The sequence below is a fragment of the Phycisphaerae bacterium genome (assembly GCA_024102815.1).
In the GTDB taxonomy this organism is placed as follows: Bacteria; Planctomycetota; Phycisphaerae; order UBA1845; family UBA1845; genus JAGFJJ01.
The window spans coordinates 57672-173014 of sequence record JAGFJJ010000005.1; the positions used below are offsets into that span (position 1 = coordinate 57672).

At 62.6% G+C, this 115343-nt stretch carries 97 protein-coding genes, 1 tRNA gene and 1 pseudogene (2 of these 99 cut by a window edge); 53 read left to right on the top strand and 46 right to left on the bottom strand.

Annotated elements, in window-relative coordinates; all coding sequences use genetic code 11:
* A protein-coding gene (locus J5J06_00585) for an RNA polymerase sigma factor RpoD/SigA (GenBank protein MCO6435566.1) crosses the window boundary here: on the top strand, positions 1 to 619 show its 3' portion. 266 nt of this gene lie to the left of the window's left edge; the window shows 619 of its 885 coding nt (coding positions 267–885); the start codon falls outside the window, past its left edge; it ends in the stop codon at positions 617 to 619.
* A 246-nt stretch (positions 620 to 865) separates the two neighbouring features.
* On the top strand, positions 866 to 1300 hold the full coding sequence (locus tag J5J06_00590) for a dUTPase (GenBank protein MCO6435567.1): 435 nt from the start codon (positions 866 to 868) through the stop codon (positions 1298 to 1300).
* Positions 1301 to 1320: 20 nt separating this feature from the next.
* On the opposite strand, the gene J5J06_00595 is transcribed toward J5J06_00590, so the two are convergent.
* From J5J06_00595 to J5J06_00620, 6 genes are all read right to left on the bottom strand, one after another.
* Positions 1321 to 3138, bottom strand: coding sequence for a M14 family metallopeptidase (locus J5J06_00595; protein MCO6435568.1), 1818 nt, complete (start codon positions 3136 to 3138; stop codon positions 1321 to 1323).
* Between the two features lie 473 nt (positions 3139 to 3611).
* On the bottom strand, positions 3612 to 5795 hold the full coding sequence (locus J5J06_00600; protein MCO6435569.1) for a cytochrome b/b6 domain-containing protein: 2184 nt from the start codon (positions 5793 to 5795) through the stop codon (positions 3612 to 3614).
* Positions 5796 to 5866: 71 nt separating this feature from the next.
* On the bottom strand, positions 5867 to 7126 hold the full coding sequence (locus J5J06_00605; GenBank protein ID MCO6435570.1) for a cytochrome c3 family protein: 1260 nt from the start codon (positions 7124 to 7126) through the stop codon (positions 5867 to 5869).
* Between the two features lie 5 nt (positions 7127 to 7131).
* Positions 7132 to 8331 (bottom strand): Ni/Fe-hydrogenase cytochrome b subunit, encoded by a 1200-nt coding sequence (gene hybB, locus J5J06_00610; GenBank protein ID MCO6435571.1) that lies wholly within the window; start codon positions 8329 to 8331, stop codon positions 7132 to 7134.
* Positions 8328 to 9329 carry a 4Fe-4S dicluster domain-containing protein gene (locus J5J06_00615; GenBank protein ID MCO6435572.1) on the bottom strand — a complete coding sequence of 334 codons (1002 nt, stop codon included), beginning with the start codon at positions 9327 to 9329 and terminating at the stop codon, positions 8328 to 8330. The genes hybB and J5J06_00615 overlap by 4 nt, the downstream gene beginning before the upstream one ends.
* 254 nt (positions 9330 to 9583) lie before the next feature.
* Positions 9584 to 12442 (bottom strand): cytochrome c3 family protein, encoded by a 2859-nt coding sequence (locus J5J06_00620; GenBank protein MCO6435573.1) that lies wholly within the window; start codon positions 12440 to 12442, stop codon positions 9584 to 9586.
* Between the two features lie 352 nt (positions 12443 to 12794).
* On the opposite strand from J5J06_00620, the gene J5J06_00625 reads away from it, so the two are divergent.
* Together J5J06_00625 and J5J06_00630 are read left to right on the top strand one after the other, a co-directional pair.
* The gene (locus tag J5J06_00625) at positions 12795 to 13409 is read left to right on the top strand and encodes a hypothetical protein (GenBank protein ID MCO6435574.1); all 615 of its coding nucleotides are present in this window, start codon (positions 12795 to 12797) and stop codon (positions 13407 to 13409) included.
* Between the two features lie 27 nt (positions 13410 to 13436).
* Entirely contained in the window at positions 13437 to 13730 is a 294-nt protein-coding gene (locus J5J06_00630) for a redoxin domain-containing protein (GenBank protein MCO6435575.1), read from the top strand.
* A 106-nt stretch (positions 13731 to 13836) separates the two neighbouring features.
* Here the strand turns inward: J5J06_00630 and J5J06_00635 are convergent, their stop codons facing one another.
* Together J5J06_00635 and J5J06_00640 are read right to left on the bottom strand one after the other, a co-directional pair.
* Complete coding sequence (locus tag J5J06_00635) at positions 13837 to 16887, bottom strand: HYR domain-containing protein (protein MCO6435576.1); 3051 nt, start codon at positions 16885 to 16887, stop codon at positions 13837 to 13839.
* A gap of 117 nt (positions 16888 to 17004) precedes the next feature.
* Positions 17005 to 17841, bottom strand: coding sequence for a hypothetical protein (locus tag J5J06_00640; GenBank protein ID MCO6435577.1), 837 nt, complete (start codon positions 17839 to 17841; stop codon positions 17005 to 17007).
* A gap of 301 nt (positions 17842 to 18142) precedes the next feature.
* Here J5J06_00640 and kynU point away from each other — a divergent pair, with 301 nt between their 5' ends.
* Positions 18143 to 19423 carry a kynureninase gene (kynU, locus tag J5J06_00645; protein ID MCO6435578.1) on the top strand — a complete coding sequence of 427 codons (1281 nt, stop codon included), beginning with the start codon at positions 18143 to 18145 and terminating at the stop codon, positions 19421 to 19423.
* A 21-nt stretch (positions 19424 to 19444) separates the two neighbouring features.
* Here kynU and J5J06_00650 read toward each other — a convergent pair whose 3' ends face one another.
* Both J5J06_00650 and J5J06_00655 read right to left on the bottom strand, forming a co-directional pair.
* Positions 19445 to 20530: a PAS domain S-box protein gene (locus J5J06_00650; protein MCO6435579.1), complete on the bottom strand. Its 1086-nt coding sequence runs from the start codon at positions 20528 to 20530 to the stop codon at positions 19445 to 19447.
* The gene (locus tag J5J06_00655; protein ID MCO6435580.1) at positions 20527 to 21420 is read right to left on the bottom strand and encodes a hypothetical protein; all 894 of its coding nucleotides are present in this window, start codon (positions 21418 to 21420) and stop codon (positions 20527 to 20529) included. The genes J5J06_00650 and J5J06_00655 overlap by 4 nt, the downstream gene beginning before the upstream one ends.
* A gap of 127 nt (positions 21421 to 21547) precedes the next feature.
* Here J5J06_00655 and J5J06_00660 point away from each other — a divergent pair, with 127 nt between their 5' ends.
* Positions 21548 to 22039 carry a hypothetical protein gene (locus J5J06_00660; GenBank protein ID MCO6435581.1) on the top strand — a complete coding sequence of 164 codons (492 nt, stop codon included), beginning with the start codon at positions 21548 to 21550 and terminating at the stop codon, positions 22037 to 22039.
* Positions 22040 to 22079: 40 nt separating this feature from the next.
* Here J5J06_00660 and J5J06_00665 read toward each other — a convergent pair whose 3' ends face one another.
* Positions 22080 to 24023: a S8 family serine peptidase gene (locus tag J5J06_00665; GenBank protein MCO6435582.1), complete on the bottom strand. Its 1944-nt coding sequence runs from the start codon at positions 24021 to 24023 to the stop codon at positions 22080 to 22082.
* A gap of 173 nt (positions 24024 to 24196) precedes the next feature.
* On the bottom strand, positions 24197 to 25018 hold the full coding sequence (locus J5J06_00670) for a pyrroline-5-carboxylate reductase (protein ID MCO6435583.1): 822 nt from the start codon (positions 25016 to 25018) through the stop codon (positions 24197 to 24199).
* Between the two features lie 139 nt (positions 25019 to 25157).
* Between J5J06_00670 and J5J06_00675 the strand changes: the two genes are divergently transcribed.
* Entirely contained in the window at positions 25158 to 25433 is a 276-nt protein-coding gene (locus J5J06_00675; GenBank protein MCO6435584.1) for a DUF167 domain-containing protein, read from the top strand.
* A gap of 86 nt (positions 25434 to 25519) precedes the next feature.
* Here J5J06_00675 and J5J06_00680 read toward each other — a convergent pair whose 3' ends face one another.
* The 5 genes from J5J06_00680 to J5J06_00700 all read right to left on the bottom strand — a co-directional run bounded on the left by J5J06_00680 (position 25520) and on the right by J5J06_00700 (position 29881).
* Positions 25520 to 26329, bottom strand: coding sequence for a hypothetical protein (locus tag J5J06_00680; GenBank protein MCO6435585.1), 810 nt, complete (start codon positions 26327 to 26329; stop codon positions 25520 to 25522).
* A gap of 165 nt (positions 26330 to 26494) precedes the next feature.
* On the bottom strand, positions 26495 to 27409 hold the full coding sequence (locus J5J06_00685) for a zf-HC2 domain-containing protein (protein ID MCO6435586.1): 915 nt from the start codon (positions 27407 to 27409) through the stop codon (positions 26495 to 26497).
* A 65-nt stretch (positions 27410 to 27474) separates the two neighbouring features.
* Complete coding sequence (locus J5J06_00690) at positions 27475 to 28074, bottom strand: RNA polymerase sigma factor (GenBank protein MCO6435587.1); 600 nt, start codon at positions 28072 to 28074, stop codon at positions 27475 to 27477.
* 119 nt (positions 28075 to 28193) lie between these two features.
* Entirely contained in the window at positions 28194 to 29465 is a 1272-nt protein-coding gene (locus J5J06_00695) for a glycosyltransferase family 2 protein (GenBank protein ID MCO6435588.1), read from the bottom strand.
* A gap of 86 nt (positions 29466 to 29551) precedes the next feature.
* On the bottom strand, positions 29552 to 29881 hold the full coding sequence (locus tag J5J06_00700) for a hypothetical protein (protein ID MCO6435589.1): 330 nt from the start codon (positions 29879 to 29881) through the stop codon (positions 29552 to 29554).
* Positions 29882 to 30033: 152 nt separating this feature from the next.
* Between J5J06_00700 and J5J06_00705 the strand changes: the two genes are divergently transcribed.
* From J5J06_00705 to J5J06_00720, 4 genes are all read left to right on the top strand, one after another.
* Complete coding sequence (locus J5J06_00705) at positions 30034 to 30765, top strand: YceI family protein (protein MCO6435590.1); 732 nt, start codon at positions 30034 to 30036, stop codon at positions 30763 to 30765.
* Positions 30766 to 30796: 31 nt separating this feature from the next.
* Positions 30797 to 31174: a hypothetical protein gene (locus tag J5J06_00710; GenBank protein MCO6435591.1), complete on the top strand. Its 378-nt coding sequence runs from the start codon at positions 30797 to 30799 to the stop codon at positions 31172 to 31174.
* A gap of 299 nt (positions 31175 to 31473) precedes the next feature.
* Complete coding sequence (gene fbp / locus J5J06_00715; GenBank protein MCO6435592.1) at positions 31474 to 32454, top strand: class 1 fructose-bisphosphatase; 981 nt, start codon at positions 31474 to 31476, stop codon at positions 32452 to 32454.
* A gap of 301 nt (positions 32455 to 32755) precedes the next feature.
* Positions 32756 to 33028 (top strand): hypothetical protein, encoded by a 273-nt coding sequence (locus J5J06_00720; GenBank protein ID MCO6435593.1) that lies wholly within the window; start codon positions 32756 to 32758, stop codon positions 33026 to 33028.
* Between the two features lie 585 nt (positions 33029 to 33613).
* On the opposite strand, the gene J5J06_00725 is transcribed toward J5J06_00720, so the two are convergent.
* The 3 genes from J5J06_00725 to J5J06_00735 form a co-directional block, all read right to left on the bottom strand.
* Positions 33614 to 34582: a Gfo/Idh/MocA family oxidoreductase gene (locus J5J06_00725; protein MCO6435594.1), complete on the bottom strand. Its 969-nt coding sequence runs from the start codon at positions 34580 to 34582 to the stop codon at positions 33614 to 33616.
* Positions 34583 to 34835: 253 nt separating this feature from the next.
* Positions 34836 to 35606, bottom strand: coding sequence for an SGNH/GDSL hydrolase family protein (locus tag J5J06_00730; GenBank protein ID MCO6435595.1), 771 nt, complete (start codon positions 35604 to 35606; stop codon positions 34836 to 34838).
* Positions 35607 to 35687: 81 nt separating this feature from the next.
* Positions 35688 to 36170, bottom strand: coding sequence for a hypothetical protein (locus J5J06_00735; protein ID MCO6435596.1), 483 nt, complete (start codon positions 36168 to 36170; stop codon positions 35688 to 35690).
* Positions 36171 to 36422: 252 nt separating this feature from the next.
* Here J5J06_00735 and J5J06_00740 point away from each other — a divergent pair, with 252 nt between their 5' ends.
* From J5J06_00740 to J5J06_00795, 12 genes are all read left to right on the top strand, one after another.
* Complete coding sequence (locus tag J5J06_00740; protein ID MCO6435597.1) at positions 36423 to 36956, top strand: NADH-quinone oxidoreductase subunit C; 534 nt, start codon at positions 36423 to 36425, stop codon at positions 36954 to 36956.
* Positions 36957 to 37087: 131 nt separating this feature from the next.
* Complete coding sequence (locus tag J5J06_00745; GenBank protein MCO6435598.1) at positions 37088 to 38242, top strand: NADH-quinone oxidoreductase subunit D; 1155 nt, start codon at positions 37088 to 37090, stop codon at positions 38240 to 38242.
* Positions 38243 to 38480: 238 nt separating this feature from the next.
* Positions 38481 to 40157: an NADH-quinone oxidoreductase subunit NuoH gene (gene nuoH, locus J5J06_00750; protein ID MCO6435599.1), complete on the top strand. Its 1677-nt coding sequence runs from the start codon at positions 38481 to 38483 to the stop codon at positions 40155 to 40157.
* Positions 40158 to 40174: 17 nt separating this feature from the next.
* Entirely contained in the window at positions 40175 to 40888 is a 714-nt protein-coding gene (locus J5J06_00755) for an NADH-quinone oxidoreductase subunit J (protein ID MCO6435600.1), read from the top strand.
* A 132-nt stretch (positions 40889 to 41020) separates the two neighbouring features.
* Complete coding sequence (gene nuoK / locus J5J06_00760) at positions 41021 to 41335, top strand: NADH-quinone oxidoreductase subunit NuoK (protein ID MCO6435601.1); 315 nt, start codon at positions 41021 to 41023, stop codon at positions 41333 to 41335.
* Positions 41336 to 41403: 68 nt separating this feature from the next.
* Positions 41404 to 44088, top strand: a complete 2685-nt coding sequence (locus J5J06_00765; GenBank protein MCO6435602.1) for an NADH-quinone oxidoreductase subunit L — start codon at positions 41404 to 41406, stop codon at positions 44086 to 44088.
* A gap of 55 nt (positions 44089 to 44143) precedes the next feature.
* Positions 44144 to 45808: an NADH-quinone oxidoreductase subunit M gene (locus tag J5J06_00770; protein ID MCO6435603.1), complete on the top strand. Its 1665-nt coding sequence runs from the start codon at positions 44144 to 44146 to the stop codon at positions 45806 to 45808.
* A gap of 63 nt (positions 45809 to 45871) precedes the next feature.
* Complete coding sequence (locus J5J06_00775) at positions 45872 to 47494, top strand: NADH-quinone oxidoreductase subunit N (GenBank protein MCO6435604.1); 1623 nt, start codon at positions 45872 to 45874, stop codon at positions 47492 to 47494.
* A gap of 9 nt (positions 47495 to 47503) precedes the next feature.
* Positions 47504 to 47944 carry a ferritin-like domain-containing protein gene (locus J5J06_00780; protein ID MCO6435605.1) on the top strand — a complete coding sequence of 147 codons (441 nt, stop codon included), beginning with the start codon at positions 47504 to 47506 and terminating at the stop codon, positions 47942 to 47944.
* A gap of 164 nt (positions 47945 to 48108) precedes the next feature.
* Positions 48109 to 49053: a malate dehydrogenase gene (gene mdh, locus J5J06_00785; protein MCO6435606.1), complete on the top strand. Its 945-nt coding sequence runs from the start codon at positions 48109 to 48111 to the stop codon at positions 49051 to 49053.
* Between the two features lie 107 nt (positions 49054 to 49160).
* Positions 49161 to 49730: a hypothetical protein gene (locus tag J5J06_00790; GenBank protein ID MCO6435607.1), complete on the top strand. Its 570-nt coding sequence runs from the start codon at positions 49161 to 49163 to the stop codon at positions 49728 to 49730.
* A gap of 30 nt (positions 49731 to 49760) precedes the next feature.
* Positions 49761 to 50216: a hypothetical protein gene (locus J5J06_00795; protein ID MCO6435608.1), complete on the top strand. Its 456-nt coding sequence runs from the start codon at positions 49761 to 49763 to the stop codon at positions 50214 to 50216.
* Between the two features lie 179 nt (positions 50217 to 50395).
* Here the strand turns inward: J5J06_00795 and J5J06_00800 are convergent, their stop codons facing one another.
* Positions 50396 to 51070, bottom strand: coding sequence for a hypothetical protein (locus tag J5J06_00800; GenBank protein ID MCO6435609.1), 675 nt, complete (start codon positions 51068 to 51070; stop codon positions 50396 to 50398).
* Positions 51071 to 51546: 476 nt separating this feature from the next.
* Between J5J06_00800 and J5J06_00805 the strand changes: the two genes are divergently transcribed.
* Positions 51547 to 52350: a GNAT family N-acetyltransferase gene (locus tag J5J06_00805; protein MCO6435610.1), complete on the top strand. Its 804-nt coding sequence runs from the start codon at positions 51547 to 51549 to the stop codon at positions 52348 to 52350.
* 15 nt (positions 52351 to 52365) lie between these two features.
* Here the strand turns inward: J5J06_00805 and J5J06_00810 are convergent, their stop codons facing one another.
* The 7 genes from J5J06_00810 to J5J06_00840 form a co-directional block, all read right to left on the bottom strand.
* Entirely contained in the window at positions 52366 to 53085 is a 720-nt protein-coding gene (locus tag J5J06_00810; GenBank protein ID MCO6435611.1) for a phosphatase PAP2 family protein, read from the bottom strand.
* 43 nt (positions 53086 to 53128) lie between these two features.
* Positions 53129 to 54811 carry a glycosyltransferase family 39 protein gene (locus J5J06_00815; GenBank protein MCO6435612.1) on the bottom strand — a complete coding sequence of 561 codons (1683 nt, stop codon included), beginning with the start codon at positions 54809 to 54811 and terminating at the stop codon, positions 53129 to 53131.
* Positions 54808 to 55221 carry a hypothetical protein gene (locus J5J06_00820; protein MCO6435613.1) on the bottom strand — a complete coding sequence of 138 codons (414 nt, stop codon included), beginning with the start codon at positions 55219 to 55221 and terminating at the stop codon, positions 54808 to 54810. Before J5J06_00820 ends, J5J06_00815 begins: the two co-directional genes overlap by 4 nt.
* Positions 55222 to 55472: 251 nt before the next feature.
* Entirely contained in the window at positions 55473 to 57014 is a 1542-nt protein-coding gene (locus J5J06_00825; GenBank protein ID MCO6435614.1) for a hypothetical protein, read from the bottom strand.
* A gap of 212 nt (positions 57015 to 57226) precedes the next feature.
* Positions 57227 to 57676, bottom strand: coding sequence for a D-tyrosyl-tRNA(Tyr) deacylase (locus J5J06_00830; protein ID MCO6435615.1), 450 nt, complete (start codon positions 57674 to 57676; stop codon positions 57227 to 57229).
* A 47-nt stretch (positions 57677 to 57723) separates the two neighbouring features.
* The gene (locus J5J06_00835; protein ID MCO6435616.1) at positions 57724 to 59223 is read right to left on the bottom strand and encodes a hypothetical protein; all 1500 of its coding nucleotides are present in this window, start codon (positions 59221 to 59223) and stop codon (positions 57724 to 57726) included.
* 90 nt (positions 59224 to 59313) lie between these two features.
* On the bottom strand, positions 59314 to 60216 hold the full coding sequence (locus J5J06_00840) for a sugar phosphate isomerase/epimerase (protein MCO6435617.1): 903 nt from the start codon (positions 60214 to 60216) through the stop codon (positions 59314 to 59316).
* 409 nt (positions 60217 to 60625) lie between these two features.
* On the opposite strand from J5J06_00840, the gene J5J06_00845 reads away from it, so the two are divergent.
* The 4 genes from J5J06_00845 (at position 60626) to J5J06_00860 (ending at position 65691) form a co-directional block, all read left to right on the top strand.
* Positions 60626 to 61033, top strand: a complete 408-nt coding sequence (locus J5J06_00845; protein ID MCO6435618.1) for a hypothetical protein — start codon at positions 60626 to 60628, stop codon at positions 61031 to 61033.
* Positions 61034 to 61185: 152 nt separating this feature from the next.
* Complete coding sequence (locus J5J06_00850; GenBank protein ID MCO6435619.1) at positions 61186 to 61944, top strand: ABC transporter ATP-binding protein; 759 nt, start codon at positions 61186 to 61188, stop codon at positions 61942 to 61944.
* On the top strand, positions 61889 to 64837 hold the full coding sequence (locus tag J5J06_00855) for an ABC transporter permease (protein MCO6435620.1): 2949 nt from the start codon (positions 61889 to 61891) through the stop codon (positions 64835 to 64837). Before J5J06_00850 ends, J5J06_00855 begins: the two co-directional genes overlap by 56 nt.
* 287 nt (positions 64838 to 65124) lie before the next feature.
* Positions 65125 to 65691 carry a hypothetical protein gene (locus J5J06_00860; protein ID MCO6435621.1) on the top strand — a complete coding sequence of 189 codons (567 nt, stop codon included), beginning with the start codon at positions 65125 to 65127 and terminating at the stop codon, positions 65689 to 65691.
* Positions 65692 to 65780: 89 nt separating this feature from the next.
* Here the strand turns inward: J5J06_00860 and J5J06_00865 are convergent, their stop codons facing one another.
* A complete protein-coding gene (locus tag J5J06_00865; protein MCO6435622.1) occupies positions 65781 to 66758 on the bottom strand; it encodes a hypothetical protein in 978 nt (325 codons plus the stop codon).
* 246 nt (positions 66759 to 67004) lie between these two features.
* On the opposite strand from J5J06_00865, the gene J5J06_00870 reads away from it, so the two are divergent.
* From J5J06_00870 to J5J06_00905, 8 genes are all read left to right on the top strand, one after another.
* Positions 67005 to 69113 (top strand): hypothetical protein, encoded by a 2109-nt coding sequence (locus tag J5J06_00870; GenBank protein ID MCO6435623.1) that lies wholly within the window; start codon positions 67005 to 67007, stop codon positions 69111 to 69113.
* A gap of 57 nt (positions 69114 to 69170) precedes the next feature.
* Positions 69171 to 70160, top strand: a complete 990-nt coding sequence (locus J5J06_00875; GenBank protein ID MCO6435624.1) for a hypothetical protein — start codon at positions 69171 to 69173, stop codon at positions 70158 to 70160.
* Positions 70161 to 70166: 6 nt separating this feature from the next.
* The gene (locus tag J5J06_00880) at positions 70167 to 71486 is read left to right on the top strand and encodes a hypothetical protein (GenBank protein MCO6435625.1); all 1320 of its coding nucleotides are present in this window, start codon (positions 70167 to 70169) and stop codon (positions 71484 to 71486) included.
* 64 nt (positions 71487 to 71550) lie between these two features.
* Positions 71551 to 72807: an ABC transporter ATP-binding protein gene (locus J5J06_00885; GenBank protein ID MCO6435626.1), complete on the top strand. Its 1257-nt coding sequence runs from the start codon at positions 71551 to 71553 to the stop codon at positions 72805 to 72807.
* Between the two features lie 2 nt (positions 72808 to 72809).
* Positions 72810 to 74213: a hypothetical protein gene (locus tag J5J06_00890; GenBank protein MCO6435627.1), complete on the top strand. Its 1404-nt coding sequence runs from the start codon at positions 72810 to 72812 to the stop codon at positions 74211 to 74213.
* A gap of 43 nt (positions 74214 to 74256) precedes the next feature.
* Positions 74257 to 76260: a hypothetical protein gene (locus tag J5J06_00895; protein MCO6435628.1), complete on the top strand. Its 2004-nt coding sequence runs from the start codon at positions 74257 to 74259 to the stop codon at positions 76258 to 76260.
* A gap of 54 nt (positions 76261 to 76314) precedes the next feature.
* Positions 76315 to 76812, top strand: coding sequence for a 5-(carboxyamino)imidazole ribonucleotide mutase (gene purE / locus J5J06_00900; protein ID MCO6435629.1), 498 nt, complete (start codon positions 76315 to 76317; stop codon positions 76810 to 76812).
* Complete coding sequence (locus J5J06_00905) at positions 76809 to 77936, top strand: 5-(carboxyamino)imidazole ribonucleotide synthase (protein ID MCO6435630.1); 1128 nt, start codon at positions 76809 to 76811, stop codon at positions 77934 to 77936. Before purE ends, J5J06_00905 begins: the two co-directional genes overlap by 4 nt.
* Positions 77937 to 77993: 57 nt before the next feature.
* Here J5J06_00905 and J5J06_00910 read toward each other — a convergent pair whose 3' ends face one another.
* The 3 genes from J5J06_00910 to J5J06_00920 form a co-directional block, all read right to left on the bottom strand.
* Entirely contained in the window at positions 77994 to 78554 is a 561-nt protein-coding gene (locus tag J5J06_00910; GenBank protein MCO6435631.1) for a hypothetical protein, read from the bottom strand.
* A gap of 201 nt (positions 78555 to 78755) precedes the next feature.
* On the bottom strand, positions 78756 to 79211 hold the full coding sequence (locus tag J5J06_00915; protein MCO6435632.1) for a VOC family protein: 456 nt from the start codon (positions 79209 to 79211) through the stop codon (positions 78756 to 78758).
* Positions 79212 to 79273: 62 nt separating this feature from the next.
* Positions 79274 to 81007 carry a proline--tRNA ligase gene (locus J5J06_00920; GenBank protein ID MCO6435633.1) on the bottom strand — a complete coding sequence of 578 codons (1734 nt, stop codon included), beginning with the start codon at positions 81005 to 81007 and terminating at the stop codon, positions 79274 to 79276.
* A 216-nt stretch (positions 81008 to 81223) separates the two neighbouring features.
* Between J5J06_00920 and J5J06_00925 the strand changes: the two genes are divergently transcribed.
* Positions 81224 to 81493, top strand: coding sequence for a (2Fe-2S)-binding protein (locus tag J5J06_00925; protein MCO6435634.1), 270 nt, complete (start codon positions 81224 to 81226; stop codon positions 81491 to 81493).
* A 98-nt stretch (positions 81494 to 81591) separates the two neighbouring features.
* On the opposite strand, the gene J5J06_00930 is transcribed toward J5J06_00925, so the two are convergent.
* Positions 81592 to 83292 carry a phosphotransferase gene (locus J5J06_00930; GenBank protein ID MCO6435635.1) on the bottom strand — a complete coding sequence of 567 codons (1701 nt, stop codon included), beginning with the start codon at positions 83290 to 83292 and terminating at the stop codon, positions 81592 to 81594.
* A 305-nt stretch (positions 83293 to 83597) separates the two neighbouring features.
* On the opposite strand from J5J06_00930, the gene J5J06_00935 reads away from it, so the two are divergent.
* The 3 genes and pseudogenes from J5J06_00935 to J5J06_00945 all read left to right on the top strand — a co-directional run bounded on the left by J5J06_00935 (position 83598) and on the right by J5J06_00945 (position 86721).
* A complete protein-coding gene (locus J5J06_00935) occupies positions 83598 to 84833 on the top strand; it encodes a hypothetical protein (GenBank protein MCO6435636.1) in 1236 nt (411 codons plus the stop codon).
* A gap of 800 nt (positions 84834 to 85633) precedes the next feature.
* Positions 85634 to 85855 (top strand): annotated as a pseudogene (locus J5J06_00940) (thrombospondin type 3 repeat-containing protein).
* Positions 85856 to 86265: 410 nt separating this feature from the next.
* The gene (locus J5J06_00945; GenBank protein MCO6435637.1) at positions 86266 to 86721 is read left to right on the top strand and encodes an ACT domain-containing protein; all 456 of its coding nucleotides are present in this window, start codon (positions 86266 to 86268) and stop codon (positions 86719 to 86721) included.
* 71 nt (positions 86722 to 86792) lie between these two features.
* Here the strand turns inward: J5J06_00945 and J5J06_00950 are convergent, their stop codons facing one another.
* Positions 86793 to 87176, bottom strand: coding sequence for a hypothetical protein (locus J5J06_00950; GenBank protein MCO6435638.1), 384 nt, complete (start codon positions 87174 to 87176; stop codon positions 86793 to 86795).
* Between the two features lie 168 nt (positions 87177 to 87344).
* Positions 87345 to 87641 (bottom strand): RNA-binding protein, encoded by a 297-nt coding sequence (locus J5J06_00955; GenBank protein ID MCO6435639.1) that lies wholly within the window; start codon positions 87639 to 87641, stop codon positions 87345 to 87347.
* A gap of 620 nt (positions 87642 to 88261) precedes the next feature.
* Here J5J06_00955 and nhaA point away from each other — a divergent pair.
* Positions 88262 to 89644, top strand: coding sequence for a Na+/H+ antiporter NhaA (gene nhaA / locus J5J06_00960; protein MCO6435640.1), 1383 nt, complete (start codon positions 88262 to 88264; stop codon positions 89642 to 89644).
* A gap of 29 nt (positions 89645 to 89673) precedes the next feature.
* Here the strand turns inward: nhaA and J5J06_00965 are convergent, their stop codons facing one another.
* Both J5J06_00965 and J5J06_00970 read right to left on the bottom strand, forming a co-directional pair.
* Positions 89674 to 90939 carry a zf-HC2 domain-containing protein gene (locus J5J06_00965; protein ID MCO6435641.1) on the bottom strand — a complete coding sequence of 422 codons (1266 nt, stop codon included), beginning with the start codon at positions 90937 to 90939 and terminating at the stop codon, positions 89674 to 89676.
* Complete coding sequence (locus J5J06_00970; protein MCO6435642.1) at positions 90936 to 91517, bottom strand: sigma-70 family RNA polymerase sigma factor; 582 nt, start codon at positions 91515 to 91517, stop codon at positions 90936 to 90938. The genes J5J06_00965 and J5J06_00970 overlap by 4 nt, the downstream gene beginning before the upstream one ends.
* 479 nt (positions 91518 to 91996) lie before the next feature.
* Here J5J06_00970 and J5J06_00975 point away from each other — a divergent pair, with 479 nt between their 5' ends.
* From J5J06_00975 to J5J06_00995, 5 genes are all read left to right on the top strand, one after another.
* Complete coding sequence (locus J5J06_00975; GenBank protein ID MCO6435643.1) at positions 91997 to 92599, top strand: hypothetical protein; 603 nt, start codon at positions 91997 to 91999, stop codon at positions 92597 to 92599.
* A gap of 180 nt (positions 92600 to 92779) precedes the next feature.
* Positions 92780 to 95866 carry a DEAD/DEAH box helicase gene (locus tag J5J06_00980; protein MCO6435644.1) on the top strand — a complete coding sequence of 1029 codons (3087 nt, stop codon included), beginning with the start codon at positions 92780 to 92782 and terminating at the stop codon, positions 95864 to 95866.
* Positions 95863 to 96213: a hypothetical protein gene (locus J5J06_00985; GenBank protein ID MCO6435645.1), complete on the top strand. Its 351-nt coding sequence runs from the start codon at positions 95863 to 95865 to the stop codon at positions 96211 to 96213. The genes J5J06_00980 and J5J06_00985 overlap by 4 nt, the downstream gene beginning before the upstream one ends.
* Positions 96214 to 96546: 333 nt before the next feature.
* Positions 96547 to 96618: transfer RNA gene (locus J5J06_00990), tRNA-Thr, on the top strand.
* Between the two features lie 117 nt (positions 96619 to 96735).
* Positions 96736 to 97404: an HAD family hydrolase gene (locus tag J5J06_00995; protein ID MCO6435646.1), complete on the top strand. Its 669-nt coding sequence runs from the start codon at positions 96736 to 96738 to the stop codon at positions 97402 to 97404.
* A 134-nt stretch (positions 97405 to 97538) separates the two neighbouring features.
* Here the strand turns inward: J5J06_00995 and J5J06_01000 are convergent, their stop codons facing one another.
* Entirely contained in the window at positions 97539 to 98504 is a 966-nt protein-coding gene (locus J5J06_01000; GenBank protein MCO6435647.1) for a cation transporter, read from the bottom strand.
* A gap of 71 nt (positions 98505 to 98575) precedes the next feature.
* On the bottom strand, positions 98576 to 100705 hold the full coding sequence (locus J5J06_01005) for a hypothetical protein (GenBank protein ID MCO6435648.1): 2130 nt from the start codon (positions 100703 to 100705) through the stop codon (positions 98576 to 98578).
* A gap of 170 nt (positions 100706 to 100875) precedes the next feature.
* Here J5J06_01005 and scpB point away from each other — a divergent pair, with 170 nt between their 5' ends.
* The gene (gene scpB / locus J5J06_01010) at positions 100876 to 101619 is read left to right on the top strand and encodes an SMC-Scp complex subunit ScpB (protein ID MCO6435649.1); all 744 of its coding nucleotides are present in this window, start codon (positions 100876 to 100878) and stop codon (positions 101617 to 101619) included.
* 478 nt (positions 101620 to 102097) lie between these two features.
* Positions 102098 to 104227, top strand: a complete 2130-nt coding sequence (locus J5J06_01015) for a hypothetical protein (protein MCO6435650.1) — start codon at positions 102098 to 102100, stop codon at positions 104225 to 104227.
* Positions 104228 to 104390: 163 nt separating this feature from the next.
* Here the strand turns inward: J5J06_01015 and J5J06_01020 are convergent, their stop codons facing one another.
* From J5J06_01020 to J5J06_01040, 5 genes are all read right to left on the bottom strand, one after another.
* On the bottom strand, positions 104391 to 104777 hold the full coding sequence (locus tag J5J06_01020; protein ID MCO6435651.1) for a hypothetical protein: 387 nt from the start codon (positions 104775 to 104777) through the stop codon (positions 104391 to 104393).
* A 15-nt stretch (positions 104778 to 104792) separates the two neighbouring features.
* The gene (gene gltA, locus J5J06_01025; GenBank protein MCO6435652.1) at positions 104793 to 106244 is read right to left on the bottom strand and encodes an NADPH-dependent glutamate synthase; all 1452 of its coding nucleotides are present in this window, start codon (positions 106242 to 106244) and stop codon (positions 104793 to 104795) included.
* Positions 106245 to 106289: 45 nt separating this feature from the next.
* Positions 106290 to 107183 carry a sulfide/dihydroorotate dehydrogenase-like FAD/NAD-binding protein gene (locus J5J06_01030; GenBank protein ID MCO6435653.1) on the bottom strand — a complete coding sequence of 298 codons (894 nt, stop codon included), beginning with the start codon at positions 107181 to 107183 and terminating at the stop codon, positions 106290 to 106292.
* A 191-nt stretch (positions 107184 to 107374) separates the two neighbouring features.
* On the bottom strand, positions 107375 to 107839 hold the full coding sequence (locus J5J06_01035) for a hypothetical protein (GenBank protein ID MCO6435654.1): 465 nt from the start codon (positions 107837 to 107839) through the stop codon (positions 107375 to 107377).
* 72 nt (positions 107840 to 107911) lie between these two features.
* Positions 107912 to 108400, bottom strand: a complete 489-nt coding sequence (locus tag J5J06_01040) for a GNAT family N-acetyltransferase (GenBank protein MCO6435655.1) — start codon at positions 108398 to 108400, stop codon at positions 107912 to 107914.
* 203 nt (positions 108401 to 108603) lie between these two features.
* Here J5J06_01040 and J5J06_01045 point away from each other — a divergent pair, with 203 nt between their 5' ends.
* Positions 108604 to 109398 carry a PIG-L family deacetylase gene (locus J5J06_01045; GenBank protein ID MCO6435656.1) on the top strand — a complete coding sequence of 265 codons (795 nt, stop codon included), beginning with the start codon at positions 108604 to 108606 and terminating at the stop codon, positions 109396 to 109398.
* 120 nt (positions 109399 to 109518) lie between these two features.
* Positions 109519 to 110160: a hypothetical protein gene (locus tag J5J06_01050; GenBank protein MCO6435657.1), complete on the top strand. Its 642-nt coding sequence runs from the start codon at positions 109519 to 109521 to the stop codon at positions 110158 to 110160.
* Here J5J06_01050 and J5J06_01055 read toward each other — a convergent pair.
* Positions 110153 to 110491 (bottom strand): nucleotide pyrophosphohydrolase, encoded by a 339-nt coding sequence (locus J5J06_01055; protein ID MCO6435658.1) that lies wholly within the window; start codon positions 110489 to 110491, stop codon positions 110153 to 110155. The two genes, J5J06_01050 and J5J06_01055, sit on opposite strands and share 8 nt — an antisense overlap.
* Before the next feature lie 577 nt (positions 110492 to 111068).
* Between J5J06_01055 and J5J06_01060 the strand changes: the two genes are divergently transcribed.
* From J5J06_01060 to J5J06_01070, 3 genes are all read left to right on the top strand, one after another.
* The gene (locus tag J5J06_01060) at positions 111069 to 112316 is read left to right on the top strand and encodes a GyrI-like domain-containing protein (protein MCO6435659.1); all 1248 of its coding nucleotides are present in this window, start codon (positions 111069 to 111071) and stop codon (positions 112314 to 112316) included.
* A gap of 230 nt (positions 112317 to 112546) precedes the next feature.
* Complete coding sequence (locus tag J5J06_01065) at positions 112547 to 113650, top strand: acetyl-CoA carboxylase carboxyltransferase subunit alpha (GenBank protein MCO6435660.1); 1104 nt, start codon at positions 112547 to 112549, stop codon at positions 113648 to 113650.
* A gap of 100 nt (positions 113651 to 113750) precedes the next feature.
* The gene (locus tag J5J06_01070) at positions 113751 to 114491 is read left to right on the top strand and encodes a murein peptide amidase A (GenBank protein MCO6435661.1); all 741 of its coding nucleotides are present in this window, start codon (positions 113751 to 113753) and stop codon (positions 114489 to 114491) included.
* A 74-nt stretch (positions 114492 to 114565) separates the two neighbouring features.
* Here J5J06_01070 and J5J06_01075 read toward each other — a convergent pair whose 3' ends face one another.
* On the bottom strand, positions 114566 to 115343 hold the 3' portion of the coding sequence (locus J5J06_01075) for a M20/M25/M40 family metallo-hydrolase (GenBank protein MCO6435662.1). The gene runs 353 nt beyond the window's last position; the window shows 778 of its 1131 coding nt (coding positions 354–1131); its start codon lies beyond the right edge, outside the window; the stop codon is at positions 114566 to 114568.

Consider the following 115343-nt stretch of genomic DNA (forward strand, 5'->3'; position numbering starts at 1 on the left):
ACTCAACGATCTGATCAATGAAGGCAACCTCGGGCTGATCCGCGCTGTCGAGGGCTTCGACCCCGACCAGAATACGCGATTCAGCACCTACGCCTCGTGGTGGATCAAGCAGGCCATCAAGCGGAGTCTGATCAACAGCGACAAGCCGGTACACATTCCAGCGTACATGGTGGAAATGATCTCGCGCTTCCGTGAAGCCCGTGACCATTTCATCGAGACGGAGGGCCGGCCGCCGCAGACTGAGGAACTGGCCGAGATTCTCGAGATGAATGTCGCCAAGGTCAAGCACATCCGCAACGCCGTAAAGGCCGTCACGGCGCCCACCCAGGATGTCGACGGGGCCAACGGGCAGGCTCTGACCGAATCGCTTGCGGACGACAAGACGCCGCGTCCCGACGATGTCTTGGTCAGCGAGTCGGAAGTCGCACAGGTCGTGTCGGTCCTCGCCGATCTCGATGACCGCGAATCGAAGATCCTCCGCATGCGCTACGGCTTGGACGGCAGTGAGCCCATGACCCTCAAGGACATCGGCGCAAAGATCAAGCTCACCCGTGAACGCGTCCGCCAGATCGAGAACGAAGCCCTCCGTAAATTGAAGGAGGCGCTGCTGGCGGAGTAGTTCCTTTCGATTCGTGAATGACGGGTGGCAAGAGGCGACCGACCCGTCAGCCGGCAAGGGCCGGAATCCAGAACCTTCGATTTCCCCATGAATTGTGTGCCTACTCCGGTGCTTCGCATCGGTGAGGATGCATCACGCCTTCACTGCCTGGTGCTGTTTGCCCCGGTTGCTCAATCGACTCCATTCCTGCTAAACTGCGTTTCCATTCAAGCGAGCCGACAAGCCCGCTGAGGCCGGAGCCGAGTTATGCCCAAAGACATGCTTGCAGATCTGTTTGAACGACAGGCCGAGCTGAATCGCCGCATCGGCTACGACACCTCCGCGCTGCACGAACGCTTCGACCCCGCACTGGCCGGCAAGTGGTTAAGCGACTACCTCATGGCCGCGTCCAATGAGCTTGAGGAGCTTCGCGACTGCACCTTCTGGAAGCACTGGTGCAGCGAAGCCAAGCAGGGTCAGCGCTTCGCCATTCACGATCTTCAGAACGCCCGCGTGGAAGTCATCGATCTGCTGTTCTTCTGGATCAGCATGGCGCAGTGCGTTGGGCTGAATGCGGAAGACGTGCACGATTTGTACCTGAAGAAACTGAACGTGAATCACAAGCGCCAGGACGACAATTACTCCATGAAGAACAAGACCGAGGACGATAACCGCGATCTGATCGTGGAACGCAACTCCTGAGTCGGCTTGTCGCCCGGCACCTACCGAGATTCTCGCGCCTGTTCCAAGGGCAGTTGGACATCCGTGGCGACCCGTCCGACGGGATACACGTTCATCGCCTCATCCCAATACGGCGAGCGCTCGTAGAACCAGTAGAGGCGCGCGTGTGGATCAGCTGCGAACGCCTTGTCCGAACGGACCTTCTGCTCGAACTCCTGACGTAATCCGTCGCTTTCGGCCATCATCCTCGAGGCGAGCTGCTCCAGGACGTAGCCTTCCGCGTATTCCTTCTGCTCGAAGACCGCGTTGAAGAATCCCCAGGCAACCAGCGAATCCGGTGCGTCCGGTTCGAGCAGGTGCACGGCCACTTTCCAGGTACGCTGATCGAGCGAAACAAAATAGGAACCGGCCGGAAACCAGCGTTCCTCCTGAACTTGCTCCGCCCGATAATTCACCGTGTGTCGGCCTTCGTAGGGTCGCTCGCGAAACCCGACATCATGAAATCGATAGGACTGCACCGGTACCTTCGCGCCTTCATCCAGGCGCGCCACCTTCAGTCCGTGCGCCTCCAGTACATCAATCACTTCCGTCCATTGCGGCGGAATAAGGTACCCGCGCGGCGGATCGACTTGCTTTGCCGGTTCGGTCTTGTTGAACCAGACGGTGTTCAGGTCCACGCGCTGCCGGCCGTCGTAGACGATTCGTACGTCGCCGGAAATCGGACTCAGCTCGCGCCGCCAGGCGACTCCCTTGAAGTCGATCGGCTCCGACGTATCTGTGGACTTCACCGTCAAGGTGAGCTTCGATTCGGCGTTACCGCGCAATGAGCCCGGCTTCGTACTATCGGCCGACTGGATCGCTTCGCGCAGCGTGTCCGGGTGCTCGTTGAGATACTCCAGCGTATGGCGGATGATGTCATATTGGCCGATCACGCGCGTGCGGTAGCGCTTGAGCATATGCGTCTCGACCAGCAGCGATGGCCGGTTGCGCAATGCGACATATCCGTTGGCGAAGCGCGGTCCGAATCCTCCCGAGCGAATTCCCTTGATCGGGTCCTTGCCATCCACAAACCAGAAATAGGGCAGGCAAAGATGTCCGTCGTCTTCCATCTTCGAAAGCACGAACGGCCGATAGGATTCCTCGATCCAGCGCACGATGTGCGGCTCGGCCGCGTCGTGGGTGTCGATGGCATAGAGCACGTCGTACTGCCAGTCGCCCCCGTCCGTCGTGTGCGTGTCGATATGAAAATCCGGCTGCCACTTGTTCCACAGCGCAAGCCACGCTCGCGTCTCGACGGCATCGACCTTCATGAAATCGCGGTTGAGATTGAGGTTGCGCGACGTTGTCCGCCAGCCCATTTGTTCTGGGCCGTTCTGGTTGATGCGCAAGTACGGCCCGAACCGCTCGTGGCCGTCCACGTTGTAGATCGGGATGACCAGCAGAACGACGTGGTTGAGCAGGTGCTCGAACTGCCTGGTGACGGCGATATCCCGCAGGAGCATGAGTGAGGCGTCTTTGCCGGCGCACTCGCCGGCGTGAATGCAGTTCTGGATGAGCACGACGAGCTTGTCGTGGTTTCGTGCGGCATCAGGCGAAAAATCGCCGTCCTTCGCGGCGATGACCAGCGGCAGCTCGCGATCTTCCGGGCTGACGCCGAACGTACCGAAGCGCACCCAGTCGGAGGCGTCCGCCAAGTCGCGGCAATAGCTGATCGTGTGTGCGTAACGCGGCGTCTGCTGGAAGTCGGTCTTCTCCGCCCAGGTCAGCCAGCGCGGTGGAACGTCCTTCGAGGCGAGCTTCAGGTCGCTCTGATCAACGCGCTGGGCAAGCGCCGCCGAAACGCTTATCAGAGCCATCATGAGTCCAACTCGCATGTCCGTAGCGGCCCGCATACAGCACTCCTCGAAGAGATCGGTACAGTTTCCCGTGGCCCCGAACCGGCATCTTGCACGATGGCACCTCGGTCGACAATCACCGGATTATCGATTGAGGCGTAAAACGGCATGGGCGAATCCGGCGGGTGAGCGTGTGCAGGGGTGATCGGACTCGAAACAAGGACTTGCGTGGACGGTGCTGCGGAGTAGATTGACTTGCGGCCAATGGCAATTTCGACAGCAGGCGGGAGTACTTCCGATGAGCGGCTGGCTGACCGTGTTCTATCTGATCGTGGCGGGTTACGTATTCTCTTTGCTCTTCCTGCTGTCCGAAGCCGCGCAGCGATTCTGATGTCGGGCGTGCAGAATCGGCGGGATCGAAATCGTCCGAAATGCGAAGCGAGGCCTTATGCGGTCGCGGCGCGGAAACGCGCAGGGCCGCGAACCCTGCAGTTGTTCTATTCTCTCCCGCCGCTCCCGCCGCCACGACCTGAGTCTCCCTTGGTATTCCCTTCTCCTGTAGAGGCGGAAGCCGTTTCGTCTTCCCCGTCAGGGGCGGTCGCCGTTCCCCGAAGCCGCTCCTCCGCGTCAGGCGCGTGGTAATTACCGCTTCCGGCTTCCTCTTCATCCTCCAGGCGCACGGTGAACAATCGTGCCTTCAGTCGCGGTCCTTCGGGATGCTCGTGGGCGTACATGTCCCGTGGCATCCGCCCGGCAAGCCACGCCGTGTTCATCGGGTAGGCCGCCGGGCTGAACATCGTGCCGTAGATGTGCCACACCAGGATGGCCAAGGTTGCCAGCCAGGCCTCGTAATAGTGAATGACTAGGGCGACGTCGAGCACGCCCTTGGGCAATCCGAGCGACTGGACAAAGAAATTATCAAACCAGAGGAGAAGTCCGGTGACGGTCATGATGATCGTTCCCCAGACCAGCGCCCAATATTCGGCCTTTTCCATGTAGCTGAAACGCTTGAATCCCGGCGGGTGCGATCGCCGTCCCAGGAAGTACTGGATGTTCTCACCCAGGTGGCGAAGGTCGTAGATTCGCATGGAGATGTCCTTGACGCACTGCCAGCCGCGCGGCGTGATCAAGTAAAACAGATGCCAGATCGAGGTCAGGATCAGAATGACCGCGGCCACGCGGTGAACGATGCCGCGGATTTCAAAGCCGCCCGTCCAGCCGAAGAGAAGCTTGACCCAGCCCGCCTCGGAAAAACGCAGGGAGAAGCCCGAAATCACCAGCACGGTAAACGAAATCATCAGCGCCCAGTGCTGCATAACCTCGTTCATGCTGAGCCGTTGCACGAACGGACGTTTCCCCAGGTTGCGCACGAACCGCAGCCAATCCGCTCCATTGTGCAGGAGCATGCCGCCGATCGTGCCCACAATGAGCACGATATACAGATTTCGGAAGAACTCGGGCCAACCCGCATAGAGCCCGGTTGCCGTCGAGTGGATCGGCGTCTTGGCCAGTTCTGCGGAGATGCCCGGATGGCACTCACCGCAGGTGTGCTGAAGATTGGCCGCGTTGATTGATGAATTCGGATTTGAGGACGGCAGGATGCGGTGCGCGCCGTGACAGGACGCGCAGTTGGCCACGTGCACGTCGCCGGCCTTGCTCTTCAGGCCGTGGTAGCTGTCGATGTACGACCGCAATCGACCGCTGGGAATCCCGTATTTCTCGTTGAGCACGACGGATTCGTGGCAGGGCGCGCAAGTGTCCTCGGCCACGCGCGCCGAACTCACCGGCGAACGTGGATCCTTAGGCGAGATGATCCCGTGCTCGCCGTGACACGTCGTACACACCGGAGAATCGACCGAGCCCCGTTCCGTGACGAGAATGCCGTGGATTCCTTCCAGGTAGTCCTTGGTGACGGATTCATGACACTGGCCGCAAGTATTCGGAATATTGAAGTGGTAAATCGTCGATTCCGGGTTGCCTGCGCCGAGAATGCGGTGCGCGGTGCGCTTTCCGTCAGGATCCTTGGCGGAGTGGCAGTCGTTGCAGGTCGCCGATACGTAAAGGCCCTTGCGACTTGCCTGGCCATGAACGCTGCTTTCGTACAGCTTGATGGGCTCCTCGCGAAGGTACTCGTGCCGCTTGACCAGGTTCACATCGGTGTGGCAGGACTCGCACGTCTCCGGCAGATTAATCGGGTGAACATGCGAGCGGCGGTCCGTCGTGGGGAGTACGTCGTGGGCGCCGTGACAGCTCCAGCAGGAAGGCATGTCCGGGTCCGTGTTGACCTTCAGCCGGCCGTGCATCTTGTACACCGACGCCGCTTCATCGTGACATTCACCACAGGTTTCTGTGCCCACTTCCGGTACATCCGGCCCGTGCGGGTTTGCCGAGCTGAAGTCGAGGTCGTCCATCGAAATCGTCATGTGACAGTCAGTGCAATCCAGATCGACGTGCGTCGAGTCCTTGAGCATCTGCGCCGGCGGAAGGGGTTCGTTCAGGGCGATGCGATCGGCATGACAATCGGCGCAGCTCGTTGGGTTTGCGGGGTAGTCGACCGAAACCGGCGCGGCCGTGACTTCCTCACCCGCTGCGGGTACGGGCGCCACCTCCTGGGCGGGGGTCGACTGCGCGATCCAGCCAAGCATCAAACCCAGCATCAGCGTGGACATTCGTGCCGACATATTCACTCTCCCTTGATCCGGCGATGGCCCGATCGTGCTCCTTGCAAAGGCCGGGTTCGGCACCGACGAAACTACTTCGGCGTATTCGGAATCACCGCGACCGGCCCGGGTCGCTTGTCGGGGAACGAAATTCCCTCGTCCTCGTCATGACACGAAGTACATGCCGGAGGCTCGTCAAACTTCCGATCTTCGTGGCAGTCCTCACAGTCGAAGGACCCATGCTCCTCGTTGAGAATCTGTCCCGTCACGGCATGATCAAACGTCTCCGACGACCAGTCCGCATGGCACACGTTGCACTCCCGCGGACGGGACGTAAACGGCGTCGTCTTGTGACACGTCCGGCAGTTGCGACCCGCGTGGAAACGGTTGAGCGGCCAGCCCGTCCGGGCGTGATCGAACGGCGGCGGCATCGGCTCTCCCTCGGCAAAGTGGCAGTGATTGCAGCGTTGCGGCGATTCGACGTCGTGGCACTCCGCACAAGGACGATGATGTTCATCGAGCGTGCGAACCTGCTGAACGTGCTGTTTTCCGTTCTCGTGGCAGCGGTTGCAGTTGTCCTCCTTATGGCACTCCGCGCAGGCAAACCCGTACTGGTGGATGTGCTCGCGGTGCCGGAAAACGACCTTGGTATCGGGGTGTCCCTCGCGTCGGGTCTCGTAGACCTCCATTTCCGGCTCGGGAATCGGCGGATGCATCCGGCCGATGATGTCGCCGGGGCTCGGTATGGCCTCCCCGACCTCAGGGGCCGATGGTCCCGTCTTGGGTTGGTGGCAGGCGCCGCAGGCCGTCTCCCCGCTCCACTCACGGTGACAACTCATGCACTGCCGGTGATAGGCGCCTTTCAGTCCCGGCATGCGGATGTCGCCTGCGCCCGGCTCCGCCGCGTGACAGGTCTTGCAGGCCGGATGCTCGACGCCTTCCGGCGTGTAATGGTGACAGACCTCGCAACCCCGCGTCATCTCCGACATGGCCGCGTGACCGGCGTGGTCGAAGGGAACGGGCAAATAGCGGTTCTCAAGCTCATCGAGAATGACGACGCTGGGGCCTTTTTTCGCTTTCGCCAATTCGACCGCGAATTCCTCCGCGCGGTCTCGCGTGCAGGTCCGCAGGCAGAGACCCTCGGAAGTCGGAGCGGGGCAGGTGTGGCAGGTTCGGCAATCACCGATGCGCACGTCCTCCGCAACCGTGGCCGAAGCGGTTGAACGCGATCGGGACGTCATTTCCGCAGCCGGGCGCTGCACGCGGGGACTCGCCCACAGCAGCGAAGCGCCCGTAAGCCCCAGAGCGACTGGCGTGATGGCAAGAAAATTGGCCCAACGTCGTTTCATCATCTACGTCACACCGCCTTGGCTTTCGCCGGCTGACTGATGACCGGGAAGTAGGTCACAAGTGCGCGATAGCAGAGCATCAGGAGCGAGATCAGACCGACCGTTACCGCAATCTCTCCCACCGACGGGAAGTAGGCCTTCACCGCGTACGGCGGGCTGTACGCCGTCAGGAACACGTTCACTCGATTCATCGCCACGCCCAGTACGACGAGGAGCGCCGCGGTCAGGAGCAGCTTCGGATTCCGCCGCACACGATCCGAAAGGAGCATGACAAAGGGCAGAACCACGCCAAAGAGCATTTCGACGATAAACATCGTGCTCTGCACGGAGCCTTCACCGAGGAATCCGAACGCCTCGCGGATCGCCAGGTCTGACAGCTTGACGGCCAGGTAGATCCCCAGCAGGACGGGGATATACCGTGCCAGCGGCGACAGCACGTTCATTTCCGGTTTGAGCTTCAGCGCCCAGGAAGCGTACATCGACTCGACGATCACCATGGGGAACCCCACCGCAAACGCCGAAAGCAGGAAGAGCAGCGGCAGGAGCGGCGTGTACCACAGCGGGTGCATCTTGTACGGCGCGATGACCATCAGGTTGCCCAGCGACGACTGGTGCAGGCAGGACAGCACCACGCCGGCGATGATGAATACCGCCATCACCTTACCCACGGTGGCGTTGAGTGATCGGCAGATTCGAGCCAGTCGCGGATGCGAACCGTCGTTTTCGAAACGCTCGCAGAAAATGGGCAAAAACTCGATGTACAGAACCGTGAGGTAGCACATGACACATATGCCTACCTCGAACAACACCGAGTTCCCCTGCCACATGGTCGGCCACATCGGGTGCCAGATGTTGTACGGGCGACCCAGATCGACCAGCAGACCGATGGCCACGAAGGTGTATCCGAGCAGCGCCGTCAACAGGGCCGGTCGTGTGATCGCGTGGTAGTGCTCCCGATGAAAAATGTGTGCCAGTGCTGCCGTGGTGAATCCGCCCGCGGCCAACGCAACACCGGTGGCGACGTCGATGGCGATCCAAAGTCCCCAGGGATGCTGCTGATCGAGGTTGGTCACCGCCGAGAGCCCGAAGATAAACCGACCGGCTGCGAAAAATATGCCGATCAGTGTCAGCCCGGCCAGGACCATCACCCCGGGAGTGAGCATCGTTCGATTCACCGGCGCCGGAATCTCGTGTTCGTGCGCGCTCATGATGATGCTCCTGCGCCGACGGACTCGACTTCAAGCCGCGACGATTTGGCGGGACGGTGATCGTTCCCATGCGCCCGGCTGGGGTCGGCCGTCTTGTCTTCTGTTGTGCTGTCTTCGCGTGGCCGGGTCATCCACATGGCCGTGGCCAGAATGCCCGCCCAGACGATCGGCGGGACCCAGTGCTTAAAGATGGCGTGCTGGACGGTCTCGGTCAGGATCGGTGGGGCCCCCGACCCCATGGCGTGGAACTTGATATCCTCAAACGGGACGCTGGACAGGTACATCCACGACGTGCCGCCGACTTCGTGCTCGCCATACACGTGGTCGACGTAGACGTCCGGCGACGCCGCGATCTTTTCGCGGGCCAGGCTCAGCAACTCGCTTCGCCGGCCGTAGGTCATGCAATCCACCGGGCAGATCGCCACACATGCGGGCACTCCGCCCTCCTTGGCAATCCGCGGGGCGCAGAAGTTGCACTTGCGCACCTGCGGCGTGAGTGGCTTCTGATACTCGTAAGTGGGGATCTGGAACGGGCACGCCACCATGCAGTAGCGGCAACCCATGCACTTCCAGGCGTCGTAAACCACCGCCCCGGTAGGCTCCTTGTGGAACGCGCCCACAAGACAAGCCGAGGCGCACGCCGGATCGATGCAGTGCAGGCAATTCACTTTGGAGTGGATCGGACGCTCCTCGGACGCCGGGTTCTCAAACCGGTTGACCACCGTGTAGCTGTCGGGACGAGGGCGGCGATACTGCTCGAAGGGCTTCTTGTCCTCAAACGTCTCGATCGGCGGAGGGGCGAAACCGGCAGCCTCCTGGCACGCGTATTCGCATTTGCGACATCCGATGCACGTCGGAATATCGACAAGCACACCCATCGGATCGGCGTCTGTTTCACCGTGGGCCGCCAGCGCCTTCCCGGCCGGAACGGTCGCAGCAGCCGCGCCCGCCCCCAGAACCCCCAGTCGACCCAGAAACTCTCTGCGATTGATGGACATCTCCAGCCTCTTTTCCGGGCCATTGGTACTCCCCGGTTGCTAGGCGAACGAACTGCAACGCAGGAGACGGCCCGTCCAGGAGATTGGGGCTACAAATCCCATGCCAGACCAGCGGGAAAAAGGGGCTGATTCGGTGGATGTACCGTCAGGCCGCCAAACAAAGTGGATTACCGGCGCCGGCCGAGGTGACTTGGCGGCGGGTGTCCGCACCCGGACGCCGTACCTTGCCGGCGCCCGAGCACGAAACGGCGTTCTTAGCGATAAGCGAAGACCATGGCGTAGATAATCAGGAGGACCAGCGTAAAGCCCACGACCAGCGCCGTGTACCCCAGCACCCGGGCGCCGCGTTCCAGTGTCCGGGGAGCGGGATCGACCAGGCCCTCTTCCAACTCTCCGCTGGCGACCAGCCGCTCATAGTAGCGCGGCTTGTCGTGCTTGAGTTCGTCCACCGACATTCGCCCAGTAAATATCACCGGATCCATGGGGAATTTCTCCGGGCGGAAGTGCGTGTTGAAGAAGTGTATCGTGAAGATGAACCCCGTCGCCAGCAACGCCTCGTCGCTGTGAATGATCGTGGCCACGTTGATGGACCATCCGGGCAGAACCCTGGTGAAGAACTCAGGGAACCACAGGCACAGACCGGTGGTGCCGATCACCGCCACGCCCCAGAATACCGCGAAGTAGTCGAACTTTTCCCAATAGGTCCACTTGCCGTAGCGGGGGCGAGGCCCGTACCCGAGAAACCACTTTACCGTCCCCACCAGTTCCTTGACGTCCGACCATTGCGGCAGAATGGTCTCGGGACCGAAGAAAAACTGCCACGCGCTCTTGTCGCGCCTGCGGAACCGACGCCATACGTCCCAGAGGTGCGTTCCGAAGTAGCCGAACGTCAGAATCGCGCAAATTCGGTGGATCCACCCGGCCGTCTCCGCGCCGCCCAGTAGCCGGGCCAGATACTGAGCCCAGCCGGTGTACGAGAATTTGAGGACCATGCCGGTAATGGCCAGGCCGAAGAAACTGACGATCACCACCAGGTGCATCTTGCGGAGGAACGGCGGGAAGCGCATGAATTGCCGCTGACCGTGCTCTGCGTCGGCATCGACCTCCTTGCGGAATTCTCGCCGCAGCTTGAGGGATCGCGGGAACCACAGCAGGGTGTGCAGCCCGAAGAAGCCGAACGTGCCCACGAGCAGGGAAGTCATGAACCAGAAGACGTAGTACAGCGCCGGGTACTTGTCCGGATCGTGGTGCGTGGCGTGCGTCAGGTAGCCCGCGAACTGCCGGTGTGAGCCGGGATGACATTTGCCGCATGTCTGCACGATGTTATCGTGCGACAAGTGCGACTCCGGATTCTCCGGTGGAAGAATGTCGTGCGCACCGTGACAGTCGTAACACTTGGCCTTCGTCGTGTCGCCAAGGGCCGAAGCCTTGCCGTGGAATGTATCGAAATACGCCTCCGTGACTTCCTCGTGGCATTCCCCGCACTGCTGCATGATGCCCAACTCGAATTCGGGCTGATCCGTGCGTGAAGCAGCATGGGCCGGGTGGCAATTGTTGCAGTGGGGAAGTTCCGGCATCCCCCGCACGCGGCGCTCCTCGTAGTCAGGGTTTCCGATGGCCGAGTGAATGCTCTGCTGGAATTTCTCGTAGATGCCGTCGTGGCACTTGCCGCACGTCTCCGCGATGTGCGTCGGGTGGACCGTGGACTCGGGGTCGCTCAGGGGCAGTTCTTTGTGCGGGGAATGACAATCGGTGCAGGTTGCGGTCACGGTCAGCCCGCTCTCCAGCAGGCCCTTCCCGTGAATGCTCATCGTGTACTTCTCAACGATGTGATCCTCGGGGCCGAAGTTGCGCAGTGCCGCCTGCCCGCCGTCGCGGTGACATCGGGCGCAGAGGTTAGGGACATTTCGGGCGTACGTCGGCGATTGCCGGACGATCTGCTGGAGCGTTAGGGGTTCATTCTCGGAAACCGTGTGCTCGAGGATTCCGTGCGTGCCGTGGCAATCGGTGCAGTAGGGGGCGTTGGCATCCCCGGCGCGATGCAGCAGCCCGTGACGTCCACGGTCGTAGTCGCCCACTTCGGCCTCGTGGCAGATGGAGCAATCGACCCTTGGAGCGACCGTCTTGCATGGGCGCTCCTCGTCAGCCGGGCTACCTCCGGTGTGACATTGTGCGCAAGCCACGTTGTTGCGCCCGTGAACCGAATTGCCGTGCTCGTCAGCATCAACAAAAAGGCTGCGGCGATCAGCCGATGCCCGTAGCTGTGGGTCAGCATGACAACGCAGGCAGTCGGCATTGCTCATGTTCGTGTCGTAGAACACCTTGCGGATTTCGTGCGGTGAGTGACATTCCACGCACAGCGGGACGACACCCTCTTTCTCCCACAGCTCGCCTGCGATCACCTTGCGGTGAACCTGCTCGATGAGCCCGTGGCACTTCATGCACGTGGCTACGACATTGTCCTTGTTGATTGTCGAACGCGGATCGTCGTGCGGCAGAACGTTGTGTCCGGTGTGGCAGCTCGTGCAAACCGCCGTTACCACGAGCCCCTGCTTGAACAACCCCTCGCCGTGGATGCTGTCCTTGTAGCGATCGAACACCTGCTCTTCGGGCAGGTTGTGCGTACGCTCCACGGCCGCGCCTTCCGCGTGGCACTGGGCGCACATTTGTGGAATGTTGAACGGCGATACGGCCGAATTACGGTCATTCAGCGGCAAGATGTAATGGTTGCCGTGGCAATCCTGGCAACGAGGGGCGTCCGGGTCACCGGCCTTGACGTGCTGTCCGTGTGTACTGTTCCAGTAGGTGGCGATGGGACCGTCATCATCGTGGCAATCGCCGCAGTTGACCGGGTCAAGCCCGGTCTCGTGCGGATACTCCTCGGTGCCGGCCAATGCGCTGTGGCAATCCACGCAGTCGAATTCCCCGTGCAGGCTGGCGGCGTAGCGCTCTTCGTCTACGGAAAGGGACACTTCCCGCCCGTTTCGCTCGACCTTGAGCCCGGGGCGCCCGTGGCACTTGAGGCAATCGGAGTTTTCCTGGCCGAGGGTAACGGCGCTCCCCAGAAGTGAGATCACCATCCCCAGGAGCAAGAATCGGGATTGAAGCTGCACTGCCACGATCCTGTCACCGGAGGGCGACGTGCCCACACGGCATCAAGCGTTAATGAAACGAATTCGGTAGCCGCAGCCGATTGATATTCGGCCTGGCACCGGCCCACGCCGCGGTAGCCGATGGAACCGTATGGAGCCCCGCAGCAGGGTACGGCGTAGCATATTCCGTGCCACTGCGAACTTCGGCCCGGTCGGAAACAGATCACACTGATGACCGTCCCGGAATGGGGCAACGCTGGCCTTCCCGGAATGATCCGCTATCTTGTCGCCAGCCGTCTTCGCGGGCCGTTTGCGAATTTGTTACCCTGGGCCGTCCCCCGGCCACCTGTACGCGGGGCCGAAAGGAGCCATCATGCTGGGACTACTCTGCACACTCATGGCACCGCTGGCCGCCATCCCGCCCGATGCCCTTTCCGTTTCCGCCCGGATGGACGCGCCAAGCCTGGAGGTCGGCCAGACCTACACCATTCAGCTCGACGCTGAATTCGCGAAGGGAGTCTCGGCTGCCGACGCTGGCATTCCTGCCCCGATCCTCCAGATCGACGTACCGACTTCGGCCGAGCTGGCGGGAAAGGTGCTTGCGACCCAGGACGAGCTTCGCAAGAATGAGTTTCTCCAGGCGCCCTATGAGCGTCTGCTGAAGGAACTGCCCGCCCGGGTCGAATTCAAGCTGACCAGGGAGCCCGCATCCAACGAGCACTTCGCCCTGAACGTCATCGCCTATCTTGCCGATGACGAAGGAAACTCACGTTTCGTTCGAAAGCGATTGACGCTCCCACTGGCAGGTAGTGGCGAGGCAACGCCCGCCGATCCGACGACTTCGACGTGGGGAAGGGGCGACACGCTCCAGATCGGTGACCGTGTCGAGCCCTTCACCCTTCCCAGGGCCGACGGCTCGAAGCTCTCGCTGGACGGATACCTCGGCAAGAAGAACATCATCGTCACGACATACCGGGCGCACTGGTGACCGTACTGTGCGGCGCAACTGGTCCAGTTGCAGAAGCGCTACGATTCCTTCCGTGATCGTGATATCGCGGTGATTGCCATTGCCCAGGAGGATTCCGACCTCGAATCACATGGGCGATTCCTCAAGCACTTCGATGGCGAGCCGCCGTTCGATATCGTCTGCGACGTAAACGGAGAAAAAACGGGTCGGTACCACCGCACCACGGCCTATCTCATCGACAAGGAGGGTGTCGTCCGGCAGGTGTTCCCCATGCTGGCCCGATCGCGCCCTTCGTGGGATGCGATCCTCAACGAAATCGACAGACTGAACCTCGGCAAGTAGACTTGCGAGCACTTCTCAACGATGGAGATGCAAAACGGGCGAGAGCATCGAAGGACACTCCCGCCCGTTCTTGTTTCGTCGAAATAGACGCCTCGCGCGCCGTGTCTTACGGCTCAATCGGCGGATCGCCGTTGATGAAGTACATTTGCACGTCCACTTCGGCCGGGAAGTCGTTGATCAGGTCCAGGAACGTGTCCTGCACGAGATAGTCACCGTCGGCCGTCCAACGCAGCTCGATCTTGGACAGGATTAACAGGCTGCCCTTCGTGCTGCCCGAGACGCGACCCAGTTCAACCGCGCCCGGTCCTCCCGCGAGCGGCGAACCGTCTGCGTCCACGGTCCTTCCCGTACCCCGGTCGCCCCCAAGGCGATCGAGCCCCAGACCCAGCGCCGGCCGCTCCGGCGGAATGCCGCCGGCCAAGTCAGCCTGAATCAACGCCGTCTCGTTGCCCACGCCCGTGAGCAGACCGGCCGTGTACTTCAGGGCCTTGCCGAACCGCAGTTGCTTGATCGACAAGCCGAGCAGCGAAGCCGCCTGGCTGTCGGAATCCGGCAGGTCGCAGTTCTGGCTGGCCAGACCGTCCACGCGGGCCTTGCCCATGTCCGTCTGCAGGTTCCCACGCAGGAAATGGTTCGGGGCGTCGTAGCCTCGCAGAAGAGCCTGGTCCCAACAGGTAATGCAGCGTTCGGTACCCGAGAACTTGAACTCGTTCATGTTCCAGATGGTGAAGTTCGCCTTCGTGGTCACAGGTCCGTTGTTCTCCTGCCGCAGATCGACACTCACTGGGAACAGCGTCAGGTCCGTGTCGGTGAGAATTGAAAGCGGACCGGCTGAGTTGATCTGGGCCCCCGTGGCGAAGAAGTTGAACAGCAATTCGGCGAAGCCGGTCTGATACTCGACGCCGTCCAGATGGAGTTGACCCGGCGTGCCCGTGGCCACGCCGTTCTCCCCGACCAGCGCCTGGAACGCGTATGCGTCGTACTCCGCGGCCGTCGCCCGGCGGTACTCCAGGATCAGCGCATCACCCGCCAGGTGGTTCCAGCGGATCTCCTCGCCGTTCTGATTTACCGCCCAAGCCAGGACATACCCGCGCATGAGGCGATCGCCGCTGCCTTCGGGGTCCTTGCGACCCGGCAGGCAGCCGGGATCGAGGCTGTCGAAGGGCGGAATGCCCAGCGGATCGCCCGAGGCGGCCGACCAGTACGCCGGCTGGTTACCCGTGAGCGTGATCTTCGCGTCGTAGTTGTTCCAGCCGGGATGATCGGGAATGACGGTGATCTTGGCTTCGCAAGAATTCTGATTGCCGCAGTCGTCCTCGGCCGTGAACGTGACCGTCGTCGTGCCGTCGCACGGGAATCCGCCGCAAGGCGCGCCCTGTTCAACGGAGTTGTTGCTCAGCGTGGGCATGCCGTCGCAGTTGTCCGTGGCTTTGAAACTGGCAAGCCACTCGTTGGGTGTCATCGGACAGATGGCCGTCGTACCCCGGCCAAGGACGAGGTCGTCCGGGCACTCCACCATGGGCGGCGTTGCGTCAACCACATCTGCATCCACGCTGGAAATGTTCGACATGTTATCGCAGCAATCAAGCGTGCTCGCAGAGACCCTCACAGTAGCCGGGCAACTCGTCAGGTCGGACACAACGACCTGGCCGTTGAAGTTTACCCGCGTGGCACCGGCCTGCGACTTGTTCAGCGCGACCATCCCGAGTGTCGCGTTGTTCGTAATCACGTTGACCGCAACGTCCACGTCTTCCGGCCGCACACAGCAGTTGTCTGTCACGGCGCCGCTGAACGGCAAGACATAATCGCAGTTGTCGTCGACTTCGCCGCCGGTGGAATCCAGCGCTACGACCTGCGGTGTAATCCGGTCATGGACATTGGCGCTGGCATCTTCCATGCTCGTATTGCCACAGCCGTCCGTTGCCTCAATCGTGACCAGAATCGTTGCCGGGCAACTGGTCAGGTTGGAGACCGTCGCGCTGCCGCTGATGGTGAAGGCATTGGTCCCGTTGGGCGTAACCGTATACATCACGTTGCTGACCGTGGCATTGTTGGTGGGATTTGAGACGGTGACCTCGATTCCGCTCTCCGGCAGGTAGTTGGTGTCACTCACTCCGGCGAAGAAGGTGATCGATCCGACACAGTTCGCATCGACATCGGTCCCAGACACCGCAAAACTGGTGATACTCGGAGGCGTCGTTGTGTCTTCGGGAGCGTAGGGTGCCAGCGTCTGGTTGATGCGGGCCGTGCACACCGGACAGAACGGCGCGAAGTTGCGCATCATGCAACTGAACACCGGTCGATAGGCGTCGCAATGGTAGTAGTGCGCGCCTTCATAGGCGCCCACGACCTGCATCCCCGGGAAAGGATCGCCTTGTGGATCGCACATCGTGCAGTCCGCGTTTTCCGTTGTCGGCATTGCTGTCGCCGCGTCGATGAACGACGCCCACTTGATCAGGTTTCGGTCCGACTCGATCGTCACGTTCGGTTGCGACGGCTCCGAAGCGGGGTGATTGTCGTGCCCCGCCTCGCCGGAACCGCAACCGGACCAATACTCGTACTCGTCCGCCAATCCGAACGCCGAATGGCCGAACTCGTGAATGGCGATATTCTCCCACGTTCCGCTCACCGACGTGACACCCACGGTACCACCCGATCCGCCGTAGATCGACGTGTTGACGATGACCAGCGCCTGGTTCCACTCGGGAAGCTGGGCGTTGAGCACGTCCGTGGCCGTGCTGTTGTTCGCGCCCAGCAGACGGCGAATCACGCCGTCGGAACAGAACGTCGAATCGAAGTACGTATCGGCCGTGGCCCCGGTGCCATCGTCGCACGTGTCTGGATCGTCGGCACCCGAGTCCGTCGAGGTGACGTCGATCCGATAGACGTTGATCGAGCAGTTCTCGTCGAACGGCGGTGTCTGGAACATGAATTCCACGAAATCCTGGCAGTCTTGGGCGAATTGGGCCAGCTCTCCCTGCTGGTAGCCGTCACCCATCAGGACCAGGTTGAACCGGCTGGACGCTGGTCCGTTGTCCACGATTTTCGTTATTCCCACGACCATGCCGTCCGATGGACCGGCCTGAGCCGGCTCGACGAACAGCAATCCCGAAAGACTCAATCCCGTTATCAGTGTTGTCAGCGTTGTGAGACGCACGGCCTATCTCCCACTTCTTTCCCAAAATCCGCTCAGCGGCGGTTTCTTGATCATTACCCTTAAACGTCGAATGAATGCGTGGCGTCACGTCCGCAATGCGGAGGAACGAGCCCGAAACTACGGAATCGGATCGAACAGCGGAATACGTCCCACTTCCGACGCGGGTTGCGCATGGCTGTCCGGTTCCAATGGGCTGCTGAAGAGAACCACTTCGTCGCCCGAATCCGGCGCTGGAATCAGCAGCGAGAAGACACGCTGCTCCGGAAGACTCTCGACGCGATCGGGCACCATGTCACTCTTGGAGAGATCAGGGCCTTCGAACACGATAAAGACCGGGTTGTGAATGATCCGGCGGTATTTCACGCTGCCATCAGCGGACTGAAGCTCATACCAGAAACCACTGGGAAGGTCGGCGCCTTTCGTTGCCGGAAGCTCGTCAGACGGCGGAAGGACCATCTGCACGTCCATTCGCGAGATCAGGCGGAATTCACCGGCCTTGTCCGGAATGTTGCTCGAAAACTCGATCTTCAGCCGCTCCACGGCCTGCGGACCGCCGATGACGCGATAATCGGTGCTGGCTTCCTCGCCGGAAAGAGATGCACAGAATTCGCCCCCGATGACCAGTCCCTGGGCGACGATCTTGTGCGGGCCACTTGTCGTGTTCTCCGGAATGGTGATTACCGTGGAGAACGCGCCGTTGGTGACGTCAGCAATTCCAAGCGAGGGACCGCCAGCCGAGTCCAAGGCGAGCTGCACCCCGCATGTATTGGCCGCGAACTCCATGCCCTGCACGGTGGTCTGTCCGCCGGCGGGTCCGGCCTGCGGATCAGCCGTGATTGTCGGCCCCACCGGCAGGCCAAGCGCGGCGGCCTCACTCATTTGCCAGACGGCGCAAATCGACGGCACCGCCAGCACCGACAACATTAATCTCGTGAACGACGTTTTCGTGGTCATTGCGCGCAATCCCCTCTGATGACTTCACTTCCCGCAGCTATTTGTAACGTTACCGCAACGGGGCCGAGAAAAAGCGACACCCCGTCCGTCCTCATTCTCCCTTTTCGGACGAACGCGAGTATGTCGACTTGGCTGTACAAAGTCAAGGTCATAAGTTCACCAATACTGAACTAAGCAACGCTTTCCATTGATTCGGAGTAAGAATGGGTAATATGGGATGCGTGGTTGGTCTTCCCGATTCGGACGGAACGGCCAACCCGGCTCTTCCCCTTTACGCCGATCCGGGACATCATGCTTCGCGATGTGCCCTGATGCATTCCCAGTCGAATCCGCCGCTCTTGCCCTGGATGCCGATGACCCATTGGCCGGCTTCCGGGAGCGTTTTCTCCATCCGGTGAACTCGAGCGGATCGCCGACGATCTACTTCGCCGGTAATTCGCTGGGGCTCCAGCCCAGAGCATCGCGGGTGGCTGTTGACGAAGTCTTGGGAAGCTGGGCCGACCGGGCCGTCGAGGGCCACTTTGAGGGCGCCCGACCATGGTACAGCTACCCCGAGTACTTCCATGACAGCTTGGCTCGACTGGTCGGAGCCGGGCCTGATGAAGTCGTCGTGATGAACACGCTGACCGTCAACCTCCATCTGTTGATGGTCAGCTTCTATCGCCCGACGCCTGGGCGGCACGCGATCCTCATGGAGGCGCCGGCGTTTCCGTCCGACACCTACGCCGTCAAGACGCAACTGCATTATCACGGATTCGATCCGCGCGAGGCCTTGCTGCTCGCCGAGCCACGCCCCGGCGAGCACATTCTTCGTACAGAGGACATCGAGCGCCTGTTGGAAAAGAACGGCGACCGGATTGCACTCGTGCTTCTCGGCGGCGTGAATTTCTTCACGGGTCAGGTACTGGACATGGCCCGCATTACCCAGGCCGCCCAAAGGCGGGGCTGCGTTGTCGGGTGGGACCTCGCCCACGCCGTGGGCAATGTGCCATTGGCGCTTCACGATTGGGGCGCCGATTTCGCTGTCTGGTGCAGCTACAAGTATCTCAACGCTGGGCCGGGGGCCGTGGCGGGTTGTTTTGTGCACGGGCAGCACGGCCGCAGTGCTGAACTCCAACGATTCGGCGGATGGTGGGGTAACGATCCCAAGACGCGCTTCCTCATGCATCTTCAGCCCGACTTCATCCCCCGCGAAGGAGCGGGCGGTTGGCAGGTCAGCAATCCGCCCATTCTGTCGCTCGCTCCGCTTCGTGCCTCGCTTGATCTCTTTGATGAAGCGGGAATGAGCGCACTGCGCGCGAAGTCGTTGCGCCTGACGGGCTGCCTGATGGATTGGATTGGGACGCTCTCGCCGCACCGATTCGAGGTCATCACGCCGAGCGACGAAGCGTCGAGAGGGTGCCAGCTATCCATGTTGGTCCACGAACGGCCCAAGGAGCTGTTTCGAGCGCTGATCGACGAAGGCGTTGTCTGCGATTTTCGGGAGCCGAACGTGATCCGTGCCGCCCCCACGCCGCTCTACAATTCCTATCACGACGTGTGGCGCTTCGCCAGGATTCTGGCCCGTCACGACGCCGACTGACGCTTTCGCCGCACCCGGACGTCAACCCTTCGAATCGATCGGAAGGCGGACGGAAAAGCAGGATCCTATGCCCGCGGTCGAAGTGACCCGAATTGTCCCGCCCATCAATCGCACGATGCCGTGGCTCACGGCCAATCCAAGCCCCAGCCCCTTGCCGGGGATCTCCGCGGCGCGATCCTTCGTACTGAAGAAGGGTTCGAATACGCGCAAGCGTGTTTCCTCGTCGATGCCCACGCCCGTATCGCGCACGTCGATGACGATTTCCCGGCCATCCAACCGGGCCGAGAGTGTAACTTCCCCCTCGCCGCGGAGGGCCTCAACGGCGTTCTTGAGCAGGCTCCGCAGTACCGTTGTCAACTGGTTCCGTCCGACGGTATGCGCGGGCAGGGGGGCAAGATCAAGCCGGAAACGCATGTCCGAACCGGCGAGCTCGTTACGCACCTCGTTACTTACGTCGAGGATGATGTTGGTGACTTCCGCCCGATCGCTGACGCGCACGTCACCTTCGGCAAAGGCGAGCAGTTCGTGGACGAGTCCGGTCGCGCGCTGGAGGGCCTCCGCCGTTTGCCGCAGCACGCGCCCCTTCAACACGGGGTCGTTGCTGCTCAGCGCGAAATCGACGCTGGTGATGACGCCTCCGAGGATGTTATTGAAGTGATGGGCAAGGGCTCCGGCCAGTTGTCCCAGCGCCGCCATTTTCCGCTGCTCGGTGAGCTCGGTCTGAAGCGTGATCCGCTGCGTGATGTCCCGCACCCAGACCGACGCGCCACTGCGCAGTCCCTTGTCGCAGACGATCGGGGCGATGTTCCCCACGAGTTCTCGCGGCGAGCCCCCTTCGTCGCGGTGCTGAAACGCCACGCTGGATGCGGTGCCCTCCTCGATGGCCCTGCGCAGCAGACGCACCGCCTCCTCGCGCCACTCCTGCGGAACGACCGACGCAATCGGGGCACCGATCATGCGATCGGCCGCGGCGCCGAACATCCGCGACGCCGCCAAGTTCCATACCGTCACCCGAAGATCCAGGTCGCAGGCAATCAGAGCGATGCCCGCGTGTTCGCACAACTGGCGGAAGAACGCCTCGCCGGTCGCAGGCGATTCGCCGCTCACCGCCGACCCTCGCTCGCCGAGGTAAAGGTCTGCACGGTTTCCTGCACGGCCGGGGCGATGACCACCAGCGTATCGAATCGCCGACCGTCGATCGTCGAGGAGAAAAAGCGATTGCCGACCATGTATTCACTCTCTGATAGAGGGGCCGGTCCGACGACGATGAATCCGCCCGGGCCGACGGGCAACAGCACGTCAAGCTGGTCGTACACGAACTGATCCAACACCGGTACCTGCTGCAACGCTCCGCCGACGCGCTTCCAGGTAACCTCCCCGCGATCATCACGGATTTCGAAGCCGAGCTGGACATTGACCAGACCCGGAAGCGCGCGATCCACCGCGTAGTCGATATGCAGGAGCTTCGATCCGCGGTCGAATGTCCGCCCCGCGGGCCGCTGTCCCGGCCGCCACGAAAAAATGGACTCCGCTTCCTCGATTCGACCCAGCTCAACGGAGACCGGCAGACCCGATCGGGCGAGCATCTGGTCGACCTGCACCCGCGCCCGGGCGGCGGTCAGGATGGCTCGTAGCGCAGGCCAGTCCTCTTCCGTGCCGACGCCCACGGCCATGCCGTTCCGCGCCAGCGTTTCGACGCGATCGGGATCCAGTTCCGTCGCCCGGACATGGTTCCAGATCTTGGCGGAATGTCGTACGTCGTCCTGCGGAATGTCCACGCGCATGATCTGGAAGTTCACGTCAAGAACGCGGAGCGGCGGCGCCTGCACCTGTTCAGCCGGCGCTTCTCCGGGCAGGGGACCAAATGGCGAATCCAGTATGGCCGATCGCGCGGGGAGGATTCTGCCCGGCGACGTCGAAGGGGATGTCGCGCAGCCGCCGACGAGCACGAAGGCGACAAGGAGCATCACGACGGAGTTACGGCTACGTTCGCGCATGACTGGAAAACCCGGCGCAATATACGAATCGTCCCGGGTCCGTTCAAGACAGCGGCGGAACCCGCGCCGAATGGCGGTTCACCGGCGCGTTGGCCATCCCTCCCGCCCTGTGGTAGAAAGCGGCCTTGTGAATGACCCGCACCGTCACATCGACGACGCATTTCGGGAGCGCGTCCGCGCGCTGACGCCGGCCAAGGCGCTCGCCATTGCCGCATACGGCGAATCCGTCGCCGCTTATCGCTACCGAACGCTCATCGAGCGCACACAGAGCCAGGCTCACCGCGATCTCTTCGCCCGCCTCGCCGACGAAGAGCAGGGCCACCACGGCATCGTCCAGAAGATGCTCAAAGCCCACTTCGCTGACAGCGATTTTCTGCTCAGCCCCGAGGACAAGGACCTGGTCATTGTCGGTCCGCGACTGCTCGAGGTATCCGACGTGGCCTCGGTGGGTCGGGCCATGGAGATGATCTGCGCTTCCGAGCGACTTACCGGCCGGTTCTATGCCGCCCTGCACGAGACCACGGCGCGAGAGGAACTCAAGCCGTTTCTACACGAGATGGCCGAGGAGTGCTTCGACCATGCCCGCCAGCTTGAAGAACTCGATTTCTCGGCAAGTTGAAAAGATCCGTCACTCGGTCCTGCTGCACCGTGCCGGACCACTACGGCAGTGATGCACCCTGATAGGGTTCAAAGCTGCCGTTGCCCAGGAGCAGATCGAGCAGGCGAATGACGTCGTTGGCGTCGTCAAAACCCGTCCGGTCCAGGTCGGCCGACCATGCGGCCAGGGGTGAGGACGGCTGATTCAGCGCGTCGATGAGCGCGATCACATCCCGTTCGTTGGTCGTTCCGCTGCCGTTGACGTCTCCCGGGAGGTATCCGATTCGCGTCGATGATCCGTGGCCGACATGCGTGAACGTTGTCCAGGCGCCAGTCGGAACGGGTGTCGCAAGAAAGAGCGTGACCTCGCTTCCCGCTACGCTGACGGAATCAATGTCGGGCGCGGTGCCTGGAGGATCAACGCTGATCTCGAAGTCTTCCGCCCCCAGGCCGGTCGCATCTCCGTCAAAGGTCAAGGTGACAGTATCCCAGCCGGTCGGGTTGCTGCCGTTGAGATCGCTGGGCTGGCGCGCATCAATGGAATCGGCCGGCGGATCACTGCTGTCGATATCAATGGGCGGGGGAACGTTCATCAAAGCGTGGTAGGCGTTGATCCGTCCATAGCCGAACAACTGATCGCGCCCCGGCGTGCCGAGGTCATCGACGGAGTTCTCAAGAACAGCGCGCAACTGATCGTCGGAAAGATAGGGAGCGTAGGACCAGACCAGTGCCGCCAGTCCGCTGACATGGGGCGTGGCCATCGAGGTACCGGAGAGGTACCTGTAGGTTTCGCTGGACGGTGGGAGCCGGTAAGCGGACCAGATCAATTCGCCGGGGGCGGACAGCTCCACCTCCGGGCCCGTACTGGAGCCGGACCACAGAAGGTCTTTGTTCGTCGTTGCGGAGACGGCAATTGTCTCGGGGTAGGCTCCTGGGAATGCCACGACGCCCAACGCGCACTGGCGATTCCCTGCCGCGGCGACAACCAGCACGCCGTTGGCTTTTGCGTATTGAGCCGAGGCCTCCAGCATTTCGAGCGCTTCAGCCGACTGCGTTGAGCAATACTGAAGGCTCATGTTGCAGATGTCGGCCCCGTGGTCCACGGCCCAGGTCAAGCCGACCGCGGCGTCGATCGCAGTACCGAATCCGCCCAGATCGACCACACGTACGGGAAGGATGTTAGCTCCCCACGTCACACCGGCGATCCCGACACCGTTGTTGGCGTTGGCCGTGGCGATGCCCGTCACGTGGGTTCCATGGCCGACCCCGTCCGTCGTATCGGTGGGATTCATGGGATCCTTGGCATTGAATCCCTGTAGCACGCGGCCACCGACAAACTCCTCGTGCTCGGCGTTCAGTCCGCTGTCCAGAAACGCGATGGTGATCACTGCGCCGGTAAGTCCGGTGTGGATGTCCCAGGCTTCGGGGGCGTCGATGTCTGCATCGGCCACGCCGGGAATGCCCGAAACCACCTGCCCCGTGTTGTTCAACGCGTATTGCAGCGAGAAGTTGGCGTCATTGGGAAATGTCGCCGCCAGTCCGCCGACGACATCTACCGTGGCAGACTCGATGTCGCCGTCGAGCCGATTGAACTCCGCGGCCATCGCCGGCGTATCGGTCCCCTTGGGAACCTCCAAGATGTAGAACTGGTCCAGCCCCAGCGAATGCGCCAGCTTCGGATTACCGAACTCGAACGGGTAAGCCCGGCGGATGCGCTGCGTTCGCCAGGCGGCCGCGCGTCCTGCGACTCGGGCGTTCAGCTTGGCGCGGTCGCGCGAAATCGGCAGACGCCCGTGCGCCATCGGGCCGGCCGCGCGGCGTTCGATCGCCCGCGGCGCGAGCTTTACGACAATTCGATCGGACGCCCATCCGCCGAAACGGTCCGCCTCCGGCCTGGCCTTCGCCGCGTCACGCGGCTGAGCGCCCCATGCCGTTGCGGTGAATGCGCATAGCGTGAGACTGAGCAGACCGATTGCGGTACCGTAAACCTTCTTCGATTTCAACATCCTGAAGGTCCCCCCGGACGGACAGGTTGGATCATTTGATGTTAGGCAATGGAGGGGCGCCCGGCAACCTCGTTCGGGCGGCGCGGATTCGATCTTATCGGCTGCTCGGACCGATTGCGGGCGATTTGGTGAACCCTGGAGGGGGGCGCTCGTCCACCCGGGACACCATCCCGTTATCGCCCCAGCTCCCGGCCGCGGCGCCACGCCGCGAGAACGCCCTCCACGACATGGTCGAATACGCCGTGCTTCTGCATCGTTTCCAGGGCCGCCTGCGTGGTCCCGCCCGGGGAAGTGACCTTTTCGCGGAGCACGTTGGGCGGGTCGCCGGACTCGATCATCATCTTGGCTGCACCCAGGCACGCATGTTTGGCCAGTGCCTCCGCCTGCGGACGCGATAGTCCGGCCTGCTCGCCCGCGGCGGTGAGCATCTCCACGAAGTAATAGAAATACGCCGGACCCGAGCCTGACACGGCCGTCACCGCGTCCATCAGGTCCTCGTCGTCCAGAACGATGCAGCGCCCGCCGGCTTCGAAGATCCGCTGAGCCCGAAGCAGGTCGACTTCCTGGGCGTGCTTGCCCCGGCAGATTCCCGCCACCCCCGCCCCCACGTGCACCGGCAGATTGGGCATGGCTCGGACCACGCGTGCCTCGGTCGGCGCGAACGCCGCCTCGATGGTCGCCGTGGAGACGCCGGCCATGATCGACACGATCAGGTGTTCCGCCCGTATCAGGTCGGCGATGCCCTTTCCGACTTCGGCGAACTGCTGCGGCTTTACCGCAAGAATGAGGATGTAGCTGTTCTCGACGAGATTGCGGTTGTCGTCGGTGACGGCGATGTTGAAGCGTCGGGCGAATAGCTCCCGGCGGGCTTCGGCGGGATCGGATGCGATCATCCGCTCGTCGAAGAGCACGGTGTTACGCAAGATGCTGTGTACGATCCCCTCGGCTGCGTTTCCCGCCCCGATAACCCCGATTTCGAATGGTGTGGCCCGCATAATGACCTTCCTCGGTTCGAAGTGCCGTGCGGCTTCCGGCGTTGCCGCATCTCCTGCCCCGGCGTTCCGTTACGGTAGACGCGTCAGGGCACGGTTTCAATCCACAAGTCGAACGACCTAGAATGTCCCGATGATTCGCGTGGAAACGGAACCCGGTGCGGTGGTCTTCTCCGTCAAGATCGTACCCGGAGCCTCGCGCACGCGGCTTCTGGGGGAGTGGGAGAACGGGGTGCGAATCGCCGTAGCGTCCCCGCCGGAGAAGGGGAGAGCCAATCGGGAATTGGTTCGATTCCTGGCCGACCTCGTCGGCGTTCGGCCGCAGGCCGTTGCGGTTGTCGCGGGACACACTTCTCCGCGAAAGCGCGTCCGCATCGAAGGCATTGCCGAGCCGGAACTCCTCACCGCGCTGGGGTGAGTTCGCTGAGCTGCGCAAACAAGAGGGCGGCTGGCGATCGGCATCGCCCTGCCGCCCCGAATACGCTCTTCGTCGCCCGTCGTTGGTTACCGGTTGTAGGAGAAGTATCCGGCGATCTTCTCGTGAACCTCGATCGTGTTCCGCACGATGATCTGGCGCTGGTTGAAAATCTGCACCTCACCCTGCCCGCCATTCTCGATCCACGTCTCGGGCTCGATCATCTTCACGATGGCGTCCCGAACTTCCGTCAACCGCTCATCCAGTTCAGTCTCTTCCTGTTCAAGATCCTGCGAAGAACTGGACGTGCCGCCGCCGAAGACGCTCTGTCCGCTACCACCACCACCGCCACCGCTGCTGGACTGGCGCGACGCTGCGTTCAGGTCGATCGTCGGCGCGTTCCGGCCGAAGTCCGGGATGTAGAAAACGAGGTCGAGAATGTCATACACGCGCACTTCCATGTCGCGGCCGAAGTCACGCTTCGTGGAAATACGCAAGATGTTGCCCACGGCGCGGTAGCTGGCCTGACGTGTCTCCGAAACCAGATCGAGCACTTCGTTGAGTACCATGCCCACGGTGACGTTGCGAAGCTGAAGGGTCACGAGCGAATCCCGCGTCACTCCTTCCTCGGCAAGCGAGTTCCACTTGGGAATGATGTTGACCTGGTTGCCTTCCGCCTCCGTGCGAAGCCATTCGATTACTTCTTCAAGCGTGGAATCGCTCCAGTCGACCTGTTCCACGCGCTTCTGGAGCAGATCGAGGGCGGGAGAATCGCTCTGCTGGCGAAGGGTCATCGTCGCGGCCCCGGGACGGGCGTTGATACGAGCCGTCTGGCCGAAGGCGACCGTTCCTGCCGACACTACGACCAGCCCTGCCAGGCATGCGCTCCGGATCGTCATGGTGTGCTCTCCTGAAATACTCGCCGCGCCCTCGACCCGAACCCCGTGTTTCGAACGGCCGGATTCGGGTAGGAAAGCCTCGCGCTCTCCTATTTTATCGTAACTCTGCTTCCGCACCAATCTCAACAGACCATACAAGAAAACGCAACCTGCGTGGGGGCACGCCTAAGGCGCGCCAATTTGAAGCGCCTGTGCCACGAACTGAGCATCGCCGGACCAACGCCTGGCTGTGCCCTGAAGCGGCGCCAGCACCTTGACCAACTCGGCCTCCGGCAGGGTGGCACACGCCGCATAGGTGCCTCCGTGGTCGCTCCAGGCCACCACCGTGGGCATGCCCTCCGAGACGTCGGCATAGTACGCGGACCCGAACGGTTCGGCCGTGCGGTTGGGCGTGACGTCCGGCCCGCGGCTTGCCGAGAAAATCGACAGGTACGCGGTGCCCTCGTCACGCTCATACAACGCGTGTCCCGCTGTCCGGCCGCGCACCCCGCATTCCCGCCCTCCGATCAGGTCATAGCCTGACGAATGAAGATCCGGCGCGAGAACGCGCAGATTGAGCCGGTTGGACAATGTCTCAGCCACCAGCCGGGGGCTTGCATCCGCAAGCCGATGGCTTTCGATGTGTGCATTGTTCGAAATGCACAGGGCGTGCTGGTCGCGGACGTCCGCCGCGAACTGCGCCGCGCTGCCATCGGACGTGGCGGTGAGCAATCCGCCCAGGGGGCCGGACCGCAGGACCAGAACCGCGGCCAGAAGGATCATCGCAGCCACCGACATGGGCAGAAACCAGCGACGGCGGAGTCCGCCAGGTCGAGCGGATGGCTGTCCGCCCGCTGCCGAGTGATTGGTTCTCGGCACGTCCAGGCCCAGGGCTCCCCGCAGGCGTCCGTGCAGCGCGGCCGGCGCGACGGTATCGGCATATGCGTCGCGCAGCGCCGCGCGCAGCCCATGCACGCGTGCGACTTTCCCAGCGCAATTCGGGCAAACATTGAGGTGCTCGAGGGCCTCCAGGTTTAATGGAACGTCCAGCTCCCCGTCCGCAAAGGCCCCCACATATTTCTGAAACCCCTGGCAGTTCATGAGTCCCGTTGTCCGCTCGCTTTCCAACTCAATTAAGACATCATCCCGCGCGAAGCAGGCCTCGCTCAAACTTCCTCAGAAGAAGCCGTGCCGCGGCGTGTACGGCGCCCGCCGAAGGACTGCAGCTTCCGTCCCATGAGTTGCCGCGCGCGATAAAGTCGGCTCATAATGGTTCCCATGGGACAGCCGCAAATCGTCGCCATCTCCTTGTAGCTGAATCCTTCGATCGCCCAGAGCAGCAGGACCTCGCGGTATTCCGGCTGCAATTCCGCTACAGCCTGCTTGATCTCCTCGTCGAACCCTTCCCAGTCCAGGTCCGTCGAACGGCCGGTAGCGGATACATCCTCGTTAATCTCGTCGGCGAAGTGGTCGAAATCCACGTCGTCGAGAAGTGTCGGCTCGCGGTTGCGGCGTTTTCGAGCGGAGTAGAACACGTTATGAAGTATTCGCAGCAGCCACGGCCGCGGACCGTGTTCCCTCAACTCGAATTGCGAGAATGCTCGAAAAGCCCGGACAAACGTCTCCTGGACGATGTCGTCGGCCTCGTGCGGGTTGCCGGTGATGCCGCAGGCAATTCGATAAACGGCGTCGAGATGGGGCAGGACGATCTGCTCGAACGTCCCACCGCCTGGTTGATCGCGCCTCGATTCGGGCGATCCGTTCATTCCCGCTTCGCCACTCAAAGCCTCTCCCCTAACCAACGGCAATCCCGCCATATTCCCATACGCGGCGAAATGTCGCAAGGAAAACGGCGCTGTGATGGAATCGCCGGCGCGGCGGGACGTTATCGGGTTGCGGTCAGTTCAGGCGCCGCCGGAGCTCGCGAGGCCGGGCGGCGGGAGGGTACGGCATCTCGCCGTCGCTTCGTCGTCGCGGGGGTCTCGATGCTCTCCGAACGCGCGGCATGGAAGCGAATGACGTTGGCCACGAGCGTGGTCGCGGCCATTTGCATCCAGGACAACACCACCAGACCGGCCAGGACAACGCGCGACCAATGGATGGTCACGACGCCTTCGAAGAATCGCGACCAGAGCCCCGGCCCGACGAGCCAAATCAGGAACGGCGCCGAGAATGCCGCCATGGCCATGCAGCCCGCGTTGGTAAAGAAGCGGTCAATGGCGCCCTCGAAGAAGGTGTGTGGCACGCGGAGTCCGGTCACCCGAAACCGGAACAGGTCGGTGAGCATTGCCGATGACACCATGGTGACACCCGCGCTGCCCAGCAGGGAGCAGAAGAGAAGTCGATAGATCATGTCCTCGCCAAAGCGGCCTTGTCGCAGCCAGGATTCGATCGGATAGGCCGCCAAGCCAATCATGAATACGAAGCACGTGAGGGCGACAAGGAGCAGCAGCCTTGAAGGGCGCCACATTAAGGTCATGTGGAGAATCGTGCGCAGAAAGCGGACGCCGTCGCGGACAACACTGAGCTTGGACCGGCCGATCCGCTCCGCATAAGCCATCGGCCGCTCCACAAGCAACAGCTCGTCGTCCATCAGCACGCGGGCGCTCATCGCCGGGGTGAAGTGCAGCCCGTCCGGAAGGGGGAGTAGCTTCGGCAGGGCCTCGCGGCGGATGACGCGCATGCCGCTGGCCGTGTCCGACACCATCCGATTGCTCAGCGCGCCAAGCAGCAGGGCGTATAGTCGATTGCCGATCCGCCGAACGCGGGGCATACGGCTGCGCGGGCCCATCCGCGAGCCCAGCGCGACGTCGGCATCACATTCCATGAGCGCGTTGGACAGATCGGCGAAAAATCGCGGATCGCACGTCCCGTCGGCGTCCAGAAAGCCGAGCAGGTCACCGGTGGCGATATCGAATCCGGCTTTGATCGCCGCGCCATACCCACGGTTCTGCTCGAAGGCGATGACTTGCACGTTGTCGAAAGCCCGGGCGATGGACTCCGTCCGGTCCACCGAGCCGTCGCTGACGACAATGATCTCCACGTCCCGAACCGGCGACGTCTGGACGAGGTGAGGGCGGGCATCGAGGCACCGTTGTACGGTGGACCCGATGGCCTCCTCCTCGTTGAAGGCGGGGATCACGATGCTGAGCTTCATAGTGCCGTCCCATAAGTTTTCGACGGGACGGCAGGTGATCTTGAGGGTGACGCGCGACCCCGATTCTCAGGTCTGGTCGGACAGCCTCAGGCGCTCTTTTTCGACCTCGACGGCGACTTCCGGCGCAGGTGCTGGGGGGTCTTCCCGGGAATGCGTTCGATCAGCCCGCGGGCCTCGAGGTCCAATTTGACCACCGTCGTATACCACGACGCCGAGCCTTTGGCGGGAAACAACGCCTTGGGGACCTGCCCGGCCACGAGCTTCGGGAGCGACTTGAATGCCACCCCGTCCCTCGATCGGGGAACCACGGCCAGAATGGCCTCGCGAACCCGGTCGTACTTCTCCCGGTCGATCCGGGTCCCGCTGGCGCCGGGGGTGACATTCAGGGTGAGAACCGTCTCTTTCCGTTCGGACATGGGACACCTCGCCGATTGCTGGATGTGAAATTTGCCGAATGGCCCGCAAGGCACAATCATACGCTCGACATCAGCGACTGCCAGCGTCGGCTCGGGCCGGCATCGGCTGCCTGGAATCTAACAAGCTGCTTTGGGAGAGGAGAAACCGCGCCATGAGTCCGTGTTTCAATGCTGTGAGCCGCGTTTGCGGCCTGTCCATTGCCGTCCTGCTGCTCCTTCCGGCCGTCACCTTTGCCCAGCCGGAGCGAACCTCCAAGGGGCGGACGCTGGTCGTGCCCGATGCGCAGGCCGCCATGGGGACGGTTTATTACGTTCATCCCGGGAAGGATGCCCAGGTGACGTTCACTTCGGATGCGCCGCTGGAGCACATCAAGGGGACGAACAACAACGTCGTGGGTTACTTCGTCTTCGGAGGTAAACCGGACGGATCGGGCTTTGACATCAAGGCCGGCGTGTTTCGCCTGCCGGTGAAGGCGTTCGATACCGGCATTCCGATGCGTAATGAACACCTGGCCGGCGATCGTTGGATGAATGCCCAATCCTATCCGGACGTCGTGTTCGTTGTGACCAACGCCCGCAACGCCGCCTTGGCAAGAGAGGGCGAAGGTTTCAAGACCTACTCGGTCGATCTGGTTGGCAACATGACCGTCAAGGGAACGACCAAGTCCATGACGGTTCCGGCGCGGATCACGATCATGCCCGAGAGCGAGAAGACGTCCGTTCGTGCCCCGGGCAACCTGGCCGCCGTTCGAGCCAACTTCCCCGTGAAGTTGTCCGATTTCAAGATCGCCGAGGGCGACCCGGCGATGGCGTCCGGAAAGATCGCCGACGAGCTGGCCCTGGAGGTCTTTCTCTTGCTTTCCACGGCCTCGCCGGATCGCTAGGGCAGGGCTGGTCTGAAAGGAGTGGTCGGCCGTGCATGGACTGACACGACTTTTCCTGGGCATACTCTGCCTGCTGGTCATCGCGCAGGCCGTTGTCCTCTGGTCGGCGACCGGCCGGGCGGCATTTACCCGATACCACGATCCGAAGCGAGCGGTCGATCAGGCAGGTGCGACTTCCGCCCGCGACATTTTCGCCGATACCGGTCTGGAGGACGAAACGGGTCCGATGGAGAAGCTGCCCAACCAGTTCACGCTAGGGCTCCTTCCTTCCGGACCGGACAGACATATGGTCTCACTCGCGACGTTGTCCCTTCCGCCCGGGCTGGCGCTCTTGATCCTGGCGATCGGGCCGCTGTTTCGAAAGAAGCCGCGACAAGCTGAACTGTCGTCGAAGGCAAGGCTGACCTAGCCAATTTAGCTGCGGGCACGGACGAAGTTCCCGCTCTGTTCGGCATGCGTTTTGCAAGTCGGAACGCGTCGAGGCGGTGCGGCGCTTTGTGCTGCGCGGAGAAACGTACTACACTCCCGCGGTGGCAGTCCACGGCCCGTCGGCGTTCGAGCGGGTCTGCCCGTCATCATGTCGACAGCCGTTGCGCTTCAGAGCACTGCCCGAAGCCGTGCTTTGTTTCATTCCATTCTATCGCGGGAATCGCCGCGGGAGTCGACACCATGGACCCGGTCGTTCAGCCCGTTACCGACGCACACGCCATTCGAACCGTCCAGCAGCATATTCTGGAGCGACAGCGCGAGCGGTTCCCGCACGCTACCGGCGAATTCAGCTGGCTCCTCTCGGGAATCACCCTGGCCACGAAGATCATTGCGGATCACGTCCGGCGTGCCGGCTTGTGCAATATCCTCGGCGCCGCCAACAAGACCAACGTCCAGGGCGAGATCGTTCAGAAGCTGGACATCCTCGCCAACGAGACGATCCTCGCCTGCCTGGGCTATCGCGACAGCGTTGGCATCATGGTTTCCGAGGAGGACGACGAACCGCATATCATTAAGGAACTTGACGGCCGTTCGAAGTACATTGTCCTGTTCGATCCGCTCGACGGCAGCAGCAATATCGACGTTAACGTGTCCATCGGGACGATCTTCTCCATCCTCCAGCGCCGTTCGGATATTCGTAACGGCTCGGCCATGGACCACATCCTCCAGCCCGGCGTGCACCAGATCGCGGCAGGCTATGTCATTTACAGCAGCAGCACCGTGATGTGCTACACGACCGGCGACGGCGTGCACATGTTCACGCTCGACCCGTCGATCGGCGCGTTCCGCCTGAGCAAAGAGAATCTTCGTATGCCTGCGGCCGGCAAGACGTACAGCGTGAACGAAGCCTACCGAAGCCAGTTCCCCAAAGGCGTGCAGGATTATCTGGACTGGACCAAGAGCGAAGAAACGGGGTACAGCCTGCGCTACATCGGTTCGCTCGTGGCGGATTTTCACCGCACGCTGCTCAAAGGTGGCGTGTTCCTGTATCCACCGACGAAAAAGGCCCCGCGCGGCAAGCTGCGGCTGTTGTATGAGGCCAATCCGCTGGCCTTCATCGCCGAGCAGGCCGGGGGAGTCGCCACGGACGGCATGCACCGCATTCTCGAACGTGTTCCGACATCTTTGCACGAACGGACCTCCCTGATCATCGGCAGCGCTGACGAAGTCGGGCGTGTGGCCACATTCTGGAAGCGGTAGGGGCCTTCGCGTCGTTTCCTGCACCCGCGCTTTGAGAATGTAACGACCCCAGCCCGACGCCCATGTTGCGTTGCTTTTCTTGAATGCCCTTGTACCCGTATCTATAATCCCGCCGAACAGGGAAACGCGTCGTGGGACTCCGCGGGCGCGGATTACACGGAAGTAAACTGAGCGATGGGCTGATCGCGAGCCGACAATCGCTTTCGGGCTCCATGCACAACCAGAACAAGTGAGCGGGTTACCTCCGCCAATGGATTGGGCAATGAACGGAGGCCCCGACAGTTAAACCGAGGTGCCGACCATGAACGCAAGTTATTTCGAAGGTACGCTGGGATCGAATCCGGTTGGCCATCAGGTCGAGGAGCCGCCGGCCATGGAAAATACGGGAACTGGTTCGCTGGACGAGATCCTGACGCGCATCGAGCGGCGCGAGATTCTGGCGGCACTCGAGCGTGCCCAGGGTCAACGGACCAAGGCTGCCCGAATGCTGGGCATCTCTCGGAGCCGGCTTTATCGCCGCATGGAAGCTCTGGGGATCGACCCCAAGGACTCCGACGGAAACACCGCCGAGTAGCCGACGGGACCGAAGCGAGTCGCCCTTGCTATCCCCACACATCGTGCCTATTTCCCTCGGAATCAGGTATTGCCCGATCCCCGAGGATCGGGCGTTCGAGGTGAGTGTGCATGTCGCCTGAGGACCTGCGGTCCTCGATTCCCGACCGAGCCCGCCTCTGGATCGGTGGACATGACCGCTCCGCGCGGCAATTCATTCATTCATTGGTCGCGAATTGCTCCCGGCCCCCGACCGGGCCCGTTGACTTGGCTATCATTACAGCTGCCTCTCCTGACGAAACGACCTACTTTGCCGAAAAGTTGATTAGCAGGCTGGTTCCCGGTCACCAGTTGTGGGTTGTGCTTCCGTCGCCTGCTTCCGAGTTCGCAGGGCACGAGCAGAAATCCAGCGAAATCGTCCCCAGAATTACCTCTCTTGGTCTCCACCATGTCGATACGTGCGAAGTCGATCCGGCCTGGTTGATTGCCCGTTTCTCCTTGCGTTCCGAATCGCAGAAGTCGGGCCCCTGACCCGCCGTACGGCCGCTGCCACAGTCTTCCGGCCGCGGAACGCACAATTGTTCGAACTCGCCGGCCGGAAACTCGGTTAGCGATTGAACGTTGCCAAAACCTGGTCCATCACCCAGTTGGTTCGCGCGGCCGAGTCTCCTGTCGAGGGGCATGTGTTCCGTCCGAGGAGTTGGTCAACAACAGTCTGGATGAGCGGCTGATGGATGCTCGGCGGATGGGGGATGTCGAAGTACTCGGTGTGTCCGGCGCGATGAAGCTGGATCGGGTCGGTCCAGAACGTGGGGACGGAGATAGCACCCGCCGTCCCCTCGATCATGATACGGTCCATGTCACGCGAGGCGTTGAAGTGCCAGGAGCCGGTGCCCTGCACACCGGTGGCGTGTTCGAACGCGAGTACGACGGCATCCTCCACTTCATACTGGCCGCCCTGGTTGGCCGCAAACCCGGCCGCGCGGACGATGGGCCCGAAGAACCAGTCGAGCAGATCAAGTGTATGTGACCCCAGATCGACGAATAGCCCGCCGCCGGATTCCTCCCGGCGGAAGCGCCACGGCAGGTGATTTCGGTCATATTGACCCGGCTTGTAGTGGAGCGTTACGGCCACGGATAGCACACGCCCGATCGCCCCGTCGTCCAACAACGACTTCACCCGGATGAACTTCGGCAGCGCCCGCCGGTAATAGGCCACGAACAGCGGTATGCCTGCGACACGGAACGCCTGGATCATTGCCAGGCACTCTTCGTGATTCCGCGCCATGGGCTTCTCGATCAACGCGGGCTTTCCGACCGCGGCGACCTGTCGGGCGAGTTCGAGATGGCTGCCCGGCGGCGTGGCAATGTAGACGGCGTCAACCTCGTTGTCGTGGATCAGCGCCTCGACCCGGTCGTACCAGCGGGGCACGCCGTGGCGAGCGGCGTAGTCGGCGGCTTTGGCTCCGTCGCGGCGCATGACGGCGACGAGCGCCGAGTCGCGGGCGTTCTGAAACCCCGGCCCGCTCTTGCGCTCGGTCACGTCACCGCATCCGATGATGCCCCAGCGAATCATGCGGGCAGTGTGGGGCGAGAAGAGGCAATAGGCAATGGGCAACAGGCAATAGGAAGTGGCTACGAAGCCACGCAGCGACGAAGTCACGAAGGGGAACGAGCCGCTGCCGGCGCCATCCCGTTGTTCGCCTGGCGAGCCGCAGGCGGCACTCCTTTACGCGAAGCGTCAAGGATCAGCCTGAGCGGTCCTCTGAGGGTCAAACGCGCTCCACGACCTCGGAGGACCCTCCGGCGGGAAATGAGGACTGGGGAACTCAGTCTCCCGCACCGCGAAGAGCGACGAGGAACGCCTCCGCCACCAGCGCATTGCCGGCCGCGCTGAGATGATTGCAGTTGGCGTAGTTGGCGATGTCGCTTTGGAGTTCGTCGCCGGCCGCGGCGACATCGACCAGTGTCGCTCCTCCCTCAGCAGCCGCCGCACGAATGCGTTCGTTTAATGCCGCGATGTAATCGTTTGCTCGCCGGGCCTGTGCGGGCAGGATCACGTCCAACAGCAGCGCTTTGCACCAGGCGAAGTCCTCGCGAATCGGGTAGTAGGTCGCGATGAACACTTCCAGTCCCGCGTCTTTCGCCCGTTGGACAACGTCCTCCAGATGCGCCTGCGTCCGATCGAGTTGATCCACCAGTTCGGCGGTATACGGGTAGTCGGCGTCGAGCGGAGAATGAAGCAGCAGCGGGTCATGCTCGCGGATGTATTGAATGACGTCGGCCCCGCCCTCCCAGAAGAGCAGCGTGCGTGCGTTAGGATAGAGTCGCTGGTCCAGAAGTTCGACAAATCGATCCCGGCCCGCGCCGCTGGTCTCGCCTCCATGAGACTCGACGGCCAATGATGATGCAGGCTCGCCGAGGCGTTCCATCAGCCGACCGGGATAGCCTTCGTCGCCGCCGCGGCTGGTGGAGTCCCCAAAGGCAATGTAGCGCACGTTGGGATCAGGCAGCGGCAGGGCGGCGCATCCGGGAAGCAGGAAGAGAACCAAACCAGCCGCAGCGAGCGGCGCGCGAGTATTTCCGGCGTGACAAATCACCTTGCAAGCGATCCGATCGTCGAGAACGTTGTACGTATCAAATTCGTCGGCTCCGGATCGTCCGCGGGCCGCAGTCTCGGCTCAATTCGGCGTCAATTCCAGCGTGTAGTCCAGCGTGACGCCTTCCTCGGTCGTGCCGATGCGAATCTCGCAGCTTCCCCGCGTCCAGAACCGGCTCAGCGACCAGGTATTCGTGCCCACCTGATCGCCGCAGAAGTTGCTCTGGCCGCAGAGAATCCAAAGGTGGGCTTCGCTGTCGCTGGTCACGCGGATGGTCATGCCCAGGCTGGCGTTCACGAAGAGTACGTGGTTGGCCTCGGTGGGATACCATCCTCCGCAGACCTCGCCTTCCTGCTGGCCGGTCGTCGTTCCGATGCGCGTGGCGAGCTCGAAGGCCGTCCCGACGGTGACCTCCTCGTTCATCAGGTCGTCGCCGGACATGTTGTCGTTGGCGTTGTCATTTGAATTGCCGCCAGGGGCAACGACCGTAACACAGCCGGCGGCGATCAGCCCGAAGGCCATCAGAAAGGCGGAAAGGGCGGTAAGCCCTGTGAGCTTGCGCATCTTACGTGCTCCGTAGAATTACTGGGTAGGTTGGCCGTCGGAGACCCGAGCCGACGGACGAGTTGGGTTTTTGGCGGAAATGGCCCGTTGTGTCAACCCCGAACGTTGCGAGGGAGCCTTCGGGATCTTCATTCCAAGCGATTCGCTTCACGACATGGCACGGGCCGTGCTTGCGCAACGCCGGCGGTAGCTAGTAGACCGCATAGCGATTACCCTGTCGCCGGACAAGTCAGGCCCAAGCGGGAGTGTTTAATGGCACCGGAAGAAGTCTGTCGGCTGTTGAAGGAGAGGTTCGGGGACGCCATTCTCGACGCCGCGGTTGAAGGCGGTCATCCGCAGTCAGAGGTCACACCCGGCCGCTGGCCGGAGGTTGCCCAGTTTCTCCGAGACGAACCCCGGCTCCGGCTGAACCTGCTGCGCTCGATTACGGCACTTGACCTGATCGCGGACGACAAGCTGGCCTGCGTGTACGACTTGCAGAGTGTCTCGCTGGATCGGCTTGGGGATCTGGTTCGCGCAACGACGGAGTTCGCGGTGAAGGTAGCGGTTCCGCGAAGTGTTCCACGAATTCCTACAGTGTCGCACGTATGGCCCGCGGCGGACTGGCACGAACGGGAGGCGTACGACCTCATGGGGATCGTGTTTGAGGGACACCCCGATCTGCGGCGGATCCTCTGTGCCGACGACTGGGAAGGGCACCCGCTGCGCAAGGACTACGAATTTCCGATGGAGTACCACGGCATCCCGGCCACGACCGAGTACGAGCTGCCCAATCCGACGCACTAGTGAAAGCAGCAGGCGACGGGGGAAAGGTAACCGGAGCGAAGGTGACGAGGCTGCGAGGCTGATCCCAGCGCTGGCAAAGGCGAATCATGACGCAAACCATACTGCAATCCCAACCGGATGTTCTGATCGATATGGAGCGCTCCGAGCAGGGTGACCTGCGGACCGAGGAGATGCTGGTCAACATGGGCCCGCAGCATCCGTCGACGCACGGCGTGCTCCGCGTCGTGCTGCGCACCGACGGGGAGATGGTGCTCGAAGCGGTTCCCCACGTTGGCTATCTTCACCGGTGCGCCGAGAAGATCGGCGAGAACCTTCAGCCGTACCAATACATTCCCTACACCGACCGCATGGACTACCTCGCGGGGATGAACAACAACCAGGGCTACGCGCTCGCGGTCGAGCGGCTGGCGGGGTTGGAAGTGCCGCCTCGGGGGAAGGCCATCAGGGTGATCTTTGCGGAGCTGAATCGCATCGCTTCGCACCTCGTGGCGCTGGGCACCTACGGCCTGGATATGGGCGCTTTCACGCCGTTTCTCTATTGCTTCCGCGAGCGGGAAATGATCCTCGATCTGTTCGAGGCCGCCTGCGGAGCGCGGCTGACGTACAGCTATCTCACCATCGGCGGCGTTCATAACGACCTCCCGGAGGGATGGGTGGAGCGCTGCCGGGAGTTTCTAGACTACTTCGGACCGAAGATCGACGACTACAACAACCTGCTCAGCTACAACCACATTTTCGTGAAACGGACCGGCCGGGTGGGGGTGATCAGCCCGGAAGACGCGGTGGCGTTCGGTCTGACCGGCGTGTGCCTGCGGGCCAGCGGTGTTCGCTGGGATCTGCGAAAAGTCCTGCCGTACGACGGTTACGAGCAGTACGAGTTCGAGGTGCCCATCGGCCAGGACGGCGGGACCAATGGTTTCCCCAAGGGAGTGGTTCGGGGCGACTCCTGGAACCGTTACTTCGTCCGGGTGCTGGAAATGGTCCAGTCCGTGCGGATTATCCGCCAGGCACTGGATCGCCTTCCCGACGGCAACGTGGTCCATCCCAAGAGCAAGACGACCAGGCTTCCCGCCGACGAGGTCTACGTTGAGGTGGAAAACCCGCGAGGACAGCTTGGCTTCTACGTCCGAGGCGACGGCTCGGCCATACCCTATCGAGTCAAGGCCCGCGGACCGAGCTTCTGCAACCTGTGCATCACGACTCACGTCTGCCGGAACATCCTGCTGGCAGATGTTCCCGCGATCATCGGCAGCATTGATATCGTGATGGGCGAGGTGGATCGGTAGGGCGCGGCTTTTCTTGCTCCATCTCCGAGTCTGGCTTGGAATTTGCAGAGGGAACTCGGCCGGTCGGAGGACACCGTGTCGAAGCGGAGGGAATCGCTGGTCGGCTGCGGTGGTATTTGGGTTGCCTGTACCCACCGTCGCGCCGCAGGCGGCGCTTTGCATGCGGCGGCGGCATCGTTAGTATTCGATTCTCCCTCGACGAGGTCCTTGGCGTGGTCGGCCTTGGCGGAGTTGGTTGGTGACGCAGTTTACGGTTCCGTGGCAATCTCGTCCGGCGACGGACTACGGTTTCCCCGGTAAGGCTGTCGCCACGGGCGTCGGTCTGCTGGTGCTGGCTGTTGTCGGGTACGGTGTAAACCGCCTGTTACTCGGTGGGCATCCGGCTGGCACGCTGTTCCTGGCCATCGCCCCCGCGCTCACCGGCCTGCTCGCATTCCTGGCGCTGTTCATTTTCAGCACATGGCGAACATGGGGTGCGTTGCTCTACCGCTTCGCGCTTCCCATCCTCATTGTCGCGGTGTTGGGGACCGGTGTTCTTGTCTATCTTGTCTTTGTATTGTGCGAATGGGTAACGGTTGACCTTGTCCAGGCGACCGGGGGGTATGCAGCGAGGACCTACTTCGGCGGGCCGCTCACGCTGGATGCCATTCAAAACGGCGCCCCATGGATGCCGGGTTGGCTCGCGGTCGTCATCTGGCCGCTTCAGTTCGCCCTGGTTCGAGATGTGATCGCCTTGCTGGCACTGGTAGGCCTGTTCAATATCGTGCCGGTTTTTCTGATCTGGTGGGAGCGCAAAGTCGCCGGGCGGATTCAGTCGCGCCTCGGGCCGATGCGCGTGGGCGGCTGGCACGGCTGGGCCCAGTCCTTTGCCGACGGCATCAAGCTGGTGCTCAAGGAAGACCTGATACCCGGTGAAGCGGATAAGCCGTTGTTCCGGCTGGCTCCGTACCTGACCATCGTGCCCACCATGGTGGCATTTCTCGCCCTGCCGATGGGTGTGACCTACGTCTTCCGCGAGCTGGACGTCGCCCTGGTGTTCATCCTCGGCGTGCTCGGGGTGGAGGTCGTCGGCGTGATCATGGCTGGGTGGGCATCGAACAACAAATGGAGTGTCTACGGTGCGATGCGCGAGGCCTGCCAGATGGTCTCGTACGAGATTCCCATGGGCATGGCCCTGCTCATCCCCGTTCTGCTGGCGGGCACGCTCAACCTCAGCCGTATCGGCGAGGCGCAGACGGGCGGCTGGTTCTCCTGGCTTGCGTTCTCCAATCCGTTCGCCTTCGGAGGGTTCGTGGCGTACTACGTGGCATCACTGGCAAGCTGCAAGCGGGCGCCATTCGACCTGCCCGAGGCCGAGAGCGAACTCGTTGCCGGCTTCCATACGGAGTACTCGGGTTTCCGCTGGGCGCTGTTCTTCTTCGCCGAGTACGCGGCCATGTTTGTGGTCTGCGGACTGGCGGTGATCCTCTTTCTCGGCGGCTGGAACTCGCCGCTACCCGTGGCGTGGGCGGCGTCGGTGACGGAATCACTGGGCAACAACATCTTCACCCGTGCGATCAACGGCCTGCTCTTCTCCGGGCCGGTTTGGTTCCTGGTCAAGACGCTGTTCCTGCTCTACGTGCAGATCTGGCTGCGCTGGACGCTGCCACGCATTCGTATCGACCAGGTGCTCTATGCGTGCGTGCAGGTGCTGCTGCCGTTGACCATGATCCTGCTGCTCGGCTCGACGCTGTGGATCTGGGCGTCGGAGGCGGGGAGCAGCGGCTGGAACATCTTCGACGGCGTTATCAATGTGATTCTGGGCGTAGTCGGCATGCTGTTCCTGGCGGCGTTTTCGATCATCGCAGCATGGGGATTCTTCCACAGGCGGAAGTTGGTGGGGAACCTCGTGGTCGATCCGCTCCCGGGCGGGTAGTGTTTTGTGACACGATCATGGCAGTTTCTTCCAGACAATGTCTGATTTTCATGCTTGTCGCCGCGGCAGGCGTCTTCGCGGCTGCGCCTGCTGTCGTTGCACAAGCGCAAACGCCCGCTACGAATGAAACGAGCCTGGAACCACCGGAGCCGATGGGTGTGATCGTCCATGGTGCGCGCATGCCCGGCGACGGTGCCGGTGTGACCTCGGCCGTCGCGGGCGGCGTCTGGGAAGCGGTCTTCTTCTACGTTATCGCGGCGGCCGCGGTGGTTACGTCATTGGGCGTGTGCATCTCGCGGAACATCGTCCGCATGGCCGTATGGCTGTTCGGTGCGCTGGGCTGCGTCGCATTGTTGTACTTCCTGCTGGCGGCCAATTTTCTGGCGGCGATTCAGCTTATTGTCTATGCAGGCGGGACGCTGGTGCTGCTGATCTTCGGCGTCATGCTCACGAGCAAGTCGCCGTGGGTCCGGTTCGAGGCGCGCTTTGGCGAGATCTTCGCGGCGGCCATGGTCTGCCTGCTGTTGCTGGTCACGTTGGGCATCTGCTTTGTGTATACGGCCTGGCCCGAGGTGCGTGAGTCGGCACCGGGGGCGTCCGTGGCGGACTTCGGTCGGCAGTTGATGACGACGTACCTGATTCCGTTCGAGATCGCCGGTGTGCTGCTGATGGTCGTGATGGTGGGGGCGGCCCACCTGGCACGAGAGGACCAGCAACAAGGACGACAATGAGCAATGACGGGACGTGGCGCCGGGTGGCCCACCGCTTCAGCGGTGGGGGAGCGATGACTCGAATGAAATCGAGCTCCCATCCCTGAAGGGATGGGGCACCCACTCGGAGGAACGTGAGAGCGTAACGAAACGATGCTGACCATCGGACTGACCCATTACCTGATTCTCGCGGCCGTGTTCTTCTGCGCCGGCCTGTTCACCATGATGACCAAGCGAAATGCGGTGGGCATTCTCATCGGCGTGGAGCTCGTGCTGAACGCGGCGGCAATCAACCTGGTGGCGTTCGATCGCTACCTGGGCGCGGGTCGTCTGGACGGGCAGATCACCACGCTTTTCGTCATCGTGCTGGCGGCGGCCGAGGCGGCCATCGCCGTGGGCATCTGCATCAACCTGTATCGGAATCTCTCCACGGTGGACGTGGACGCGGCGGAGCAGTTGCAGGGCTAAATACGAGGCGTGTGAGAGGCCCCACCGTGCGACGCCGTTGAGAGCCCTTGTCGTAGTTGACAAAAGAAATGCCCGACCATTCGTATGAACTTCTCCTCACTCTCGGCGTGCTTTCGCCGATGGTGAGCTTCTGGCTGCTGGTCTTCTTCGGGCCAAAGATGGGCAAGCCCGCGGCCGGTTGGCTGGCGGTTGCGTTAGGCATGGGCGTGCCTCTGGCCCTGGCGACGTACGTCCTCGTCGGCTGGTGGGGCGAGGTCCACGCCGGCACGGCCGCGCAGCTCTCGCACGATGCCCTCCGCTTCCACTGGGCCGACCTCGGCGGCGTGCCCATCAACGTGGGCGTCAAGCTCGATTCCCTCACCGTGGCCATGTACTTCATGGTCACGTTCGTGGCCTTCTGGATCTTCGTCTTCAGCGTGGGATACATGTCCGGCCACAGCGACGAAGTGGACGGCCAGAGCAAGTATTCGCGGTTTTTCGCCTACCTGTCACTGTTCGGCTTCTCGATGCTGGGGCTGGTGATCAGCAGCAGCCTGCTGTTCCTGTTCATCTTCTGGGAATTGGTGGGACTGTGCAGCTACCTGCTCATCGGCTTCTATTTCGACCGGCCCTATGCTTCGCGGGCGGCAATCAAGGCCTTCGTCACCAATCGTTTCGGTGACTTCGGCTTCCTCATCGGGTTGATGCTGGTTTTCTTTCAACTTCGCACGCTCGATCTGGACCAGGCCGCGACGGTCTTTCGCGATCAATACATCGCCGGCACGGGCATCTTCGCCAGCAGCTTCACGTTCCTGGGTCTGTCGCTTGCGACGATCATGGGCATCGGGCTGTTCTGCGGGGCGATGGGCAAGAGCGCTCAGTTCCCGCTGCACGTCTGGTTGCCGGATGCCATGGCCGGTCCCACGCCGGTCAGCGCCCTCATCCACGCGGCGACGATGGTGGCGGCCGGTGTCTATCTGGTTGCACGGGTCTTCCGCCTGATGACGCCGGAGGCGCTGCTCTTTGTTGCGGCGATCGGGTGTCTGACGCTCACGCTCATGGCACTCGTGGCCATCGTGCAGACGGACATCAAGAAATGCCTGGCGTACTCCACGCTTTCGCAGCTTGGTTACATGATCTTCGGCATGGGGTGCGGGGCGTGGATCGCGGCCCTGTTCCACCTCATCACGCACGCTTTTTTCAAGGCCATGCTGTTCCTCTGCTCCGGACAGGTGATTGAGGGCTGCCATCACGAGCAGGATATGCGCAAGATGGGCGGGCTGCGGAAGAAGATGCCCGTCACCTGCTGGACGTTCTTTGTCGGTGTGCTGGCTATTTCCGGCGCGGGCATCGCCGGGACGAAGATCGGCCTGGGCGGCTTCTTCAGCAAGGATGAGATTCTGGCCGTGGCCTACGCCCGCGCCTTCCATTGGACGGACTTCGAGGAACACCAGGTCGGACACGGAGAAGGGGAGCATAACGGCGGCGGGCACGGGACCGTGCCGAGTGGCGAGGCGCACGGAAGCGCTGGCGCGGTGCCATCCGTGAAACTTGTTGTCGATCAGTCGTTCAATGCCACTTCTGAGCCGTGGGATTCAGTCTGCCCGAACGTGCAGGGGGGAGTCCCGCCTGCCGATTCAAAGAACATCCTCGGCGGAGCAATCCGCTTTCAAGGAATCGATTCCGAGCTTCAGCCCAGAGATGCAGAGGTAGCCTTCGTCCCGTCGGGCCATGTGCTGCATCCTGAGGACATTCGAGAGGGCACGACTTACTACGGCAACGACGTGATCATTCCTCGGTCGATGGCGCGCCTCGCAAGCGCGGACAAGAAGGCCGAATCACCTTGGCTTGCTCAGGGCCATGCTCCCCGTGAACCGGCTCACGAGGAACGTCCCCCGGTGTGGGAGCTCGAAACCGAGCACGGTGCCTACGAGGCTCCCGGCGTTGGCGTCGACAAGGCGGTCATTTTCAAGAACATTCCCGAGCTGCCCGCGTGGATGTTCTGGTGTGCGCTCATCACGGCCTATGTCACCCCGTTCTACATGATGCGGGCGTGGTGGATGACTTTTGCGGGCAAGCCCCGCGACGCGCACGTCCACCATCACGCCCACGAGATGCCCTTGATGTACGTGCCGCTGGTGGTGCTGGCGGTCGGGACGTTTGTTGCGAGCTATTTCCTGTTTCGTCCGTTGATCGCGGCGGCATCGCCAGAGGGCACTGCGGCGGCGATGGTCTTCGCCCTCGACGGTCAAGCCCACACTCCGGCGATCCAGGCTGCGCACGTCTGGCTCAAGACCGGCGTGGGGTTCGCGTTTATCGCGGGCTTTGCGATTGCGATCGCCATCTACGCGCGCGGGCTCGGATTGGCCCAGTCCATCGCCCGAGCGATCTGGCCGGTTCACACGCTGCTGGAAAAGAAATACTTCTTTGATGAGCTTTATGACTTCGCCATCGTCAGCGGCGGGCTGCTGCTGTCGCGGATCGCGCGACTGCTGGACGGAGCGCTCGACACGATCTTTGATCTGGCCGCCGGAGCGACGGTTCGCGCGGCCATGTTTTCCGGCTGGATTCTCGACTTCCACGGCGTGGACGGCATCGTGAATGGCATCGCCAAGACGGCACGGGACATCGGCAACACACTGCGTCAGCCGCAGACGGGTCGGATCCGCAACTACGTGCTGTTCGCGGCCGGCGCAGCGGCGATCGTGCTGCTGGTTCTCGTGTTGTGGAATTTGAGCGGAAGTACGTCGGCCGTCGCGGCGGCTGTGAACTAGAGGCATGGGTTGCGGGCTTCGCTACGAAGCCCTTGTTCTTGCGGGTGAGTCGATCATGGATCATCTGCTTTCGTGGATCGTGTTCCTGCCGGCCATCGGGGCGCTCTTGTGTCTCTTTGTGCCCCGGCAGCAGGTTCGGGTGCTGGCGGTTGCGACGACGGCGGTGACATTCGTCGTGTCGCTGCTGTTGTTCGGGACGTTCTTTGCCGGGTGGGGTCCCGGCGGACTGGAAGTCTTCGGCAGCCATTACGGCACGCTCCATCACGTGGAGCGCGCGAGCTGGATCGTTGGCGAGAACTTCACCATCGAATACTTCCTGGGCATCGACGGCCTGGGTTTTCCGCTGCTCATCCTCACCACGCTGATCTCCTTCCTGGCCTGCCTGGCAAGCTGGAATTTTGATCACTGGAAAATCAACAAGGGCATTCGGGCATACTTCGTGCTCTTCCTGCTGCTGGAAACGGGCATGCTCGGCGTGTTCGTCTCGCTCGATTTCTTCCTGTTCTACATCTTCTGGGAAGTCATGCTGCTGCCCATGTACTTCCTCATCGGGGTCTGGGGCGGAGCGCGGAAGGAATACGCCGCCATCAAGTTTTTCCTGTTCACCCTGGCTGGGTCCGTGCTGATGCTCGTGGCCCTGGTGGCGATGTATTTCTACAGCGGTGCGGCCATCGGTGCGGAGATGAGCTTCACCGGGCTGGACGGCGTGCAGAGCGGCTATCGTCCGGGCGTGATGATCTCCCAGGGGACGTTCGATCTGATCGAACTCGCCACCAACCCGGTGATCCAGCAGCATTTCGCTTCGGCGGGTACGACCTTCCTTGGGCTGAAGTTTGCCCCGGTCATGTTCCTGTTTCTGTTCATCGGGTTCGCCATCAAGCTTCCCAGCGTTCCGTTCCATACATGGTTGCCCGATGCCCACGTCGAGGCGCCGACGCCGATCAGCATGATCCTGGCCGGTGTGCTCCTGAAGATGGGCGGCTACGGCTTCTTGCGATTGTGTTATCCGATCTTCCCCACGGCGGGTGAGGCATTGGCGTATCCGCTGGCCATCGTCGGCGTCGTCAGCATTCTCTATGGCGCTCTGTGCGCCATGGCCCAGACGGACTTCAAGAAGCTGGTGGCCTATAGCTCGGTTTCGCACATGGGCTACGTATTGCTGGGCGTCGCCGTCTTGAACCAGTCGGCCCTGCAAGGGGCCATGTTCCAGATGATCGCCCACGGCATCAGCTCACCGATGTGCTTTTTCCTTGTCGGCGTGATTTACGACCGCGCTCATCACCGGGTGATCGATCGCTTCGGCGGGTTGTGGCTCACCATGCCGCGCTACGGCACGTTGGCCACGATCGGGTTCTTCGCGTCGCTCGGGTTACCGGGGTTGTGCGGGTTCATCGGCGAGGTCTGGGTCGTTCTCGGGACGTTTGCTGCCAAGAACCACTTCGCCTGGGCGGCGCCGATGGCGATTCTCGCCGCGGCGGGCGTGATTCTGACCGCCGGCTACATCCTCTGGCTGATTCGCCGCGTCTACCTGGGCGTGGAGAAACCGGAATACACGGACTATCCCGATGCCTCCCCGCGGGAAACGTTTATCCTCATCCCGTTGGCCGTGCTATGTATCGTCCTCGGGATCTTTCCGGCGCAAACCGTGTTCAATTACACCAATGGCACGCTGGAACTGATGCTCAGCCATGTGACGCATTGGGCAGGAATGGTGGGATAGCTACGATGGGTGATCCCCCGCCTCAGCGGTGGTGGATCGACAAGTGCTAAGAGCAAGGCGCAGGTGACGAACGCATTGACGAACGTACTGGCTCAATCCGGACCTTGGTCGGGCATCGACGTCGGCCGCGAGTTGTTTCTCTTCTCGCCGCTCATTTCCCTCGTTGTAACGATGCTGCTCATCGTGACCGCGCCCATCATCCTCGGTCGCGGGCCGCGTCTGGCCGCAAACATTGCCTCCGTCGGCATCCTCGTCGCGCTGGTTCTTGCCCTGCGCGTGGCGACCAGCGTTTCCGGCGGCGGCGTCAGCGTTCTCTCTACCGATCCGAGCGCCGGTCTGCTGATTGTCGATCCGCTCTCCGTTGCCTTCCAGATCATCCTGCTCGTTTTCGCCGCGGCCATTCTCTGGCTCTGGCGGATGGGACCCGCTGATACGGAGCGCAACGCGCCGGAGTTCTTCATTCTGCTCCTGGGCAGTGCGGTCGGCATGGTCTTGATGGCCAGCACGGCCAATCTGCTCATGATCGTCGTGGCCATCGAGGCGGCGTCGATTCCCAGCTACGCCCTTGTCGGTTTCGACAAGCGCGACCGTCGCGGAGCGGAAGCTTCCCTCAAATATATGATTTTCGGCGCCGCCTGCGCCGCGATCATGCTCTACGGTGTGAGCATCCTCTACGGGCTCACCGGCAGCCTCAGTGTCGCGGAAGTCGCCCACTACACGGTTCGCCACGTCGCCCTCGGTTCGACGCAGCTTCTGCTCTTCGCCGGGTTGCTTTGTTTCTTCGCGGGCATCGCTTTCAAGATCTCGGCCGTGCCCTTCCACTTCTGGTGCCCCGACGCCTTTGAAGGGGCGCGCATCGAGGTCACCACCTGGCTCAGCGTGGTGAGCAAGGCCGCCGGATTGGTTCTCCTGGGGCGTCTCGTGGCCATGTTCTGCGGCGCAGCCGAACATCCCGTGCAGATTTCGCTGCTCTCCCCATTGGCGTGGACCATCGGCATCATTGCCGCCATTACCTGTACCCTCGGCAACTTCGCCGCCTATATGCAGACCAGCGTAAAGCGCCTGCTGGCCTATTCATCCATCGCCCATGCGGGCTACATGATGATGGCTACCGCTGTCTTCCTGCACCCATCGACCAAAAACGCGACCGCCGGGCTCAACGCCTTGCTGTTCTATATCGTCGTTTACCTTTTCATGAACCTCGGCGCCTTCGGCGTTACGGCCGTGGTCAACTGGCAGACCGGCTCTGATCGACTTTCCGCGTTCACCGGCCTGATCCGCCGTGCTCCCGGGCTCACCGTGGCCATGGTGATCTGCCTGGTTTCACTTGTCGGCTTGCCGCCGCTGGCCGGGTTCCTGGGGAAGTGGTGGATCCTTGTCGCCTTGGGGTCCACCGGGTCGGTGCTCGGCTGGTTCCTCGTCGTGGTCGCGGTGCTCAACACGCTGATCAGCCTGTACTTCTACATGCGCGTCGTCGTCCAGATGACCCTCGTAGACGACAAGCAGCCCCGGCTCGAGGGTATCGCCTCCGGAACAGCCCTTGCCGGGCTCTGCGCCGCCATGCTGCTTCTGCTGTTCGTGTTCGCTCAGCCGGTCAAGATGCGGACGGAGCAGTTTTCCCGCAACCTGTACGACGTTGCCCGCGCGACGGACGCAGCGCCCATCGCTACCCTTGCCAGAGAATAGTGCCGCGCCATGTCACCGCCCGAGACCTTCGACATCCTCAACGAACTCCTCAGCCTCGAACAGGGCTGCGTCATACTTCGGCTGGACGAAGCCGGCACCTTCGTGGACCGCCTTTCGCTGCGCCAAGGCCGAATCCTTCGCCACTTTGCCGCCGAGTCGCGCGAAAACGTGGCACAACTGGGAATGCTCATCGTCGCCCTGGGCGGTACGCCCGCCCCGCGCGTTGTCGACGTCCGCGCCACGGAGCTTCACTATTGGGGGGCGAGCTATGCCCTCGCCCACGTCGTCGAAAACCAGGAGGATCTGATCAACGCCTACGCCGAGGCCGCCACGCAGCTCAGCGGCGAGCCCGAGGCCCAGCGTGTTGTCGCCGAGATCCTCGCCCGCCATCAGGCGCGCCTCGCGACCATCAAGGATCTGCTCCCGCCGGACGTGCGAGCCGTCTCCTGACGCAGGGGTATTCCCCGGTTCCGGGACCCGTCCAGCCACTTCCTACTGCCTACTGCCTTCCTCTTCCCCTTCGTGGCTTCGTGGCTTTCTTCTTCCTTTCCCCTTAAGATAATTCCCCGACGTAAGTACCAAGCGGACCCTCCAGCCAGATCAAGGAGATCATCATGAAGCGGGCAAAGATCACCGTCGTCGGAGCGGGCAATGTCGGGGCGAGCTGCGCCGTGTGGGCGGCCGAGAAGGAACTCGGCGACGTCGTCCTCATCGACATTCCCGAGTTCGCGGACAAGACCGCCGGCAAGGCTCTCGATCTTCAGCAGTGCGGACCGATCGATCGCTTCGACTGCCGCATCACCGGCTCCGGCGACTACGCTCCCGCGAAGGACAGCGACGTCGTCATCATCACCGCCGGCATCCCCCGCAAGCCCGGCATGAGCCGCGACGACCTCATCCAGACCAACGTCAAGATCGTCGGCTCCGTCGCCGAGAAGATCCGCGACGCCGCTCCCAACGCCGTCGTCATCGTCGTCTCCAACCCGCTCGACGCCATGGTCTACACCGCGTGGAAGAAGACCGGCTTCCCCACGCACCGCGTCGTCGGACAGGCCGGCTGCCTGGACATCGCCCGCTACCGCGCCTTCATCGCCATGGAGCTCAACTGCAGCGTCGAGGACATCACCGCCTTGCTCATGGGCGGCCACGGCGACGACATGGTCCCGCTCCCCCGTTACACCTCCGTCGCGGGCATCCCCGTCACCCAGCTCATCAAGCCCGACCGCCTCGCCGCCATCATCGATCGGGCCAAGGTCGGCGGCGGCGAGATCGTCAAGCTCATGGGCACCAGCGCCTACTACGCCCCGGCCGCCGGCTCCGTCCAGATGGCCGAGGCCATCATCAAGGACAAGCGCCGCATCCTCCCCTGCGCCGCCTTCTGCAAGGAGGAATACGGCATCGGCGGCTACTTCGTCGGCGTCCCCTGCATGCTCGGCGCCAAGGGCGTGGAGAAGGTCATCGAGGTCGAGCTCGACGCCAACGAGCGCAAGATGCTCGACAGCAGCGTCAGCCACGTGAAGGAACTCGTCGAGGTGGCAGAGAAGTTTATGAAGGGGTAGCGGCGGCGTGTTATGCTTCGTCGGGTCCGTCCTGCGGACCATCTTCGTCGGGTGCGTCCCCCGACGCACCTCTTCTGAGCCGCAGGCTTCGGCCTGCGCGAACGGCGATGACATCACGATTTGTCTGCTCAATCCTGATCGCTTCCACCGCCGCATGGGTCGTCTATGCGGAAGGATTCCACCTGTTTGCCATTTGGAACCTCTTGCCGCTGATCCTGGCAACCGCGGCGATCTGGCAGCGACCCCATGCCAGGCGCCCGAGACGGAGCACGCTGACCTTCGCCGCCGTCACGACGATCTTGATCGCGCTGACTCACGCCGCCTGGGTATTCGACTGGAGGAGGACGGCGACCGGCTCCTCTACCGCGGCCCTGTTCTTCATATTTATACCTGCACTATCCGTTTCCTTTGGTGCGATCGGTTGGGTTCCCGTGAGAGCGGCCGAGTGGCTCTTCGATCAGCGGTCAAAGCGCCGGATTCGGGAGATACTCAACGCGGGCAAGGTCCCGTGCGGGCGCTGCAAGTACCCGCTTCTCCCGAATCAGGATCGTTGCCCGGAGTGCGGAACGGCGAGACCCGCCAATCTTGAGGTGCAGTGGCGGGCCTTTATTGAATCAGGCGGCTCGCCGCCAAGTGCCACGCCCCTGCCTCACCCGAAGCTCGGTGTCGATTTGTGATTCCCCCGGCGGCCCTGCGAGACGTCATCCATGACTCGTGTTCTTGCCAGCTTGCACGGGACCGTGACTGCCTGGTTGCAGTTCCGCCGGCTCCTGATCCACGGCGACACGAGGAAGATGCCGCTTCCGCTTGCTCGTCTCGTCCGCTGCTTCAGATGGTCTCCTCTGCTTCTTCCTCTTTTCTTCGTTGGTGTTGCGATTGTGTTTCGCTCACTCGGAAAACAGGGCCCCTTCTCCGGTGCCGGCGTAGGGAGTTTTGTGCTGTATCTGGCAATGTTCTTGTTTATCATGTTTGCGATCATCACGGTCGGAGCGTATAGATTCCGCAACCTCTGCACCCGTATGCTTGTTGCCGATTACAGGGTCTGCACCTACTGTGGATATGAACTGAGCGGACTCCCGGGCGAGTACACGTGTCCCGAATGTGGTCTCGCATATAACCTCGATGCGGTCCAAGCCAAGTGGAAGGATGTGTTGCTTTGCTGAGACTGAATCTTCCGGGTGCCGTACAACCCATTTAGCGCGCGAGAGCGACGAGAGTCCCTCCTCGCCGCCCCCGCTCGATTGATGGCAAAGTCACCCTCAACGCAACGGCACCCGGCCGGACTCCAGGAACGTCATGGAGAAGCCACGCCCGGCACGAGCGCCGTTTATTCAAACTCAAGTTACGACCGCGACAGCAAGGCCAGAAACCGCGAGCCGATCGCGCTGCTTGCCAGCAGCAGCGTCCCACCCAGAGAAAGCATGGCCGTCAGGGTCAGCACCATCGGGTAATTGTTGAGCAGCGCCAGAATCCCGAGAACGATCGCCCCGGCGCCCACCAGCGCCTGTGCCGTCGCCGCGGCACTCACACCGCTGCGGGCCAGCGCACGCGCCTGCTCGGACATCTGGGTGCCGTGAATCGTCACCGAATTCAGCTTGACGTCGCTCACGCTTCCCACCAGAACGGCCCCGCCCAGCACGATCGTGGCCACCGCGATCAGCATGATCGATCCCACACCCAACAGGGCCAGGATTCCGAGAACGATTCCGGCCGCGCCGCCCAGGATCTCCGAGCTGAGACCGCCGCCCAGTTCCGATGCCTGAAACGTCCCGCCTCCGGTTTCCGTGAGGATTGAACGATAGCGCGCTGCGATGGTACCGCCTTCCAATAGCAGTGCGCCGCCGACGGCGATCGTCGCGATGGCCGCCAGTGGAAGAGGATACAGGCCCGCCAGACCAATAATGGCGACCACCAGCGCGCCCGCAGCCGCCAGTCCCTCACCGAGAGATTCGCCCGCCAGGACTTCGGCCGTGGTTCTTTCATGACTTCGAGCTTCCATAGGAATATCCGCCGACATGGGAAATTCTCCTTTCCTCAATGGCAATGTGTTTTCCAATCGAGCACGAACGTATTGGAGTATATTCCGGCGTCTTGCAGCCGATTAAATTCGGATCCTCGCCCCGTTCACTGTTCTTTCATTCCGTGGAAGCTTCTTCGGGATTCAATGCGCGCTCGGGTGTGCTTGTGCTCATTCAGGATTCATTGAGCCGCCACGGGACAGGCAAACTCCTCACGGCTGAGTAGATAAAACGCGCAGTTCTGTCAGCGCCTCATCGCAACGCCTGAGAAATGGTGGGCTAGCCGCAGCAGCCGACCGGACGAGCCCGACACCGGCCGGATGCTTCCCTAAATGCGCTTCAGCCGCGCAACGTTACGGGGCGCTCACTTTAAACGTCGTTCCGACTGAGCGCCCATGCGCGTTATATCTATTGGGGAGCAATTGGGCCCCCGCACGGGCGGCAGCCCGTGTAACCCCGTTTGTCGAGAGCCACCATGAACGCAACTGACCAGGTTTCTTCCATCACCGCCGCCGGTCCGGGCCTCGGCCGTCGCATTGAGCAGCACATGGTCGACGCCTTCCGCGCGGCATTGCAGGGCGCCGGCGCCGTGCACGAGCCCGGTCAGATCCGCATGATCACCGGCGCTCCGCACCCTTTTGGCAACTTCGCCCTGATGGTTCGCGGGGATGATCCGGATGGCGTGTCTCGCGCGGCGGAACTCCTTTCCACGTGCGGGGCGCCGGCGGCGATTCTCACCCCCGGAAAGGCCTCCGCGCCGGTGGACGCCCTGCTTCGCGAGCGGGGATTTGCGCCCCACGATCCCATGCCCGCCATGGCTGTCGACATCGAGCGCATGCCCCAAACGGCGCTGCCCCAAGGCTATGAACTGTTCCGGGTCGACGGCGCCGATGGAGGGACATGGGCCGACGTCTTTGCCATCGGTTACGAACTTCCACCCGTCGTCGCCAGGGTTTTCGCTCCGAATGGCACCAGCGCCGGGCTGTCGGCGGATGCGACCACCCAGTACTTCGCGGTTCGCAAGGACGGCCGGTGGGTGGCTACCTCGATGATCTTCCTGCACGATGGACTCGCCGGCGTGTATTGCGTTGCGACGATCCCGGAGGAACGAGGCAAGGGCCTCGGTGCGTACGCCACGGCCGAGCCGCTCCGCCAGGCTTTCAAAGTCGGCTATCGCGTCGGTGTACTTCAGTCATCCCCGTCGGGATACAAGGTCTATAAGCGCCTCGGCTTTGGCGATTTTGGCGGCGTGTCGCTGTACGTCCGCATGCCGCAATAGCCGGTCGATTCCAGGCTAGGGGGTCGCATTGGACATGGTGTCGTCCGGAGAGGAGGGTACCGGGCTCTTTCCCGGCCAGATGGCGGCCTGCGTCCGCAGTGCCCGGTCGTACATCCACGGTGCCAGCGACGTGGCCAGGAGCGCTCCGGCTGCGACGTCGCTGAGGTAGTGCGCTCCCGCCAGCACGCGGGCCGCTGCCACCAGCACGGCGAGCGCACAAAACATGTGCGCCCGGCGGGGAAACATGCGCGAAAGCAGGCACGCCAGGGCAAATGCGACCGATGCTTCATTGGAGGGGAAGCTCACGCCATGACGGTCCCACACCGGAGTAAGCGTCGGGTGGAAATCCAGGTACGAAGGGTTCCAGTCGGGACGGCTCCGCCCGATCTGATTTTGCAGGAAGTAAGCAGCGAGGGTGACAAGCATCACACTGATCACCATCGCGTTCGCCTCGCGGACGGAACGCTTGGTGAGCGTAATCAGTGCGACGTAGGCCAATCCCACCCCGATCACGTGTCCGCCGAGCCGGACGGCCATCCAGAAGACCCGCGTGACGCGATAGAGATCGCCGTCCAGTTGTGACGGCGTATTGAAGCGCAGCGAAACGGTCTCGTAGAACCAGCGATCCAGTCCCAGGAGTCCCAGGATAATGATCATCGCACCGATGAACTGGCACCAGCGAACCCAGCGTCTGGCTGCACGGTTTGGATGTTGGCGTTCGTCCGTCGGCAACATGATCTTCAGTTCTGCCCCATGTCGTTGCGCCTCCAGGCCAGACCTAGAAGCGACTGTCTCTCGATGGCAATGCGGCGGAATCGAACCCGCGAAACGCGCGGCAGGTCGCAATCGGCCAGACGCGCACGGTGTGCCCGTCTTCGCGGTATTCCACGGTCTCGACGAGCTCCAGGCCTTCCAGTGCGCCTTCTCGCTCGCCGGCCTCGCCGACCAACTCCGGGTGGTTCATCGACCCCACGTAGACACAGGGGCGTCCGAGAAAAGGCACCGGATCGCTGATTGGATTCGGCCAGAGGTCATACTGGCTCAGGCGATCCCCCAGCGCGGATTGCAGGCAGTACACCGTTGGATTTCCCGGCGTGTAAAACGCGAGTTCGCTGGCCAATTGGTAGTAGTCCGTGAGGACGATCGGCTCGGCACCCTGCGACCGAAGCCGATCAATCTGCTGACCCACGCGCTCGCCGAGTTCCTGCCATCCGCGAAGGCGGGCCGTAGGGTCGTACTTCGCTACCGGTGTCAATTCCCACGGGGGCGCATTTTTCGCCAGGCGCGCGAACAACGGCATGAGCCATTCAGTTCGTCGCGCAACGACGCCCATCGCCACGCCGACGGCAATGCCGAGAATAATCGTCGTTCGCGCCTTGCGTTGAAGTTTGGGCACCCCCGATGCGAAAAGTCGCCCCAATAGCATTGGCAGCAGGACGCACGCCGGAATCCACGTCAGGCCCGCCCAGTTGGGCTGGATCTTCGTGATGAACGAGAACGCGAGAAAAACGCCGAACACGGTCAGCATGGCTGCAAGGAGCAATCGAGTGGACGTGGCATCATGCGTCTCGTTTTCGGAGACAGGCCGTCGAAAGAACTCCGGTACGGCCGGTATCAGCGCAAGAAACCACACCACGTTGGCGGCCAGGGCCTGTCCGAGCAGAAATTCCACCGGCCCCATCGGGTTCAATCCGGTGCCTTCGGACACGCCGGCCTGCCCGGCCACGTGCCGAAAGCTCACCCAATCGTGGCGCGCGTTCCAGATCAGAATAGGGATAAAGCCGCAAAGCCCGATGAGCAGGGCAACGTACGGCCCCGGCGAATGGAGTCTTCGGCGAGCCGTTCGGTCGAGCAGCATGGCGAGTCCGACCACGGGAATGATCAGCACCATGGTGTACTTGGCCAGAATACCGGTTGCCGTCAGCAATCCGGCTGCGAACCAGTGTGCCGCTCGCCCGGTCCGAAACGCCGCCGCGAGGAACACCAGCGTCCAAGTCCAAGCGGCCGCCAGCGGGGCGTCCGTGGTCATAAAGACGGCGCTCAGACCGAGGATCGGGAACGTGAAAGCGATGGCCATGGCCCCGAGCGCGATCCACCCGCGCCGCGTCGTGACCCAGCCGAGCACAAAGATCCCTGCGGTCGTAATCGCAAAGAGCAGCGTCGCCGGAACGCGTACGGCAAGGACTTCGCTTCCGGTGAGTCGAACGGACCAGTCGGAAAGGAGGGCACGCGATCCGGCGATGATGTACGCCACCAGCGGACCCTTGCTGTAATAACTCAGGTCGAGATGCCGCGACCAGTCCCAGTACTGGGCCTCATCGCCGCCGAGATCGTAATTCGTGATGGTCAGGTACCAGAGATTGACGAGAAGCCCGGCGACGAGAAGCAGGCCGCCGAGAACCAGTGGGGCGCCGGCCGACCTCGCCCCGGAATCGGGAGAGGCGGAACCGGGTTCGTTCACGAGTTACCCCCGGAGTGCGTTGGCGTGCCGGGGGAGGATGCCGCTTCGGGGTCCTCCGCCGGCGTCGTTCGCGGTTTGTCTTCAACGATGATATGCGTTGCGGTAGCGCCTCCTTCAGCGTGCCGAATTGCCGTCACTTTCGCGATGCTTCCCACGGGAACATCCGACAGCTTGGCCGGTTTCCCTGCGACCATGATCTCGCAATCCGGCGCGACATCGCCCGAGACCGTCATTTTCCGGCCGGATCGTGGATGAATGAACTGAACCGATGCGGTACGGGCGGGAACATCAATGGCGGTGATGGTCGCGTTGGCGGAGACAACCCGCGGGCGCGCCTCGTCGTAGACGTAGAATCCGCCCCACACCAGCAATCCGACCGCGGCGATGCCACCGAAGAGTCGACGATTCACGATCCCGGTCTCCTCTGTCAGAACAGTGAGCCGCGCCTGAACTCTGTTCTTGGAGGCGTGACCACGCGGTGAATGCTTTTTGTCAGACGCCTCAATCCGCTGGCGGTCGTAGCCGTGAACAGAATTCGGCCCGCGCCACCGCGCCGCGTGATAATCCAATTCCGTTCGAACGGCAAGACGACGGCGCCACAACTTCTGCGAAGACCGCGCAATGTCGTCTTCTTGTTAAGATTGTGTTGCGCTATTCAGATTCAGGTGTGTGTCTGGGACGACGCAATGGCGCTTTGTCGCAGCCCCATCGTTCCGGCGTTCAGGATGAGCAGGGCGAACACGGCCAAGCCCCAATCCGAAACGGTGGGGACGTCGCCTGGGACCCCGCAGGCGGCGATTGCGGGCGGTGTGCCGCCATCGGTCCAAGCCTGTCCGAACTGTGCCCAATCGGCGCAGTCGATGTCCTGGTCGCCGTCCATGTCGTGGCGCTCGCATCCCGGCGCCACGGGACCCGCGTCCGCCCCGGTAAAGCAGATCTCGAATTCCGTCCGGTCGTCGGAATCTACATCACCATCACGATCGGTGTCGCCCCGCTCGCTGGCGAGAATCGGCCGGTCGAACGGGAAGGTTTCGTTGGCCGCCCGCGGATCGGTGAGACCGTTGCGCAGGAACTCGATCAGGTCGATTCGCGCCGGTGGGGGCATCGCTATTCCCGCAATGAGCGGATCCTGATTCTGCGGGAATTGCTGCTGCCCATTGATGCCCAGATAGAAATCCACGACGTCTTCCAACGACGAGAGCCGGCCGTTGTGCATGTAGGTGTTTTTCAGCCCGACATTGCGAAGCCCGGGGACTTTGAATCGACCGGCGTCGCCGGGGTTACCGGTGACTTCCTGTCGGCCAGTGTCTTCCACCAGGGGGCGCAAGCCAATGTTGCGGAAGGTCTGATCCGTGAAGAAGGGCAGCGCATGACAGACCGAACACCGCGAGCCGGGATTCTGGAACACGTTCAGGCCCTGCTGCTGTTGCGGTGAAAGAGTACCCAAGTCAAACGGCGTCTGGTCGGGAACGAGCGTACGCTCGTAGGTAGCGATGGCAAAGGCGATTCGCTCCGCGGTAATGTCCGGTGTGCCAAAGGCGTCGACGAACAAGTCGGCGTAGCCGGGATCCCCGATGAGGGCGTCAGCCACGTCCTGGGGCAGGTACGTTGCCAGTGCCATGGGCGTTACCGAGGATAGTTTGGTGATCACGTCATTCCAGGTGCGATTCTCTCGGGCCATTTCGTCATCCGAGAGAACAGGGTCGAGCGATTGGGATTCCAGCGCCGCGCCGTTGGGGATCGTGGTTTGCCCGGTTTGCGGGTTTACGAAGGCAGGACCGGCGCGGCCATCCCAGAAGGCCAACGGTGACCACAATGCGTTGAATACGGTCTGCGCCGAGCGCCGCGTGACCTGGCGATCGAATCCGAAGAGGAAGTCATCAATCGGCGTCCCGGTGGCGTCGATTCGAGGGACACCCGGCGAACCGAAGACGTCGTCGGCATTCCCGAAGAGTCCATCGATGCCGGGATGAACGCCGGGACGGAATTCACTGGCGGCGCGGAACGGCTGATGGCAGGTTCCGCAGGCCATCGTGTTGTCGCTGGAGAGTTGCTCTTCCCAGAAGAGCATCTTTCCGAGAATTCGCTTGGGCTCCGTGATGGGATTCTGCGGCGGTACCGGCGGGGGAGGGAGCTGTCCGAACGAATGCGCCGCCATGAGCGTGAACAGAGACAGCGCGGCCACCGTGTTCGTGGTCTTCATGGGTGCTCTCCCCTGCTAAGTCGTTTTCGAAAGGCGAGGGTCGCCGGCCCCGACGCAGACCCTTAGGTCAGATGCTTAATGGCGAATCTAACGAGTTGAGCGAACCGGTTCAACCAAAAAAATGGCGAGATCCTCCCCCGGCCGATGGTCGTGGCAGGAGCCCGGCGCGTGAATGGTCAAAGCCGGAAGATCCGTTTTGGATGCGGTCCGCCTTAGAAGGCCCGCCGCGATTCGAGCAGGACGCAGATGGGGCCGTCGTTGACGGCGCTGACCGACATGTAGTCGCCGAAGGAACCCTGGGCCACCCGGACGCCGAGTGACGCGAGCTTGTCACAAAACATCCGGTAAATGACGAAAGCGCGATCCGGCGCCGCCGCCTGCTCAAAGCTCGGTCGGCGCCCCCGTCGGGCGTCGGCCTGAACGGTGAACGCGCTGACCGCCAGAACGCTTCCGCCGGACTGGACCACATCGAGGTTCATCTTGTCCGACTCGTCGGCGAAGATGCGCAGGTGGCGGATCTTGTCCACCAGGTAGTGAATGTCCGCTTCGCCGTCGTCACGATCCACGCCGAGGTAGACAAGCAGGCCCCGTTCGATCGCCCCGGCCACGCGGCCGTCAACGATCACCGATGCGTCTTTCACCCTTTGTACGACCGCCCGCATCATCCACTCCGTAGTGCTCAAGCTCACGGCTGCATGGATGTGGCAGTCTAACCGAATCGCGGTGTATAGGGCAGCATGCGCAGGAGCATGAATCCAGCGGCGGCCAGGAGAACCAGCGGTACCAGCAGCGTGAAGGCCGGGGTCCGTATGCGTCGCGCCATCCACAAGGCCACCAGCAGGAGCAGGAGGTGACCGCCGAACCCGGCGGTAATCCGGGCCAACGTGAAGTCCGGCGTGGCAATCGCCGGCAGGCGGGGCCAGAAGGACATCATGCCGCCGGCGGTCAAGGCCAGGATGACGCAGACAAATGCGTAACGCCGTGCCGCGCCGATCCATCGTTCTGGCGACGGCGTTCTCGCCGAAGTCAGGTCGCGACGGCGCTCGCCGTATTCGGCCATTCCCGTCCAGATGCCGGCGGCAAACGTCATGGCGACAAGCAGGGCGTTGAACACCCAGGGATAGCGCTCGGCCATGGTTTCGGGCAGCTCCGGCAGAAAGGCCACGCCGAGGCAGGCTGCGGCGGTGGTGAGCAGGGCAAAGGCCGTGTCGGCGGTGCCGCTCCAATCGTCCCGATCCGACGCCGCCCAGCAGCCGGCCGAAGCGAAGCAGGCGGATCCGGCAAGCGCCAGAAACAGCAGCGGTCGGGGAAGTCCGGCGGAATCGAAGGCGACGACGACGTGATACCACGCAAGGAGAATCAACGACAATCCCGCCGCAACCAGGAGCGCCCGAAAGACCGGCGACACGATCTGTCCGGCGAGTTGTCGCCTTCGACCGGTGATATCGGGCGGCGGCATGGGATGCTCACCGGTCACCATGCTCACTTGCCTGGTCCGCCACCAGGAGTACAGGTACCCGAATCCGCCGACGATCACGCCCATGACGCCGGCGAGTGCCACGGACCGGCCTGAATAGCGGACGATACCGCGAGGTGTGATGGTCAGCACCGGCTCCAGCAGGCACACCCACGCCGCGAGGACCCACGTCAGCGCGAAAACGGCCAGCAACAGCCGGGCATCGCGCGTTGCCCACCCGGCAAGCACCGCTCCTGCCAGAAGGATGGAAAGTACCCACACGCCCTCCAGACCGTAGCCGGAAAGATCACCCGACCATGGTCGAATGGTCAGCAACACGGAAGCAAGTTCCAGCAGCCGTTGCAGGAGCACGAAGAGGACGCAGGCTCCGGAGACCGTGCCGGCGAACAGCCCGACGACCCCGACAACATACAGCCCCGTCGCGGGCGGGGCGGGTTCTACCTTCAGCATGGGGCGAGCGGCGAAGCGTTCTCCGGCGAGCAGCGTCGACACGGCCAGGCAACAAAGGGCCGTCAGCCACGCGAACAGCAGAAACGCGCTGGGGAAAGACGGATCAACGTAGGAGAGCATGACGCCGGTCGAAACCCCGAGAGCGACCGACGTCAGGCGCACAATCCAACGGTTGCCCGCCCGCGTGATCCGCAGGAGGACCAGCAGGGCGACCAGCGCCAGCACGACGAGGCTCCACCATGCGGCGGCGACGAGCCTCTCTTTCAGCAGGCCGTCGAGCATGGCGCTTCAGGCTCCGGTGCGGGGCTGTTCGTCCACTGAAGGATGGAGGGCGCGGCGTCGGTGCTCAACCCGGTGAGTGCCGGTGGATGGTCACTTGGCTTCCGCCAGAGGCCTGGGGGCGGCGAGTTTGGGTGCGTTCTTGTCCCCTTTGTAGGCGGACAGCACGGCGTGTTGGAACCCGATCCGTTCCCGCAGAAACGAAGCGGCCTGGGGCAGGACCTGGTCCGCGCCACCCAGTGCATCGATTGCTTTGGCGGGTGTGTCATAGACCAGGAACCCTTCGTAGGCGACGCCGCGAAGCAGATCGACCTGCTTGGCGATCTCAGCCGAGCCTTCGCCCAGTCGCGTGAACGAAGTCGGGATGTTTCGTTCGTTCAGCGCCACGTCGCTGACGTGAACCATGCCGAGTTTGCGACCAAGGCGCGGAATCGATACGGTCGGCCTCTCCCGCAGAACCAGGGCACGCGCCTGGTTCCAGCATGCTGCGATCGCCGGATGCCCGACACCATCCAGCAGGTACCAGAGTGTTTCGCTGCCGGAAAACTCGTGCCCGTTTTCGACCATCACGGTGATGCCGAGCGAGGCCGCCTGGTCGGCGAGCTTCAGCAGGTTTCCCAGAATCCGCGTGGACGCCGTGTCGGTCGTGTCCCAGGACTGAACGCGACCAACGGAGATTCGCACGGCCGGGCAACCGACGCGGACCGCCGTATCCATGTATTCGGCGATCAGACCCCTTCGTCTCGCGTTCTCTCCGGCATCCCGGGCATCGAGGGCGACGTCGAGTGAAAGGGCCACGATCTGCAAATTGTTCTGCTGAAGCAGGTTACGGGTATCATCGGCGCGCCCGTTGAGTTCAGGCACGGCGGGCAGATGGCCTTCTTTTCCCACGACGTCGAGTTCGATTCCGTCGAACCCGTGCTCTTTCGCCTTGGAAATGAGGGTCGCAAAGTCCCAGGTGGGGCAGGTTCCGGCGCGCAGCCCGATTCGCATCATGCTTGAAGCTCCTTATTGTCCGCTTCCGAACCGGCACGCTGCGTGCCGCGAGCGGAGGTTAACAGAAGCAATGGAGCGAGCAACGGCGGACAAGCCCGGATGAGGACTGAGTCGGAAGATTGGAAACTGGGACTGAATTAAATACGTTGTTACATAGAATTGATGCCTGACTCGCGGAAACTTCATGGCTGGAATCGGGATTTCGAGAACTTCCGCCGTCCCAAGGCGTCGAAATGGTGTTGGGGATCATAGAGGGAGCACTGTTTGGTTTTCGTGAGACGACTCGGTGGAACGAGCGCGAGTCGAGCGTTACACTCCATAGAGACGTCGCTTCAAGAAAAGGGCTTGGACTGATGACGCGGCGGACCGGCGGGAAGTCCGGCTGTCCGCTCGATGGGAGGTGCAGAATATGGCCAACAAGAATGTGAAAATCCTGGTGATCGTGCTGGTCGTTGCGGCCTTGGGCGCCGGCGGGGCATGGTTCATGCTCAGCGGATCCGAGAACGAGGGCGTAACGATCCAGAACAATCCCACGGCCGAGCGCAAGACGCGCGAGACGGGACCGAAGGAGGACAAGAAGGTCCGGCAGACGCGTGAGACGCGTGCGACGCGAGAGGAGCCGACCTACGAGCGGCGTGAACGCGAAACCACGACTCGGACCGAGAGCAATCGCCGGAGGCGCGATACCAGTGAGACCAAGGAGCGCGTCCGCAAGAAAAAGCTGGCTCCGGCTGCCATGGCCCCGGCCCCTGATTTCGACGGCTTCATGGATGACGGTCACTTCATCCGCGAGGCGCGCGAGGTTGCCTTGGCCTAAAGCGAGCGCACAGCGCTTGATATTGAAGACCTCCCTGAATGTTGCGTGATCGATGGGCGTACATTGCTCGACGATCGCCTGAGATGCGCCCGGCCGCAGTGGTATGAACCTGTGGCCGGGCGTTTTTCTATTGGTGGCCCGCGACCGGTTCGATCCTTACAATCGCGTGCGTGGCCAATGCCGTTGAAATCACCCATCTGAGCAAGACCTACGGTTCAGCCGAGGAACCCGTCCACGCGCTGCGGGACGTGTCGCTTTCCATCGCAGCGGGCGAATTCGTGGCCGTGATGGGGGCGAGCGGGTCGGGCAAGAGTACGTTGCTCCACCTGCTAGCCGGGCTTGACGATGCGACGAGTGGCAGCGTTCTTGTCGAGGGCAACGACTTGGCATCGATGGGTGACCGGCGGCGAACGGTTTTCCGTCGCCGCCGCCTGGGTGTGATCTTCCAGGCGTACAACCTGCTCCCTCAACTTACGGCGCTCGAAAACGTCGCTCTTCCTGTGGCCCTTGAGGGGCGCGGCGAAAGAGAACTGCGCGAGCACGCCGAAGCGCTGCTCCGAGAGGTGGGGCTGGATCATCGCATGCAACATCGCCCGGCGGCGCTTTCCGGCGGCGAGCAGCAGCGCGTTGCCGTGGCGCGGGCGCTGATGAACGATCCCGCGCTAATTCTGGCTGATGAGCCCACAGGTAATCTCGATTCAAGGAACGGCGCGGCCATCTGGCGGCTGTTGAGCGATCTTGTTCGGGAACGGGGGCGGACGCTGCTGGCCGTGACCCACGAGCCGAGCGGCGCGGCCAACGCCGATCGCATCATTCTGCTCAAGGACGGACAAATCGCGGGAGAGATCGAACCCGATGAACAGCGGCAGGTCCACCATGTGGCGTCTCGCTACGCGGAACTGGCGGGCTAGCCCGATCCGGGTCGGTGCCATCGTTCTGTCCGTGGCCCTGGGCGTCGCGGGTCTGGTCGTGGCCACCAGCGGCTACGAAACGGCCCGCCGGATGATCACCAACCAGGTGGTCAGCCGCTGGCTCGGGGCGGCGCATCTGACCGTTTTCCCCGCCGGTGCGCACTGGGGTGCGATGGATGCCTCCCTGGCGCGGCCCATTTCCCAATTGACCAATGTCGAGCGCGTCACCACACGCCTGACGCGTCGCCTCGTCGCCTCTGTGGACGGCGCGGAATCCAGAGCGCCGCGCGGCGACTGGGAGGTCGACGCGCGCGGTGTCGACCCCGTCAACGAGCCGCACTTCCGAAGCTGGCCGGAGCTCGAGGGTCGTTTCCTGAGAGAGGGCGGGGGCGGCGAAGCGGTGATCGAGCGTGACCTTGCGCGCGGACTGTCGGTTTCACTGGGAGACGTGATCCAGTTGCGGCGTTCGCGGGGCGAGGCATCGCTGCCACTGAAAGTCGTGGGAATTTTCAACGGGCAGCGCGTCGCCGATTTTCAACACCCGGAGTTGTTTCTCGCACTTGATGAGCTCCAGTCGTTTACCGATGAACCCGGCCGCGTGAATGCGATCGACGTCAAGCTGCAGGACGCATCACCGCAGAAGCTGGCGGACGCGGAAGCGGCGGTACGGAAGATCATCGCGGCGGCTCCGGCGAGTCAGACGATCGACGTGGAAACGACAGCCGGGCGGCTCTCGCTGCTGGAGGAAGCCGATCGACTGATGCGGCTTCTGCTTACACTCGTGGCGTTCGTCGCCATGCTCACGTCTTTCTTCATCATCCTGACGACAATGAGCATGAGTTTGTTCGAACGAAGGCCGCGTCTGGGGATGCTCCGTTGCGTGGGCATGACCCGTGCGGGCCTCGCCGGGATGCTTCTGCTGGAACTCGCTCCGTTGGGTGTCGCGGGCACACTCGCGGGGATCGCCGCCGGGGTTCCGATGAGCTATCTGGTCAGTGAGCTGAAGGGATTCGTTGCGGAACGGACGGCATTCAGTGCCTGGGGGATGGCACTTGCCGCAGGGAGCGGACTGGTCACGACGTTTGTGGCCGGGTTCCTGCTGTTCGTGGAAGTGGCCCGCGTGACGCCCATGACCGCGGTCGTCACGGAATCGCGTCCGGCGCGCCGCTGGCCATTGGCGGTGTGCGGGGTTGTCGGTGTCCTTCTGCTGCTGGTGCACGAGCTGCTCGTGCGCGGCGAGATTCCGGAAAGCTGGCTCGAGCCGATTCCCGCTGCAGCAGGGGCCGGTTCGATTTTCCTGGGCTACGTCCTAATCGTGCCGCTGCTGGTGCTCGTTCTGGGGCCGCCACTCTCGCGACTGGTCGGTGCCGCGCTTCGTCTGCCGCGACTGGTTTCGGCCGAGATCTGCGGGCGATCGCCATGGCGCGCCACGGGCATCTGCTGGATGCTCATGGTGGGGCTCTCGCAGATCGTCTACATGTCGCTCGGGGCGGAGTCGCTGCGGGTCATCTGGGATTTTCCGGGGCGACTGCCCGGCGCTTTTATCTGGGCGGCGGAGTACGTCCCGGCGGATCGGGTGGATCGCATTCGCGCGCTTCCCTGGGTAAGGGACCTGGCCACCACAACCGATGTCGACTGCGAAGTCGTTGTTGAAGGTCAAGACGGCGGCGCGCAGATCAATTCCATCATTGGACGATTCTGGAAACAACTGACGCGACCCGTCTTCGTCGCGGGTGATCCGGCCAAGTTGCTGAACCTCGTGCCAATCGAGTTTGTCGACGGCGATCGGGAAACGGCGCTTCGACGGATCGACGAAGGCGGAGCGGTGCTGGTTCCCACGCAGACGGCGCATCATCTTCGCATTCAGGTCGGTGACCACGTCCGCATACGGGTCGGATCGCGAGCGGCATCATTCGAAGTTGCGGGCATCGTGCAGTCGCCGGTGCTCGATGTGGCGGTCACGGCCTTTCAGGCAACCTCGTACATGCAATTCGCCGCAGCCAGCGCATTCCTCGGGACGCAGCGTGATCTGGCGGAGAAACTGGGTTTCGACGGCGTGTCGATGGTGACATTCGAGATGAGCTTGCCCAGGACGGAAGCGCCGCTGGAATTCGACGTCACGACGGAGGCCGGCGGGTTGCCCGATCCGGGCGATCGGGACGCCGTGATGGAGTCCATGCTTCGCTGGCAGCCACAACTGGCGCTGGCCGGGAAAGAGATCGAATCACTTCGCCCGGATTTCGAATCCTGGCTGGCGGCGACTGACCATCCAGTGCCACTTTCCGAGGCAGCAGAAGACCTGGTGCGGCGTTTTGCAGCGGCGTTGCGTTACGTACGCGTTGGCGGTGAAGGGATGTCGGCCGAGGATCGCTGGGCGCTTTTCCGGGAGAGGCTGGCGCTGCTTACCGTTGCAGACCTGCTCCAACGACCGGACGCGGTGATCGGTTCACTTCGAAGGTTGAAGGAGGGCGTGGATCGCAGCGTGCGTCTGGGTCTGGCGGCGATGACCTGGACGCCGGGGGTTCTCCTGCTGGTGGCGATGCTGGGGGTGGCCAACCTGATGATGATCAGCGTGCAGATTCGCACGCGACAGATTGCCATGCTTCGCGCCGTCGGGGCCCTGAAGTCGCAGGTCCTGCGCCTGGTTCTGGGCGAGGCGTTGCTTCTGGGGATCATCGGGGCGGTGGCGGGGGTGGCGCTCGGGGTTCACCTGGGATTGTCCGACAATCGCTTGACCGCTGCCCTGAGCGGTTTTCAGCCGCCCTTTTCACTGCCGACGGGGACGGTACTCCTGGCGATCGGATTGACGATTTCAGCCGGGCTGCTGGCCTCGATTGCGCCGGCGCGACGAGCGGCGCGGAGTACCATCGTCACGGCCCTTCATACCGTATAGGGGAAGTTCGTGCGAGAAACTGGCGAATTCGGGGCGGTGTACGTCCGGTGGTTGGCGGGAGGGGGGCAACGTACCGTCAGGAAATCTCGCGGCGGGGCCAAGCGGCTTGCTTTTCTGCTGCGGTCGTGGTACACCAATACGGTGTGCAGGGACGCTGCGGACGGGTCGGAGTCCAGGCCGGTTTGTTCTGCCGCGCCGCAAGAGACGTGACTGCACGTCTGAAGGACTTTGGCATCGGCCGGGATCGTTCATTTCCGGGGGCGAGGAAAACAAAGGAGCGAATGAACATGCGTGGTCATCATTCCATTACGTTGGCGGCGGTGGGCATCCTATTGGCGGGCTTCGCGATGCCGGCGTTTGCGGACGGCGGTTCTCCCGCCGTCATGACGGTCGTTCCGGCACAGAAGATCGTGCCGCCGGGTGGGAAGATCGAGGTCCATGTCTTTCTCAGCAACGCTGCGAATGTCGCGGCTTATGAGCTGCACCTGAACGTGCTGGGCGATGAAGGTGGCACGCTTCCGCTGACGGCGGTCACGGTTGACAAGAACCGCAAGAACTTCATATTCGGCAAAGACCAAGTGGTAGAGGCCATTGATCTCAAGGGCAAGCGAGCGGCCATCGTGACGTACGGCGGAGGTAAGAGCGTCGGTTCGGACGATGTGAAGTATCTCGCAACGTTCGTGTACAGCGTTCCGTCGGACGCCAAGGGCAGTTATCGCATCGGCATCAATACGGCAAAGGCGTTTGTCAGCGATGCGAACGTCAACACGATGGCCTACTCGACCGGCGATCCAGTTGAAATCAAGGTAGGGGCCCTTTCGCGCGGCGATGGCGAGCGTGATCGGAAGCGCTAGTCCTTTCCAGCCTTTGAATCTCGGACAGATCATGCGGGCCGCCTCGAGAAGTCGGGGCGGTCTTTTTTGTTGGAGGGCGTCAATCAGATTCAGCCGATCTCCCGCCGCTGGAACAGGACGACGGCAACCGAGACGGCCGCGGTGGTGAGGAGGGCGGCGTAGGCCGTGGCAAGACCGAGGTAGCGGAGGGGAATGGCGGTGACGTCGCTGTCGGCGAGCAGGGCATCGACGACCCAGAAGGGGCCGAGGTTGGGGACGATGTGATAAGCCAGGTTGGCGGCGAGAGAATTGTCCGCGAATTGCCCGAATGCGTAGTCTGCGATGAAGCCAACCGCGAGGAAAAGCAGGCAAACCAGGAGGGTGGGAAGTTGGGCTAACCGGGCGGAGCAGGCGAGGGCGACGGCGGTGATGACGCCGATGGTCAGCATGAGCAAATAGGAGGCCAGCAGCACCTGCCCGCCGACATAATTGCTTCCGAAGGGAATGACGTTCCATTTCTCGTCAAACTTCCCCACGAGCAGGACGGAGAACGTCAGCAGAATGGTCACCGTGGTCAGGCTGACCGTCGCGAAGTGCTTGCCATAGAAGTAGTTACACCACGCCCCGACCAGCACGGCGACCATCGCACTTCCCACGCCAAAGACCAGTACGGGGGCGTCCCAGGGGTCCGACGTGTTCTGGAGCACGCCGTGGCGCATGGCCAGGACGAAGATCAGCAGCCCGACGTAGAAGGCCATAAGCATCGCCCCTAGCAGGCCCAGGAACTTGCCTACGATGAAGGCCGGTCGCCCAATGGGCTTGGAAATGACCGTGAGCACGGTCTTGTTTTCAATTTCCCTGGAGACGACGCCGGTGGCGCTGAAAGCGGCCAAGAACAAACCGCAAAGCAGGAGCGTAGAAAGCCCTATCTCAAGGAGGAGCTTGTCGTCGTTTTCCAGGGTGAAGGCGGCGAGGGAGACGTTGAGAACCATGAGGATGGCGGTGACGATGAGCATCACACCGTAAATGGGCTGACGAATGGTTTCGACAAAGGTGTTGGCTGCGACGGTCAGGATTCGCTGGTTCATTGAAAGCCATCCCGCAGGGGGGCCGGATTCTCGCCCGCGTCATGAATCAGGTAATCAGAAACGGCCCGAAGGAGTCGGCCCTTCGTTCCGCCCCATGCCAATGCATACGTTTGGAAGTGCGTCGTAGTTCGCAGTGTCGTCCGCATCGCGGGCGCGCTCAGGTTCGAATCCCGTCACTGCCATGGCCTCGCAAGTCGCACGGGCTGAGGGCGTCGGGACCGGGTTCCAAGGCAGGATACCTCACGAATGACCGAGGGTACCGTAGCGTCGGATCGCCGTCCGGTGAACGTGGCGATTCTGGGCTTTCTTCTGCAGTTGGGCTGCTTCGGCACGCTGGTGGCGCTGGCGACGTGGTCAAGGTCCGATGCAATCTGGACCGCGTCGCGGTTCATGCTGATCGGACTGCCCATCTGGCTGGTGCTTTTCCTGTTCTTCAAGCAGTTGCGGCGGGTCAACGTCGAAGCACTGGAAACCGAAGAGCTGCGACGCAGTCAGGCCGAGGGCGGCGTCGAGGCAATCTTCGAGCTCGACGACGAGGCCCTGCTGATCGAGCAGAATCGGCTTCGCTGGATCGTGCGCTGGCTTTTCCCGGCGGCAAGCCTGGTGCTTGCGGCCCTGCTGGTCGGCGGTCACTTCGTCGGCTGGTCCTGGGATTTCGAGTCGGCATTCCAGACGGACGGGATCGGCGCGCTGCATCGCACGCAGGAACCCACGCTGGTGATGTGGTTCTTCGTCGGGGTGGGTTTTCTCTGCTTCCTGTATGCCCGATACGGGTTGGCGCTGTCGCGGCTGCCGCAATGGCGGCTCCTCCGGGCCGGGGCGATCTGCATGGCCGGCAATGCCCTGGTCTGCCTGTCGCTGGCGATCGTGCTGATGGCGTCGTCCACGATCTCGTGGGCGGAGCCGCTGCTGGCTTACCTGCTTCGCCTCGGGTTGCTCCTGCTCGGGCTGGAGTTCCTGGCGAATTTTATTCTCGACTACTACCGGCCTCGCTCGCCGGACGTGATCGCCCGCCCGTCGTTCGAGAGTCGGGCGCTCGGGCTGGTCAGCGAACCCGGTAGCCTGGCCAAGTCCATTGCCGAAGCCATCAACTACCAGTTCGGGTTCGAAGTCAGCTCGACATGGTTCTACCAGTTTCTCCAGCGCTGGCTCTTTCCGATCATGGTGGCCACGTGTGTCGTCGTTCTGGCACTGACGAGTGTTGTGCTGGTGAACGCGGAAGAGAAAGCGGTGGTGGAGCGTTTCGGGCGGCTTCGCCCGCAAGGTGCGGTGCTTGGTCCGGGGCTTCACTTCAAGTGGCCTTATCCGATCGAAATCGTCTACCGGGCTCCGGCCAAGAAGGTCAGCGAACTGGTCATCGGGGAGTCGCTGCCGAACGAGAAGGACGACCAGGGTGCGATCCTCTGGACGAAGTCGCACGAGTACATTCCCGAGTTGCTGCTGCTGGTGGGATCGCCGCCGGCGGAAGAAGGGGAGGTCCGGACCGAGGAAGTGGGAGCGAGCGAGGCGGCTTCCGGCACGCGAAGCGTCCCGGTTCACCTGCTTCTGGTCTCCGTGCCCATCGAGTACCGCATCAAGGACATCGAGGCGTATCTCTACAACCAACTGGATCCCCAGTTGCTTCTCGAAAACCTTGCCTACCAGCACATCACGAAGTTCGCGGCGAGCATCGACGCCGATCAGTTGATGGGCCCCTCGCGGGATGAATTCAACAAGCTGTTGCATCAGCAGATCCAGGAGAGCCTGGACGCGCTGGATGCGGGCATCGAAATCGTTTTCGTGGGCATTCGGGGCGCTCACCCGCCCGCCAAGCAGGAGGTCGCCAAGGCCTACCAGGCGTCGATCTCGGCGGAGACGGCCAAGGGTTCCATGATCCACGCCGCCGAGGCGGAGGAGCGTCGCATTCTTACGTCCGCAGCGGGGTCGATTGTGCGGGCGAGGGAGCTGGATGGAGCCATTCAGACGTTGAACCGGCTGCGGTCGACGGAGAAGGCCGGAAGCGAGGCGCTCTCGGGCGCGGAGCGAACGGTGACGGATCTGCTCATGGGGGCGCCGGAAGAAGACATCCCGCCGCCCAGCGGGCAGGTGGCGCAGATCGTGGCGGACGCTCGGGCGGATGCCAGTCGCGCGATCAGCGACGCCGCCTCCAAGGTCCGCTTGTTCAATGCGGAGGTGGCCGCCTATGAAGCGGCTCCGGCGCTGTATCTTCAGCGGCGGCAACTGGAGGCGCTCGAAGAACTCGACCTGATTCGTAAGTATGTGATCATCGGGGACACGTCGAACCTGATCATCGAGCATGACACGGCGGAGCAGGGGGCGCTGGATCGCGTCCTGGAAGAAGGCGTTGGGAAATAGTCCGTTGCGTCGGCAGGAGATGGTGCCGGCGATTTTCGGTGCGTGGAGAATTCGAGGATGAAGAATCTGGGAACGATCCTGGCGGCGGCGTTTCTGGCGCTCGTGCTGGCGCTCTACATGTGCACGTTCCAGGTGCGCTTCACGGAAGTGGCGATCAAGAAGACCTGGGGCAAGCCGGCGGAGAAAGCCATCGATCAGCCCGGGCTTTACTTCAAGGCGCCGCGGCCGGTGCAGACCGTCGTGCGTTACGACAAGCGGACGCGCCTGCTGGAGGATCGCACGGAAGAGACGCGGACGGTGGATGGGAAGAACCTGCTGCTGACGACGTACACGCTCTGGCGGATTGCCGATCCCGTCAAGTTCCTGACCAACTTCCCGGGGGGCGTCGAGGACGGCGAACGCAAGCTGCGCACGACGATTGTCACGCAGAAGCAGGCACTGGTCGGCAAGCGCAAATTCAGTGAATTCGTCTCGACCAATGCGGAAGATCGCCATCTGGGGGAGATCGAGGCGGAATTGAAGGAGGCGGTGGCCCGCGACGCCATGCGTGAGTTCGGCGTGGAGGTCGTTGCCTTCGGGTTCAAGAAACTGGCTTTGCCCGAGTCGGTGACGACGGCGGTGTTCTCCAGCATGAAGGAGCACGAGCAATCCAAGGCCGCTCAGTATCGGGCGGAGGGCGAGGCGCGAGCGGCGGACATCATGGCTCGCGCCAAGGCGATGGAGGAGCGCATCCTCGCAGCGGCACGGCAGAAAGCGGCGCAGATCGAAGCCGAGGCGCAGCGCGTGGTGAGCGGATACTACAAGGAATTCGACGTGCATCCGGAGCTGCGGATCTTCCTCGACAAGCTCCGGACGATTCGGCAGGCACTCCGCGAGCGTACGACGCTGGTGATCGACACCAAGCAGGCGCCGTGGGACGTGTTCAACGCAGAAGATCGGCGACGGATTCCGGAAGGCGCATCGCTGCCGACGACTTCCGATGACGGGAAGGAGTCGAAGGGAGTATCGCAGATCGCGTCGCCGACGCCGAGCGGGCAGGAGGGTTGATCGGTCATGCACGTACATGACGAACACGACCACGATCACGATCACGGCGACCACCTGAACCCAGGGGATGATGCCCCGTTCGCGGTGGAGGAACCGCTGGATGCGGCCAACCAATCGCTAGCGGATGCGCTGCGGGCCAGCTTCAGCATCCTCAAGGGCATCATGCTCGTGCTGGTGATTCTGTACCTGTTCTCCAACGTTCGCACCGTGGATACGAGCGAGCAGGCGCTGGTGCTGCGGCTGGGGCGATTGCTTCCCAACGTGCGCGATCCGGGGCTGGTCTGGGGCTATCCGTTTCCAATCGACGAGATCGTCCCACTGCCGACGCGCAAGAGCAACGAGGTGGTGATTGACAGTCACACGTTTCATCGCACCGCCAATGAGCGCGAGAAGCCGTTGGCGATGATCTCCCGGAGCGAAGGCGAGGGTCTCAACCCGACGCTGGACGGTGCGTTGCTCACGGCCGACGCGGGGCTGGTGCACGTGCGCTGGAAGGTGACCTACAAGATCGACGATGTCGCAAGATTCGTGTCGAACATCATGGGCGACCAGACGGAGTCTGCGGACGATCTCATCCGCGTACTGGTGGAGACGATCGGTATCCAGCTTGCCTCGGGCATGACGGCCGAGGAGGTCACACGGACGCGCGTGGATGATCTGCAGACGGACATGTTGCGAGAGCTCAACGATCATCTGCGACAACTGGAAAGCGGCGTGACGGTGACCCTCGTGGAGGTATTCGAGCCGACGCCACCGCTGCAGATTCGCGGTGCATTCGATGAAACGCAGCGGGAGGAGAACAACAAGTCGGCGAAGATCAACCAGGCGGTGCAAGACCGGACGAAGCTGCTCAACGAGGCGGCCGGTGTCGCCCATCGCAGGGTGATTGCCGTTCTGGACGATTTGGCCGCCGCCGAGCCGGGAAGCGCCCGGACCGAGGCGCTTCAGAAGGAGCTCGACCGGCTGCTCGTGGAGGATGTCGAGGGCAAGGCGGGAAGGATCGTCAAGGATGCGACGGCACTCATGTCCATCGTGGTCGATCGCATGCGCGGTGACGTGGAGCTCTACCGGACGCTGGTTCCGGAATACGAACGGAATCCCATTCTGCTTATTGAGCGTCTTTGGGAAGAGGCACGCATGGCGATCTTCAATGAACCCGGTGTGATCAAGTTCTACAGGCCGATGGACAGCGAGTTCCGTCTGAAGATCCCGCTTGATCCGGAGCAGAAGAAGATTGAAGAGAAGCTGCGGCTGCAGCAGCAGGATTTCAGCCCGGAAGACCTGCGGGAGAGGCGGTGGGAACCGCTGCCGGTGGGAGTCGGTTGATGTTCAGTGAACGAAGCGGGCGGCGGGTCATGCCGGGCCGCGAGCTGGCAAGTAAGAGCTGATTATGGCCAAGACAGACGGAGCGGTCGTTCAGACCGTCGGGCTCACCAAAATCTTCCGCGACTTCTGGCGGCGTCCGCGGGTCGAGGCGGTCAAGGACCTGAATCTTCAGATCCGCGCCGGGGAAGTCTTCGGACTGCTGGGTCCCAACGGTTCCGGCAAGACGACGACGATCAAGATGCTGCTGGGCCTGCTGTACCCGACGCGCGGCCGCATTTCCGTGTTCGGGGCGCCGCCGAGCGACGTGCGCGTCAAGGCCCGCATCGGTTTCCTGCCGGAAGAGAGCTACCTCTACCGTTATCTGGTGGCATCTGAAACGCTGGATTTCTACGGACGGTTGTTTCGGTTGCCGGCGCGGGTGCGCAGCGACCGAACGGAGCGTCTGCTGGACATGGTCGGTTTGCGGCATGAGGCAAAACGACCCATCGGCGAGTACAGCAAGGGCATGGCCCGGCGCATCGGCCTGGCGCAGGCGCTGATCAACGATCCGGAGTTTCTCATTCTCGATGAGCCTACGTCCGGACTTGATCCGGTCGGCGCGGCGCAGATCAAAGAGGTGATTCGTGCACTGGGGCGAAAAGGCAAGACGATTCTACTCTCCAGCCACGTACTCTCGGACGTCGAGGACGTGTGCGATCGCGTGACGATTCTGTACGGCGGTCAGCAGCGGGCGGCCGGGGATATTTCCGAGCTCCTCCGCAAACGCGATGTCACGCAAATCACAGCGCCGGCGCTCTCCGAGGAGACCATCCGCCAGGTACGCGAGACGATTCAGCGACTGGAGCAGAAGGACATCATCGGCGTGAGCAATCCGCGGGACCGTCTCGAGGAGTTCTTCCTGCGAATCGTGGAGGAGGCCCGGGCGGCGAACATCCGCACATCGGGGGCGGTCTCGGGGGGCGCGGTTCCCGAGTTCCTGCAGAAGCCGGCGGAGGCGGAAGCGGACGCCGTGATCGAATCGCTCATGGTTGCGGGAACGCAGCGGGTTGATGCGACGCAAGGTCGGGGTGCTGAGGCGTTGCCGAGAGCGGAGGCTGGGCCTGCGCGCGACGTGCTCGAGTCGCTGATCGGGCGCGACGAGTCGGAAGAAGCCGAGGCCGCCGAGTTGGAAGCAGCGGCGGAAGGTCCCGCGGGGCCTGAGTCGAAGCAGGATCGTTCGGACCCTGCGCGTCGCGAGGTCGACGCGGACCGCACGATTCTGGACGAGCTCCTCAAGGGCGGAAAAGACCAGTCAAATAAGTCGGAAAGGACCGAGGAGTAAGCGTGGGACGGATCTGGGCGGTCGCGCGACAGACGATTTCGGAAGGCATCCGCATGCGCGTGGCGGTGGTCTTCCTTCTGTTGATGGCCGCGACCGTTCTGGGACTGCCGTTCTTCGTCGAAGGTGACGATTCGCTCACCGGCGCCGTGCAGACATTCATGTCCTACAGCCTGATGCTCAGCGGGTTTCTGCTCAGCCTGCTCAGCATCTTCATGGCGCGGTCGCTGTCCGCGGAGATTGTCGATCGTCAGCTCTTTCTGATCGTGACCAAGCCCATCCCTCGGTGGCAGTTCCTGCTGGGCAAGTGGATGGGCATCTGCCTGCTGAACGGGACGCTGCTGTTTCTGGCCGGGCTGGGAACGTACGGCATGGTCCAGTTCATCCGGGCGACGCGTCCTCCGCTGAATACGTATGACAAGTCGGAACTGGACAACCAGGTGCTCGTCGCCCGCCACGCCATCCAGGCGACATTGCCCGATTTCGGCGCGTTGGCGGAGCAGGAATACGAACGGAATCGCGAGCAGGGTCTGTATGACAACATGATCGACACCACGCCGGAAAAGATCAAACACGATCTCAAGGCGAAGTACGAGGCCCGGTGGCGCGTCGTCGCACCGCTGGAGCGACGGGTGTATCAGTTCGAGAACGTTCTTTGCAGCCGTTCACCGGATGACCAGATTCAACTGCGTTATTATGCCCAGGTCAGCAACTATCCGCCGGACGAGATCTACCGGGCGGAGTGGATCTTCGGTGATCCCCTAAAGGGTGCACAGGCGTATCGGATTCCCACGCGGCACGTCGCGGGCCGATTCCACGTCATTCCGGTTCCCGCGGATGCGGTGGCCCCTGACCACACGCTCCAGGTCATGTTGATCAACGCAAACCCGTTCGCCGACGAGCGGCTTTATCCAACGACCCTGCAGATTCGCAAGACGGACGGCATCGAAGTCCTGTTCGTCGTCGGTTCTTTCGAGGGAAACTTGCTTCGATTGCTGATTCTGATGCAGTGCAAGCTGATGTTTCTGGCGGCGGTGGCGCTGCTCTTTGCCAGCGTGTTCTCCTTCCCGGTGGCCTGCCTCGCGTCGTTCACCGTGTTTGCGCTCGCTTCCATGCGGGGGCTGCTGGAGGAGGCGTTCGACCAGCTCACGAAAGATTTCGATTCGATCTTCGCATCGGTTCAGCAGCTTGTGGTTACGGTGATCGCGCGGCTCTATGATCTGGTGATGGTGGTTCTTCCGGATTTCCAGCATTACAGCGCCATCGAGACGCTGGTGAACGGACGCAACGTGACGCTGTACTGGGTGCTACAGGGCATGGGCGAACTCGTCCTGCTCAAGACGGCGCTCGCCCTGGGGATTGCCATGCTCGTGTTCCAGCGCCGGGAAGTCGCGGAAACGTCGATTTAAGGTGGATATGCCTGCTTCCGTGTGCGCCAAAGCGACCTGAACCATGGCCGGTGACAGTCCATCCATGACACGCTCCATCACCCAGCCGCTGCCCAAGCACTTGCAGGCGAAGCTCTCCGCGCAGCGCAAGGAAGTCTCCGTCCAATTGGTGGCGGGTGCGCTGGCCCTTTTTTCACTGATCGGCGCCGGACTGCTGATGGGGCCGATCAATACGATCCGCAAAGAGCGGCAATTCGTCATCAATCCGGAAACGATCGCCGGGCTTCCGCCGGAACTGGAGCTGATGAACAAACTGGGCACGTTCCGCGCGCTGGCCATCGACTGGGCGGCGATTCGAGCTGAGCGGCTGAAGATGGAAGGCAAGACGTACGAGGCGCTCGAGCTGCACAAGGCTGTATGCCGGCTTGCCCCGCGGATGCCCAAGTTGTGGGTCTTTGCCGCATGGAACATGGCCTACAACATTTCGGTCTCGCAGTACTCGCCGGAACAGCGCTGGCAATGGGTGCAGAACGGCATCAAGCTGTTGCGCGACGAGGGCATTCAGTACAACCCGCGGTCGGTCACGCTCTACAAGGAACTTGCCTGGATTTACTGGCACAAGATCGGCGATGTGATGGACGACGAGCACCGCAACTACAAGCGGGCGCTGGCCGTGGACATGGAGCGCGTGCTGGGTCCGCCGCCGATTACGCTGACGGACGAGGAGTATTTCGACTGGTTCCGCGAGGTGGCGGATGCACCGACGGACTTCGACGCATTCCTCCGCCGGGACGTGGCGGTCAAGGCGCTTGCCGAGCAGTTCGAGCAACTGGGACTCGGCCCCGACGAAAACCTGTTGGACTTCGTCGCCCGGACCATCCGTCCGGAGACGCAGGCCTGGCAGCTTCTCAAAGATCGCGACGTGCTCGACTCGACGGTTCGCCGGCGATTGGAAATACTCCAGGATCCGGCGAATGCAGCGGCTCGGGACCGGCTGCTGGGCGCCCTGCGTTCCAAGATCCTGCGGGAGAAATTCAAGCTTGATCCATCGCGAATGCTGCGGCTGATGGTGGAGCGCTACGGTCCGCTCGACTGGCGAAACGCCTACTCGCACACGGTCTACTGGGCGACGCTGGGCACGGAGGTGGCCGAGGGCTACGCGAACGTTGACCGAAACGACGAGATTAACACGGCCCGTAACGTCCTGTTCGCATTGCACAGTATGGTCATGGGCGGGCGGATCGTCCTCTGGCCGAACTTTGACGAGCCCTTCGATTCCTATATCGAATTCTCCACGGATCCGCGCCTGATTCCCTATCTCTACGATGAATACCTGCGATTGGGGAAAAAGTACTTCGGCGATCGGGAGGATTTTGTTGAAGGGACGGCCGGTCCCGTTTTCCGAAACGGATTCGTGTCCGCCATGGAGAACTGGATCCAGGTGCTCTATTTCGAAGGCGGGGAGAAGAACCTGGCGCTGGCCGAGAATTTCTACGCCTGGCTCCGGAAGAACAACCCTCATCCTGACGGTTCCACGCAAGAGCGTTATACGAAGACCGTTCAGGAATTCGTCCTCGGCGACGTACTTGATCAGCTCCATACGCACCGTGCGGCGGCGGGGCTTGTACGGACGTTCATCAAGCGGGCCCTGAAGGAACTGGGACTGGGGCTGACCGAGGCGGGAGTGAGCTCGCTGAGGCATGCACGGCTCGCCCACCGATACTGGGAGAAGGATGCGGCCGACATCAAGCGGACCGATCGATTACGGCTGCCGCCCATCCGCATCATGCTCCGGGACCAGATCGAGGAGATGATGCGCGAGCCGCAACTGGCGGCGCTGTTCAAGGTGCGCCTGTGGAATGCACTTCCGGTCGAGCAGCGGCAGATGACCTTTGACCGCTTGCGACCGTACTTCGAGCAGCTCTGCGCGTCCCAGAGGCCGCCGTGGGACGTGGAAAAGGCCCTGCCCGAGCCGCCGGGAATGGAAGAATATCGCAAGACGGCTCCCGAGGCGGTTCTGGATGTCCGCCCGGAAGACGTGGACTACGGCGAGCGGTATAAACGATAAGTACATCGGTTGTCGCAGCGCGGGGCTGTTTCCCGCGGTAACCGGGAGCAGGGCATGAACCTGTCGGCCGAAGTCGGACTGGTAATGGGTAGCCGCAGCGACTGGGAGACGATGTCGGCGGCGGCCGAGGTGCTCGACTCGCTGGCCGTGGCGTATGAGGTCCGGGTGGTTTCGGCCCACCGCACGCCCGATTTGCTTTTTGAGTACGCGTCCACGGCAGAACAGCGGGGTCTGAAGGTCATCATCGCCGGTGCCGGAGGCGCCGCTCATCTTCCGGGGATGCTCGCGGCCAAGACGACATTGCCTGTTCTCGGCGTCCCGGTGGCTTCCGCCATGTTGCGCGGCATTGATTCGCTGCTTTCCATCGTGCAGATGCCGCGCGGCGTTCCCGTGGGAACGATGGCGATCGGTCCGGCGGGAGCGGCCAACGCGGCGCAGCTTGCGGCACAGATCATCTCACTGACGCGTCCGGAGTTACGGTCTCGCCTCGAGACGATGCGGCGCGAGCAGACGCAACAGGTGTTGGACCATCCTGACCCCAGGCAGCCATGACGACGGTAGGGATCATTGGCGGCGGGCAGTTGGGGCGCATGCTGGCGCTGGCCGGCTATCCAATGCAATTTCGATTCCGCGTATTGGAGTCGAAAGCGGATTGCCCGGCAGGGGATGTCGCCGAGGTTGTGGTCGGTGCCTACGACGATTCCGCCGCTCTGGCTCGCCTGGCGAAAGGGGCGCGCGTAGCCACGTACGAGTTTGAGAACGTTCCCGCCGAAGCGGTTGAGCGACTCTCCGACCTCGTGCCCGTTTATCCACCCGTGGAAGCGCTGCGGATTGCCCAGGATCGTCTGCTGGAAAAACAGACGTTCGAAGCGCTGGGTATCCCCACGACCAGATTCTCGTCCGTTTCATCAGTCGAAGATCTGCGCGTTGCGATGAAGCGCATCGGCTTGCCGGCCGTGCTGAAGACCCGACGTCAGGGGTACGACGGCAAGGGCCAGCGCGTGTTGTCCGACTATGGCGAGGCGACGCCGGCGTGGGATTCGTTGCGCAATGTCCCCGCCATTCTCGAGGAGTTCATTCCTTTCGACCGAGAGGTTGCCATCGTGGCGGCTCGCGGCATCGACGGAGAAACGGCACTCTATCCATTGGTTGAGACTCGACAGCGGCACGGGATGCTGGCCGTGGCCATTGCCCCCGCGCCGCAAGGCTCACCTCTCCTCGAAGAGCAGGCGCGACGGTACGCCCGTCTTCTTCTGGGCCGGCTCAATTACGTGGGCGTGATGGCGCTGGAGATGTTCGAGCACAATGGGCGGCTGATCGCCAACGAGATTGCTCCGCGCGTGCATAACTCCGGTCACTGGACGATCGAGGGCGCGGAGACGAGCCAATTCGCCAATCACCTGCGAGCAATACTCGGGTTGCGTTTGGGCTGCACGGATGCGGTGGGGTGCTCGGCATTGTTCAACCTGATCGGAACGCTGCCGCCGCTGGAGGAACTCGCGGCGATTCCTCACGCGCGCATTCACCTTTATGGCAAGACGCCGCGCGCCGGACGCAAGCTGGGGCATGTGACGATTCGTGCGGCCGATGGCGATACACTCACGCGCCGCATGGCCGAGTTGCAAACGCTGATCGAGCAGTCGATCAATGACCCGTCGGATGTGGTACCGGAATGACGGCTTTCGCGGCGCGCTTGTCAAAATCCTAATCCGACTTGCAGGGCGACGTTTGCTCTACGGGGTCACTTTCTGTGCGGGCGGTGCAGGAGGCGGGGGCGGAGGAGGGAATTTTCTTGTCTTGTATAGCAAAACGGCGATAACCAGGAACATCAGCACGAGTGACGTAGTCAGCAATATCACCCATCCCTTGTTCATCACGCGGCGATGCGGACGCGGAAACGTTCCCGTCTCCAGGAAATGTCGCTCTTCGTCATCGAGCGCCCGGCCGCACTCCGGGCAGCGAGGTGCCACCTGCCCGCGTAGGTCGTATCCGCATCCCTTGCAACGCAGGCCGCAGCGCTCCAGCACGCGCGGCGGTTGGAGCACGAGGACCAGCAGCCAGATGATGCCGACGGCAACGATGGCCCAGGTGGGTTCGAATCGGAGATGCCGCGCGGCCACGACTGCGAGGACGAGCGACAGAATATATGGCACCACCAGGACAAGCCGGCGGGTGGAGTCTATGGCCAGAAGCGATTCGCAGCCGTTGCACCGCCATTGCGACCAGATCGGACGCAGAACAAACGTCCAAGGTAGTCCATTGCGACAGACGGGACATTCGCCGGGAAGCAGCATGACGCGGGCTCCAAACCAACGAGGACGGGAGCCGGCCGCGGGCAACGCCGCGGCCTATCATGTAGGTACTTCACGATTGTGACACCGCCGGGCCGAGGGAGCAACGGCTGCGTTGTCGCAACTGGACTGGAGTCGTCGATTTGCGCAGGGTTGCGAGTTGGTGCCCGATTCTCTGTGGTGGATGCGCGACATCGTCCCTTGCTAATCGGGTTTCATCGACGCATAACGTCTGTTGACTTCCTCGATGCTCACGTCCTCGATATGCGTGGCGAGGGTCCAGCGGTGGCCAAAGGGATCGATGAGCCCGCCCGAGCGGTCACCGTAGAGCTGATCTTGCACGGGACGTTCGACGGTCGCGCCCGCGGCAACGGCCTGGTTGAACATGGCGTCGACATTCTCGACGTACAGGAGAATGCCCACCGACGACCCGCCATAGTGCTTGGGGTCGTGGACGTTCGAGGCGGCGTCGGCCAGCATCATGACTGAGTCCCCGATCTTGAACTCGGCGTGCATGACCTTTCCGTCCGGCGCGGGGAAACGGAACAGTTCCTTTGCCCCAAAGGCCTTGGCGTAGAAGTCGAGCGCCTTGGCGCCGTCGTCGACGATGAGATAGGGTGTGATGGAGTGATAGCCGTCGGGGATGGGTTTGGCTGCCATGCTGCGTGCTCCTTGGGTAAATTGAGACAGGCCCGAAGTATCTCAACAGGGACGGCGCCGAACTACCGTCTTTCCGCCACGCCTTCATCCCGTAGCTTGCGGACGACTTCCACGACCTTCTCCGGCGCGGCTTTGGTCACCTCGCCCGTGCGGCGCAGCGTGATCTCGATCGCACCCTCGGCCAGGCCGCGCTTGCCCACGGTCAGGCGGATGGGGAAGCCGATCAGGTCCGCGTCGTTGAACTTGAAGCCCGCCCGCTGGTCGCGGTCGTCGTAGATCACGTCCACACCTGCGGCTTGAAGTTCGCCGTGCAGTCGTTGCGCCATCCCCGTCACCGTGTCGTCGCGCATGTCCAAGGCGCAGATCACGACCTCGAAGGGAGCGACGGACATGGGCCACGAGATGCCCTTGTCGTCGTGCCAGGCTTCGATGGCTGCCGCCATAATGCGGTTGAGCCCGATGCCGTAGCAGCCCATGATGAACGCGTTTTCCTTGCCCTCGGCGTCGAGGTACGTGGCGTCCATGGCGTCGGAGTACTTGGTGCCGAGCTTGAAGACGTGCCCGACTTCGATGCACTTGCGGAACTTGAGCGGAGAGCCGTTGGGGGCGCGATCGCCCTCGACGGCCGTGCGGATGTCGCCCGACTCGCGGATTTCAAAGTCGCGGCCGATGTTCACGCCGGTGATGTGGTAGTCCGTCTTGTTGGCGCCGGTAACGGCGTTGCGCATGACCGTCACCGCCTGGTCGGCGACGATCCTTGCTTTCAATCCCACGGGACCGGCAAAGCCCACTTCGGCGCCGGTAAGCTTGCGGATGAGCTCGGGGTCGGCGGGCGTAACGCGGGCGACCTTCGCGGCGCGGGCGAACTTGGCCTCGTTCACTTCATGATCGCCGCGAACCAGCGCGACCAGCGGCTCGCCGTTCACCTCGTAGATGATCGTCTTGATCATCTGCTCCGGCTTGCACTTCAGGAAGTTCGAGACTTCGTCGATCGTGCGCAAGTTCGGTGTGTGAACCTCCTGCAGCGGCTGCATCTCCCCCGCAGCCTTTCCTTCAAGCGGGTGGACCTCTGCCCGTTCCAGATTCGCCGCGTAGGAGCCGTCCTCGGCCTGAACGAGGTAATCCTCGCCCGCATCGGTCGGCACCATGAACTCGTGCGAGGCATCGCCACCGATCGGGCCGGACTCCGCCTCCACGGGAATGTAAGGCAATCCGCTGCGCGAGAAGATCGCGCAGTACGCGTCGTACATTTTCTGATACGTCTCGTCGAGCCCGCCAGGACCTTCCTTGCTATCATGGAAGGAGTACGCGTCCTTCATCAGAAACTCGCGCGTCCGTAGTACGCCGCTTTTGGGCCGGGCTTCACCGCGGAACTTACCCTGAATCTGGTAGAAGTTCACCGGAAGCTGCTTGTAGCTGCGCAGGTAGGCGCGGGCGATCTCGGTGATGATCTCCTCGTGCGTGGGTCCGAGGACCGTCTTGCTGCGCCAGTCGTCGGCCGGTCCCGCGAGACGCAGCAGTACGTCGCCCATGGCATCGACGCGCCCCGTCTGCTGCCACCATTCGATGGGCGACATCGCGGGCATGTGCAGCTCGACGGCCCCGGCGCGATTCATCTCCTCGCGGACAATGGCCTCCACCTTGCGCAGCGCGCGATACCCCAGCGGCAAATACGTATAAGCCCCCGCCACGACCTGTCGGATCAGCCCGGCGCGAAGCATCAGCCGGTGCGACGGGACAATGGCGTCGGTGGGAACTTCCTTAAGCGTGGGAATGAAGAACTCGGTCCATTTCATGATGGGCGATTCAATAGCGGCTGGGCGAGCGCTTGGCAAGCCGACCGGCGGGCGGTGGGCGATTCCGCGACGTTATCGGGCGATCGGGATGGCTCAGCAATCGCGGTAACCGCAAGGCAGAACCGCCCGGGCGGACTTTCATTGCTCGATCCGCGCAACGTGGTCCGCGCCCGCCGTACTTGGACGCCCTGCCCCGCAGGCCCGTACAATCCCCCGATGAACTACGACGACGACATCTGCTACTGCTACCATGTTTCGATGCGGAAGCTGATCAATTACGCCCGGCGCGTGCGGCCGGAGCGTCCAAGCTTGATGACCGGCTGCCTCAACGCCGGTACGGGCTGCGGCTGGTGCATCCCCTTCCTGATGAAGATCGCCCAGGACCCCGATGCCTTCGCCCTCGAGGAGCTCACCCCGGAGCAGTACGCCGAGCAGCGGAAGAACTACCGCACGTCCGGCGGGCCGAAGAATACGTTCGGGGAATAGCTGATACGGAGGTCGGCGTGCGTCGCGGATCCCGCTTTCGCCGGAACGAAGGGCCCGGTAACCCCTTGTCAGGCTTCATCGTCGCGTTCAAACGGCTTTCAATGCAACCTCCCACTTCTGAAAATCGCCCAGCTCAGGCCCAGGCCCAGCAGTCCGGCAAACAGGTACCCCGCAATGCCGAAGTACTGGAATTTGATATTGAACACAGTCAGTGATGTATTCGCGCTCACCACGATGGAACTGCCCACGATAATCGCGGCGATCACCACGCTGAATGCCAGGCGGTTGCTCGAACGGTCCAGTTCGTCGGTAAGTCGATCGATGTTTTCGTGTCGCAGGCGCAGGCGCCAGCCGCCCGCGGCCATCTTTCGCAGGACCTCGCGCAGTTGCCGCGGCGCAGCGCGGGTCAGATTGAACAGGTGCCAGCCCCATACCTTCGAATCCCGCGATATGCGCGAGGGGGAGAGCCGCTGGCGAATCACCTCGCGCAACCGCTGCCCGAGCGGTTCGAGCACATCGAGTTCAGGATCCAGCCGCTGCGTGACGGAGGAGACCAGGGCCGTCGACTTGATGAGCATCAGCACGTCGCGGGGAATAATAACGTCGTGCTGACGCACAATATCCGTGAATTCGTTGAGCAAAGCGCCGAGGTTGATGCGCTTGATCGGCTGGCCATGGTACTTGTCCAGCAGCGTGAGCAACGCCCGGGACAACTGCCGGCGGTCGGTGCTCTCGCCGAGGGCATCAAGGTCGGCCAGGGCGTCGACGATCACATCGATTTCCCGGTTCACCGCGGCATAGACCATGACGACGATCTGCGTCATCAAGTCGTCCGTGATGGTGCCGACCTGTCCGAAGTCGAGAAGCGCCACCTGTGAGGGAGGATCGATGAAGATGTTCCCGGGGTGGGGATCGGCGTGGAACAGCCCGACTTCGAAGACCTGCTTCAGGAAGCAGTCCACGAGGCGCCGGCCAGTCGTACGGCGGTTCAGGTCCGATACGCCGGACTCGGCTTCCGCCAGAATCGTGTTCAGGTTCCGCCCCGGGACGACCTTCAGCGTCAGGATTCGCGATGAGGAGAGGTTCCAGTAGACCTTGGGAATGTGGATGCCTTCCGTCTCGGCGAAAGCGTCGCCCAGGCGTTGCGCCGCGGATGCTTCATTGACGAAATCCAGCTCCCGGGTGAGAAGCTGTTCGAGCTCCGAAGCGAGCATTCTGGGGCGGTATGGAGCCAGCTCCGGAACGAAACGCTCGAGGGAATCCGCCAGCCAGCGAAGCAGGTCCATGTCGGTGGCGATGGTTTCCTTGATCCCCGGCCGCTGGACTTTTACGACGACGTCGACGCCTTCCAGCGTTCGCGCGAGGTGAACTTGTCCGATCGATCCACTGGCGACGGGGGTCGACTCGATCGTTGCGAAGCATTCGCCAATGGGGCGCTTGAGCTCCTCCTCGATCATGCGCATCGCGTCGCTGCCATCAAAAGGAGGCACGCGGTCCTGAAGTTTGCTGAGCTCGTCGAGGATTTCGGCAGGGAGGAGGTCGGGACGGGTCGTCAGAAGTTGCCCGAATTTGACGAACGTGGGGCCGAGCGTCGAGCAGATGTCGGCCATCCGCTTGCCGATCGTCTTCGGTTCTGCGGCGGCGCGGCTCCGCCGACGTCTCAGCATCCAGACGGGCAGATAGCGGGCCAGGTTGAGCTGGGCCACGAGATAGCCAAATCCCTGTTGGCTAAGGACCTGCGCAATCTGGCGGATTCGCTTGAGGCTGCGGACGCTCTTGGTGAACTGGAGGGGCGTCATGGTGGCCTAGCGTGTCCTGTTCCAAGTTTCTCGTCAAATAAGCCGATGCGGACGATAATTAAAGGGGAAATGTATTTCCTGCTCTTTTTCAAGACCGGCGACCCATGTCGATCCTTGTCGGGGGTCGGTTCCGGGTCGAAAGTTTCCGGCGGAGATCGCGCGTCGGCCGATGTACATAGACACCTTATCTGGTGAAAGTGGGGGGCCTTCCGGTTCCGATCCCGGGTGGCCGATCCTGTACTCTTGGGGCGGCTTGCTTCCTTGCCCATGAAATTGTCGAACTTTTTCGGTCTGGAGTGGATGACATGTTGAAAAGAATAGCGGTTCTGGCGGTGGTTGGGATGGTGGTTCCTGCGGTTCAGGCTTCCAACCTGAATGTCAGCGTCCAGTGCGGCGCGAATAACTCGATGACCACCGGGCCTGGATGCACGGTCGATTACACGGTGTTCGGCGAGCTGTCCGACCTTGCCAACGAAGGTCTGGCCTTGGTCGGTTTCGATCTTGAACTGGTGCTAATGGCCAACGGCACTCAGGCTGCTCCGCTGCCTCAGGCGGATGCACCCAGTTCGTATCCGATGATGGCGTTCGACCGCAACGAGGGAATCACGAACCCGGCCGGGTTCGGCGGCACGCTCGTGAGCGGGAAGCTGCTTCAGTGCGGTGGAGGGCAGAACACGATCATGAACGGGCAGGTCCCCTGCACGGGTGATCCGGATTGCCCCGCGGGTTCGACCTGCCAGGTGGGCGGTCTGTGCTCTCCGGTGGCGCCCTATCCGATTGGCACGGTGATTACGGGCGTGGCCAAGGGAGGTCCGGAAGTGCTTCTCACCGGATCGTTCACCGCACCGGCGGCGCCCGGGACGTACGAGCTTCGTCTGACGGGACTTTTTGCGAACGCGATTCGCCAAGGTGAGGACGGCGATCCATTCTGGGCGACGGAGCAGGCCAACCCGGGTACCATCGCAAGTCTGACCGTCACAGTCGACGGGGCTTCCGGCTGCACGTCCTGCGGTTGCAGCATTGACAGCAGCGATCCTGCGGATGGCTCGATCGACGCCCGCCAGCCTCACCTTCTGACTTCGGCGAGCCCACCGCAGGGCATCACCGAGGTGGTGATCAACTTCAACTGTACGCCGCTGGCCTCGGATGTTGAGCAGGGTGACTTCACGGTAACGTCCACGCTCGGTTCGCCGCCGGCGTTTTCGGTTTCCCCGCTGGCGGGTAGCACGGTTACGCTAACCTTCGACGCACCGATTGAACGGGCTGCGTTGACCAAGATTGTGCATGGTCCCAGCGGGACTTCGACGTGTATTGGCTACTTACCGGGTGATGTCGATCAGGACCACGAGAGCGCTGCGGCGGATGTCACGGCGCTGATCGACTGCCTTCAGGGGAACACGGTCTGCGCGCCGTACCAGACGGACATCGACCGGTCCTCGGCGTCAAACGTGCTCGATGTGGCCCGCCTGATCGACGTGCTGAATGGTGCGAGTGCGTTCGATCCGTGGCTGGGTGACACCGTTCCGTTGAATTGTCCGTAGACATCCGAAATGAGCCGGGGGCAACAAGCGCCGGCGTCTGAACTCACGAATCCCTATCGAAGGGCGAGCCAGTCTCGCCCTTCTTTTTTGGGATTGTTGGGCAAATCGGGGTCCCTCCGGGGGGGCTCTTGGCCGATCAGAGGCGGCGCGCGTATCCTGTCTGAGTGGTTCCGCAAGGCGGCACCAATTCGACTCCGGCTGGTTCATACCGCCGCCTCGGGCAGAAAGTGATCGGGAGGACGCGGATGCGCCAATTCACAGGATTGCTGTTTGTTGCCTTTGTTTCAGCGTCCGCGTCGTTGGCGCAAGCTCAGGTAGATATTTCTTTACGAGCTCTGGATGTGATGGGGATCCCGGTAGACGGGCCCGTGGACGTGGGCAGTCAATTGACGGTCGAAGTGCGCTTATCGGCGCCGGGGGTTGATCCGATCTCAAACCTTCTCGAGTTCGAGTTGGATTTCACCCAAACAAGTCCGACGATCGAATTGATCGCGTTCGAGTGGCAGCTTGATACGGTTGCCTATCCCTTTCAGGCGAACACGCTGCCCACACCGGCCGCGGCGACGGTGTTTCTCCAAACCGGCCCCGGCCTGCTCTCCCTCGGGAACTCCTCCGAGCTGATTGGCCGATTAACCGTCGGAGTGCAAGACACCGGTGTCATTGACGCACTCGGGGGGGCGAACAGCGCCACGACCTTTCAGGCAGGCTTTGAAATGCCGCAGACCTTCAGTGCAGAGAACGGCCGTGTGACCGGCGGCCGGCTGGAGATTGCTGTCGGCGATCGACCACCGAATCCGCGGGATTCCGACGGGGATGGCGTGTCCGATGACGAGGATGCGTTTCCCAACGATCCGGCCGAGACGACGGATACCGACGGAGATGGAGTGGGAAACAACGCGGACGCCTTCCCCACGGATCCGGCCGAAACGATGGATACCGATCTGGACGGCATTGGCAACAACGCCGACCCGGATGATGACAACGATGGCGTTCCGGACGAGTTGGACGCTTTCCCGCTGGATCCGAGTCGGTCGGACGGTGGCGATAATGCCAATGACAACGGCGGCTCAGGCTCGGACGGCGGGGGTGGACCGGTCCTGCCCGTCCTCTGCGCACCGGGCATGCTGGGGACGTTTCTTATGCTCTCGCTGTCGCTCGGATTGTGGTACGGCGCCCGCCCGTACGGTCTGAAACGCCGGTGATTTGCCCAACGGGCCGATTCGCGTATACTGACGTGTCTCGGGTCTGAAGGGCTGATCGCGAGGTCGGACGGCCTGGGCGGCAAATGGCATCGAAGACACTTCAAACGGTTGATCGATCAATGCGGCGCTCGATCGACCATGCAGGCACCATGAATTTCAGTCACGGGTTTTGTTTTCGCGGTAGCACAAGAGGCAGGCGGACCGCGGCGCAACGATAACGGGAGCGTCGAATGGAGACGTGCACTCAGTTTTCCGTGTTTCTGGTCAACAAGCCGGGTGTTCTTTCGCAGATCTTCCGGGCGCTGGCCAAGGCCAAGGTCAACATCGAGACCATCGCCATGATGGATTCGATGGAACACGGGGTATTGCGAATGATCGTCGATGATGCGGCGGGGGCGCGGGCCGTTTTCAAGGACCTCAACCTCTCCGTGAGTGAGGCGGAGGTGCTGGCCGTTCCGTTGTCCAATCGTCCTGGCGCCGCGGCCGACCTTTGCGAGCGGCTTGCCGACGCGCACATCAACATCGGCTACATGTACTGCACATCAGGGGGCAAGGGCGGCAAGACCACGGTCGTGCTCAAGGTTCCGAGCATTTCCAAGGCCGTGAAGGTGCTGGAAAATAACAGCCGCACGACGCGCCGTGACATGAAAGTGAAGCTGCGGAATCCGACCGTTTCGCGGCGATAGTAAGCCGCCGGGCATGTGTATTTCGTACGCCCGCGGGGTGCCATCGGAGTCCCCACGGCAGCCGGCTGATGTCAACCGGCGTTCTCCATTCCTACGGTCTTTGGGGCTCCCCGCCAGAGGGGGATGCTCTGGACCTGTTCGATGATGTCTGCAAATGCTGTTTCATCGCGATCGTTGAACTGCTGAAGCACGCACATCGGATCAACGATCTCGTCGCGGAGGTAGTGCATCCGGTGCTTTCCCGGTTCGAGGTGGCGCTCAATCTGTCCGAACAAGACGGTAGCGCGCTGCCACCCGAAGAGTCGACAGAGCGCGCCGGTCAGGTCCCATGCTGTTGCGTCCGGGTCATCGTATTGAACCGGATCGCCTGACGCGTTCCGAGCCTCGGCGTGCTGACACCAGCAGCGACCCTCGTCAAAAAAACGTACGAGTTGCTCCCGTTCTTCAGCCATCATGGGTTATCCAGGCTCCTTTCAGCAAGGGATGGACGGGACCGGCGTCGCGGAGCAGGCCCGCGATTCCACAATTCGCGACGAAACTCGCTGTTTGGTGCACGAGTGGAACGCCTGGCACGCGCCGCCGGTCCTTTCATCGATGATTCGCTGGTCGTTCCAACTATCGGTTTACCACCGATTTCGGCGACCGGCGCCGCCACCACCGCCGCCGGTGCGTGTCGGAGGCCTTGCTTCATTCACCTTGATGGATCGGCCGTCCAGTGCTTTTCCATCTAACGCGGCGATGGCAGCGCTTGCCTCGGCGTCGGTGCCCATCTCCACGAAACCGAATCCACGACTCTGGCCAGTGCTCCGATCGATGGCAACCGAAGCACTGTTAACCGTCCCGTGCGGTGTGAAAAGCTCCGCGAGCTCTACATCACCGACGTTGTAACTCAGATTCCCGACATACAACTTGCGTCCCATACATCAACTCCCTGGTGCCCTTCCCGCCGGCCAACGCTCGTCACGTTTCCATAATGCCGTGTCACGCAATGCGTATCGTGCGTGGATTCTCCGCAGAACCGCCAAGCGAATCCCAACGAGAGTCGCTGATAAAGAGCGCCGGGGCGGAGAGGAGGCGAGGAGCGTGTTGAGCGAACGGTGGATTCTCGGGCTCGAACGAAATGCGGCAACGCCGCGAACGGAAACCCAATGCCGTCTGGAGACCCCGGTTCAATAGGACGGGGAATGCAAACCTGCACCGGAACAAGAACGAAGCCTCGATGATCCAGCCAGTTCGGGATGGGGCGTCGTACGTCGCCGCGTCGGGAAATGGACGATCATGGAAGATCGATTCCGGTCGGATCGTAGACCAACGGCGATTGTTCGGCAATAGCGCAGGTTGGAATTATTCTCTGGCCGGCGTCCGTTGCCATGTGCGCGGCCGGTTCCGATCCGGCAGGGCGGACATTCCGAGCCGGAGTCCTGCAAACATCAGGAAGGCTGCACCAGAGAAACAGACCGGTGCGGTTGCGGCAACTGGATTCAAGGCTAATACTGCGACCTCTCGTTCAGGCCGACAACGGGTTCATTGCGGAGGGAGCATGGCAAGAAAATCCCACGAAAGCAGCTTGTCTCGGCGGCGCACGCCCCTGGATGCGATTCTTCGCCCATTTCGGGAATTCGCAGGCTTTCAGGCGTCCGGCGGAATCATGCTGCTGGCGGCCGCTGCCGTGGCCCTGGTCTGGGCAAACTCGCCCTGGAAGGCCGGCTACGATGAATTCTGGTCGGACACGCGGCTGACGATCGGTCCGGCAGGGCACGGTCTGACGCTTACACTGGGCATTTGGATCAACGATCTCCTCATGGCCCTATTCTTCCTGCTCGTCGGCCTGGAGGTGAAGCGGGAGATTCTTGTCGGGGAGCTGGCCACGGTGCGCAAGGCGACGCTGCCGGTGCTGGCTGCACTCGGCGGCATGGCCGTACCCGGCACGATCTATGCGGCGCTGAATCTGGGCGGCGCCACCCTCTCGGGATGGGGGATACCGGTCGCGACGGACATCGCCTTCGCGCTGGGAGTTTTGGCGCTGTTCGGCTCGAGGATCCCGACGAGCCTCAAGGTCTTCCTCGCATCGCTGGCTATTGCGGACGATATCGGTGCACTTCTGATCATTGCGATCTTCTACACCGAGCACCTGCATATGGGAGCGTTGTACATTTCCGCCGGTCTGGTGGGACTGCTGGTTGTACTCAACCTGCTTCATGTCATGGCGCCGGGTGCTTACCTGCTGGTGGGGGCGTTCCTCTGGTATTTCGTCCATGAATCGGGAGTTCACGCCACGATTGCGGGTGTATTGGTGGCGCTGACCATTCCGGGGCGGTCGCGCGTGGATGTGCGCGCTTTCGTAGACCACGGCCGGCGATCGCTGGAGACCTTTGAAGATGGCCTGCGCGGCGGACCGGCACGGATCATGACCAATTCCCAATTGGTCGACGCCGTGCACGAGCTTCAAGGGGCATGCGAGAAAGTGGAGACACCACTCCAACGACTGGAGCACGCTTTGCATCCCTGGGTGGCTTTTGTCATCGTGCCCTTGTTTGCCCTCGCCAATGCGGGAATCTCGATCAGTGTTTCCGAAATTCAGACCATGAGCAGCCCGGTTGTGTTCGGTGTTATACTGGGGCTCGTTCTCGGCAAACCCCTCGGGATCATGGTGTTCTGCGGGCTCGCCGTCCGCACAGGGTTATCCAGCCTGCCCTCCGGCGTCACCTGGTTGCATATGGCGGGTGTTTCCTGCCTGGCCGGTATCGGGTTCACGATGTCCCTGTTCATTACGTACCTGGCGTTCTCCGATCCGCACCATATCGCGTCAGCCAAGCTGGGGGTGGTCGCCGCCTCCTTTCTTGCCGCAGCGGGTGGCGCCCTGTTCCTGGTTCGCTCGCCGTCGACGGATCGCGAGCATGAACAGGCACCGGCCGCCCATTGATGAAGTGCGACAGGTTACCTTCATGGACGTCATGTCAGGTGCAGGGTCAACCGCAGCATGTACAACAGCGTCAGCAGCGCCAGAATGCCAAATATCCACGGCAGAGCGCGTAGCGTCGCCCTTCCCAGTTCGATCGCCTCGAGGCGCGTGGAACGCGGGGCAGTCGCTTCCATGCGTTCCCATTCGCGGAACATGGTCTCAAAGGGAACCTGCCCGCAGGCCTCCAGATCATCCAGCATCGCCGAGGCATCGCCGTAGCGCTGGGATGCGGAATCGGCACACGCCCTTTTCACGATGCGCATGACCTCGTCAAGATTCCACAACGAACTCTCCAGTTCGAGCGCCCGCGGCAGTTCGCGAATATCTTCCAGGTCTTCACCGCCAAGCATCTCGAATAGAAGCCGGCCGATGGCGAACGTATCGGCCGACATGTCCGTCGCCTGATCCGGTGGCATGTAGCGAGGCGTGCCGAGGGGGCGGGCTTCGCGGTCGAGAATCGTCACCATGCCGATGTCGGCGAGCTTGGGTTGGCGGTCCACAAACACGATGTTGGAGGGCTTGATGTCGCGATGCACCAGCCCGTTGCGATGGAGACGCGACAAGCCTCGAAGAAGGCGACGCGTGATTTCAATGGCGACATCCGGTCGCAGCAGGCGATCCGTCATGGCGGTGGCGAGCGTCATGGGACGATATCCCGGGGGGAGATGCCGGCGCGCCGACATGTGGCTCTCCTGATCATCAGCCAGCTCCATTGTGTAATAGAAGGTGCTGCCCACTAGCCCGACATGGTAGATATTGATGAGATTCGGATGTCGGGCAATGCGGTTGCAGTAAATCTCCAGGGCATCGCGCTCCCGGCACCGCGCACCCAGGCGAGCCAGTCGGTCGAGATCGATGCGCTTCAACGCCCGGTATACGCCGATGCGATCGCGCACGGCCCAGACCGATCCGTATGCTCCCTCGCCGCACAGCGCGACGCGCTCGTAGTCGGGGATCGGCCAGGCGGACGTTGCGCCGCCGTCTCTGGCGGAAACGCTCCGGGAAGGGGCTTGCCGGTCATTGGGGTCGGCCAGCGCGTCGCTCGTGGCGGCGTCTTCCCCGGATAACAGGGCGGAATGACCGCGAAAAAGCTCTCGAAACGTCCGGGAGTCGCGATCGGCGGCGCGAAGCGAGGCGAACGTCTCGCGGCATGTCGGGCACGATTTCAGGTGAGTCTCGAGTCTCTCGGCGGTGCTGTCAGGCAGACGGCCCGCTTCGTATTCCGCCAACTGCTCTCGGGAGGGACAGTCACTCATGTTCCGCCCCCGTACAGGGCTTCGAGTTGGTCGGCATAGCGATCCTTCAATCGGCGAAGGACGCGACTCTTCGCCACGTAGATCTGATTGGGACTCATGCCGAGCAGGCGAGAGATCTCCTCGACGGGGCGCTCCTCCAGTACATACATCGCGAAAGCCCGAAGCGTGTGCTCGGCGAACTCGTCACGCAGACCAGCGATGAAGTACCGCAGGTGAGAAGCATTCCAGGTCTGCTCCCAGATTTCGTCGGGATGGGAGACGCGAACGCCGGCAGCCGTATGCGACCCGGAGGGTCGTCGCCGTTCGCGTTTTTCCCTGCGAAGATGATCGGCCACCTTGTGGGTCACCATTCCCCGCAGCCAGCGCCGGAAGCTTCGCTGCCTGCGGAAATCGCGGATGCGGTCGACGATGGCCGCCAGGCATTCCTGCGCGATTTCCTCGGCCACGGCGGGACCAAGTCCGCACCGGCGGGCGTACCCGGCCAGCATGGGACGGTAAACGCCGTCGAACTCACTCCATGCGGAGTCGTCCCCAAAGTCGCGGACACGACTGAGCAGGCTGCTGCGGGTTTCGTCCATCAGTTGTTTCGCAATGCGGACCGCCGGTCTGCCTCGACCGGTGTCCTATTCTAGGGCGAGCGCGAGCAGCAATGGATCTGCAAGGTGGTTTGGCCGCCCGAAGCCTCTTGTAACGTATTTGTCGAGAAGAATTTAACGAGATTGCCGTTCCTGCGGAATTGACGGGAAGAGACTGCCTCCGATTTTTTCCCCGAATGCGCAAGAAAAATGGAGTCCGGAGCGACTTGCAAGTAGAGCATCGCGGGGCGGGGCGCGACGCGCGGCCGAAAGGTCCGCCGGATACTGGGGCAGGCTCACATGGAATGAGCGGCAACCCCGACCCCTTCCGTGTCCGGTGCGCCCAGAACGCCCTCGGGCGGCGCGTCGGCCCGCGCTCCGCGAGCTTACTATGCCTCAGAGTCTCACACTTCCAGGAATTGTCTCCGCTTTCGTACGTCGGCTGAATGCGATACGCTCGCGTTTCCAAACGACGGAGGCGCATGATGAGGGCGTCGGATTCTGGAAATCGTATTGTTGCGTTGAGCACAACGGCATTCCTTGCGATCGGCGGCTGTGGGTCGTTCCTGGCCAACCAGTTGGCTTCGCTGGGCGGAGGACGGGCTGGCCAGCGGGGGACCGTGCGCGTCCTCTTTATCAACAACACGCCGTACCAGGCGGCATTCACCTACGGCACGTACGACCAGTTCGACCCGACCAGCGAACCCGACTTCGCCCAATTCACTTTGGATTCGGATGGCGCCGCGCTCGCCGGTGGCGATCGCACCTCTCTGTTGAGTTCCAGCACGGGCAGCGCGCTCGATTGTGCACGGGTCTTGGCCGTCGGAAGTCAGCGCCTTCTCGACCGCATTGCATCCAATGTCGCCTCCGACGGCATCTTCGATGATGCCCTCGTCGAAGGCGTCGCCTTTTTCGATGTGGGTGAAGACGGCGCGGGGGAGCCCGTAGAGCGAGGGGTCGCGGCGCCCTTGGAGGCGCTTCTCGGGGTCGATTTCCCCTGCGGGGCGTTGCTGATCTTCCGTTTCGAAAACGATACAGCGGACGGCGGGTTCCGCATCGAATTCGAATTGATTCCCGCCGAATAAGCCGGCCTGATAACGACGAGGCCCCCAATTCAGGCAAGATCCCATCCGGTGGACATCCGGCCGGCTCGTCTTACAATGGTTGGTTCGCGTTTTTTCCGTAAGACGGGGTCACCCGCCGGGTGTCGGCCGCGCCACAATGGCGCTTCGATGCCCCGGCGCTCAGCCAGCCGACCACGATCCATGCAGCTTGTCGAAGCGATCTGGCACCAAGCCGCTCTCCATCTCTGGCTGCGCGATGCGCGGGACTCGCGATCGTGTGCGGTCGCTCCCTTGGCGGGTTTCCTTTCTCGAATGGGGATCACTGCCGCCGCGCATTCCCTCCTGCTGCAGCTTCCAATTGCGGAAACGGGGCGCAATCACACGCCGGGACAATCCACCGACGTGGAAGAGGCGTCGTCATCGCCGCGCGGCGAAGCGACGACCGTGATACCCGCTCTCGCCGCGCTGGAAGTCGAGGCGCTCGAGATCGCACCCGGTGAAGCGTTTCGGTTCCTGCTGCGCGAAGACATGCTTGGCGGAGAGCTTCAACGGAGCGATTCGTTACGGTACTGGTCGAAGGTTGCCGGATTCCTTGCGGAGTTGCTGGTACGACAGCGCTTCGTACCGGCCCTGCATCGTGCAGCCGGCGGTCGACTCCGCGGATTCTGGCGTGTCGTACTTGACGATGCGGCGACTTCGCGTCGTTTGTCCGATCTGATCGAAAGTATGCCGCCCGTCTGCCGGTCAGTGCGATCGCCGCGGGGTTCGGCCCAGGCTTCCGAGCTCGTGGAGAACTTCCTCTGGACATTGACCGATGCTGTGGTGCGCCGCTGCATCGGCGAGGACGAGATTGCCGATTCCCTGCGCTTTACGTCGTCCGAGTCACAAGCCTCGCCGGCGGCAAGGTGGCTTGCTTCCGTCGTGGGGGATGACCCGTGGGTTGTGTGTGAGCGCGAAGAGGCAAACACGCTACACGAGACCATTGCCGCGTGGCTGGGAAAGCTGGAGCCGGATTCACTGGCCTATGGCGTTCGAACCTGTCTGCGTCTGCACGTGCCGGAGGATGCGCCGGACACGCTGACTTCGACCGCCTCCGATAACGGGGATCCGTCATGGAAGCTGACGGTTCATGCGCAGGCGCGCCATGACCCGCAGTTGATCATCGACGCCGACCGGCTGGCTGATCAGCCCGGCGACGATCCGAGATTGCTGCCCCGGCCGTTCACCGATGCCCGCCGTCAACTGCGCGAGGATTTGCATCAAGCCGCCCAGCACGTTCCGGCGTTGGCACCGTGTGCCGAGCCCGGCGGTCCGTGGGAGTGCCGCTTGAACCTTGCCGAGGCGTACACCTTTCTCAAGGAGGCCGCGCCGCGCCTCGAGGCGGAGGGCATACGTATCTTTCAGCCGCAAGGGTGGCGGGCCGGCCGTTCCCGATTGCAGCTCTGGCTCGACCTGTCCCCCGCGGAAGATGCGCCGCTGAATGAATCGCGGATCGGGCTCGATGCACTCGTTCGCTACAACTGGCGTGTTGCCATTGGTGACGAAGAGCTGACACCGGAAGAGTGGCAAGCCCTCACGGAAGCGAAGCTGCCCCTGGTGCGATTTCGCGGTGATTGGTTGGAGATGAATCCGGCGCAGCTCCGTGCCGCGGGAGATTTCGTGCGGCGGCATCCCGACGGCCGGATGACCGTTTTCGAGGCGTTGCGCCAGACGTACATCGTGGAAGAGGCCGAGACGGGCGTGCCGGTGGCGGGCATGCGCGGGCAAGGCTGGGTCGAGCTCCTGCTGAATTCGACCGAATCGAATCACCGCGTCGAGTCCGTTCCAGTGCCTGCGGCGTTTCACGGCGTGCTTCGTCCTTACCAGCGTGAGGGGCTGGACTGGCTGGCATTCCTGGGGCGCCTGGGGATGGGCGCCTGCCTGGCCGACGATATGGGTCTGGGGAAGACGATTCAGCTCATCGCCCTCCTGCTGCACGAACGAGAGAACCCCGCTGCGCCGCCGGGTCCGACGCTGCTCATCGTTCCGATGTCGTTGGTCGGCAACTGGCATCGGGAGATCGTCCGTTTTGCGCCAAGCGTTCGCATCCTGATCCATCACGGTCTGGGGCGCCTGACGGGCGAGACGTTTGTCGAAGAGGCTGGAACACACGATGTCGTCGTCTCGACGTATGGTCTTGCTCACCGTGACCACGAATTTCTCTCGCGGGTGAATTGGCACCGCATTGCTCTCGATGAGGCACAGAACATCAAGAACCCATCCGCGAAGCAATCCGCGGCCGTGCGCTCCTTGCCGGCGGTTCATCGTGTCGCCCTGACGGGAACGCCGCTGGAGAATCGCCTGGCGGAGCTCTGGTCGATTATCGATTTTCTCAACCCCGGTTACCTCGGCGGACCTCGCGAGTTTCGCCGCCGGTTTGCCGCGCCCATCGAGAAGCAGAAGGACCAGCAGCGGGCCACGCGCCTTCGCCAGCTCATTCGACCGTTTGTGCTCAGGCGATTGAAGAGCGATCCGCACATTGTCGAGGAACTGCCGCCCAAGCTGGAGATGACCGTTTTCTGCAACCTGACCCGCGAGCAGGCGGCGTTGTACGATGCGGTGGTCAAGGACATGCTGGCGCAAATTGACGATGCGGGAGGGATGCGCCGGCGCGGCCTGATCCTTGCCACGCTGGTCAAGCTCAAACAGATCTGCAATCACCCGGCCCATTACCTCAGCGATGGATCGCCGCTGCCGCATCGCAGTGGAAAGTGTGAACGATTAACGGAGATGCTTGAGGAGGTGCTGGCCGAGGGCGATCGGGCGCTGGTGTTCACGCAGTTTCGCGAAATGGGCAGCCTGCTTCAGGCTCATCTGCACCGCACGCTCGGGAGCCCCATTTTGTTTCTGCACGGCGGAACTCCCGAGCGGGAGCGCAATCGCCTCGTCGAACGATTCCAGTCGGGCAATGGCGAAGCGCCGGTATTCCTGCTGTCGCTCAAGGCCGGCGGGTTTGGCTTGAATCTTACCGCCGCCAATCACGTCTTCCACTTTGATCGCTGGTGGAACCCCGCCGTGGAAGATCAGGCGACCGATCGCACGCATCGCATCGGGCAGACACGACAGGTCCAGGTCCACAAGTTCGTGAGCATCGGCACGCTGGAGGAACGCATTGCGGCAATGATGGAGGAAAAGCGAAACCTCGCGGAGCGGATCATCGGCAGCGGGGAGGAGTGGCTGACGGAACTCTCCACCGACGCCTTGCGCGAGTTGTTCGCCCTTTCACGGGAGGCGGTGGTGGAGGAATGATGGGACCGGAAGAAATGGCGATGGGGATGGGTCCGGAAGATCGGGATGAGATGCCCCCTTCGCTGAAGATCGTCCCGACGGCGTTTCCCATTTCGCCCCCGTTGGAGGAATGCCTGGACCATTTCTGGTCGGTCGGGCCCGCGTTCGACCGCGTGGAGGCACGGGTCGGACCCAAGGGAGGCGAGACGTCCATCCTCGAACAATTGGGCCCCTCGCCGTTTCCACGCGGCGGTTTTCCCGTGGTCGGCTTTCTGGCAACGACGTACGATCGCGTTTCGGCGTTCGTGTTGTCGCTGGTAAATCGGGAGGCGTCGGGGCGCCCTGAATCCGATGCCGACGGCCGTTGATGTGGCTGGAGTCTGCGGCAGGGGACAAGAGGTGCAGCGAAGGCTGCCGGTGACAGTCTCGGACCATTTTCACTGGTTGGGCCGAACCTGGCGCGGAAGAGGGGGCTGGAGACACCGGCGGGTCCCGCGTTCCTATTCCGGCTCGCTGTCGGCGTGGGCGTCCGGCTGACCCTGGCCAAGCGTCGTTTTCCAATGACGGGGCGATAATCTCGGTTCTGTTCGGCGCGCCGCCGAGACTCCCGAGTGCACCCGGGTTGACGATTTTCGGGGAAAGGCGTACAAGATTCGTCCCGTTTTCGACGGGGACGATGTCGTCTCATGTCGGATCCGAGCGCCGACATAGCTCAACGGTAGAGCACAGCTTTCGTAAAGCTGAGGTTCAGGGTTCAAATCCCTGTGTCGGCTTACCCCTTTTTGACCCGCGCCCAGCGCGGCGCAGGGATTCGATCGATCTCTGGCGCGGCTGCCGAAGGCATGTTGCGTCCGATTCCGGCGGCGTACTCCGTTGACAGGGAATTGCGTTTGAAGCTCATTGTCGAGTTTGACGGACCCATCGCCGACGTTCTGCCCGTCTATTACCTCGTGTACAAGCGCGCCGCCGGAGCGGTCGGATGGGCCGCCGTGGACGAACCGACGTTTCGAGGGGCCCTGCGTCGCCAGGGACGCCAGGCCGCGATCCTGCCGGGAGCGCGCCCGGCGAAAGTTGCTGAGCTTTGGAAGAGCTTCGATCGCTGGATCGAGGGGGAAGAGGCCATTGAGGCGGCTTCGGTCCAGCAGGACGCGGCGTCGGCGCTTCCGGCATTGGTCAACGAGGCGCCGGTTACCGTGGTAACGCTGGGGAGCAATCTGATCGCCCGCCGGCGCATGCTGGAGCGCGCGGAACTCACGCGGTTCGTGTCGCGAATGGAGGCGCTCAGCGACGATCCGCGGCAGCGCGTTGCCGAGCTGCGCGCACTCGGCCAGAACGATCCTCGCACCGTGGTCGTTGCGTCGACCGATGTGCTTGTTCGCGCGGCAGCCGAGGCGGAGTGCCTTACCATCGGACTGGCTTGCGGTACGTGCCTCGAAAACCGCCTACATCAGGCGGGTGTGAGTCTGGTCATGTCAGGACTGACCGAACTGGCCGACTCCCTGCGCCGCGGAGCGCCGGAGCTCGTGTCCGCGGGCATGCTTCCGCCCTCCAACGCCTGAGTTTCAAGCCGTAAGCCGCGGCATTTTCCGGCCTTTGCAGACCTTCCCGACAGCACTCTTCCACTCTGCGGGAAGGCGACTTGTTCACGTTCCCACCGGACGCATGGTCAAGAGTTACTGAACGCTCGGAGCCCTTATGGCTGCGATGGGACGAGTTCGGCGGCTGGAACCTGCTTGCCATTCACGACCGTGGCTTCGCGGCAGTTCACTGCTTCTCGTGCCATTGGCGGCAGATGCGGTTCGACGTGAACGAGCACGTCGGCAACGGCGGGCCAGCGTTGCATGATGGCATCCTTGACTTCGTGGGCGATAACGTGGGCACGGCGCACAGACATCTCCGGGTCCACCTCCAGATGCAGGTCCACGTACAGCCGTGGCCCCATCTTGCGGACAAGTACCTTTTCCACGAGCTCTGCCCCCTCCACCGCGTGGCAGACGTCATGCACTCCGTTAACCACGGCCGTTTCCGGCATCGTGTCCATAAGCTCCGCAACGGCTACACGGGCAAAGTTCAGTCCATTGATGACGATGATGCTGCAGGCGAGCAAGGCGGCCCAGTCGTCGGCAGACGCATAGGCGGGTCCGCCGATCAGGGCGATGGCGATGCCCACTGCAGCCGCGGCCGACGTCAGCGCGTCGCTGCGGTGATGCCAGGCGTCCGCGCGCACCGCGACACTGCCTATCCGCTTTCCAACGCCGACTTGATACCGATAGAAGATTTCTTTCAGTGCGATCACGCCGATTAGGACGACAAGGGTGTACCACGCGGGGACCACTCCCGGCAGCAGAATTTCCCGAACCGCGCCCAAGCCAATCCCAACCGCGGCGAGCAGGAGCATGATCGCCACGGCCAGCGCCGCGAGCGGTTCGGCTTTTCCATGTCCGTAGGGATGATCGTCGTCGGCGGGTTTCGCGGCTAGGACGAGGCCGCCCCACACAATCGCGGAAGAAAAAATGTCGGCAAGGGATTCGACGGAGTCAGCAACAAGGGCGGCAGAGTGTCCCAGGACGCCGGCCGCCAGTTTGATCAGTGCCAGTGCCCCGTTGAAGGCAACGCTCAGTCGCGATACGCGGATGCCCTGACTGCATTGGCCGTCCACGGTGGATACTCTATCAACACAGGCGGCAAATGCCAAGTAGATGGGCTGTCGCGGGCCGGTCTCCGGTGACGTCAGCCCGCCTGGGGAAGCGCCATCCTCAGACGCGCCTCCTTTCGATCGACGATTAGTGCCTGTCCCGGAGCCACCTCCCCAAATGTCTCGAAGCTCAGCGGGTCGCCCAGACGATTCACGGCAATGAGCCCGTAGTGCAGTCCGACCACCTGTTCCAGAAGAGTCGCCGCCATCGCGGTTCGCTGGATGGATTGACTTGCGAAATCGCCGGCCCAACCTGGGATTTCCAGCCGGACCACCTGCCCGCCCGATGCCACAACGGCGCGCTGTACGTCATCCGAGACCACATCCGGATGGCGCTCGATGGAGAGCTCCGGTCGCACATGTCCCCAGCGGGCTTCTCTACGGTCCGAAAATGTTGCGCCGGGCGGAACGTCCCTGGAGAAGAAGCGACCCGGTGGGAAAGTCCGCCAGAGTCGGGGAAGCCAGTGCTCTTCCTGACCGGATGCGGCATCACTGCCGCCCACGGTCACACGAACGCTCTGCTCGGCATGCGCGCGAATGTCAATCACCGCCGCTACGGGGGCGTCGTCGAAGGCCAGGTCGTAGGCACGCCCTGCCACACCTTCCATGTCCGACCAACCTCGCCCGCCCGGCCACGCGGCGACGAGCGGGATCCAGGCCAGCCGGAATCGCGAGCACAGTGCCGTCGCATAGGGGCAGACGAAGGGCTCCATGCGAACAAGCTGCTTGAACCACAGGTATGCCCCATAAACGCTTACCATGTCGCCAAAACTCAGCCCACTTCGGACCAGAATGAGCGGCTTGGGTTTGATGGGAAGTCCAAACGACTCGTCCTCGCCTCCGATCAGCACCAGTTGATCGGTGAGCTTCTCGACAGGGACGTCCTCATCGAGGACGCGGAACCCGCGGTAGCGAACGGCCGACTCGCGGATCATGCTCCGAAAGTCCGCCTCGTCCACGTGCGGGACGGCGTATTGACCGAGGCCGCAACGTCCGTGACCCACCAGCGACAACAGGAAGTGCAACGGCAGTGCCGGCTCAGCAAAGCTGCTCCCCTCCTCTTCCATCGGTTCAATATCGAGAACCACCAGCGCGCCATTCTCCCTTTCCCGATACAGGCACACCGGCTGATTCGAAGTGGAGTCCTTGTCGCAGAGGGAATCGAGCATGACTTCGAAGCCGTGCTTGCGGCAAAATGCACTCAGCTCTTTGGTCTTGCGAAATTGTCGCTGGACGAAACTTCCCGGCGTCGAACCCGCCCACGCAAACGGGAACGCGTCCTGGAGCACGAATCCCCGTGTGGCATGGTTGGCAAACATCACCCGGGCATGAATGGGATCGTCAGGCTGCTCGACGCGCCGCATGCGCACGCCCGCTCCGGCCAGCTTCGCGAACGCGGGCAGCGAAATCACCACGATCCGCTCGGCCGACAGCACCAGCAACGCTCGCAGGGACTTGATCTTCTTGGGTGGCTCCGGGTCGGGAAGCAGCAAGGCGTCGGTCGTCTCCACTGCCGCATGGAACGCGCCAGGATCAACCGTGGCGACCGCGTCCACCCCCAATGCCGTTCGCAGCCGCTCCGTGATCGGCCGGGATGTAGCTGAGGCGGAACAGACGGTGACTCGCCGGACCTGCCGCGGAATTGGCAGGGCGTGGTCGGGAAGGCCGATCGCCATCATGTGCGCTTCCTCTTCCGGCTCGAGGATGCGGATGAAGCGCATCTCCTCAACCCGGACGGCGCCCTCCGCCCCGGCAATGTCCAAGCCAACGAGGACCTCCCGTACCTCCGGAGGAGCATGGTAGTAGGCCCGCAGCGTGAGCCTCCCGCCCGAATCCGTGATCACGGCACCGCGCATCCGCCCCTGCGTTCCTTTCGTAGAAGCGATCGTCAATGCGCAACCATCGTGCTCATCATCAGCCCGCAGATTCGCCTCCAGCACGGCCTCGACGCGGTAATACTCCCCAGGCACGCACCCTACGCGCTGCTCGATGCGGGCGCGGTCATCGCCGCTCCGCAGATCGATGGCGATGCCGGTACGCTCTCCGGCTTCGTCGGTCGCTTGGATTAGCTTTGCCCCGGCCGATCCGCTCCACGACCAATGTCGCGGTTCATCTCGACCGCTCGAGAATCGCGGGTTTCGCAGGCGATTGATATTCTGGCTCACCGGTCTGTTGCTCCACCTAACTGGGACCGCGTGGTATAACGTTGGCGGGCCGCCGGGGCAATGCAATGGCGCGGACGAACTGAGATTCTTCCGCCGCTGCGGAATGGATCTCCGGCGGGCGGACCGGTGTATCGCCACGACCAGGGGCAGCAGGTAGCATGGCCGGAATCATGAAAAAGCGAACAGACAAGGACGTCGAGGGCGTCAACGCAAGTCTTGAGGACACGGAACCCGTCACAGGCGACCCCGCTCCCGGCGAATCTGGCCCCGCGGAAGAGCCCGCTTCGCACGAGGGACCTTCGCCGGAACCGGCTTCAACGGGCGACACCGGCCCGCGACCCGAGTCGGTAGTCGAGGCCCTGCTCATGGCCGCCGACGCACCGCTCCCGGGAGCCAAGATCGCCGAAATCCTCGGCACGGGCACCGCCGCCGACGTTCGCAAGCACGTCGAAGCCCTTAACGAGGACTACGAGCGTCGCGGTGCGGCCTTCCGCGTCGAGTCCATCGCCAAGGGATACCAGGTTCTCACCCTCCCCCTCTTCGACCGCTGGATCTCCAAGCTCCGCAAGGTGCGGGCGGAATCGCGGCTCTCGGCCGCCGCCCTGGAGACGCTCGCCGTCATCGCCTACAAGCAGCCGGTCATGCGTGCCGACATCGAGGCCGTTCGCGGCGTCGCCGCCGGCGACATCCTCCTCCGCCTCCGCGAAATGCGCCTGATCAAGATCGTGGGCCGGGCCGAGGAAGTCGGCCGCCCCCTCCTCTACGGCACCACCAACACCTTCCTCGACGTCTTCGGCCTCGGTTCCCTCAAGGACCTGCCCCCCATCGACGCCGACCAGCCGGATGCGGTGCCGAAACTGCGCGTGGCAAGGGAAGCGAACGGGGACGGAGTCGAACCGCCAAAGACAGACTGAACACGTCGAAGGGGTCCGACATTGCTGCCCCGGGTCGCAGCTCCGCCCACCGGGTTCGAGGTGTAACAACTGCGCCGGCCCTGAAAATTGCGCGAATCGGGTATCTCATGTCTGGATGGTTCGCCAAGATAGGCATATGGCGGAGACTCTTATCCATTCCCCGCGAGCATCGTTCTCTTGACAATCACCGCTTCCTTGTGCGCCGCAAGATCGCCTTCGTGGCGGTACAGTGCTTTTCCTGATTGACCGCGGGCTGCGCGATGTGCTCGAGGTTGGTGAGCGCTTCGCGGTGAGCCGACTTCCATCGCCGGATTGTCGCGCTGTCTGAACGTTCGCACCGTCCGCTCAATCACCCGGACAACGCCCGATATCCAACGAGAGCGTGTTCTGGCCATATTAGTGCTGTTATTCTTCATATTATCTGCGCGTAATGTCGATCTTTCTTTCAGGTCTGTTTGGCTCGTAAGTGAGAAAGTACATGAACTTCCATCATTTACCGGCTCGCTTCGCGATCACCGCTCTCTTGCTCACTCTCGGCGTGTCTGTTTGGCTCATAGGAAGCTCATGCAGCGTGGAGCGGGGTCCCGGAGGAACGGCAACAATCACGCTCAGTGGCACGTCCGTCGGGCTGAATCTGGGACCTACCGGCGTATTCAACCTCACCCCCGGAACGATCATTCAGAAGATCATTGACGCCGTGGGCTACATCGGCGGAACGCCCGAAGACGCACCCGCGTCCGCGAGCATGCGTCTGCGCGCGTCGAGCATAACCTATCAGTCGTCCGATTCCGGCAAGTCGAGCATCGCCCTCCAGAGCGCAATGGGAACCGCCAACCTCAAGGTCGTCATCGACGCCTCCGGAGCGGCCGATCCGTGCGCGACGGGAACCGAGGTCGGCACCTACGAGATTCAGGTCGCAGCAAACGGCGTGATTACCGTCGTGGATGAAGAGCTCGCCTTGACGGTCTCGGCAATGAATCTCATCCTCGGCGATGACATCAGCCTGTGCCTGGAGATGACCTCGGATCTGACCGGGACGATGCAGATCAGCGGGCTCGATGTCGTCTTTGGACCTTCTCAGGACGGTGCAGACGACGGCGACGTGTCCGCCTCGTTTACGTTGATCAACTTCGAAAGCACGGGCATTAACATCGCCGCGCCGGGTGATGAAGCGGACGCGGAAAACTATGTCTACCCGGGCATCTGGAAGGACGAGACAATCGACAATCTCGCCATCAACGACCTCGTGACCTTCCGCGCCATCGATTGTCCCGGCAGCGGCGCCCCGGCCTCTTGTACCGATGGAGACGTGCTCGACACGGCCACCTGCCCGCGTATCGACCAGGGCAACTACCATGCCTTCGTTGTGTGGTACAACTCCGAACTCTCGTGCGGTCTGATCGATTTGTCTGACGATCGGGCGTGCTGTCTTCCCGACGGAAACTGCCTGGAGCTGACACCCGAAGCGTGCGGCGACCTGCACGGCAAGTCGGGCCCCGAGGGGCAAACGTGCGCAAACGCCGTGTGCCAGGGGGCCTGTTGCGTTTCCGGACCCTGCGTCACCGATGCCCTCGCCGGGATTACGACTTGCGGAACCTGTCAGGTCACGACGCTTGAAGGATGCCAGGCGCTGCTCGGGACCTTTCAGGGGCTTGATGTCCCATGCGACCCCTGGCCCTGCTGGTCCGGGCAGGTTGCGCCCGAGGACTACTTTGCCTGCTGCTTCCCCCGGTCCCCGGGCTACCCGCCGGCCTGTGCCGATGACCTCCCGGCCGACTTCTGTGATGAAGGAGGCGGTGTCCCGCAGTCCGCTGGCGTCCGCTGCGCCGATAACCCCTGTCCCGAGGCGTGTTGTTTTCCGGATGGAACGTGCGAGGACCTGACGACCGACGTTTGCCTGTCCGGCGGAGACGTTGTCGGCGAATCTGCCGGAACACCTCAGGGCGTGGGGACGGACTGTGCCACGACAACTTGTCCGGACATAACGACGGTCCAAGGCGGATGCTGCTTTGACGACACGGTGGGCTGCTTCGTCCACACCTACGACGAATGCAGTCGCTTCGGCGGGGAGTTCATGCCCGATTGTGAACCTGCCCCGCGCAGTCCGTGCGACTTCGCCTGCTGCTTGAGCGACGGCACGTGCACCATGAATCTCTCGGTGAATGACTGCCAGGACCAGAACGGGCTGGTCTTTCCGCGGGGCGAGCTTTGCGATGCGGTTGACTGTCCCGTACGGGACTTCGTCGTCTGGTACACTGGTAACGTCTGCTGCTGGGGTGCGCCGCTGTTATACATCTCGGACCGGGATTCGTTCGAAGGAACCGCCCTCCGCAGTAGCTTCCCCGGCGGGGGAATCGATCCCACGGAGCTCGTCGTCAAGGTCCTGCTGCAGGCCGGCTTCGACACGCGCGAGGACGCCCAGGCGTGGATCTGCCCGCAGTTTACATCCTCATCGTTCCACTACTGGTGCGGGCGCCACTACCAGATGGGCGGGGTCAACTGGCAGCCGGGAGGGCTCGGCTGCGACCTCGGCGGTCTGCCCGACAACCCCAACCCGCCGCTGCACCCCGATGCCGACGTTTGCACGAACGGATTCGAGTTTCCCTGACGCGGCCGGACGCCAATCTTGATTCGTGCACGGGTCGCCGACGGAGCCTGCGGCGGCTTGACAGACATGGGCATGGCATTGCCCGCGCGGACCGGAGCGCGGCCAGCATCGTCGGGTGCCATGACCAGGGAGTTAGCGACCTGGCCACGATATCTACCCGAACCTACATGGGTGTTCTCAGCGCTTCCACGAGCGCCTTCAGCAGTGCCATTGCGTTGTTGTGGTGAGCGCGAATCCGCTCGTGGAATTCGGCGATCTGTTGGTGGCTTCGGGCCAGACCACTCATGGTCGAATCGGAGACTGTACCCGATTGCCCGGAGCGCTCGATGGCGGTTAGTGCCTCCTTGTGCGACGCAAGATCGCCCTCGTGGCGATGCAGGGCTTTTCCGTGGTTCACAACCGATTGAGCGATGTGTTCGAGGTCGGTGAGGGCTTTTCGGTGATCCGCCTGCCAGCGGCGGATGTCGCGCTCCCACTGATCATGCTCACAGTGCCATCGCGAGCAATCGGACTCCGACTTGGTGGGACCCTCCGGCGCTTCCGTCGGCATTCGAGCACCTCGCTTTCACACCGCCGCCGCAGCTTCCTCTCGCTCGTCCGGTGATTTCTTCCCACTCAGCAGATACTCGTGAATCGCTCCCGCGGCGTTCTTGCCGTCGCCCATGGCCAGGATCACCGTCGCCCCGCCGCGGACGATGTCTCCACCCGCGAAGACGCCCGGGATACTGGTCATGTTGTTCTCGTCGACGATGATGTTGCCCCACTTGTTGGTCTCCAGGCCCGGCGTGGTCTGGGTGAGCAGGGGGTTGGCCTTGGTGCCGATGGCCTGGATGAACACCTTACATGGAATCTCGAACTCGCTGCCTTGGATGGGCACGGGGCGCCGCCGGCCGGAGGCGTCCGGCTCGCCGAGTTGCATCTGGATGCACTTCACCGCCCGGACCCAGCCGTTCTCATCGCCCAGCACTTCCACCGGGCTGCACAGGAAGCGAAAGACCACGCCCTCTTCCTCGGCGTGCTTCACCTCCTCGACCCGCGCCGGCATCTCCTCCCGCGAGCGGCGGTAGACCAGCGTGGCCGGGTCGGCCCCCAGGCGACGGGCCGTGCGCACACCGTCCATGGCCGTATTACCCCCGCCGCAGACCACTGCCTCCGTGGCCGGGATGACCGGTGTGTCGGATCCTTCGCCGAGGTACGCGGCCATGAGATTCACACGGGTCAGGAACTCGTTGGCGGAGTAGACGCCCTTGAGGTTTTCGCCTGGGATGCCCTGGAACACGGGAAGGCCCGCTCCGTTGGCGATGAACACGGCGTCGAAGCCTTCTTCGTTGAGCAGTTCGTGGATGGTGTAGGTCTGCCCGATGATCACGTCGGTGATGATCTCCACCCCGCGCTTGCGGAGCGATTCCACCTCGTCATCGACGATGATCTTCGGCAGGCGGAACTCAGGGATGCCGTAAACCAGCACGCCGCCGGGTCGATGCAAGGCCTCATACACGGTGACGGCGTGCCCGCGCTTGGCCAGTTCCCCGGCGCAGGTCAATCCGCCCGGACCCGATCCGACCACGGCCACCCGCTTGCCCGTCTGCGCCGGCCGTTCGAAGAGCTCCTTGCGATGCACGCGGGCCCAATCGGCGACGAACCGCTCCAGGTAGCCGATCCCCACCGGCGAGCCCTTCTTCGCCCGGACGCACACTTCCTCGCACTGCGTCTCCTGCGGACAGACCCGGCCGGTGATGCCCGGGAGGACGTTGTCCGCGAAGAGGATGTCGGCCGCGGCGGACAAGTCGTTGCGAGCGACGGCGTCCACGAAGGCGGGAATGTTCACGCCCACGGGACACCCGCGGATGCACTTGGCGTCCTTGCACTGCAAGCAGCGTTCGGCCTCCAATCCCGCGGCCTCGGCCGAGTATCCGCAGTTCACTTCCTGAAAGCAGTGGGCGCGGACGTCGGCCTCCATTTCGGGCATGGACTGACGCGGGATCTTCATCCGTTCCGAGGGCTTCATCGTGCTCATCGTGGTACCTTTCGAGGACTCGACCCGCTGCGTTGCGGGGAATCATCACTTCGCCGTTTCCGTCTGCTCCAATTCCGCCATGCGACAAGTTGTCGTCGTGCATCCGCCCGAAGCCTGCAACTCGTGCAGCCGATTCCAGGCCAGCGCCTCCTGCTCCCGATAGGTCGTGAGCCGGTCCGCCAGCTCCTTGAAATCAACCAGGTGGGCGTCGAATTCCGGCCCATCCACGCAGGCGAATTTCATCTGCCCGTCCACCGTTACCCGGCACCCACCGCACATGCCCGTGCCGTCGACCATGACAGGGTTCAGCGAAACAATCGTGTGAATCTTGAGAGGACGGGTAACCTCGGCCACAGCCCGCATCATCGGCACGGGCCCCGCAGCCAACACCGCCCCCACGTCTCCACTCTGCTCGATAAGCTCCTTCAGCTTATTCGTGACAAAGCCCTTAAAGCCGTAACTGCCATCATCCGTACAGGGGTAGACGTTGTCGCAGTACTGGGAAAGCTCTTTCTCAAGGATGACGTATTCCCCGGAGCGTCCGCCCATGATCGCCGAGACCTTGTTGCCTGCGCGACGCAGGGCGCCCGCTTGCGGATAGATCACGGCCGTGCCCACGCCGCCGCCGACCAGCACGGCGTGGCCGAAGTTCTCGATCTCCGTGGGCTTGCCCATCGGGCCGGCGACGTTGGCAATCGAGTCACCCTGTTCGAGAGCGCAAAGCTTCTCTGTAGTCGCTCCGACAACCTGAATGATCAGGGTGATCGTTCCGTTCTCAGCATTGGAATCGGCGATGGTCAGGGGGATTCGCTCCCCACCGTCGTGGACGCGGAGGATGACGAAGTGACCGGGTTCGTGCCGCCGGGCCACGCGCGGTGCGTGCACGACAAGCCGGCGAACCTTGGGCGCCAGCCAGCAGGCCTCCTGAACGGGGAACATGCGCTCTCCTTTTTCTGATGCGAATGAACCGACGCCGCGAGCGCGAATCTCGCGCGGATTCCGGCCCGGACGGCGCACCCGCGACAGGATGGGCAATCTCCATGCCAGAGTCGTCGTGGCTAGTCCGTGGAGCCTCGGTTTCTTTGTCTGGTTTATTTATTGAAGCAAAAGGCAAATCGTCGCCCTTGGCATCACCGGCTGACCACTTGCCAAGGCCCGTCGCTTTCGGCGACCTCATCCGCGGCGATGCGGCGGGCAATGGTGATATCGCGCAGCCAGCGGCGGCATCGGTCGATGCCTTGCATGACATAACCCACACCAGCCCCCGCCACGAGGAGCGATGCCGCGATCGACAATGCGTGCGGTTCAGGCGCGGTGAACGCCGGGATCGCGAATATGGGCGTTACCGCCAGAAAGGCGGCGGCGCCGACAAAGCTCCGGATGACGGAAGCCAATCCGCCCGGAAACGGGACATAAATACCCTTCATTTTCAACGGGCGAGCGTTGTACTCGTTCCCACACTCGGGACAGTGATAGCAGAACGGGAGGGTCCGGAGGTTGTAACCGCACCGGCCGCAGTACACCGAGCCGGTGATACGCCGGTCGGTGAACATCTCCTCTTCAATCCGTTCGAGGTCGCCGCTGGAGAGGGACATGATCCAAGCGCTTCGGTCGTGGTTAGCCGGAGTTTCCGCAAGTTGCCTCAGCGATGGCGACGGCTGACAGGCTTACGAGCCATAGCGAATCAGCGGGAGTTCCATCACGATTTCGTCGCGAATACGCACATTGTGCTCGCCGAACTCGGGAATTTCCGGCTTGATCTTTCGCGCCTCGTCCACGACGCCGAGGTTGATGGCCGTCATACGAAACCCGAGCCGCTGATAGAAGCCAATGGCCTTGATCTTGTCGTTTGTCGTTGTAAGCCAGACCTTCTTGCATTGATGACATCGGGCTTTTTCAATCGCGTCGAGCATGAGCGACGATCCGATGCCCGCGCCCGGAATCGTGCTGTTGAGCGTCAGAATCTCCATCACGCCATCTTCAACTTGGTAAGTCAGCAGCCCGACGATTTGCCCGTCGCGGCGCTCGATGAGCCCCGGCCCTTCGTGGGGATAGAACTTTCGTCCCCGGCTCATGATCGCGCGGCTGTGCCAGTGCCGCTCGATGAACCGGGCAACCTCGTCCCGATCGCAATCCTGTATCTCCCCGCGTGTCATGTCGTACTGGATGTCCTCCCGAGCCCAATCAGTCTATCCGCTGTCGGCGGAAGTTGCCAGCGGCTTGCCGTGGCACGCCGGGCGAGTTGTCGCTCCGAAGGGGTTTCCCTATAGTCTTTCCGTTCCCACGCGAGGTCGCGCCCCGTCTCGCCAAGGGCGGCCGCTTCGTCCATTCCGTGCCTCGAGACCGGAGCCCCATATTCATGGCCTCAATGCAACTCGACATCGTCTTTGCGGCACCCCATCCCGACGACCTCGAGATCGGCATGGGGGGCACCATTGCCAAACTGGTCAAGCAGGGGTACCGCGTGGGCATGGTCCACATGACCAACGGTGAGCCGACCCCTCGCGGCACGCCGGAAACACGCCTTCGGGAAATGCGTGCCGCGGCCGATGTTCTCGGAGTCGCCGTCTGCGACATGCTCGACTTGCCCAATCGCGTGCTGATGGACGGCCCGGAGGCCCGCTATGCCGTGGCCACGGCGCTGCGGCGCTATCGCCCGAAGATTCTCGTGGGCATGGCCGGCCGGACGCCGTCGGCCTCGCCGGATCACTACCAGGCGCAACTGATCACGGAGGCTTCCCGCTTCTACTCCCAGTTCACCAAGTGGAACGACCGCTTCGACCAAACGGAGCCCTGGCGGGTCGATCACCTCGTTTACCGTCCGACGCGGATCGCGGCCGAGGTAACCCACTGGTTCTGCCAATTCGTCGTGGACATTACCGACACGATCGAGCAGAAGATCGAGGCCATTCGTTGCTACAAGTCGCAGTTCGACGACCGCCGTTTCGAAGGTTTGGCCCACTATGTTCGCTCGTGGGCGGGCACGGAGGGTGGCGCCGTCGGGGTACGCTACGGCGAGCTTTATGCGTTGCCGCGTCCTCTGGGCGTTGAGGACATGATCGGCGTGCTGGGCCATTGGCGGATACCGCCGCCGTTCGACGCCACGGGATCAACCATCGATCCCGCCCGGCAGCCGGGTGAAGCGCTGGGATAGATTCCCGGGATTTTCCGGCTCGCATTTCATTCGCGTTGACGCTGCAGCGATCGCCGATAGAACTGTCGTTAACGATCGCAAACAGGCGCGGGTCCAAACGCAACGTCGGGAGCGAAACGCATGGAACTCTTCATTGATGAGCGGCGCGTGGATGTATCCATGCCGGAAGTTCAAAGCCTCGAGGAGGCCGTGCGCCATGTCCAGCATCACCTTTGCGGGCCCGGACGGCTCGTCGTGGGCATGCGCTGCGACGGCAAGGAGATTCCTGCTGCGGGAATGGCCGAGACCCTGGCTCGACCTGTGGCCGAGGTCGCGCGCGTCGACGTGATCACGGGGACCCGCCGGGATCTTGTCGTGGATGCCATGACCCATGCTTCCCAACTACTCCAGGAAGCCCAGGAGACCTGCGAGCGCGTCGCGGGATTGCTGGTCGAAGGGAAGACGCAGGAGGGGATAGAGACCCTCGGCGAATGTACGCGGGCCTGGCAGCAGATCCACGAAGCGCTCCTTCAGTCGCTGCGGATGCTCGATTCCGATGTGGCCGGGTTGAAAGTGCGGGATATGACGTTTGAACAGGCATTGGAGCGGCCACGCGAGGCGCTGCTCCAGATTCGCCAATCGCTTCAGGCCGGCGACTACGTTACCCTGGCCGATGTGCTCCAATACGAATTTGCCGAGGCGACGGAGCTGTGGCAAGCGATGATGGCCATGGTCCGTCGTCTCGCCGAGGAGTTGCCGCAGTCGGGCGACGCGTCTACTTGAATCTCCCCCGGAAGGCATCCGCCGGGTATTTCTCGGCGTTTTTCTTCATTTTCGCCTCGAACGCCGCGGCGAGATCGATCCCCATGCTGTTGGCGAACGAGAGCAGGTACGCGGCAATGTCCGCGACCTCCTCGGTGATCTCCGCCATCATCGCGCGGTCGTCCCGCACCGCCGGAAGCTGTTCACTGCGTAACCACTGGAAGTGCTCCATGAGCTCGGCGGTCTCGATGGCCAGTGACATCGCAAGGTTCTTGGGGTCATGAAACGGTTGCCAGTCCCGTTCGGCTACGAATTCGGCCATGTGACGCTTTAGCTCCGCCACCGTTGTCATCGAATCTTGCACTGCAACGTCCTCCCAGTCTGACACTGTCTCCCGCGTCTCGTGACCAAAAGGGCGTGATCGTACCCGGTCGTGGAGAAATCGAACAGAATGGAGCGGTGCCGCGCGCTGGCCGCACATCCGACAGCTCTCTGGAGGCGTTCGTCAGCGTCTGCGTCAATGGAATTTAACGTTTGGGTCTGCTGACGTCCGCAGGCCGCCGCGGCGATCGGTTCAGAACCGGACGGCGTGAGGCAGATCGCCATGAACACGAGCATTGATTTCCGAGCGATTCTCGGACGCCCGCCCCAACGACTGGCTTAAACTCCGGCGCACGTGCCAGCAAACAAGGTTCATCGAACACTCATGAAGCACTGCACGCCCGCGCAGCGGTGACGGGCATGAAGTTGCCCTTGATATGAACCGGGTTCGAATGCATTACCGGGCTCCCCATCGCGGTGCCTTTTTTCTTGCGGTCGGATTGAAAAAAGTGTTCAATGAACGCTTGTTTGGTATCCCCTCCGGGCTCTAACGACGCATCTGCGCGAAGATCGCAACCGTGTGCGCGATCGGCGGTACGAAAGGGATCATGGTTATTTCGGGTGGACTTGGTCGCGCGCGGCGTGTGCGGGGGATTTCCCTCGTGGGTGCCCTGTGCGCCTGCTGGATGTCTCCGTGGTCGGCACATGCCGGGACGGCTTCGCCACCGGAAGACGCGGCAGTCAGCGTGCGAACGCTCCCGGCCGGGCGGTTTGTGTACGTGACGTACACCGGTCCCTACTGGGCCGTCGGTCCGCGCCTTGCCCAGGTGCGGGCGGACATGGCTCGCGCCGACGCGCCGGAATGCAAGCTGCTGGTTCGCTATCTGGATGATCCGCAGACGACCTATCCGAGCCGGATGCGCATTCAGGTCGGATTCCTCGCTCCGGATTCGTTTCAAGCGGGATCGGCATACTCTGCCGTCGACTGGCCGGAAACCAGAGCGGCGGGTGTCGATCTTGGTACGGCGCGATCCTCTCCACGCCGGTCCATGGCGGAGCTCAGCGCCTGGGCGCTGGATCAGGGGCTTGAGATCTGCGGCCCCCTAATGGAGATCTACGAGAATCCGTCTGTTGGCAGTGGCGAGCTGGAAACGACCGTACTGCTTCCCGTCCAGGTATTGCCCAATGTGATAGCGCCGGAATTTCCCACTCTTTCAAGTGAAGTAACAACGGCGGGGGAGCAGCAAGCGGCGGTCGAGCCTGCTTCCGCGGGAGGCGTGACAAACAACGAACGCACCCTTGTCCACGCGGAGAATCCGGTGGGATTCCACGACACGCCGCGTCCCAGCGAATCCAGTGCCGTGGTTGGGGCAACGTTGCCGGGGGCCCACCAGAGAATTAAGGAATCGGGCTCGCCCCCCCACGAGGATGATCTGGCGCCCAAGGAGCGCGTCATTGTAGATGGGCTCTTGGGTGGTCAGGACGCTTCCCACAAGACGTGGGACGCAATGATCACACTCCGCGTTCGCGCCGTTGCCAGAGCTTTGGCACGCCGGGGAAGTTCCTCTGCGCCCCGAGTCGGAGCGCTTTCCGCGGCGCTGGATCGACGTTTTACGGAAGTCTGGGGCGCCGATGCCGGGGATGTCAGCCGGCACCCGTTGTCATCCCCGAATGATGCGAATTCGAGCGTTCGACAGAATGCCTTGCGTGAAGTGGACCATCTGCTGGGACAAATGGCGGTTCGGACCATTTCCGACGATGCAGCGGCGGACCGCCTCGTGGAACTTCTCGGGCAGATGGCGGCTCGTTTTGGCAGCGCCGGCGAGGCCAACGCGGCCATGATTCCGGACAATTGAGTTTGCGAGATGGCGCAGGAACTGCCGATAACCTCTGCTGTAGCGTGTCTCGACTTTGTCAGTTGGCGACAAAGCGCCCGATATTGTGACACTCAGCACTTGTCGAATTGCCGTTCCGCGGTAACCTGTAGGGGAGAAATTGATCATCCCAAGGCGCGGAGCCTCGGTCGTGGCGGCACTCAGGTCGGCCGAGGACATTGGACCTACGAAATCAACGCGGATCAATCGATATGACGACCGTACCGGATTCTCGGGCGGCGGTTCCTGCCGTCCAATACCTTGAGTTTGAGCGTTCGCTCCAGCAGATCGATCGTGCGATCGCAGAATTGGGGCAGCGGGCGAGCACCAACGGCAACGATGCGGGTGAAGAGATTCGCCGTCTGAGCGAGCAGTATCAGGCGACACTGAAGCGCATCTACTCGGGATTGACGCCGTGGGAGACAGTTCTGGTAGCCCGCCACAGCGCCCGGCCGCTGGTTCCAGATTACCTCCGCATGATCTTTCGCGATTTCTGTGAGCTTCACGGGGACCGCGCCTATGGCGACGACAAGGCGATCATCACCGGGTTTGCTCGAATCGGGGCACACAAGGTGATGGTCATGGGCCACAACAAGGGTAAGGATACGAAGGAGCGCGTGGCGTGCCACTTCGGATGTGCCCATCCGGAAGGATATCGCAAGGCCCTGCTCAAGATGCGGCTGGCAGAGAAGTTCGGGCTCCCGGTCGTCTGTCTGGTTGACACGCAGGGTGCGTATCCGGGCATTGGGGCCGAGGAGCGCGGGATTGCCCAAGCCATCGCGGTAAACCTGATGGAGATGTCCCGCCTGCGGACGCCGGTCGTTTGCGTGGTGATCGGCGAGGGCGGCAGCGGGGGAGCACTCGGGCTGGGTGTGGGCGACCGCGTGGCCATGTTCCGCAACGCGTTCTATTCCGTCATTTCGCCGGAAGGATGCGCGGCGATTCTGTGGAAGACGGCGGAGCGAAGGCAGCATGCCGCCGAAGCTCTGAAGCTCACGGCCGCGGATCTCAAGGGTCTCAACATCATCGACGACATCATTGACGAGCCCGTCGGCGGGGCGCACCGCGATCCCGAGGCGGCGGCGGAGAACCTCGAGAAGTACATCACCGAGTCGCTGACGCACCTGAAGCGGATGACGCTGGAATCGCTGGTGGCCAAGCGGCAGGAGCGAATCCGCAATCTGGGCCGGTTCTTCGAATCGGCCAGCGAACCTGTGCGCGGGAAGGTTACCAAGCAGCGGAGTGCCCGCCGACTCACGAGTCGAAGCAACCGCCTGGCTGCACCGGTCTCGCGTTCGCGCGACGTGGCGTCGTAGACGAATTCCGCCACAGAGGAACGTAACAGGTCCATTTTCATTGACCGCCGGGCGTTCGGGCTGGCCGCGGTTTTCTTCCACGCCATGATCGAGGTTTTGGTTGCCCGTGATCCTGCTGGGACGATCGATCGAAGGCCGGCGCATCGAGGCTTTCGAAATCGGTCGCGGCGGGCGTCCTCGCGTATTGATTCTGGGGGGCACGCACGGCGACGAGCCGAAGAGCGTCGATATTGCACAGCGATTGATCCGCTCACTCGCCCAGATTTTTGAAGGCGGATCAGGATCGCGCGGGCTCAAGCCTGCGGCTCGGAAGAACAGCCGGGAGACGCATTGGCTGATCGTGCCCTGCGTGAACCCGGACGGGTTTGCGTTGCGGAAGCGGCGTAACGCGCGAGGTGTGGACATCAATCGCAATTTCCCAACGGATAATTGGACACTGCTGGCGGAGCGAAGTCGCATGTACGGGGGCTCAAGGCCGGCAAGCGAGCCGGAGACGCGGGCGGTCATCCGCGCTGTGGAGCACCATCAGCCTGCGCTTATCGTGACCATCCACTCCATCGATCGGAATCGCTATTGCGTCAACTACGACGGCCCGGCGAGGCGCGTCGCTAAGCGCATGTCTCGCGTGAACGGCTATCCCCTGGCAGAGAGCATCGGTTACCCCACGCCGGGGAGCTTCGGCACCTGGGCGGGCATCGAGCAGGGCATCCCGACGATCACTCTGGAACTGCCATCGCATCATTCCGCGAAGCGGTGCTGGGAGGACAACGCGGCCGCGCTGCTGGGGGTCGCCGTTTCCACGGGCACTCGCGCACAGGCCAAGTTCAGTGTGCTTCGTTAGCGGCGGGCCTGGATTCCGGCCTTCACCGGAATGACGCGTTCAATGGCCCTTCGACGCTCCTGGTTGAGCGAGCTCTACGCCGGTTTCCTGACGGATCGGCGCAGAAGGGTGCGGTAGGTTTTTTCCAGGTCGATGATGCGATCGTACAGCACATCGTCCCGGCCGGCGTAGGCATGGGGGGTGCGGGCCAGCTCCACGAACCATTTCACCACGTTCTCGAAGTCGCTCAGGTCGATGAACTCCGGGGCGATCTTGCGGCGCTTGGCATCGATGTTGTGGTAGTTACCCAGGGCGAGGCACATGCCGGTGGCCTCGTAGCCCAGCACGCAGTAGGCGCTGGACTCGCACGTGCCGCCGTCCATGAGCTTGCGCTGATATTTGAAGGAGGAGTCGGTCGAGGCCAGCTCGCGGGCGACGCGGTGACAGAACGATGTCACCGCAGGCGTGAACGTGCTGGCGCGATCGCCGACGCGGAGGATAGGTCCGTCACCCATGCGGGCATTGGGAAGCTGGGAGCTGTTCTCCATGGCTACGACAAGGCATTTCTTCGGAATGGTCTTGAGCCGGGCGGCGGCGATGGCCCCGATGAAGCCGACCTCCTCGGCCCGCGTGAAGAGGTAATACGTGTCGCAGGAAACGTTGCGGCGGACGAGCGATTCCATGGCGCAGAGCATGGCCGACGCCCCGGCGATGTCGTCGCATCCGCGGGCATGAATGCGCCCGTTCCGGATCTGCGGATCGGGCAGGTCCCACATGCCGACGGTCCCGTGGGGGACGTCGGCCGCGCGAGCGAGTTCCACGGTGCAGGTATCGACGCGTTTCTGCCCATCGCGATCGACGGTCTTGATCGAC

What these genes read in the sequence shown, in the direction of transcription:
- J5J06_00930 (MCO6435635.1), bottom strand. Translation starts at nt 83,292, where the DNA reads ATGACGCCCCTCCAGTTCACCAAGAGCGTCCGCAGCCTCAAGCGAATC.
- J5J06_00810 (MCO6435611.1), bottom strand. Translation starts at nt 53,085, where the DNA reads ATGTTGCCGACGGACGAACGCCAACATCCAAACCGTGCAGCCAGACGC.
- J5J06_00845 (MCO6435618.1), top strand. Translation starts at nt 60,626, where the DNA reads ATGGCCAACAAGAATGTGAAAATCCTGGTGATCGTGCTGGTCGTTGCG.
- J5J06_01050 (MCO6435657.1), top strand. Translation starts at nt 109,519, where the DNA reads ATGGAACTCTTCATTGATGAGCGGCGCGTGGATGTATCCATGCCGGAA.
- J5J06_00945 (MCO6435637.1), top strand. Translation starts at nt 86,266, where the DNA reads ATGGAGACGTGCACTCAGTTTTCCGTGTTTCTGGTCAACAAGCCGGGT.
- J5J06_00955 (MCO6435639.1), bottom strand. Translation starts at nt 87,641, where the DNA reads ATGGGACGCAAGTTGTATGTCGGGAATCTGAGTTACAACGTCGGTGAT.
- J5J06_00695 (MCO6435588.1), bottom strand. Translation starts at nt 29,465, where the DNA reads ATGAAGCTCAGCATCGTGATCCCCGCCTTCAACGAGGAGGAGGCCATC.
- J5J06_00690 (MCO6435587.1), bottom strand. Translation starts at nt 28,074, where the DNA reads ATGAACGGATCGCCCGAATCGAGGCGCGATCAACCAGGCGGTGGGACG.
- J5J06_01030 (MCO6435653.1), bottom strand. Translation starts at nt 107,183, where the DNA reads ATGTTCCCCGTTCAGGAGGCCTGCTGGCTGGCGCCCAAGGTTCGCCGG.
- J5J06_01040 (MCO6435655.1), bottom strand. Translation starts at nt 108,400, where the DNA reads ATGACACGCGGGGAGATACAGGATTGCGATCGGGACGAGGTTGCCCGG.
- J5J06_00920 (MCO6435633.1), bottom strand. Translation starts at nt 81,007, where the DNA reads ATGAAATGGACCGAGTTCTTCATTCCCACGCTTAAGGAAGTTCCCACC.
- J5J06_00840 (MCO6435617.1), bottom strand. Translation starts at nt 60,216, where the DNA reads ATGATGCGAATCGGGCTGCGCGCCGGAACCTGCCCCACCTGGGACTTT.
- J5J06_00735 (MCO6435596.1), bottom strand. Translation starts at nt 36,170, where the DNA reads ATGCGCAAGCTCACAGGGCTTACCGCCCTTTCCGCCTTTCTGATGGCC.
- nhaA (MCO6435640.1), top strand. Translation starts at nt 88,262, where the DNA reads ATGGCAAGAAAATCCCACGAAAGCAGCTTGTCTCGGCGGCGCACGCCC.
- gltA (MCO6435652.1), bottom strand. Translation starts at nt 106,244, where the DNA reads ATGAGCACGATGAAGCCCTCGGAACGGATGAAGATCCCGCGTCAGTCC.
- J5J06_00980 (MCO6435644.1), top strand. Translation starts at nt 92,780, where the DNA reads ATGCAGCTTGTCGAAGCGATCTGGCACCAAGCCGCTCTCCATCTCTGG.
- hybB (MCO6435571.1), bottom strand. Translation starts at nt 8,331, where the DNA reads ATGAGCGCGCACGAACACGAGATTCCGGCGCCGGTGAATCGAACGATG.
- J5J06_00780 (MCO6435605.1), top strand. Translation starts at nt 47,504, where the DNA reads ATGTCACCGCCCGAGACCTTCGACATCCTCAACGAACTCCTCAGCCTC.
- J5J06_00825 (MCO6435614.1), bottom strand. Translation starts at nt 57,014, where the DNA reads ATGAAGACCACGAACACGGTGGCCGCGCTGTCTCTGTTCACGCTCATG.
- J5J06_00865 (MCO6435622.1), bottom strand. Translation starts at nt 66,758, where the DNA reads ATGAACCAGCGAATCCTGACCGTCGCAGCCAACACCTTTGTCGAAACC.
- J5J06_00795 (MCO6435608.1), top strand. Translation starts at nt 49,761, where the DNA reads ATGACTCGTGTTCTTGCCAGCTTGCACGGGACCGTGACTGCCTGGTTG.
- J5J06_00765 (MCO6435602.1), top strand. Translation starts at nt 41,404, where the DNA reads ATGCCCGACCATTCGTATGAACTTCTCCTCACTCTCGGCGTGCTTTCG.
- kynU (MCO6435578.1), top strand. Translation starts at nt 18,143, where the DNA reads ATGTGCCCTGATGCATTCCCAGTCGAATCCGCCGCTCTTGCCCTGGAT.
- J5J06_00975 (MCO6435643.1), top strand. Translation starts at nt 91,997, where the DNA reads ATGATGAGGGCGTCGGATTCTGGAAATCGTATTGTTGCGTTGAGCACA.
- J5J06_00950 (MCO6435638.1), bottom strand. Translation starts at nt 87,176, where the DNA reads ATGATGGCTGAAGAACGGGAGCAACTCGTACGTTTTTTTGACGAGGGT.
- J5J06_00935 (MCO6435636.1), top strand. Translation starts at nt 83,598, where the DNA reads ATGTTGAAAAGAATAGCGGTTCTGGCGGTGGTTGGGATGGTGGTTCCT.
- J5J06_00590 (MCO6435567.1), top strand. Translation starts at nt 866, where the DNA reads ATGCCCAAAGACATGCTTGCAGATCTGTTTGAACGACAGGCCGAGCTG.
- J5J06_00595 (MCO6435568.1), bottom strand. Translation starts at nt 3,138, where the DNA reads ATGATGGCTCTGATAAGCGTTTCGGCGGCGCTTGCCCAGCGCGTTGAT.
- nuoK (MCO6435601.1), top strand. Translation starts at nt 41,021, where the DNA reads ATGCTGACCATCGGACTGACCCATTACCTGATTCTCGCGGCCGTGTTC.
- J5J06_00800 (MCO6435609.1), bottom strand. Translation starts at nt 51,070, where the DNA reads ATGTCGGCGGATATTCCTATGGAAGCTCGAAGTCATGAAAGAACCACG.
- J5J06_00700 (MCO6435589.1), bottom strand. Translation starts at nt 29,881, where the DNA reads ATGTCCGAACGGAAAGAGACGGTTCTCACCCTGAATGTCACCCCCGGC.
- J5J06_00860 (MCO6435621.1), top strand. Translation starts at nt 65,125, where the DNA reads ATGCGTGGTCATCATTCCATTACGTTGGCGGCGGTGGGCATCCTATTG.
- J5J06_00910 (MCO6435631.1), bottom strand. Translation starts at nt 78,554, where the DNA reads ATGCTGCTTCCCGGCGAATGTCCCGTCTGTCGCAATGGACTACCTTGG.
- J5J06_00905 (MCO6435630.1), top strand. Translation starts at nt 76,809, where the DNA reads ATGACGACGGTAGGGATCATTGGCGGCGGGCAGTTGGGGCGCATGCTG.
- J5J06_00855 (MCO6435620.1), top strand. Translation starts at nt 61,889, where the DNA reads ATGAACAGCGGCAGGTCCACCATGTGGCGTCTCGCTACGCGGAACTGG.
- J5J06_00895 (MCO6435628.1), top strand. Translation starts at nt 74,257, where the DNA reads ATGGCCGGTGACAGTCCATCCATGACACGCTCCATCACCCAGCCGCTG.
- scpB (MCO6435649.1), top strand. Translation starts at nt 100,876, where the DNA reads ATGAAAAAGCGAACAGACAAGGACGTCGAGGGCGTCAACGCAAGTCTT.
- J5J06_01045 (MCO6435656.1), top strand. Translation starts at nt 108,604, where the DNA reads ATGGCCTCAATGCAACTCGACATCGTCTTTGCGGCACCCCATCCCGAC.
- J5J06_00870 (MCO6435623.1), top strand. Translation starts at nt 67,005, where the DNA reads ATGACCGAGGGTACCGTAGCGTCGGATCGCCGTCCGGTGAACGTGGCG.
- J5J06_00705 (MCO6435590.1), top strand. Translation starts at nt 30,034, where the DNA reads ATGAGTCCGTGTTTCAATGCTGTGAGCCGCGTTTGCGGCCTGTCCATT.
- J5J06_00680 (MCO6435585.1), bottom strand. Translation starts at nt 26,329, where the DNA reads ATGACGATCCGGAGCGCATGCCTGGCAGGGCTGGTCGTAGTGTCGGCA.
- J5J06_00965 (MCO6435641.1), bottom strand. Translation starts at nt 90,939, where the DNA reads ATGAGTGACTGTCCCTCCCGAGAGCAGTTGGCGGAATACGAAGCGGGC.
- J5J06_01065 (MCO6435660.1), top strand. Translation starts at nt 112,547, where the DNA reads ATGACGACCGTACCGGATTCTCGGGCGGCGGTTCCTGCCGTCCAATAC.
- J5J06_00625 (MCO6435574.1), top strand. Translation starts at nt 12,795, where the DNA reads ATGCTGGGACTACTCTGCACACTCATGGCACCGCTGGCCGCCATCCCG.
- J5J06_00670 (MCO6435583.1), bottom strand. Translation starts at nt 25,018, where the DNA reads ATGCGGGCCACACCATTCGAAATCGGGGTTATCGGGGCGGGAAACGCA.
- J5J06_00835 (MCO6435616.1), bottom strand. Translation starts at nt 59,223, where the DNA reads ATGCTCGACGGCCTGCTGAAAGAGAGGCTCGTCGCCGCCGCATGGTGG.
- J5J06_01035 (MCO6435654.1), bottom strand. Translation starts at nt 107,839, where the DNA reads ATGTCCCTCTCCAGCGGCGACCTCGAACGGATTGAAGAGGAGATGTTC.
- J5J06_00770 (MCO6435603.1), top strand. Translation starts at nt 44,144, where the DNA reads ATGGATCATCTGCTTTCGTGGATCGTGTTCCTGCCGGCCATCGGGGCG.
- J5J06_00605 (MCO6435570.1), bottom strand. Translation starts at nt 7,126, where the DNA reads ATGATGAAACGACGTTGGGCCAATTTTCTTGCCATCACGCCAGTCGCT.
- mdh (MCO6435606.1), top strand. Translation starts at nt 48,109, where the DNA reads ATGAAGCGGGCAAAGATCACCGTCGTCGGAGCGGGCAATGTCGGGGCG.
- J5J06_00790 (MCO6435607.1), top strand. Translation starts at nt 49,161, where the DNA reads ATGACATCACGATTTGTCTGCTCAATCCTGATCGCTTCCACCGCCGCA.
- J5J06_00600 (MCO6435569.1), bottom strand. Translation starts at nt 5,795, where the DNA reads ATGTCGGCACGAATGTCCACGCTGATGCTGGGTTTGATGCTTGGCTGG.
- J5J06_00985 (MCO6435645.1), top strand. Translation starts at nt 95,863, where the DNA reads ATGATGGGACCGGAAGAAATGGCGATGGGGATGGGTCCGGAAGATCGG.
- J5J06_01060 (MCO6435659.1), top strand. Translation starts at nt 111,069, where the DNA reads ATGGTTATTTCGGGTGGACTTGGTCGCGCGCGGCGTGTGCGGGGGATT.
- J5J06_00720 (MCO6435593.1), top strand. Translation starts at nt 32,756, where the DNA reads ATGAACGCAAGTTATTTCGAAGGTACGCTGGGATCGAATCCGGTTGGC.
- J5J06_00725 (MCO6435594.1), bottom strand. Translation starts at nt 34,582, where the DNA reads ATGATTCGCTGGGGCATCATCGGATGCGGTGACGTGACCGAGCGCAAG.
- J5J06_00830 (MCO6435615.1), bottom strand. Translation starts at nt 57,676, where the DNA reads ATGCGGGCGGTCGTACAAAGGGTGAAAGACGCATCGGTGATCGTTGAC.
- J5J06_00745 (MCO6435598.1), top strand. Translation starts at nt 37,088, where the DNA reads ATGGAGCGCTCCGAGCAGGGTGACCTGCGGACCGAGGAGATGCTGGTC.
- J5J06_00875 (MCO6435624.1), top strand. Translation starts at nt 69,171, where the DNA reads ATGAAGAATCTGGGAACGATCCTGGCGGCGGCGTTTCTGGCGCTCGTG.
- J5J06_00805 (MCO6435610.1), top strand. Translation starts at nt 51,547, where the DNA reads ATGAACGCAACTGACCAGGTTTCTTCCATCACCGCCGCCGGTCCGGGC.
- purE (MCO6435629.1), top strand. Translation starts at nt 76,315, where the DNA reads ATGAACCTGTCGGCCGAAGTCGGACTGGTAATGGGTAGCCGCAGCGAC.
- J5J06_00685 (MCO6435586.1), bottom strand. Translation starts at nt 27,409, where the DNA reads ATGAACTGCCAGGGGTTTCAGAAATATGTGGGGGCCTTTGCGGACGGG.
- J5J06_01055 (MCO6435658.1), bottom strand. Translation starts at nt 110,491, where the DNA reads ATGACAACGGTGGCGGAGCTAAAGCGTCACATGGCCGAATTCGTAGCC.
- J5J06_01020 (MCO6435651.1), bottom strand. Translation starts at nt 104,777, where the DNA reads ATGCCGACGGAAGCGCCGGAGGGTCCCACCAAGTCGGAGTCCGATTGC.
- J5J06_00880 (MCO6435625.1), top strand. Translation starts at nt 70,167, where the DNA reads ATGCACGTACATGACGAACACGACCACGATCACGATCACGGCGACCAC.
- J5J06_00970 (MCO6435642.1), bottom strand. Translation starts at nt 91,517, where the DNA reads ATGGACGAAACCCGCAGCAGCCTGCTCAGTCGTGTCCGCGACTTTGGG.
- J5J06_00640 (MCO6435577.1), bottom strand. Translation starts at nt 17,841, where the DNA reads ATGACCACGAAAACGTCGTTCACGAGATTAATGTTGTCGGTGCTGGCG.
- J5J06_00915 (MCO6435632.1), bottom strand. Translation starts at nt 79,211, where the DNA reads ATGGCAGCCAAACCCATCCCCGACGGCTATCACTCCATCACACCCTAT.
- J5J06_00755 (MCO6435600.1), top strand. Translation starts at nt 40,175, where the DNA reads ATGGCAGTTTCTTCCAGACAATGTCTGATTTTCATGCTTGTCGCCGCG.
- J5J06_00615 (MCO6435572.1), bottom strand. Translation starts at nt 9,329, where the DNA reads ATGTCCATCAATCGCAGAGAGTTTCTGGGTCGACTGGGGGTTCTGGGG.
- J5J06_00740 (MCO6435597.1), top strand. Translation starts at nt 36,423, where the DNA reads ATGGCACCGGAAGAAGTCTGTCGGCTGTTGAAGGAGAGGTTCGGGGAC.
- J5J06_01015 (MCO6435650.1), top strand. Translation starts at nt 102,098, where the DNA reads ATGAACTTCCATCATTTACCGGCTCGCTTCGCGATCACCGCTCTCTTG.
- J5J06_00925 (MCO6435634.1), top strand. Translation starts at nt 81,224, where the DNA reads ATGAACTACGACGACGACATCTGCTACTGCTACCATGTTTCGATGCGG.
- J5J06_00655 (MCO6435580.1), bottom strand. Translation starts at nt 21,420, where the DNA reads ATGCGCGAACGTAGCCGTAACTCCGTCGTGATGCTCCTTGTCGCCTTC.
- J5J06_00885 (MCO6435626.1), top strand. Translation starts at nt 71,551, where the DNA reads ATGGCCAAGACAGACGGAGCGGTCGTTCAGACCGTCGGGCTCACCAAA.
- J5J06_00665 (MCO6435582.1), bottom strand. Translation starts at nt 24,023, where the DNA reads ATGTTGAAATCGAAGAAGGTTTACGGTACCGCAATCGGTCTGCTCAGT.